Origin of the sequence: Bacillus cereus group sp. MG16, from assembly GCF_040459875.1 — a bacterium.
Classification (GTDB): domain Bacteria; phylum Bacillota; class Bacilli; order Bacillales; family Bacillaceae_G; genus Bacillus_A; species Bacillus_A paranthracis.
Genome location: NZ_JARVHE010000001.1, coordinates 1,415,382 through 1,530,724 on the forward strand (window position 1 = coordinate 1,415,382; position 115,343 = coordinate 1,530,724).

Genomic DNA, 115,343 nt, shown 5'->3' on the forward strand with positions numbered 1-115,343 from the left:
AAGATAACTGAATTTTGTCAGATATTTTTCATGTTGTCAATTACTTTTTGAAAAAATTTAGTTTATCGATTCGATTAATGGCTTCTCGTAATCTATCTTCTGTATGCAAGAGACCAACGCGGACGTACCCTTCACCATGCTCACCAAATCCAACACCAGGAGCAACTGCGACATGTGCTTTTTCTAGCAAAATATTAGAAAATTGCTCAGAAGTATATCCTTTTGGAACAGGAAGCCATGCAAAAAATGATCCGGTTGGAATGTCTACATTCCAACCAATTGAGTGACAAGCTGAAATAAGAGCGTTTCTTCGAGATTCATAACTATTTACAAGGTCTATTACGCAAGACTGCGAACGTAATAGTGCTTCGCGGGCAGCATCTTGAACTGCACCAAAAATACTAACATACATATGATCTTGTAATAAGTTAATGGTTTCAATAACACTTTCATTCCCTACTGCAAAAGCGATACGCCACCCAGCCATATTGAAAGTTTTCGATAGAGTATAAATTTCAATTCCTGTATCTTTAGCACCGTCTGCTTGTAAGAAACTAACTGGCTTTTGACCATCGAACCCTATAGCACCATAGGCAAAATCATGAACAACTAATATATTATGTTTATTAGCAAATTGAATCGTTTCATCAAAAAAATCTTTTGATGCAGTAGCACCTGTAGGGTTATTTGGGTAGTTTAAAAACATTAATTTTGCACGCTCGGCAATAGAGTCATCAATTTTTGTATAATCTGGTAAAAACTTATTTTCTGCAATAAGCGGCATTGTTTCAAATTGTGCTTTCGCTAAAGCAACTCCTGATAAATAATCTGGATAGCCTGGATCGGGAACGAGAATTGTATCACCAGGGTTTGTAAAGCAAACTGGTAATTCTACTAATCCAGCCTTTCCACCAAACAATATAGCAACTTCAGTTTTCGGATTTACTACTACATCATATTCACGTTGATAGAATGTTGCCACGGCTTCTTTTAAGCTTTCATGTCCGCGAAATGGCGGATATTTATGATGAATGGTCTTTTCTGCAGCATCTTGCAAAGCTTTTACGATATGCTGCGGTGTTGGTTGATCTGGATTACCTTGACCTAGATTAATAACATCGTGACCAGCTGCTACAACTTTGTTAACTTTTGCAACAAGTGAAGCGAAAAATTGTGTTGGCAATGATGTTACTATCTCAGAAGGTTGAAATGATTTCATACTTTCCACCTCTTTTGAAAGTTGTTACAATTCTAGTGACAAATGATATAATCTTTCCAGTATTTTGTAAAGAAAAAAATAAGAATGGGGCTGAAAAAATGAAAGTCGCATGTATTCAAATGGATATTGTCTTTGGAGATGTAGAAAAAAATATTGAGAATGCTAAAAATAAAATAAGTGAAGCGATGAAAGAAAGACCAGATGTTATTGTTTTACCAGAACTATGGACCACAGGATATGATTTAACGAGACTCTCTGAAATTGCAGATAAGGATGGATTAGAAACGAAAGAAAAGCTGAAAGAATGGTCGAAACAATATGCTGTACATATTGTTGGTGGTTCTATAGCGAAGCAAACAGAGCAAGGTGTTACAAATACAATGTATGTTGTAACAAATAGAGGAGAACTAGTCAATGAATATAGTAAAGTGCATTTATTTCAGCTTATGGATGAACATAAATATTTAATCGCTGGAAATCGTACTGGTGAATTTAAGTTGGATGATGTAGAATGTGCTGGAACAATTTGCTATGATATTCGTTTTCCGGAGTGGATGCGCGTTCATACTGCTAAGGGTGCAAAAGTTTTATTTGTTGTAGCTGAATGGCCATTAGTTCGTTTAGCACATTGGCGTTTGCTATTACAAGCAAGAGCAGTTGAAAACCAGTGTTATGTTGTAGCATGTAATAGGGCAGGGAAGGATCCAAATAATGAGTTTGCTGGCCATTCTTTAATTGTCGATCCTTGGGGTGAAGTTGTTGTAGAAGCGAATGAAGAAGAATCAATTCTATTTGGAGAGCTTACATTCGAGAAAATTAAAGAAGTACGCAAAGGAATTCCAGTTTTTGCAGATCGACGTCCAGAATTATACAAATAAAATGTTGACAAGTGATTTTTATTCTTGGTATAGTCTTCAACATAAAGTTAAAAATTCTAAAAAATTATACAACTCTTATCAAGAGCAGGTGGAGGGATTTGGCCCGATGAAGCCCAGCAACCGACCGTAATACCATTGTGAAATGGGGCGTTTATGACGCCAAAAGGCACGGTGCTAATTCCAGCAGAAAGTAAAACTTTCTGGCAGATAAGAGGGGAGAAGATAAACTTCAAACCTCTTTCTTAGTGGAAAGAGGTTTTTCTGTGTTAGAAAAACCTCTGAATTAAAAAAAGGGGGAGAAGACGATGGGATATTATTCATTAACAGAAGTAACCGCTGTACAATATGCGAAAGAACATGGCTATTTTGAAAAGAAAGCAAATGTAGTTTGTCATGAAATTGGAGATGGAAATTTAAATTACGTGTTCAAATTAGATGATGGAGAGAAGTCTATTATAATAAAACAAGCACTACCATATGCGAAAGTAGTTGGTGAGAGCTGGCCGTTGTCTATAAAAAGAGCGACGATTGAAAGTAAGGCGCTGCAAATTTTTGCAAAGTATGTGCCGGAATATGTGCCGGTAGTGTATAGTCATGATGAAGAATTAGCGGTAACAATCATAGAAGACTTATCAAAATTAACTATTACAAGAAAAGGATTAATAGATGGAGAAGAGTATCCACTTCTATCCCAGCATATCGGTCGTTTTCTAGCGAATGTTTTATTTTATACTTCAGATTTTGGTTTACAGTCAGAAGAGAAAAGGGTACTAGAAGGTACATTTGTAAATCCAGACCTTTGCAAAATTACAGAAGATTTAGTGTTTACAGATCCGTTTGGGCATTACGATACGAATGATTATGAGTCGGAGTTACAATTGGCTGTAGATGAACTATGGAGTGATAAAACTTTAAAACTAAAAGTAGCGCAATATAAATATAAATTTTTAACGAGAAAAGAGGCACTCATTCATGGAGATTTACATACTGGAAGTATTTTTTCATCACCTTCTGAAACGAAAGTGATTGACCCAGAATTTGCAACGTACGGTCCATTTGGATTTGACATCGGGCAATTTATTGCAAATCTATTATTAAATGCTCTATCTAGAGAGGAAGAACAGAGAAGTGTGCTATTTTTCCATATTGAGAAAACATGGAGCTATTTCGTAGACACTTTTACGAAGTTATGGATTGGAGAAGGTGTAGAAGCATATACGAAAGAGAAACAATGGTTGCCGATTATTTTGCAAAATATTTTTACGGATGTGGTCGGATTTGCTGGATGTGAGCTTATCCGAAGAACAATTGGCTTAGCACATGTAGCTGATTTAGATGAAATAGCAAATAAAGAAAAGAGAATTCAAGCCAAGAAACAAGCTTTATCCTTAGGTAAAGAACTAATAAAATATGAATCTAAAAACGCTGATATTCAACTGTTCCGAACATTATTTCAACAGACAGTTTCTGGAGGGGTAAAAGCATGAGTACAGTTGTTACGATTCCGAGGTCTGTCAGTTGGAAAGGTGATGCCATTGCAGTATTAAATCAAACAAAGTTGCCGCATAGCACAGAATATAAAACATTAACGACGATTGAAGAGGTATGGAAAAGTATTGTCATGCTAGAAGTAAGAGGAGCACCTGCAATTGGAATTGTAGCTGCATTTGGATTGGCGCTTGCATCAAAAAAATATACTACTTTACATATTGAAGAATTTCAAAAGAAGTTTAATAGAGATTGTAATTATTTAGGGACGTCACGCCCGACAGCAGTCAATTTATTTTGGGCAATCGATCGTATGAGAGAATCTATTCAAGAAATTACTACAATAAAAGAAGCGCAAAAAATATTAGAAGAAGAAGCGCTTCGTATTCAGCAGGAAGATGAAGCGGTATGCCGGAGTATTGGAGAACATGCATTAACATGCTTTAAAGACGGTGATAACATTTTAACAATTTGTAACGCTGGCAGTATTGCAACTGCTAGATATGGTACTGCATTAGCACCGTTTTATATTGGGAAAGAAAAAGGTGTACATTTACATGCATATGCATGTGAAACGAGACCGGTTTTACAAGGCGGTCGCTTAACGACCTGGGAATTAAAACAGGCAGGTATTGATGTAACACTTATTACAGATAATACGGCAGCTCATGCTATTCAAACGAAAGAAATCAACGCAATTATTGTAGGAGCGGACCGAATTGTCGCAAATGGGGATACAGCAAATAAAATCGGAACGATGAATTTAGCTATATTAGCAAAGTATTTCGATATCCCGTTCTACGTTGCAGCTCCACTATCTACATTTGATATTACGAAACAAACAGGTGCAGAAATTGTTATTGAAGAAAGAGATGAAACAGAAGTTACGAAAATTTTTGGGAAACAGGTGGCACCAGTTGGAACTACTGTTTATAATCCTGCATTTGATGTAACACCGAATGAATTAATTACAGGTATTATTACTGAGCAAGGTATTATACGTGGAGATTATAAGCGAGAAATTGCATCATTGTTTGAAAAAACAAGCTAATACATAATAGCTTGTTTTTCTATGCCTAAATGTGTTCTTTTCTCTTATTTATATAATGAAAGGAGGAGAAAAAGATGGAAGAGTGGATCAAGATGATAGGTAATGTAGGGTTTCCAATTGTTGTAACATTATATTTACTCCACCGTATTGAAAGTAAATTAGATGGGGTAATTGTTGCAATAGAGAAGTTGCCACGGCAATTACTACAGTATGATGATCCTCGCAATAAAAAATAAAGTTTGCTCTTCGTGAGCAAACTTTATTTTTTATTGAGCGGTATAACCACCATCGATAACGACAGCTTGTCCAGTTATACCTTTCGCTTTTTCGCTCGCTAAAAACATCGCATAATCAGCAATCTCTTGTACTTGTAATAAGCGTTTTTGTGGGACAAGTGGATAAATGACATCCTCTAAAACATTTTCAAGTGGTACATTTCGTGTAGTGGCCAAGTCTTGTAGTTGATTACGTACGAGAGGGGTATCGACATAACCAGGACAAAGTGCATTAACAGTAATTCCGTGAGTAGCCCCTTCTAAAGCGGCAACTTTTGTTAATCCAATTACGCCATGTTTTGCGCTATTATAAGCAGCTTTTCCAGCGAATCCAACGAGGCCATTAATGGAAGCTACATTAATAATTCGGCCATATTTTTGCTTTTTCATAATGGGAAAGGCATGCTTAATGGCGATAAAAGGAGCGATTTGCATAATTTTAATTAGTAGCTCGAATTTTTCGGTTGGAAAATCTTCAATTGGTGAAACGTGTTGCATGCCTGCGTTATTAATTAATATGTCTAATGAACCGAAATGATTAACAGTTTGGGAAATGGATGCTTCTATTTCTTCTTCGGATGTAACATCACATTTTAAGCCGATAGCTTGAAAGCCCTCTTTTTGTAGTTGTTCAGCAGCTTCTTTTGCACGTTCTTCAAGACGATCGGTAATAACAACTTTTGCACCTTCTTTTGCAAAAGCGTTTCCCATTTCATATCCAATACCACTTGCAGCACCTGTTAAAAAAACAACTCGATTTGTAACCATGATGAAAAACATCCCTTCGTAATAAAGTTCTCATGTTGCTCTATTTAGAGAGTGGATAAGAAAAATCCTGCAAAGATTTGGAAAAATATTGTTAGCTATCTTGTTTTGCAAAATAGTCTCTGCTATACTATTTTGTAAAGTAAGATACTTACGCTTATCTATCTTGTAAAACAAGATAGTGGGAGGATTTGAATTATGTCGACAAGTCAAATGCTGAAAGGGATTTTAGAAGGATGCTTACTTGCTATTATTTCTGAAGGTGAAATATACGGTTATGAAATGAGTGAGAAGCTAGCAAAGTATGGCTTTACAATGGCGAGTGAAGGAAGTATTTATCCGTTATTAATACGAATGCAAAAGGAAGGATTCATAACAAGTGTAATGAAAGAATCCCCAACTGGTCCAAAACGGAAGTATTATACGTTAACAGAAAATGGCGAAGATGCACTGGATGAATTTATGGATCGCTGGGAAGCGATGCAAAGTAGTGTGGAACGTCTACTTGAAGGGAAGGGGAGAAGAAAATAATGCTATCAAATGAAGCGCGAAAATTTTTATTAGATATGAGATTGTTTTTGACTGCAAAGAGTGTGAAAGAAAGCGATATTGAAAGCTTTATCGAAGACGCAGAACTTCATTTAATAGAAGGTGAGAGTGATGGGAAAAGTGTAGAAGAAATTTTCGGAAGCTCACCGAAAGAATATGCAAATGAACTTGTAAAAGTGATGGAAAGGGATAGACAGGAAACGTGGAAGCAAATTGGTTTTACAGTAATGAATATCGTATCGTTTTGGATTATGGCTTCTATCCTAATAGTGAATAACGGATTATTACAGATGTCACTTATTCAGTGCGTTGGATATAGTTTGTCATTGATTTTAGTTGTGATAGGTCCTAATTTTCTACTTCGCAAAATGACTTTCGTAACAAGTTTTACAAAAACATGGTTTGCTATGTGGTCGTTAGTCATAATCGCACCAATGTTTCTAATAGGGGCTGTAACGATATTAGATGTGATTTATCCTACAAAAATGTTTATATTCACCCAAATGCAAAGTTATATATTAGCTGGTAGTATTTTCATCATTACAGTAGCAATAAATATATATTTTAATGGATGGTTTAAAAACTTATATTTAATTATTCCACTTTCGATTATGTTACTGTTTAAAACATTTACATCAGAAGACCTTGTTCCAATGTTATTTCAAATTATATGTTTATACGGAAGTTTGTTTATTTTAATTTTTGTTGAAATTATGATGAAGACGAATAGAAGAGAAGCGATTAAATAAGGGAGGGATTATCATGCAGATTTCTAAAGAAGGAGAAAAGTTTTTAATTGATACGAAAGTGTATTTAATAACAAAAGGAATGAAAGAAGAAGATGTGGATGCCTTTTTAGAAGATGCAGAGCTTCATTTAATTGAAGGTGAGAAAGAGGGAAAGACGGTAAGTGATATATTTGGTGATTCACCAAAAGAGTATGCGGAAGAATTAGCTAAAGAGATGGAGAAGGATAAAGGCGGGAGTATAAAGAGTATTTTAGGAATGATAATTGGTATTGGCGGGTATTGGTTACTTACAAATATTTTATTTGGAAATCCGAATCAACAATTTACGTTAACAAATGTACAGTTAATTGGTTATCCTATCGTTTTAATTATTACGATTATTGGAACGATTGTTGCGTTTAGAATGTCTTCTTTTAAAAGTAAATTAGTAGAGTTTGGAATTATTTATGTAATAGTGATGATACCTATTTTATTATTAGTGTTATTAATGTTTATGAATAAATGGTATGGGACGCCAATTTTACAATTGTCGACAATGCAGACATATATATTAGCAGTAACTATATTTTTATTACTTCTTATTGGTGAAGTATATGTTCTTGGTTGGATGGGTGTTGCGGTACTTATTGTTCCTCTTGCGATTATGTTCTTATTTAAAGACTTAGAAGAAAGAAATGTATTTTGGGGAATTGCAAAGATCTTACTTATGTATGGAAGTATATATGGATTAATGAGATGGTCTTTAAAAATTGAAGAGAGAAAAAGTGTAAATTAGTTGAATTCTAATTTTTATTAAGAGGAGAACTAATATGCAAAGTATATTTTAAGGTATATTGTCTATTTTATTTTTAGGTTTAGCGATTTTCAGGTTATGTTTTGTTCTTCGGTTTAATAGGTAAAGGGCTGCTCTGGATATGCAAAAAATTATTTCCAAAGAAATATTATATAGAGATTTTTAGAGTAATTGTATTTATGTTTAGTTGTATATTTGCATCCGTTGCAGCCGAAATTTGGTTTATTGATTGGAATCTATTGTTTTAAACAGTAACAAAATCGTTACTGTTTTTTTCTTTGCAATAAAGAGCTTTGTAAAGAGAGAGCTTTTTGTTCGTTCGTTAATAGAGACTGAATATGGACATTTTCAGGGCGAGGGACGATCGGATACATAAGATTTGTTGGAGAAGGATGGTGCTCCGAGCCAGTTGGGGAATGAGGATCTGCGTGAGTAAGTTTTCCGTGAACACGTCTTGTAAATAAAATATGACCAATTTCATGAGCGAGCGTATATATATTTTTCATAGGAGCAGCCGAGTTTGTTAAAACGATATACCCTGTAAGTTGCTGTTGTTTTGCTAAAGAGTAGGCACAGGCAATTACTGCTGTTTCTTTGAAATAATCACTGCCAATATAACAAATGTAAAGGTCGCATTCAGGAGCTTCATTTACACAAGTTTGAAAAAAGGATGCTAATTTTTCCTGACTTTGAATAGAATCTTTATAACTAATTTCACGGTCTGAAAAGCGGAAGAGTTCATTTAAAACAATTACTTCTTGAATTTGAAATGTAATCGGGTGCCAAATTGACTCTGCAACTGCTAAATCCTTTGCAATACGGTCATCAGAAATATCGGCGCCTGGAGTAATGCAAATACATATATTGACGTATGGATCCATAAGGAACACCTCAACTGAAAAAATTCTTCCTATAATATATGTTGGGAAAAGATCCTATGTATGGATAAACGCCTTGTTTATTACAAGTCGAAAAAATTTCATAGTTCTATAACATGGTTTGGCTGTCTTTTTGATATAGTAAAGGAAAGGGGGAGAATATATGTATACATTAAAAATCGTTTCAGACAGAGAAGCACTGTATCAATTTGCAAGTTATGTAAGAGTTGTACAAGGGGTGGAAGATGTATATGTAGAGGTGGGAGAACCTTTATATGAACATCCTTTAATGAAATTTTATGTACATATTAAGCTTGAGGAAACATATGAGCAACATAAAGCGTTACAAGAAATAGCAAGATTAGTAGAATTAGGGCGTTTTACATATGTCCATTATCGTAATGATGAAATAGAAGAAGCTTTTGAAGCTGTAAAATATGAAAGTTTTAAGAAATAAAGGTGAAAAAAGGGAGCGAAAGCTTCCTTTTTTTCTTTAAAATTACATCAACAAAAGGAGAAAAATTTTGTTATGATAAGGGAGGGTGAGGAAAGGAGAGTTTACATATTGGGGTATATTGAAGAGTTACGCAAAGTCGTTGGTACAAGACCGCTTATTCTAGTAGGATCAGCAATTATTATCTTAAATGATAATCAAGAAGTATTGCTTCAATATCGTTCAGATACATATGATTGGGGTGTTCCTGGTGGAGCGATGGAGCTAGGAGAAACGACAGAAGAAACTGCTCGTAGAGAACTATTTGAAGAGACGGGACTAAATGCGAAAATTATGCAATTTATCGGGGTTCTTTCAGGAAAAGAAGTGTACTTCCAATATCCAAATGGAGATGAAATTTTTAATGTCATTCATCTGTATCAGGGACATCATGTGAGCGGGGAATTAAGGCTTGACCATGAAGGATTACAGCTTCAATATTTTCCTGTAGATAAGTTACCGAATTTGAATAAAACAACAGAGAAAATTTTACAAAAATTTCTATACGCATTAACAGAATAGAGGGTTAATTCCTTCTATTTTTATTATATTAAATATTTTGATTTTTTAGTATGTTTATAGTATGATAGGTGTAGACATACATCTTATGGAATTTCACCTAAAAACTGACTAGGGTACATAAGAGAGGGGCAAGTGCAAAATGCATAATGTTGTTATTACAGCTGCAGTTCGTTCGCCAATTGGAACTTTTGGGGGAGCGCTAAAAAATGTAACGCCAGTAGAATTAGCTGTTCCTGTACTTCAGGAAGCTGTAAAACGAGGCGGGGTAGAACCACACGAAGTTGATGAAGTGATTTTAGGTCATTGTATTCAAAGAACTGATGAAGCAAATACGGCGAGAACGGCTGCATTAGCGGCAGGGTTTCCTGACACAGTTACAGGTTATACAATCCAACGCCAATGTTCTTCAGGTATGCAAGCAATTATGTCAGCTGCAATGCAAATTCAATTAGGTGTAAGTGAAGTTGTCGTTGCAGGTGGAGTAGAAGCAATGAGTTCAAGCCCTTATGCATTAAAACAACATCGCTGGGGACAACGCCTACAACACGGAGAAATTCGTGATACGGTGTGGGAAGTATTAGAAGATCCAATTCATCATATTATGATGGGGGAAACAGCGGAAAATTTAGTTGAACAATATGAAATTACAAGAGAGGAACAAGATGAAGTTGCGCTTCGCAGTCATACATTGGCATTGAAGGCAATCGAGTCTGGATATTTTGACGATCAAATTGTTCCTATTACAATAAAAGAACGTAGAAAAGAAGTAGTATTTTCGAAGGATGAACATCCACGTGCTGACATTACAGCAGAAAAATTAGCAGGATTAAAACCAGCTTTCCGTAAAGGCGGATCTGTAACGGCAGGGAATGCATCTGGTCTGAATGACGGAAGCGCGGTTCTAGTATTAATGAGCGAAGAAAAAGCGAAAGAAAAAGGCTTACAACCGTTAGCTAGAATTGTTGGATATTCAGTAGCTGGAGTAGATCCAAAAATTATGGGGATTGGACCAGCACCAGCAATTCGTAAAGGATTAGAAAAAGTAGATTGGTCATTAGAAGATGCAGATTTACTGGAAATTAATGAAGCTTTCGCTGCGCAATACTTAGCTGTAGAGAAAGAACTAGGTTTAGATCGTGAAAAAGTGAATGTAAACGGTAGTGGTGTAGGACTTGGACATCCAATCGGTTGTACAGGAGCTCGTATTACTGTAAGTTTAATTCATGAATTGAAGAGACGCGGGTTAGAAAAAGGAATTGCCTCTCTATGCGTCGGCGGCGGTATTGGGGTAGCATTATTTATAGAAGCACTATAAAAAGAAGCAGCAATCGCTGCTTCTTTTTATTAAGAATCAAATAAATGATGAAATAATCGATCACGATTTTCAAAGAAAAGTTTCGTCGTTTGGTAATGCTCGGTGTCTTCTAAGGCGGACTCGTGAATCCCTTCTTGTGTTAAAGAGTATATGGTGGATTCAGGATAAGCCATTAAAATTGGAGAATGCGTCGCAATAACAAATTGTGAACCTTGTTCCGCTAGTTCGTGCATTCGAATAAGCATGGAAAGTTGCCTCATTGGTGATAGAGCAGCCTCAGGCTCATCTAAAATATATAAACCTTGTCCTGAAAAACGATTCATAAATAAGGAGAAGAATGACTCACCGTGTGATTGGGAGTGTAGTGAAGTACCACCATATGAGTCAATAATTGGATTTCCACGTGCTTCTGAATCGGCATCCATTTCATCAATATAAGAAGCAACGTTATAAAATGATTCGGCACGAAGAAAGAAACCGTCATTTGGTGTATTGAAACTTTTGGAAATTCGAAGGTATTCATGTAAAGATGAATGGGAATCGTTTGTACTAAAACGGAAGTTTTTCGTTCCACCTTCTGCATTAAATCCTAAAGCAATTGCAATCGCTTCGAGTAATGTTGACTTCCCCGTTCCATTTTCTCCAATAATGAATGTTACATTTGGATGGAAAGCTAGTGATTGTAATGTTCGAATAGCGGGTAAACAGTAAGGGTATGCGGAGAAACTAGGGATATTTTCTTTTTTTAATGTGACATTTTGTAAAAAGGGTACGTCAATCAATATAGAAACCTCAATTCATAACGGATTTTGATTCTAAAAAAGCAGCAAATACAAGGGTAAGACAACTTGCAAATAGTATTGTATATTGAAGTGCGCCAAAGCCAAGACCTTCCCAGCCGAAAGTCATTCTCTTCCATATGAAAATAAAAAGAATGCTTATAAAACCAACGAGAGCAGGTATATATTTTATAATTTTGTAGTGATTCCATAGATAGAAGCCAATGTATGTACTTAAAAACAAGGTAAACAGAACAAGAAAAAAGACAAGTGTTAATGACACGTGAACTCCCTCCTTATTTTCTGAATATTCATGTGGATTATATCATTTAAACTATCATATTCCAATGTGAAAATAAATATTGCATGGAGATTATTCATGTCGTTATGATAGTATGTAATCTATTGTAATTCTGAAAAGGAGCTAAAACATGCCGTTTACATTTGCACATCCAGCAGCAGTTCTTCCTTTTGCAAAAAAGTATTCTCAACATATTTCAGTAACGGCTCTTATATTAGGTAGTATGGCGCCTGACTTTGAATATTTCCTACACTTTAGACCGTATGGTGTAATTGGGCATACGTGGCTTGGATTCTTATATTTTAATTTACCACTCGTATTTTTATTAGCATACATATATCATTACATTTTAAAAAAGCCGTTTATAACACATTTACCTAAACCATTTGCTGGCTACTATACATATGCAGTAGATGAGAGGTGGGGGCTTTACACAAGGAAAGATTTCTTTGTATTTTGTTATTCAGCATTATTCGGTATGTTAACGCATGTTGTTTGGGATGCATTCACTCATAAGACAGGCTATTTTGTTATGAAAATACCATTATTGCAAAGAGAATGGTACGGTATCTCTGTTTATAAATATATGCAACATGGAAGTACATGTATTGGTTTTCTGTTATTAGTATACGTTTTATGGAAGTGTAGAAATGAAATGGGTAAAGACCTTATTTTAGCTTCGGAAAAAATAAAATATTGGATTTCGATAATTGTTGTAGCAGCTATTATATTTATCGTGCACGCGTTCGTAGATCCCTATTTTCATATTTTCCAAATAGGGGGTATAATAGTATCTGGACTGACAAGTTCGTTTTGTGGACTTCTTATTGTTTCTATAGTTTACAAAGCAAGGGACTAATTTTATATTCATGAATGATAGTGTTAGGAGAAATTAAATGATGAAAGCATGGAAAAGTATTTTTATTTTATGTAGTTTTCTTCTTATGTTAAGTGGTTGCTTCCATCAAGAAGAAAAGAAAGTTGAACCGAAGAAGAAAGAATCTATTCCTGAAACAAAAGAATATGGTGGGCGTGAGCTGAAAAAAGTAGGACAAAAAGTGAAAGAAACTGGATGGGGTACTTTTAAGTTAGAGCAGATTCATTCAGTAAATCAAACATTTGAAGTAGCACCAATGAAAATTCACGTACAAGATGTGAAAGTAATCTCTTTATCACAGATGAGTAAAGATGCAAAAAATACATTAAAAGTATATACGGCATTAACTCCTGAAGAAGTAAAGCGTAGATTAGGAGATAAAGTCAGTCAAGAAGATGCGGAGTTATATGCATCGCTAAGTGGTACAGAGATTAGTGATACGATTCGTTACGTTGAAATTACATATAAGGTGGAAAATAGCGGGAATAAAAATATACAATTTTTCTCTATGAATGATGTTGCGATTAATGATAAACAACATTTTAAAGTAGCAACGCAAAACTTTTTATATGATGAAGATACGCTCGTTGGTACAAAAAATGTATCAAGGGAAGACTATAAGCCTGGTGAAACAAGAGATGGTATTATCGGCCTAATACTTGATGATGGAAAAGAAAAGGTAAAGGATATTAAATTTACAACAGATAATGTAATCGCAGCAAATACAGAAACGCAAGATGTTGTAAAAGAGCCACAAACTTTTAACATCTCACTTTCTGAGTAAGTTGTTTTTAAATATATGCAAGAAAAAACAGTCAGCGCTCAAACTATTATGCTGACTGTTTTTTCTGTTCTTCTATGTATGAATCTACACTTTGAAAAGGTACCTTAATTTTAAACGCATCTTTTTGTTCATGAAATTGTTTTTCATTATAGGGGCCAAAACGTTTATTATGCTTTACGTCAATAATCCAATAATGCTCGCTTTTTTTATTTGCAATTGCTGCGTCAGGATTATTAGGATCTGACTTTTCCTCAGTTTGTTTTGCAATAATGTATTTATCATCCCAGGCTATGTCTGTAATTTTTGCAGGAATGTATTGTGTGGCATATACAGCATCTTGCGTGGGGAAAAGTTCAAATGCATTTCCAGAAGTACGTATGAGTTCGTATTCATCGTTAATCGTATATGTTATATGATTTGTATTTCCAGCACAACCGGCTAATAGGAATGCGACGAATAGGATTATCCATTTTTTCAATATGGGAACCTCCTTTACAATGCTGTTGTAACACATTGTACAAGAAAAGTAAGAGAAACGCTAGTTTACAATGTTTTTTAGAAGTGGTACGATGAGACGGGTAAAGAAGGATATGAAGGAGTCGACATAAAAATGAAGTTAAAGATGCATCGTCCAGCGCTTGTAATGAACCGCATAGGTGCTTCCCTAATTGACATGTTTTTAATCTCGGTTATGTATGGTGCAGTAGTAGCTGTTATGACTGGAAATTATAGTGCTATTTTTAATCGCTTTAATATTAGTTTTGGCGATTATAGATATGATCTTGCAGTAGTTTTTATATTAATGGCGATATATTTTATTTTGCTACCCTTTATTTGGAACGGTGTAACACTTGGTAAAAAGGTAACGAGAATAAAATTAATTTCATTGAAGAGTGAAAAGTTAACATTACAAACATTAACGATTCGATTTTTTGTATTGTTATTACCGAACATATTACTGCTTGGAATTCCGATATTATGTAACGTATATATGATGTTATTCCGCAAAGATAATTGTGGTTTTCAGGATTTAATTACAAAAACGAAAGTGATAAGTCTTGTATAACAAAAAGAGACCTTTTTATATAAAAAGGTCTCTTTTTGTTATACAAATATATTTTAATGGATATATAATAGGGAAAAAGTTAATCTATATCATTTTTGAATTTAATAGATTGAAAATTAAGAAAATGTTATAATGATTAAAATAATATGTTTATATAATAAGGGGGAAATTGAAATGACTGGAGGTAGCGTAATCTTTTGGGGGATTTTAATTTTCATCGGTTTAGTTTTCGATCAGCGTAATAGTAAGAAAAAAGAAGGAGTAAAAAAGTAACCGCTTACAAATAAATAAGCAACTTTTCTTGCTTGCAGACTAATCTCATAAAGGAGTATACTGAATGACGGTAAGACTTATAGAAGGGGTAATGAAAATGAAGCTTGCAGGAAAAGTTGCTATCGTAACTGGCGGTGGCATCGGTATTGGACGTAATACAGCTCTTTTGTTGGCTAAACAAGGCGCAAAAGTAATTGTGACGGACATTGATCAAGAAAGTGGACAAGCAACAGTGGAGGAAATTACGAATCTAGGCGGAGAAGCACTTTTTGTATCCTATAATATGGAAAAACAAGGAGATTGGCAACGCGTAATCAGCATTACTTTGAATGCATTCAGTCGCATTGATATGCTTTTTCAAAATGCTGGTTTATATAAAATAGATTCTATATTTTCACGCCAACAAGAGAACGATTCCAATGTACTTTGTATTAATGACGTATGGATAGAGATAAAACAATTAACGTCATCTTTTATGAAACAGCAAGAAGAAGTGGTGCTAAGTGACTTACCGATTTTCGGTATTATTAGCACGAAAGGACAATCATTTCATACAGTAGAAGCCCTCGTATAATAGTGAAAACCGCCCTCAATATATGTGGACGGTTTTTTTGTATGAAAATTATTTTTTAACGAATGCGTTGTTCGTTTTGACTATCAAAGAAATGCGCTTTATTCATATCAAATGCTAGTTTAATTTGGTCACCAGGTGAAAATGTATGTCTTGCATCAACACGTGCTGCAAAATCTTGATTTCCAAGTTTCATATATAAAATAGATTCAGCACCTAATAACTCAGCAACTTCAATTTTTGTTGTGAAGGCAGTAGATTGTGAAGCTTCTAAAAATAATAGTTCATCATGAATGTCCTCAGGACGAATACCTAAAACAATGTCTTTATTTACATAGCCTTGTTCACGTAATATCTTCATTTTTCCTTCAGTTACTTTAATTTTTGCAGCATTGTCTATAACGAAATCGGTTTCAGTTAATTTACCACGGAAGAAATTCATCGCTGGAGAGCCGATAAATCCACCAACAAAAATGTTTTCAGGTGTTTCATATACTTCTTTTGGAGTACCGATTTGTTGAATTTTTCCGTCTTTCATAACAACAAGACGAGAAGCCATTGTCATCGCTTCAGTTTGATCATGCGTTACATAAATTGTTGTCGTACCAAGGCGGTGGTGTAACTTAGAAATTTCTGAGCGCATTGCAACACGTAATTTAGCGTCTAAGTTAGATAATGGCTCATCCATTAAGAACACTTTCGCGTCTCGAACGATTGCTCTCCCTAACGCAACACGTTGACGTTGTCCACCAGATAATGCTTTCGGTTTTCTATCTAAATATTGTTCCAGTCCTAAAATTTTTGCTGCATCTTTTACACGACGATCAATTTCATCTTTTGGTATTTTTCTAAGTTTTAATCCAAATGCCATATTATCATACACACTCATATGTGGATATAGGGCATAGTTTTGGAAGACCATTGCGATATCGCGGTCTTTTGGAGGGACATCATTCATTAGCTTACCATCAATTGAAAACTCTCCTTTTGAAATATCTTCAAGTCCAGCCACCATTCGTAATGTTGTAGATTTTCCGCATCCAGAAGGACCGACAAATACGATAAATTCTTTATCTTGAATGTGTAAATTGAAGTCTGTTACAGCTGTTACGTTATTATCATATATTTTATAAATGTTTTCTAATTTCAGTTCTGCCATGGTATTTCCCCCTAGAAATAATTATGCAAACGTTTTCTTTGAGTTCATTATAAACGAATAGATTCAAAAAATAAACAAAAAAATAAAACGTTTTCATGAATTGGAAGAATATTAGTAAATTTCGTATGTTTTCTTAGAAAAATAAAAATAAAAGTTGTAAGCGCTATTTTAAATTAAGATGGAATCTGTTATCATTCATTAATGAAAACGTTTGCGCCTTGGGAAAAGAGAAAATCGAATTATGAATGAAATGGGGTAGCATAATGGAAAAACAGTGGTGGAAAGAAAGTGTAGTATATCAAATTTATCCTCGTAGCTTTATGGATAGCAACGGTGATGGCATCGGGGATCTTCGCGGTATTATTTCAAAGTTAGATTACTTAAAAGAATTAGGGATTGATGTAATTTGGTTATCACCAGTCTATGAATCTCCAAATGATGATAATGGTTATGATATAAGTGATTATTGTAAAATTATGAATGAGTTCGGAACAATGGAAGATTGGGATGAGCTATTACATGAAATGCATGAACGTAATATGAAACTTATGATGGACTTAGTTGTTAATCATACTTCTGATGAACATAATTGGTTTATTGAATCACGTAAATCAAAAGATAATAAATATAGAGATTACTATATATGGCGCCCTGGAAAAGAAGGAAAAGAGCCGAATAACTGGGGAGCAGCGTTTAGCGGATCTGCATGGCAGTATGATGAAATGACAGATGAATATTATTTACATCTGTTTTCTAAAAAACAGCCAGATTTAAATTGGGATAATGAAAAGGTAAGACAAGATGTTTATGAAATGATGAAGTTTTGGTTAGAAAAAGGAATTGATGGCTTCCGTATGGATGTTATTAATTTTATTTCTAAAGAAGAGGGATTACCAGCTGTTGAAACAGAAGAAGAGGGGTATGTTTCAGGTCATAAGTATTTTATGAACGGTCCAAACATTCATAAATATTTACATGAAATGAATGAAGAAGTATTGTCTCATTATGATATTATGACGGTTGGTGAAATGCCTGGTGTAACGACAGAAGAAGCGAAATTGTATACCGGGGAAGAACGAAAAGAACTGCAGATGGTATTCCAATTTGAACATATGGATTTAGACTCAGGAGAAGGCGGAAAATGGGATGTAAAACCATGTTCACTTCTTACTTTAAAAGAGAATTTAACGAAGTGGCAAAAAGCATTAGAACATACAGGCTGGAATAGTCTGTATTGGAATAACCATGATCAGCCTCGTGTTGTATCTCGTTTTGGTAATGATGGAATGTATCGCATTGAATCTGCGAAAATGTTAGCGACGGTGCTTCATATGATGAAAGGAACACCTTATATTTATCAAGGCGAAGAAATCGGAATGACAAATGTTCGATTTGAATCGATTGATGAATATCGAGATATTGAAACATTAAATATGTATAAGGAAAAAGTGATAGAGCGCGGTGAAAATATAGATAAAGTGATGCAGTCTATTTATATAAAAAGCAGAGATAATGCTAGAACACCGATGCAGTGGGATGATAAAGATCATGCTGGATTCACAACAGGTGAGCCCTGGATTACGGTAAACCCTAACTATAAAGAAATCAATGTGAAACAAGCGATCCAAAATAAAGATTCAATTTTTTATTATTATAAAAAATTAATTGAGTTACGCAAAAATAACGAAATAGTTGTGTATGGATCATATGATTTAATATTGGAGAATAATCCATCTATTTTTGCATACGTAAGAACGTATGGAGAAGAAAAACTTCTTGTTATTGCAAACTTTACTGCGGAAGAATGTGTATTTGAATTGCCTGAGGACATTAGTTATAGTGAAGCAGAGTTATTTATACACAATTACGACGTAGAGAATGGACCGATAGATAACATGACATTACGTCCGTATGAAGCAATCGTGTTCAAATTGAAATAAGAAAAATCCTTATACCACTTTGGTATAAGGATTTTTTTGGGTTACCATTTTAATATGGAGAATCCATATGGAGGAAGTGTAACTTGTAATACACTTGCTTCCGCTGAAAATTCTTCGTTTGTATAAATATTAATGATTTTCTTTCCAGTAACATGGAGAGGCAGTGAAGCTGTAATATCACTATTAGTCGGATTTAAAACGAAAAAGATAGTTTCATCTTCATATGTTTTTGTATAAGAAATATAATTATGTTCATCATTTGCTTCAATGAATTGGAAAGTACCATGTCCTCCAAATGCTTTATATTGCTTTCGTAACGAAATTAATGTTTGTACATGTGTAAATAATAGATGATCTTGTTCTTTCGTATCCCAAACCATACATTTGCGGCAATCAGGGTCCATGCCGCCATCCATACCAATTTCGTCTCCATAATAAATACAAGGAGAGCCGATGAAAGAAAGGTGGAATACATAAAGTAACTTTAACTTATTTTTATCTCCGTTACATGTTGTCAATATTCTTGGTGTATCATGGCTGTCTAATAAATGAAATGCTGCTTCATTTACATTCATAGAGTAGGAATGTAGAGATTCTATAATTTGTTTCATAAATTCATTTGCCTTAATGGAATTGTTAGCAAAGTAAGACAGTAGAGCGTTTGTAACAGGGTAGCTCATTACAGCATCAAATTGATCTCCTTGTAGCCAAGGAAGTGCATCGTGCCAAATTTCTCCTAAAATATATACTTCAGAATTTAATGCTTTTATCTCACTTCGGAACTCTCTCCAAAATTTATGGTCGACTTCATTTGCTACATCAAGGCGCCAACCGTCTATATTGAATTCTTTTACCCAATAACGCCCTACTTCAAGTAAGTATTCTTTTACATCCGGGTGTGCAGTGTTTAATTTCGGCATATACGGTGTAAACGCGAAAGTATCATAATTCGGGAGTGGCTCAGTTCTAATTGGGAACTCATGAATATGGAACCAATCTTTATATGCTGACTGTTCACCATTTTCTAGTACGTCTTGAAATTTATCGAAAAAGTATCCGCTGTGATTGAATACGGCATCGAGCATTACTTTTATACCGTGTGTATGACATGCCTCAACAAGTTCTTTGAATGTTTCTTTTGTGCCAAATTGAGGATCGATTTCCATGTAGTCAATTGTGTCATATTTATGGTTTGAATGTGCTTTGAAAATAGGTGTGAAATATATTCCCGAAATTCCAAGCTTAACAAGGTAATCGAGGTTTTGAATAATACCAGCAAAATCTCCGCCGAAAAAATTAGTTGGAGTTGGTTCAGCGCTTCCCCAAGGAAGGGTGTTTTCTGGATTCAACGTATGATCTCCATTAGCGAACCGTTCTGGGAAAATTTGATACCAAACAGTATCTTTAATCCAGGAAGGTGCTTTGAATACATCATTTGCATGAATAAATGGAAAACAGAAAAAGTTACCAACGTCATCATTTGGAATGCTAGAAAAAAATCCACGTTCGGTATAAATAAGCGTTTCTGTCTCTGCTTTTAATTCAAATCCATAACGTAAGCGCTTAAATTTTGGCTCGATGGAAATGGACCAATAATCAAATAATGCAGTAGAACCAGTTTTTTTCATCGGTGCACTTGAAGAAATCCACTTCCCGTCTGTCCATTCATAAGGATCACCATAAATAAGATTGGTGCTTTGAACATCGTCTCTTTTCGTACGTATTCGGATATGAATCGTTTTTTCATCGTAAGCGTATGCGTAATTATCTTTTGGCCTATGATAGATGGCGTCTTTAAGCATATAAAAAATCCCCCTTTACTATCTCTATGCATATTGTTCCCCTAAGTATAATAATAAAGCATATGTTGCAAACGATTGCTTTTTGCATAGCTTTAATATTGCTTATAAGAGTAGTATTCATTTCGTATAAAGTCAATCTATAAAGAGTGTAGTAATAATATTTTAAAAATTAATATTTGCAAAATGAATAAAAGAATGTATAATGATAGACAAATAGCGCAAACGTTTTCATAGATTGAGATATCGTTTGCGCTTCTATTAAACTATTCAATGCAAACGTTTTCAATTAGTAAGGTACATATACAATTCAGGGAGGTTTTTGGGATGAAGAAAGCATTATCATTATTAACGGTTTCAGCATTATCAATTGGTATGTTATCTGCATGTGGACCGAAAGATTCAGGGAAAAAAGAAGAAAGTAAAGCAAAGAAAGATTACGATCTACTCGTTTGGGAAGATGATAAAAAAGGTGTTGGTTTAGAACCAGCAGTGAAAAGCTTTGAGGAAAAATATAAAGTAAAAGTAAAAGTTGTTGAAATGCAAATGACAGATCAAGTGAAGAAGTTACGCCTTGATGGACCAGCGGGGACGGGACCAGATGTTGTAACATTGCCACATGATCAAATCGGAAATGCAGTAACAGAAGGTTTACTTTCTGAAGTGAAAGCTGATGATGCTGTAAAGAGTAAATTTACTGATTCATCAATAGAAGCACAGACATATAACGGAAAATTATATGGTTTACCAAAAGCAATTGAGACACCAGTCTTTATTTACAATAAAAAACTAATGCCAAAAGCGCCAGAAACGATGGACGAGCTGTTTAACTTCTCAAAAGAATTTACGAAAGATGGCAAGTACGGATTTTTAGCATTAGGAGATAACTTCTACTTTGCTAATGCATTCATGGCAGGTATGGGTGGTTATGTGTTTGGTGAAAAAGATGGAAAGCCAAATGCAAGTGATGTTGGATTAAATAATAGCGGAGCAGTACAAGGTGCTGAGTATCTTCAAAAATGGTACAAAGAAAAGTTATTCCCGAAAGGTATTATCGGTGAATCTGGTGGACCTGCTGCTGATGGGCTATTTAATGAAGGAAAAGCAGCATCTATCATGAACGGCCCTTGGGCGTTCCAAGCAATGGAAAAGAACGGAATTGATTATGGCGTTGCTCCAATGCCGAAATTACCAAATGGTCAACCAATGAAAACGTTTGTTGGGGTTAAAGGATGGCATGTAACAAGTTTCTCTAAACAAAATGATTTAGCTACAAAGTTCACTGAATGGGTAACGAATGAAGAAAACGCAAAAATTCGATTTGAGAAGACGAAAGAAATTCCTCCAGTAAAAGCAGTAATGGAAGATCCAATTATTAAAGATAACGAAGCTGCAAAAGCAGTTGCAACACAATCTGAAAATGGAATTCCAATGCCAAACATTCCAGAAATGCAAGAAGTATGGAAACCAGCTGGAGATGCGCTTCAATTAGTTGTTACGGATAAAGAGGCACCAAAAGCAGCACTTGATAATGCAGTGAAGCAAATTAAAGGTAATATTGAGGCAAATCATAGTAAGAAAAAATAAGGTGAAATTCGTGCCTCTAATATGAGGGGCACGAATTCTCTCCCAAAAAAAAGGGGGAAGGAACATGCAAACATCTATGGAACCAGCAAACGGCTTAAACGGTTCAAAACATAGGAAAATGGCAACCATGTTATCAATCATTCCAGGCGTGGGCCAAATGTATAATAAACAATTTGTAAAAGGTCTTATTTTTCTAGTATTAACAGGTTCATTTATTGTAGCCTTTGCTGATTTATTAAATATGGGATTATGGGGAATTGTAACGCTTGGTACAGAAGTTCCACGTGATCATTCTGTCTTTCTATTAGTAGAAGGAATCTTGGCACTCATTGTCATCGTGTTTGGACTCGGAATATATGCATTTAATTTATATGATGCATACCAAAACGGAAAGAAACGGGATATAGGAACACCGTTAAACTCTGTAAAAGAGCAATACCGTAATTTACTAGACCAAGGTTTTCCGTATTTAATGGTTTCACCAGGGTTTTTATTACTTATCTTTGTCGTTGTATTTCCAATCATTTTCGTAATTTTAATTGGATTTACGAACTATGATTTATATCATTCTCCTCCAGCTAAATTAGTAGATTGGGTAGGGTTTAAAAACTTTATTGATATCTTTACATTACCGATGTGGAGAGAAACGTTTTTAAGTGTATTTTCTTGGACTGTCATCTGGACATTCGTTGCAACGACATTACAAGTTGCGCTTGGTATTTTCTTAGCGATTATCGTAAATCAGCCTGGTATTAAAGGGAAGGCGATTATTCGAACAATCTTCATTTTACCGTGGGCGGTCCCAGCATTCGTATCTATTCTTGTTTTCTCTGGTATGTTTAATGAAACATTTGGAGCGATTAACAATCAAGTATTAGCTTTATTCGGAATTGAAAAGATTGCTTGGATGACAGATCCATTTTGGGCGAAGATTGCTTTAATTATGATTCAAACGTGGCTTGGATTCCCGTTCGTCTTTGCAATGACAACAGGTATACTGCAATCGATTCCAGGAGAATTATACGAAGCGGCTACAGTAGATGGAGCTACAGCTTGGCAACAGTTTCGTAAAATTACATTGCCACTTGTTCTATATGCAACAGCACCAATATTAATTACGCAATATACGTTTAACTTTAATAACTTTAGTATCATCTATCTATTTAACGGCGGAGGTCCTGCTGTAGCTGGACAAGACGCAGGTGGAACAGATATTTTAATTTCATGGATTTATAAGTTAACGATGACTTCCGCGCAGTACGGAAAAGCAGCAGCTCTTACAATGATCTTATCGTTAATCGTTATTACAGTTGCGTTATGGCAATTTAAGAGAACAAAATCATTCCAAGAAGAGGATATGATGTAAATGAATATTAAAAGACAAAAGATGTTACGTCTCTCATTAAGTTATCTCGTTATTTTCGTAATGTGTGCCATCATTTTCTATCCATTATTATGGATTATTGGCTCATCGTTTAATCCGGGTGATAGTTTATCTGGATCAAGTATTATTCCGCAAAATGCAACACTAGATCATTATCGTAAGTTATTAGATTTAGAGAATAGTAATTATTTACTATGGTATAAAAACACATTAAAAGTAAGTGTTTTAACGATGATTTTTTCAGTGTTAGCAATTAGTTTTACTGCTTATGCATTTTCGAGATACCGTTTTGTTGGAAGAAAAAATGGTTTATTAACATTTTTAATTTTGCAAATGATTCCAAACTTTGCAGCGTTAATCGCTTTATACGTATTAGCACAGTTAACAGGATTAATTGATACGCACCTTGCATTAATTTTAATTTATGTAGGCGGGGCAATTCCAATGAATACATGGCTTATGAAAGGGTATTTTGATACGATCCCGAAAGAATTGGATGAGTCAGCTCGTATGGATGGAGCAGGACATTTTCGTATTTTTTGGCAAATCATTATGCCACTTGCAAAGCCAATCGTAGCGGTTGTAGCGTTATTTACTTTCATCGGCCCATTTACAGATTTTATTTTAGCGAGTATTATTTTGCGCACACCAGAAAATTATACGTTAGCAGTTGGATTATATGAAATGGTGGCGAAGAAATTTGGGAATGAATTTACAACGTTCGCAGCGGGTTCCGTATTGATTGCAATCCCAATTTCAATTTTATTCCTATCACTACAAAAATACTTTATCTCTGGTTTAACTGCTGGAGGTACGAAAGGATGAAAAATGGGACATTATGTCCCATTTTTCTTTTCATCTTCCTATAAAACATTTTATAGGGAGATGAAAAGAGATTTGACATCCCATATGAAAAGAAGTGAAATAAATAGTATATTATAGTATAGGAAAAAAGAGCTCTATCCCTTACAATACATGGAGAGGGAGAATATGATAGGTTTTACAAGATAGAATCAATGAAAGTTTATGACTTCCCCTATTACTTGCAACGGGTGCAAGATGAAAATATATAAAATGGCAGAGAAGTGAAAGGAGGGGGATTTTTATGACAGTTACAATTAAAGATGTGGCGAAGAAGGCGAATGTAGCACCATCTACCGTTTCTCGTGTAATTGCTGATAATCCAAGTATAAGTGAAAAAACAAAGCGTCGTGTTCGGAAAGTAATGAGTGAACTAGGGTATCATCCTAATTTAAACGCAAGAAACCTAGCTAACCAAACAACAAAAACACTTGGCCTTGTTATGCCAAGTTCTGCAAGTAAAGCTTTTCAAAATCCGTTTTTCCCAGAAGTTATAAGAGGGATTAGTTCATTTGCACATGTGGAAGGGTATGCGCTTTATATGTCGACAGGTGAAACGGAAGATGAAATTTTTAATGGTGTTGTAAAGATGGTGCAAGGGCGCCAAATTGGTGGCATTATTCTTTTATATTCAAGAGAGAATGATCGGATTATTCAATATTTACATAAACAAAATTTCCCGTTCGTATTAATCGGGAAACCATATGATCGTAAAGAAGAAATTACATATGTAGATAATGACAATTATACAGCTGCAAGAGAAGTAGCAGAATATTTGATTTCATTAGGTCATAAACAAATCGCGTTCATCGGCGGTGGATCAGATTTACTTGTGACGAGAGATCGTTTGGCTGGTATGAGTGATGCTTTAAAATTAGCAGACATTGTATTGCCGAAAGAGTATATTTTACATTTTGATTTTTCAAGAGAAAGTGGTCAACAAGCCGTGGAGGAATTAATGGGGCTAAAGCAACCACCGACAGCAATTATGGCAACGGATGACTTGATTGGACTTGGTGTGCTAAGTGCACTTTCTAAAAAAGGATTCGTTGTACCGAAGGATGTTTCAATTGTAAGCTTTAATAATGCTTTATTATCAGAAATTGCGAGTCCTCCGCTTTCAACAGTTGACGTGAATATATATCAGCTAGGATATGAGGCAGCAAAAGCTTTAGTTGATAAAGTAGAGAATGCGGAGTCTACTGCAAAGTGTATCATTATTCCGCATAAATTACTGAAGCGTCAAACTTGCGATCATTATGCATAAAAAAAGCTAAGAGTTTAACTCTTAGCTTTTTTGTTGTAGAAAGGCTTCTAAACGGTCACAGCCTTCTTTTAAAGTTTCAATACTATATGCATAGGATAAGCGAAGGTAGCCTTCACCATATTCAGAGAATGCTGTTCCAGGAACGACGGCAAGTCCAGCTTCTTTGACAAGATCAAGTGCAAAATCAAATGATGAAGATGTTAAATGGCCAACATATGGGAATAAGTAAAATGCACCTGTTGGCTTTTCAACTGTTAAGCCCATTTGAATGAGTCTATTATATACGTAATCACGTCGTTTTTTGTATTGATGACGCATCATTTTTGGTGCATCTTTAGCAGCTGTTAAAGCTTCAATTGCAGCATATTGAGCGATTGAAGTAGCGCACGTTACGTTGTATTGATGAACTTTTAATATATGCCCAGCTAAATAGTTTGGTGCGAATAATAGACCGATACGCCAGCCGGTCATAGAATGTGATTTTGATAAACCGTTAATGACGATAGTCTTTTCACGCATTTCCGGGAAATGAGCGATCGATGTATGTGTCTGTTCATATACAAGTTCGCTATAAATTTCATCAGAAAGAACGAAAATATTTTTATCTTTTAAAACATCTACAATATCCTGTAGTTCTTCTTTTGATAAAGTTACACCAGTTGGATTAGAAGGATACGGCAGTACGACGCATCTTGTTTTTTCTGTAATGGCCTTTTCCAGTGCTTCGGCTGTTAAACGGAAGCCAGTTTCACGAACATCGGTAAAAATAGGTGTTGCGCCGCATAATCGAATAATCGGTTCGTACCCTGGATAAATAGGGGCAGGTAAAATGACTTCTGTTCCTGGCTCTAAAATCGTTCGAAATGCAACATCAATTGCTTCACTAGCACCGATTGTAACGATGGTTTCGTTTTCAGGTGAATAATGTAAATCGTAGTTATCTTTTACAAAGTTACAAGCTGCCTTGCGTAATTCTAGTAAACCAGCGTTATGTGTATAGCTTGTATAATTTTCTGTAATAGCCCGTTTTGCCGCTTCTTTTACGAGAGAAGGTGTAGGAAAATCAGGTTGTCCAATTGTTAAAGAGATAAGATTATCATAGTTTTGAATCATGTTAGAGAATTGACGGATTCCAGAAATTTGGATGTCCTTCACTCTAGGGTTAATGAATTGTTCCATTGTATCTCCCTTTCTTCCGTTTGAAAATTAAGTTCATTTTAACATATTTTCTATCATTTCGCTTGCGTATATGGTATGTAGAAAGAGAGGGAGAATAGAAAAAAAGCCGCCGTAAGCGACTTTTTAATATCCGTACTCCCAATCTATTTCATCTTCATTCCAAAGTACAGAGGATACTTTGCCAAGGTGAACAACTGATTCATTCACAGCGCATGTGCAATTTTCTTCTCCTGTTTTATGCTGTAACTCTTCATACACTGATTTTTCAACGTTTTCTAGAACGACCAAATTTTCTTCTTTTAAAACAAGCGTAGTACCCGCCATATTTATCTTCCTCCTACTAAAATAATGATCACTTATTTGTAAACATAGATAGTATGGATTATATGCTGTATTTTGCTATAGTTGTCCGTCTTATGAAGTATTTTTTATTTTCTTTGTAATCCGTATTCATTGTATACTGTCGGGCAGAAATTTGGTACAGGGTTTACATTCATTTCGAAAATCTGTAACAATTATTATGTGTTGTTAACAAAGAATTAACAAATATGTTAAGAAAAATCAAAATTTTAAAACAAACAAACCTGTAAAATGATATAATCATATCAAAATACATATAGGGGATGAGAGGCTATGGAGCTTATCCGTGATTTAATGATCCAAATTGCCATCATTATTTTGCCACTATTTTTATACGAAGCGATTCGTTTAAATCGTTATCAAGAAATGCCTCCGAAGCCGAACCGCTACTTTATTATGTTTTTATCTAGCATTACACTCGTTCTCTCTATGACATATTCTATTTGTTTTGGGGACGTTTGCGGGTATAACTTTCACCCAATCCCAATTGTTAGTGGTTTTTTATATGGTGGGATTGTTGGTTTAATCCCGGCCGTTATTTTTGTTGTCTATGAATGGGCGCTAAAGGGCATAAACCTTCTTCCAGTCATAGAAGTAATATTTCTATTGATAGTTCCATTATTTTTATCAAAGAAATGGTCTCTATTTTCAAGGGATAAGAAGCTAATTTTAGCATTTATGATTTCATCATTGTACGTACTTGTTTCTTTAGTGATTGGTATGATTAACGTTCTGTTAGAAACGGGGTTTACACCATATGTTTCGCACTTATATAGCGGATATATATTTGCTTCGCTTATTATGGTTATGACAATGGTATTTCAGGTGTACTTAACAGAATATTTAAATGAAAATGCAATACTACGTACAGAGATGCAAAAGTCAGAGAAACTTAATATTGTAAGTGAGTTAGCAGCAAGTGTTGCACATGAGGTTCGAAATCCGCTCACTGTTGTTCGTGGTTTTATTCAATTGCTAGAAAGTACGGAAGATGTGAAGAACAAGGATTATATGCGTCTCGTATTAGCTGAATTGGACCGGGCAGAACAAATTATTTCAGATTATTTAAATTTAGCAAGACCACAAATTGAGAAAAAAGAACATATTTGCTTATCCGCTCAATTAATAGAAATGACAACTCTTATGTCATCATTTGCAGCGATGCAAGGTGTATATTTGCAAGTTGAGATTTCTGAAAGTCTTTATACGATCGGTGATAAAACGAAATTGAAACAAGCGATTATGAATGTTGTTAAAAATGGTATTGAAGCAATTCAAGGAAATAAAGGATATTTAAAAGTAACGGCTATGCAAAAAGATGAAACGATTGTAATAAGAGTTAAAGATAGTGGTGTTGGGATGACGAAAGAACAATTAGCAAGGCTCGGACAACCGTATTATTCTTTAAAAGAAAAAGGGACAGGATTAGGACTAATGGTAACATTTAGTATTTTACAAGCGCATAATGGTACGCTGGAATATAAAAGCGAAAGTGGGAAAGGAACTGAAGCAATTATTATATTGCCAGCTGTAAGAAATAAGGAATAAAAGTTACCGATAGAAGGTAACTTTTTATTTTATATTAGAAAAAATATATTATGCTATTCAGTTGTTTTTTCTTGTTTTGTTCGGCTAAATAAACTTCTAAATGATTGGAAAAAGCTTTGTTCTTTTGAGGCGGCGATTAATCTTTTTGTTTCTTGAATTTCGCGAATTACTTGCATAAGTTGTGCATCACGGTTGCTATCTTTATTATAAATTTGATTTACGAGTTTATTCATTTTTTCTTCTTGTTTAGATTCTCGTTTATACATATGATTCATTAATAAGTCCATCTTTTCTTTTTGCAGAGCATCTGTTTGAGCGGCATGATCCACTAACTCTTGTAGCATTTTTTCCTGAGATCCTTCTTTTACATAAACTTGTTGCATCAACTCATCTAGTTTTTCATCTTTTAAACGATTTTGGGTAATAAGGGTAGAATTTTGATGAATAATGGCTTCATTTAGTTGAGCGAGCATTTCAAGTTTTAACATGAACTCCTCGAAGTTACGCCCATCTTCTTTTTCTTTCGGTTGTATTTCTTGCGTATTTTGTATAACTGGTACAGGTGGGGCCTCTTTTTCTTTTAAAATAATAGGTATCGTTTCTGAAATATCTTCCTGCAATGTAGCAGCTCTTTCATGTATAGATTTCAATAGTTTTAAATCATCAAGTTTATAAATACGAGCATCAGCTGTTTTGGAAATTATATAACCATGTTCCTCTAACAGTTGACTATATTTGCGGACTATATGTTTTGGGATGCCTGTTTTATTCGTCACATCTTTCGTTTTATAGGTAGCTTCCATAATATTTCCTCCCCAAAAAGTATCGTATATATCATTTCAATCTTTTATGAGGACTTCCTTTGAAAAAGAATGTCGGAAGGTTATTAGTTTTCTACAGCATTAGTGAAAAGATGAAGAAAAATGAGAGTTTTTGGCGGAATGGCGAAGAAGAGCTGAAATAATGTCTGAAAACATAGACAGGAGAAGTTTGTTATAATAACTGAGGAAAAGAAACTGGTAGAATCATGGAGGTATACATGAAGCAATTAAAGGGTATTATCATTTCAATTATTGCAATTCTTTCTATTGTAGTAGCGGTGTATGAAGTGCTTGTTCCAGAGGAAACAAGTATTAAAAAAACAAATGCGTATGATCAAGTTCTAGAATTTCCGAAAGATCGATATCCAGAGACAGGGAAACATATTACAGATGCTATAAAAGAAGGACATTCAGAAGTGTGTACAATCGACCGTGGTGGCGCTGCGGATAGAAGAAAATTATCGTTAGCTCCATACCCATCAAAAAAAGGGTATGATCGTGATGAATGGCCAATGGCGATGTGTAAAGAAGGAGGAAAAGGAGCACATATTGAATATATAAGTCCAGCCGATAACCGCGGAGCAGGCTCTTGGGTAGGAAATAAGTTAGATAAATACCCAGATGGTACGCGTGTGAAATTTGACGTAAAGTAGTAGTTGCATATTTCATAATGAAGGAGAAGGGAACGATGGAGTTAACAATTTCGTATTCGCAATTAATGTTGATGAACTATGACGGTGATCAGCCTTACGTTGACTGGACGGATGAAGATTTTGAAAGAGGTTACGCGAAGGCGGATGGAACTGTTATTTTTGAAGCACTTTCTGATTATACTTGTGAAGTAAAAGTGACCCTAGGGAAACATATTGAGAAAGAAGAAGTAATTAGAACGGTTACAGTTCCTTTTACAGTTGAAAATGAATGTATCGTTGTAACAAGTATTCTTTCAAATAAATTTCAAATTCCTATTCCAAATGGTGAATATACGGTTGTATTACAAGCAACACCTCTTGAAGAACCAACGGATGATGAATTATATAAAATACAATATGAATTCTTTTTTGAAAGTAAAGAATAAAAAATGGAGTATCCTCAAAAAGGATACCCCATTTTTATTATGCGTTTGTTTTTAGCAAGGAACGAGCGTCTTTTGCCGCTTGCACCATGTGCTCTAAAGCTGGAATAACTTCTTCTGTTCTTCTCGTTTTTAAACCACAATCAGGATTAATCCAGAAATATTTAGGATCGCATACTTTTAAAGATTGTTCTACGATTTTATACATTTCATCTTTACTTGGTACACGTGGGCTATGAATATCATATACGCCTAGACCGATGCCTTTTTCATATGTTGTATGTTTTAATGTATCAATAAATTCACCGTGACTTCTTGATGTTTCGATAGAAATCACATCTGCATCTAATGCGCGAATCGCATCAACGATATCTTCGAAGTTACTGTAACACATATGAGTATGAATTTGTGTTTCATTTGCTACAGATGAAGTGGCTAAAAGGAAGGATTGTACTGCCCATGTAATATAAGCGTCCCAATCTTTTTCTTTTAGTGGCATTCCTTCACGAAGTGCTGGCTCATCGACTTGAATTACTCGAATTCCGGAAGATTCAAGTAGTTCAATTTCATGACGAAGAGCTAATGCAATTTGATATGAAACTTCTTTTCTTGGAATGTCATTTCGAACGAAGGACCAATTTAAAATCGTAACAGGTCCAGTTAACATTCCTTTTACAACTTTCTCTGTTAAGCTTTGTGCATAAACAGTTTCCTTAATAGTCATTCCGTTAATAAAGGCTACATCACCATAAATAACAGGTGGTTTTACGCAGCGGGAACCGTATGATTGTACCCAACCGTTTTTAGTGAATGAGAAACCAGCAAGGCGCTCACCAAAATATTCAACCATGTCAGTTCTTTCAAATTCACCATGCACAAGAACATCAAGACCGATTTCTTCTTGGTAACGAATCCATTTTTCTGTCTCTTTTTCAATAAATTGTTCATATTGTTCATTTGAAATAACACCGTTACGCCATTCTTTTCGCGTTTGGCGAACTTCAGTTGTTTGCGGGAAGCTACCGATAGTTGTTGTTGGTAACAACGGTAACTTCAGAGCAACTTGTTGCAATTCATATCGTTTTTCAAATGGAAGAGGACGTGAAAAATCTTCTTCTTTTAGTGCTGTTCGTGCTGCTTTGACATCTTCTCGGTTACGTGCAGCAGATGAACGAATTGTATGATGTACGTTTCGATATGTTTCCAGCTCATTACGAATACTTTCTGTACCTTGAGTTAGAGCGGAATGAATAAGAACTAACTCTTCTAATTTTTGATTTGCAAATGCCAACGCATCAAATAGCTCAGTCGATAAGTGAGTTTCTTCTGTTTTATCGATTGGCGTATGCAATAAGCTACAAGAAGGCTGAACGATGAAATCTTTCGTTTGGACTTGTTTTTGTAACGTTGTAAATAACGTAAGAACTTCATCAAGATCGGCTCTCCAAATGTTACGGCCATCTATACAACCAACAGCTAAAGTTTTATCAGCTGGGAATCCATATTTTGAAATAGCATGTAGATTACCTTCTTTACCATGAATGAAATCTAATCCAATACTTGATACTGGGAATGTAATGATTTCTTCATAGTTTTCTTCTACACTATCAAAATATGTTTGTAAAAGAAGATTCGCATTTGGAACTTCTTTACGAATAGCTTCATAAATTTCTTTTGCTTGTTGAACTTCTTCTTTCGTTAAAGAAGCGAAAATCGGTTCATCAACTTGAATGATTTGTGCACCAGCTGCATGTAGTTCTGAAAGCAGTTGTACGTAAGGTGCAACTAACTGTTTTAAAATAGTAGCAAATTGCTCTTGTGTATAGCCTTTAGCTAATTTCAAGAAAGTATATGGTCCTAAAATAACAGGTTTTCCATCTACTCCTAATTCTTGTTTTGCCTCTTCGTATAAGTGAAGTGGACGATTATCTTTTAAAGAGATTTGTAATCCCTCTTCATATTCAGGAACGATATAATGATAGTTTGTGTTAAACCATTTTGTCATTTCGGAAGCTACGTGATCTTTAGAGCCACGCGCCATTGCGAAATATACATCAAGGTAAGATGTAAACTCAGAAAAACGTGATGGGATAAATCCTAGCATATAAGCAGTATCCAAAACGTGATCGTAATATGTAAAGTCGCCAATTGGAATAAGTTCAATCCCTTTTTCTTGCTGTGCTTTAACGTGTTGAAGACGAATTTCTTTCATTGTTGTTAAAAATTGTTCTTCATCGATTTTATTGGACCAAAAAGCTTCCAATGTTTTTTTCCACTCTCGTTGTAGTCCGATACGTGGATAACCTAAGTTACTTGTTTGAATTGCCATTTCAAATTCCTCCCCAATTGAAAGTAAGCATTTCCGTTTACTAGGAAATACCTATAACAAAAAGCATAAAGGCATAGAAAATAAGCCTTCCTTTTTGTTTTAACACCTCATCATCATCCGTGAATCTATCAGTGTTGTTAAAACAGGCAGGTCTCCTGACTTATGCTTCATATGATTTCTTTCACCTTCCCGTTTTCACAGTGGCATTAAAAAGAAATCTCAGCATTTACAGTGGCGGGACCGTGTTGGAGTTTCACCAAGCTTCCCTTTTAAACACGAAACAAACTGTTCGTGTACCCATTTTCCTTTTGAAAGGAATTTAACAAGCGATATGATATTGAAACAAATTCTAACACAATTTTTGGAATTTTGTCTACTGTTTTGAAATAAGAAAATTCTAAAGTTTTTTATTTTAATTATTTGTATTTTTCTGATTTTTTAGAGTGAAGAAACATGAGGAGAATTGAAATAAAGTGCGATTAAATTTATAAAGAAATGGGTACCTATACATACATAAGATGCCAGTTATGTTATTAAATAATTGGTTTATCTTATATAGAAAATTAAACAAGCATAACCCCAACCTAAATTAGAATGGGGTTATACTTGTTTTAGACTTTGAAATAAAATAACTATATTGTCATTTTACAGTTTCTATTTTAAAAGTTTAATCCGTATCTATATCAATTTCTGAAAGTCGCCCTTCAACTGCATCTGTAAGGAGGGTGTTTAACCATTGCAATTCAACTGTAATATGTTCAATAACGCTTTGCAAAATATATAGTTGTGCACGTGGAATTTTTCCTTTGCTACAATCATAAATAGTTTGCATATTATGTAAATATTGAATGGTGTCATTTTTCTTCTTTTCTAAAATAGGAACTAACTCTTGATCATTACCAAAATGAGCGAAAGAGAGTGCCGAATAAATTGGTTTATATATTTGGTTTTTTGCCTCGAATTGTTTTAATAGTAACGTGTGAAATAATCGTTTACCTTCTTCTGTTATATGAAAGATTGTTTTATCTGGTCTATTTGTATCTCGAACAATAGTTGTAACACGAATTGCCCCTTGTTTTTCTAATTGCTCGAAGGCATAGTAAAGTGATCCTTTTGCATATTTAATATAACAGTCCATTTGTCGTTCTTTCATGATGTGTTGCACTTCATATGGATGTTTATCTCCTTCGAGTAGCAAGCCGAGAATGACTAATTTCATACTCATGCTGTTTCAACTCCTATATATAAAAACTTTATACATATTATAAACGGCATATCCGTTTTCATAAAGGGATATGCCGTTTCTTTTCTATATATTAACTTACCTTCTTCTGTTTTTGTTTCGTTTTTGGACCTGTAAAAAGGCGCTCATTTCCCATAAGTAAAATGCAAATAATACTTAGTACAGCCGGGATCAGTGCCCAGAAGAATGTACTGGCAATAGATGTAGCAAGAGCTTCTTTAATACCAGTTAATATTTCAGCAGGTATTTTATCGGGAGCACCTGGTGATAATAAGAAACTTGTGTCTCCACCCTTTGGAGCTAATTTTGCTAGTTCAGGTGGGAAGAGAGTGTTTAGTTTATCTGTAAAAATATGATTTTGAATTGTACCGAAAATTGTTACACCAAGAGTCATACCGAGTGAACGGAAAAATGAGTTTGTTGATGTAGCAGAACCACGGTCTCTCATTTCTAATTTGTGAATCGAAGACATACTTAAAACTGAGAATGAGAAACCAACACCAAGTCCAGCGAGAACCATAAATAGTGTTACGAGTAGGCGAGGTGTGTCCATTGTTAAAGTGCTTAGTAAATAAATGCCAAGAACGAAGAAAACTCCAGATGCCATCATAATGTTACGATAACTTGTTCGAGAAGCTAACTGTCCACCCGTTTGACTTCCAATTACAGAGCCAATCATCATAGGTGTTAAAATTAATCCAGCATTTGAGGCTGAACCACCGAGAACACCTTGAACGAAGATTGGGATATAAACTGTACAGATGATAAAAGCGGCACCATAGAAAAAGGCAACACCTTGGCTAGCTGCGAATAAAGGTTTTTTAAATAGATGGAAAGAAATGATAGGCTCGGTTGCTTTTCGTTCTACGAAGAAGAAAATAATAAGCATAATAACAACTGTTGTAAATAAGCCGATAATCACAGTGGAATTCCATGCGTATTCTTTACCACCAAGTTCTAATGCGAACATTAAGCAAACGATACTAATAACAAGTGTAATAGCGCCAGCCCAATCGATTTTTTGTTTTCTAAATTCTAGAGATTCACTATAATATTTCGTAATGAAGAAGAAGGAGATAAGTCCTAATGGAATATTAATATAGAAGACCCAGTGCCAACTTATATAGTCTGTAATATAAGCACCTAATAAAGGGCCGAATACACTAGATGTTCCGAAAACAGCACCGAATAGCCCTGTCATTTTTCCGCGCTTTTCTGGTGGGAATATGTCGTACATAATAGTGAAGGCGATAGGCATAAGAGCTCCGCCACCAATTCCTTGAATTGCTCTATAAATACTTAATTGCTCAATACTAGATGCTGTTCCACAAAGTGCAGAACCGAACAAGAAAAGAATAAGGCCACCAATATAAAAGCGTTTCCGTCCGTACATATCAGAAAGTTTTCCGAAGATAGGCATTCCTGCCATCGTTGCTACCATATATGCAGACGTGACCCAAACGAACTTGTCAAATCCTCCTAGGTCTCCAACGATTGTTGCCATTGCTGTTGCAACGATTGTATTATCCATTGCCGCCATTAAAATACCAAGTAGTAAACCCGCAACAACAAATTTTGTCTTGCTGGAGTCTTTTTTTGATAATTGAGATTCCAAAGATAACCCTCCTTTAATAATAAGTAAACTATATTAAGTTTTGAGTGCAGCGCATAAAAATTATAAATATATTTTTAAAAATCAATTTACACAAGTGCACTGACAAAGCCATAAAGAATATTATAGTCAAATTTGACTAAAAGGCAAACCTTTTCTTCCGTCAAAATATTCTGTTGTATGGACAGCGAAAGAGTGAGTAATACTTAGTATTGGTAAAAAGTCAATGAAGGAAATTGTAAAAAAATATTTCAGTAAGAATACCTGCTGTTAACAGATGAAAAATGGTTTTTTCTTTACTTTGTCGAATAGGATAAAAGGAGGAGTAATAACTATATATCGTTTGTAACGAGCTTTATTAATATTGTGTAGAGAGGCAGAATAAGGTCGTATGGATATGATGCATCTGAAATGGGGTGAATATTATTATGAAAATATGGAAACGAATTCCGGATCAAGGAAGGCGTTCAATACCGCTACAACCGGTATTATGGATTGATGGCTCAAAAAAGGAAAACGAATGTCCTAACGTAGCAGTTACATTACAAATCCGTAGTATGTATAAAGAAAAATTTTCATATGAACTGACCTATGATGTAAACGACATACTTATTATTCGAATTGAAGTTGAAAATAAAGGAATGGAAATGATTTCACGAGTTGTAGTAAGCCATATGATTCGAGATTATTTTGCCTATATTCCAAATTCATTAAAGGTTGATAAGGGGATGAGCGAGTTTCTGTTCCAGCTTGTAAGGTGGAGAATTGATAATTTATTACCAAATGAGAAGGTAGAATTAATTTGTAAAATAAAAGCAAATAAAGATAAAGAACTCAAAAACACACTATTTCAGGCTACATATACATTTCAATATAACGGAGTATCATATGGTCCGTTGCAAACAAATGAAGTTGTTGTACGGCAATGATAAAAAGGAACCTTACTTTGTAAAATTAAAGATAAGTGAATGCATGATTTTATTATGATAATAATAACTTGTCTTTAATGTCACACATAATATTAAATTCAAGTACATCATTCAGATAGTGGTGTACTTTTTTGATTATTAGACCTCTTAAATGATCTCATTTACTACTACAACATGATGTGAAAGATGATGCAACTACAACAACATTTTGTGGTGAAATCATACAAGAACATACATTCTTAGAACGAATGTTTTTTATGAAGGTGGTGTACGTGTTGAAAGAATACACTGTCAAAGAGGTAGCTAACCTCATAGGTAAACATGAAGAAACAATTAAGCGTTGGATTCGAGCGGGGAAATTACCTAACTCATATAGAAATAGCGACAAAGAGGGGTGGAGAATACTTGAATCTGATTTATTAAAGCTAAACAATGTTATGTCGACCAACAAAATAACACCACAGAAAGATGAAATAAATTCGAGATATGATGAAACGGAGTTAGTAAAATTAGCATATGAGGCTGTTACTCTTATTTCTCCTACTGAAGAAACTTTATCTATTTTATCTGTCGTAGGAATTAAAAGAACTTTAGAGATACTCTTAATCATGCAACAATCAGCAACAAAGGTGAAGAATCCTGATGGATTCATTCGTAAGGCAATTCGTGAGCACTGGAGTCCGATTTCTACTCCTATAAAGTTGCCAAGAAAGCAAAGTAAAAGGGTTTATGAGTTATCACAACATGAATATGAAGAACAATTTAACAAAGTAGAAAAACAACAATCAAAAGTCCCTTTCTATAATTGGCTTGAAGATTAACTTAGTAAAAGTAGGTGTTATTCTTATGTCTAAATATTGGTATGATTATTGTCCTGATGGTGTGGAAAGTCGGTTTGAATTGTTAGTCTTTAATTGTAAAAATCAACCTTTTCTTCCGTTAACGGAGCATTATCATGATTGTATTGGGCGAATCAGTAAAAGTTCGGCTCTTTCGTACATGCAATGCCTTCTTCCATTTTTCACATGGTTAGAACAATTTAGCAACTTTCAAGGAAAACGAGTTAAATGGGATGATTCTCCCGACATCATACGAATAGCCATTGAAGATTACCTTATGAATGAAATGGCTTGTAAAGTAAGAGAAAAGGATACTTTTCGATTTGTTAATCGAACAAGTAAAAGTCCTAATACAGTTAATCGTTTCCTTTCGGCATTAAAGTCATTCTATAAATCTCTAATTCATTTAAAGCAATATAAGTATTTAAATCCCCTAATAGATTCATATAACATATTAAACGACTATAAAAGTAATATCGAAGGTGTAAGAAAGGACAAACCTCGTATGCCATCAGAAGCAGGAACAGAAGATGCTACATCACATAGAAGATTAACCGATTCTTATTTCAAACTAATCAATGAAGAATGGCAACCTAAAATCATTGGTGATATTCACCTTCCCTATCATGTTTATCAAGCGGGGAAAAAAGTCAATTGGTCATTAAGAGAAGTTGTGATTGCTCGTATGCTTTTTGAAACAGGGGCAAGAGCATCTGAAGTGATTGAATTAACGATTGGAGATTATCGTTCTCGTAAATCATTTCAAGAAGCAAGTACATTCAACAAAGGGAGTCATGGAAAAAGGGTGAAGTTCCTTCGGTTTAGCAAAGATACGGTCAAGTTGCTCATGAGATATATTAATACAGAACGAAAGCAATATGACGAGTTACAACGTAACTTTGATATCTTGCCAGATGAAGTACCAATATTCCTTACGGAACTTGGCTCTCCTTTAACTTATGAATCATGGTATTACCATTGGGATAAGGCAATGAAAGAATGTGAAATTAGGCTAAATCCACATAAAACAAGACATTGGTTTGTAACGTCAAGATTACAAGAAATCTATAATACTTCTAATACAGAAGCAGACATTAAACAAAAGAAGAATGAACTCATTAAATATATCAAGTGGAAAGATGAAGAAACTATTAAGGTTTACGAGCATTACTTTGATGAAGAAAATCACCGCAAAGCACATGATGAAATGTTGGAAAGTATGGTACAACAAGAGCAAGAATACCTGAAACAAAAGAAAAACAAATCTAAGAAGAACCCCAACTTAACAGTCATAGAAAATGACTTGGATGGTATTGAGATAGATGATGCAATTTGAGAATTATTAGATGGATTGGAGTAGTTGCAATGACCGTACTAATAGATAAGCCACAATCAATATTTTATAAGCAATTATTGGGCAACGTAGATGAACAACTTCTTCATTTACAAGATTTAAGAGGGGAGTTTTTGTTAGATAAAGTACACGAAAACAATATAAAATATTATGTTCGTAACGTAATAAATAAGCCTTGGAATAATCATTTTTTACTCATAATATTTTGTTACGTTAATAAAAATGCAGATGTATTAACGATAAGAAATAGAATTATGTCACTAAATGCAAGATTTAATACCCTGTTTAAGATATATCGATTAAGTTTAATAAACGAATTTAACATTGAAACTCATGGCTACAAATACCTCAAAGGGAAAGTTCAGCAGAAAGATTCTGATTATTTACGTTCTGAATTTCTAACATATTATAGAGAAATCTCTTATTCGACAAAAAAATGGATTTCATCAAATCTGAGCAATGAGCAACAATCGTATTTTGAACAATACTTATTCACTATGCCATCTTACGATTCAAAAAATTTCTCTTTTACTAAATCAGCTAAAGAACAGGCACAAAACACTCGGAAGAATGAAACAGATGTTATTGTGCCACTACTACCTCAAATTCGAACAGAAGGGCATTTCCGTTGGAACCAATTAAATCGACTATTACAATCGTTTTTAAAGGCGTGTGAACAGGCTAAAACAACAAATTGTGAACTCCCCTTAGAGTTTCACTATGATGAACCTGAACGTATCGGAGAACGCTTTTATTTTCGTCTGTGGGACAAGCCGTCATTTATTTTAAATCATCAAGAACATTTCTCTACATCATTGTTAAAATCAGCATATAAACGTACAGGGGCATATTCAGAGAAAAACAACGATTACTTCGTAGAGTTTATGAAAGCGGAACGCTTAAATGAGGATGAAGAAGCCGAAGGCCTTTGGTTTATGGAACTATTTAAAAAAGGTGTTATAGGGCAATGGAATAAAAATGCAAACGATGACGAAATCATACAAAAACGAGAGTTGTTATATTCATGGGGGTATGGTGAGGAAAATTCTATTAAAAATTCTGTTCCCTTTTTTTTCAATGCATAAAGGAATAATTACATCAAGTATCTTTGTTTCTCGTAATAAAGATATAGCAGAGGGGATTTTATTTGATGTAGAACCTTTATATGCAGGAGTAACCTTCGGTTTATTAGCATTAGATATTTTTACAACAACAGGTGCAAGATTAAATGAGTTACTGCAATTAAATAACACAAAGGAATGTATTCGAACAGTAAAAGTCGAGAGCAAATTACGATTTTCCTTCTACGCTATACCAAAAGGTAGAGATGAAGTTGAATCATTTTATATTGGCAACCAAACAATGAAGCTAATTGCTAAGGTCATTAAATTGCTTAAAGATCATTATGGTACAGAAAAGGTACCAAGTGTTAAATATCGCTATTCTCGGAAGCATCTATTTCCTAAACCAAAACCTTACCTCTTTCAATACAACAACAAGGCATTTAACGATAATACAATTCATTCATGCCTTCGCTTTTTACTTCATGGATTGCATTTTGAAACACAAGAAGGTAAAGCTGTTACAATAAAAACACACTTATTACGTCATGCTTTTGCCACTGAAGCTGTTCAACGGCAAAAACTACCGATTGATATTGTAGCAAAAATCTTACACCAACGAGATGTAGGAGTAACTGGATATTATTCAGAGCCTACCCCAAGTCAAGTAGCTCAATCTATTAGTGATTTACATGATGTTATTTCCGATTATGTTGACTTAGATGGAGCTGTATTACGTAGTCCCGAAGAACTTGAAAAAGAGATTGAAGAATACAAAGAAAAAGTTGGAGTTTTTAATAATGTTGTCGGTGGAACATGTGTCACAGACCATCTTTGTCCCATAAAAATGCAGTGTTTAGGTTGCCCAGCCAAAATTCCACAACCCGAAAAAAAACATGAGTTATTAGAGGTTATTGAGTTATCTAAAGATATGGAGAAACGATATAATTCATTAGGTTTAACCGTAGATGTAAAGAAAGCAAGGGTGATGCGTAAACACGCTCGAAACGAGTTGAAAGAAATTGAAATCATTGAAAAATATAGGGAGGAACAAAAATATGAGCCACCTATTCAATTCGACAAATAATAGACCGTGGCTAAAAGATAGTCATCAAAAACGTAGCAACCGTTCGGTTGAGATTGGAAAAAAAGCAATTGATTTATTAATTAAACAAGGTAAATCTATAACATATACAAATGTAGCTGATGTATCAAAAAAGGTCGACCCTGAAGGTAAAGGCATACATCCGAATACCATACGGACAAACGAGCAGTTGTATAAGTGTTACAAAGAACATAGCCTAACCTATAAGCAAAAAGCGAATAGTAAAAGTGTCAAATCCACCTTCAATGCTGAAATAATTGATATGGATTTTCGTAGAATAAAGCTAAACCGAAATGAAGAAAATACAAAAAGAAAATATATGAAGTTATCCAAAAAGGAACTTGTCCATCGTCTATTTTTAGCAGAACAACATATTGCAGAAAATAACTCAAAATGGGTTGCTAAACATTTTGAAAATTTCAAGTAAATGTTGTTGTGGTAAATGAGGTCATTTGTTGTACAAAAAGGAGAGATAAATATAGGCATTTTAGGCTTATTCATCTATCCTTTCTTTTTTGTATAAAATGTGTGACATTATATTCAGTTATTTAATTCAATACACTTTTAAATGTTTTCTTGACTTTTAATAAAAGTATGAAAGGTTCCTTTTTGATTCCCTTTTTTGTTCGATCCATATTTACAATAGTGTCGATGTAATTTTAGCGACAACAGAAACCCCGATAGTAAACGTATAATAATATCTGACAGATTTTTCTTTTGTAGCATGTAGGTCACCATATTTCTAAAATGATGCATGGCATATATATGAAATAGAATAGAAATGGTAGACAAGCTTAAGCGGAAATGTACACTCAATATGTACATTTTTTATTTTGTAGAAAAACATAATTGTTATAGAAACATATATTGGTATAGAAGGGAGGTGAAGTATGAAACATAAAGGGAAAATTAGTGGATTATTACTTGGGAATACAGTGGCAGTTACAGAATGGATTGCGCTTCAGGATGTAATTACAAAACTGGATTCGCGATCATTTTATACCGTCTTTATTATTTATATATTGCAAATGATACTCAGCTATTATTTTGGACATTGGTATGATAAAAGAGCGAGTGGGCGTATGGATACGGAAGTAGGAGGAATGGCAAGTAATGATTTTGTAGTTGATTTTTTTGAGAAAGTAGCTGCTTTATCAGAACGAGATTCTCATAATATTACAGTGTACATTCTTTCTGTGAAAGAATGGAAAGGACTAAAAGAAACAGTGCAAGAAAAAAAATTGGAGGTGTTAGTACAAAAATTGGAGAGCACGATTGTAAAGACAATTCGTAAAGGCGATGTCGTTACGAAGTGGGATGAAAATAAGTATGTGATTGTGGCGATTGATAACGGACATGAAAAATCGACAATAACAAACCGATTAATGAAAAATATTGAAAGTGAAATAGAAAATGGTTTGTTAAGTATGACTCTATTATTTGGGGCTGCTAGTTATCCAATAGAAGGAAAAACGTTTGAAGAATTGTTAAGAAAGGCACAAAATCAATTGTACCAGCATAGAAATTTGTAAAAAAATAAGTGAAATTTTGATTTGAAGAAATATGATATGAAGAAGTTTTGATTGTAACATTTTTTTGACTTTTATTACAAAAAGAACTTTTTTTGTAATAAAAGTCTTTAAAAATATATGAAATAGGCATATAATTATGATGGATGTGTCAATGCATTTTGCACAATGTGTTTCATTTTAAAAGTGTAGAGGAAAGCATACTCTACACTTTTCCTTTTTAGGGAATGGCAAGAATAATTGTAAGTTGTTGCAAGATAGCATTTATACTGTGTAAAATGAACGAAGAGATTATTTGATAGAAAGCGGGAAAGGGAATGATAGAATGATAGACGTGTGAGAACAACGAACATCTTTTATCAGGTGAATAATTACTGTTGTTCTTCAAATTATTATGGTTGTGATGAATTCCGTTGTACTTTTATGTAATACATAGTATGAATAGGTTTTAAAAAGTTCCAAGTAAAAGATGGATATGAAACTGCTATTTAGTTCAAAAACGGAAAATGTAATTTTAAGTAATACAATTTGTACAAGCATTATAAACAATATGAATGATTTTCGTAAAAAAGGTGCGAGTGTGGAGTTTAGTTTATAGAAGGATATATAATTTCATAACTTTTTACACGATGATCGTATATAAGTAGGAGGAAAAAGATGTTGAAATATAGTAAATTAGCAATTGTAACTGCATTATCAATGACTTTACTAGCGGGTTGTTTCGGGCCGAAACCAGAAGAGGAATTATATGTTGCATTTGAAAATGCTGCAAAGCAAGAAAAAACAATGTTTGAAGATGCAAAAAAACTTGAAACTTTAGAGAAAGAGGGACAAGAATTATATAACCAGATTGTTCAAGAAGGAAAAGATAATAATCAAACTGTTAAGGAAAAACTAAACCAAGCAGTGAAAAATACAGATGAACGAGAAAAAGTGCTTAAAAAAGAAAAAGAATCTTTAAATAAGGCACAAGAAGAAGTGAAATCGGCAGATAAATATGTGAAGAAAATTGAAGATAAGAAATTGAAAGATCAAGCGGATAAAGTGAAAAGCACATATGAGAAACGACATGATTCATTTAACAAAATGTATGATAGCTATAATAAATCGTTAAAACAAGAAAAAGAATTATATACAATGTTACAAGATAAAGGTACGAAATTAAAAGATATTAGTGAAAAAGTAAAAGTAGTAAATCAGTCTTATAAAGATATTGAATCAGAAAAAGACAAGTTTAATGAATTTACGAAGTCTTATAATACAGAAAAAATTGCTTTTTATAAACAAGCAAATATTAAAATTAAAGAAGAGAAAAAATAAAACAGTTTGGCCTACAATTGGCCAAACTGTTTTATTTTTTTGTATAGGTACGACTATACCATGGGACAGGTTCACTTAATTTTTTTTCTTGTTTTAGCGCTTCAGGACCAATATAATCTTGAAGTGTTTTTTTTGCTACTGTTAAAGATAAGGTTGTTTTCGGATTTCGATAGGAGGATTCAAGATGACCGAGATGTGGTAGGATTCGAAAATCTTCTTTTGTAGGAGGAATATGGAAAAAGTAATCACCTAAACGTATAAGAACATCAGATTGTTGTTGGCTAAAACGTGGATTTCTAGAGAAATGTAATCCTTCTTTAATAGCTTTTTTTTCAGTAATTAAGCGTTCTAAAGCTGTCTTTTTTAACCAGTATAAATACTTCGGATTAGTTGCAGCTTTAGCATGACGATTCACAACGAAAATAGATTGAGCTAGTCGATTAATAGAATGTTGGTTTTGTAATTGAGATTGTGGTTGTGAAGGTTTCATATTAAATCTCCTTTCAATTTTTCATTATTATACCATAAGTAAAAGCGATTTTTATTATATGCAAAAAGTGATTGTATATATTTTCAATATTAAAGCAATATTGTTACAAAAAACAACTATTTTGTATAATAGTAATAGAGTGTGTTTTAGAAATTTGATAATGAAAGAGTGAGAAGTTTGAAAGAAATATTAAAACAGCAATATGCCATTATAGATATTGGATCTAATACAATGCGTTTAGTTATTTATGAAAAGCAAAACGGAGGTTTTTATAAAGAGATTGAAAATACGAAAGTGGTTGCAAGGTTAAGGAATTACTTAGTCGATGGTGTGTTGATTGAAGAAGGAATAGAGGTATTGTTACAAACATTATTTCAATTTCAAGAAAGTACACGATTCCATCAGTTGCGCCATGTACTTTGTGTTGCAACAGCAACAATTAGGCAGGCTGAGAATCAAGAGGAAATTAAAAAACTTGTTGAAGGACAAACAGACTTTACTCTTAGAGTATTATCAGAATATGAAGAAGCGCGTTACGGCTATTTAGCGGTTATGAATTCAACTTCGTTCTCGGAAGGGATTACAGTAGATATTGGTGGAGGAAGTACGGAAGTTACATACTTTCGAAATAGAGAGATTTTAGAGTATCATAGCTTTCCTTTTGGGGCACTTTCTTTAAAGCAACAATTTATTAAAGGGGACATACCTACTGAAGAAGAGTTGGAAAAGCTTCAAACGTACTTAGAATATCAATTTCGAACATTACCATGGTTAATTGATAAGAAATTACCCCTTATTGCAATTGGTGGTAGTGCGAGGAACTTAGTGAAAATTCATCAAAATTTAATTTGTTATCCTATAGCAGGAGTACATTTATACAAGATGAAAGAAGAAGATATTAAAAATGTGAAAGAAGAATTGGAAGGCTTGTCGTTCATAGAACTTCAAAAATTGGAAGGATTGGCAAAAGATCGAGCGGATACAATTGTTCCCGCAGTCGAAGTATTTCATACGCTTGTTAATGTTATAGAGGCACCAGCATTTGTATTAAGTAGAAAAGGATTAAGAGAAGGTGTTTTCTATGAAGAGTTGACAAAAGATTTGGGAATTTCATATTATCCGAACGTGGTCGAAGAAAGTTTGTATTTATTATCACATGAATATGAAATGGACATGGAATTTGTAATACAGCTTATTAAACATGGAAGATTAATTTGTCAACAGCTTGAAGAAACAGGGCTGATTTCTATGTCAGTAAAAGACTGGGAAGTGTTCCATCAAGCAGCGAAAGTATTTAATATAGGCAAATATATAGACGAAGAAGCGAGCCGTTTGCATACGTTTTATTTATTAGCAAATAAAACAATTGATGGTATGATGCATAAAGAGCGAGTTAGATTAGCGCTTATTGCGTCTTATAAATCAAAAATGTTATTCAAACAACATCTGTCTCCGTTTGAAGGATGGTTTGATAAAAACGAACAAAAAAAAATTCGCCTATTAGGGGCTGTTTTACAATTTTCAGCAGCTCTAAATATAAGACAAAGATCGCTTGTTGAATCAATATCTATAACAGAAAGTAAAGAAGGATTAACATTTGAAATTGTATGTGAACAATCGGCGTTAGCGGAAAAAGTGCAAGCTGAAAAGCAGAAGAAACAGCTAGAAAGAGTATTGAAAACAAATATTACCTTATTATTTAAATTAAAGCATTGAGTTGTACGGATGTCTTTACAAAAAATTTACACTTTATAATATTGTAATTTGCTAAAATGAAAGTAACTAAATTATAGTAAAAAAGTTTCAAGGGGAAGTGTGAAGAGAATGGAATTATCGAAGGGGAATATAGTAAATTTAAATGATACAGCTTATTACAACAATCGAGAGTTAAGTTGGTTAGCATTTAATGAACGTGTACTACAAGAAGCACAAGATGAAACGAATCCACTCTTAGAAAGATTAAAGTTTATTAGCATTTTTAGCTCAAATTTAGATGAATTCTTTATGGTACGCGTGGCAGGATTGAAGGATCAAGTGAGTGCTGGTTTTAACCAACCAGAAAATAAGGCCGGCTTAACACCAAAAAAGCAACTAAATAAAATTGCGATAAAAGCACATGAATTAATGACCGTACAGTATGGTACGTTTAAAAATTATGTGTTGCCAGCGCTGGAGTTAGAGGGGATTGAGCGTTTAACATTCCATGATTTGACGAAAGAACAGAGAGAATTTATAGAAGAGTATTTTGATGAACAAATTTTCCCAGTCTTAACACCTGTGGCTATCGATGCGTATCGTCCATTTCCGATGTTATTAAATAAAAGTTTAAATTTAGCTACTCTTTTATATGATGAGAAACAAGTGGAAGAAGAAAACCGCACGAAGTTAGGAATTGTACAAGTTCCTTCACTACTGGAACGTTTCATATTTTTACCGAGTGAAGGACAAAAGCATAAATTTATTTTATTAGAAGACGTAATTAGTAGTTTTACTCATAAATTATTTACAGGATATAAAGTATCATCTGTTACTCGTTTCCGTATTACACGCAATGCGGATTTAACAATTCACGAAGAAGGTGCGAGAGATTTATTAAAGGTAATTGAAAAAGAATTAAAAAAGCGTAAGTGGGGAGCTGCTGTACGTTTAGAAGTTGGCAAAGAACACATTGATGAAAGAGTATTAGCATTATTATATGAGGTGTTGGAAGTAAAGGATGAAGATGTGTATATAATGGATGGACCGTTAGATTTAACATGTCTATTTTCTTTATATAAAAAACTAGCGCCTTTATATGAACATTTAGTATATCCGGCTCTTATTCCGCAACGGCCTCAAGACTTAGGGGATGCAGAAGATGTATTTGAAAAAGCGATTGAGCATGATATTTTATTACATCATCCCTTTGAATCGTTTCAGCCAGTAGTTGATTTTGTTCGTGATGCGGCAGACGATCCGAATGTACTTGCAATTAAACAAACATTATATCGAGTAAGTGGGGATTCGCCGATTATTCAGGCGCTAAAGGTAGCGGCTGAAAAAGGGAAGCAAGTGACAGTATTAGTTGAATTAAAGGCAAGATTTGATGAAGAAAATAATGTGCATTGGGCTAAAGAATTAGAACAGGCGGGATGTCATGTTATTTACGGTGTAAGTCATTTGAAAACACATAGTAAAATTACACTAGTTGTAAGAAGAAAAAACGGAAAAATCGAAAGGTTCGTACATCTTGGGACCGGAAATTATAATGATGCAACCGCAAAGCTATATACCGATTTTGGCTATATTACATCGCGAAAAGACTTTGGGGTCGATGCAACAAATTTCTTTAATTATTTGAGTGGTTATACAACAAAACCGCATTTTCATCATTTATCGGTTGCGCCATTTGATATAAGAGAGCAATTTATCGATTTAATAGATGAAGAAATTCGTTATCATAGGCAATATGGAAATGGATATATCATTGCTAAAATGAATTCATTAACTGATAAACCACTCATTAAAAAAATGTATGAAGCATCACAAGCTGGAGTAAAGGTAGAACTCATCGTTCGAGGAACATGTTGCCTACGACCTGGTATTCCAAATGTAAGTGAAAATATTCGGGTAGTTAGTGTTGTTGGGAGATATTTAGAACATAGTCGAATTTATTATTTCCATCATAATGGGGAAGAGAAAATATATTTATCTTCAGCTGACTGGATGACAAGAAATATGGAGAAACGTGTAGAAATATCTTTCCCGATATTAGATATTGAAATGAAGGCACGAATTAAGGCGATTTTACAGCTTACTTTAGCTGATAATGTGAAAACACGTGAACAAAATAAAGACGGTGACTATTATTATGTTATTAATAATGGGGCAGAAGAGATTGATAGCCAAGTGAAGTTATTTAAGATGGCGTATCAAAACACAGATGCTGAATAATGAGAACAAAGTAAAAACCTCTTTTTAAAAGGAGGTTTTTACTTTGTTCTCTACTTATTGTATGTTCTCAAAATAGAAGCATGCGTAGAGAGAATAGTTTTTATTGTAAGCATGTTAATGGATTATGAATCGGTTAAGAGAGGGAATAACATTGGTAGAATTGTTGCGGTACATTAATAATAGTATGGCTGTTGACAAGGTCCACCATAACAAGGGTAAGGTGCTGGCGGTGGAAAAGGTGGTGGATATGGTGGGTAATATGGTCTAGGACCGAAAGCTAATGCCCCGCCAAGCAGTCCACCAGCAATGCCAGCTAGAAATGGAACTCCAAAAAATGGAAAGAAGCGTGAGTCGCCTACTGGACCAATAGGTGCTGAACGGACTGGGATTGGTTGATAATATGGATACATGAACAAACCTCCTTTATTGGACTCACTTTTATCATATGGTAAATGAAACGTGGATGAGCGCGTACAAGAAAGGATATGTAAGAAAATAGGCGAATGATTACGAATGTTGGAGTGTTAAAATTGTTATCTCAGGTTTTGCCATAAATCGGAATGGGACACGTGTTCTGCCAAGGCCGCGATTGACATAGAGAGCTAAATCTTGGATCGTATAGAAACCTTCTACATAGTTTTTAGCAAGTGTTGGGGTAATAATAGCGCCTAAAAAAGGGATTTGTACTTGTCCGCCATGACTATGACCAGAAAGCTGTAAGTTAACTGGATAGTTAGCGATTTGCGGTGCAATATCTGGTTCGTGAACAAGAACAATGTTATAAATGTTTTTCCGAGCGCGCTGTAGTGTCTCCTTTATTTTGGGTTTGCCTAATAGTATATCATCAAGACCGAAAATTGAAATTTCACTATTATCCAGTAGACGGATTCTCTTTTCACTGTTTAGTAACAGTTCAAATCCAGATTCACGCATGATGTGTTCGTAGTATTCCGTTCCATATCCGCCGTGATCATGGTTACCATAAATAGAAAATTTACCGAAGGGTGCTTGTATATTTTTTAAAATAGATGCAACGAAAGGAGTGTCAGTATACGTTTGATAATTATCAATGAGATCACCAGTAAAAAGAACAATGTCGGGTTTTACAGCATTAATTTTAGAGACGACTTGAGATAAATGTTGGAGAGAGAAATAGTATCCGAGATGTAAATCGCTAAATTGAAGAATCTTCATACCGTGAAAGCTTTTTGGGATGAGTTGTGATTTCAGTGTATGTTCTGTAAAAGAGAGCAGATGAGGCTCAATATATTTAGCATAATAGTATCCGATACTAGTCGTTATAAATGAATATAGGCAAGTACGCATTCCAGTTTTTAAAAAATCTCTTCTTGTAATTTTCTTCATAAAAATATGAGTATACCTATTTGGCTTATATTACATGTGTTCGTTACATTTACAGGTTACTCAAATCTCCTTTCGTTTTTTTAAAATATATTTTAAATCATGTAAAAGTAGTATAGATAACGAAAAAGTGAATAAAAAGAAATCTCTTTACGTTAAAATATCAGAAAAGTTTAAAAATATAAAGATTTCTATTAAATAAAATGATAAAATGAATATGTATTCATTTTTGGAGGGGATATAATATGAAAGAAAAAGTAGTTATTGTAACAGGTGGATCGAGCGGAATGGGAAAAGGAATGGCGACTCGTTTTGCAAAAGAAGGGGCACGAGTTGTTATTACAGGACGTACAAAGGAAAAACTAGAGGAAACAAAATTGGAAATTGAACAATTTCCAGGACAAATATTACCGGTACAAATGGATGTAAGAAATACGGATGATATTCAGAAAATGATTGAACAGATTGATGAGAAGTTTGGACGAATTGATATTTTAATAAATAATGCAGCTGGAAACTTTATTTGTCCAGCGGAAGATTTATCCGTGAACGGTTGGAATTCGGTTATTAATATTGTGTTAAACGGTACATTTTACTGTAGCCAGGCTGTCGGAAAATATTGGATTGAAAAAGGTATAAAAGGAAATATCATTAACATGGTAGCAACATATGCGTGGGATGCAGGTCCGGGAGTGATTCATTCGGCTGCAGCGAAGGCTGGAGTATTAGCAATGACGAAGACACTCGCTGTTGAGTGGGGACGTAAATATGGAATCCGAGTTAACGCTATTGCGCCAGGACCAATTGAACGTACGGGCGGTGCTGATAAATTATGGATTTCAGAAGAAATGGCTAAGCGCACGATACAAAGTGTTCCGCTTGGAAGACTGGGTACGCCAGAAGAAATTGCAGGTCTAGCTTATTATTTATGTTCAGATGAAGCTGCGTACATAAATGGAACTTGTATGACAATGGATGGAGGACAACATTTACATCAATATCCATTTTAAAAGGGATAAGAAAAATGTGACGGAATTGTGACATATGAAAGAAAAGTGTTTACAAGAGGTCATATATACGTTATATTTAAGACCTCTTTTTTCTTCATAGTAGAATTGCTAATTCCCCTTAGCATTTTACCCCTCTAATCCCTTCAGGAAAACTGAAGGGATTTTTTATTATTTTTCCGTAAATATCATGTTATAATTTTTGAAAAGTAAAGGGAGGGAAGCACGTTGATAGATGCATTAGATGTAATGAGTAACTTGGATAAAGTCCTTCCTTATTATCAAGCAATTTTTAGTGCTGATGAACATACTGTAATTGGATATGAAGTAGTAGGGCGTATTCAAACAGAAGAGGGCATACAAAGTTTAGCTTCTTTCTTTCATGATGACTCTATTCCAAGTGAGTTTCAACTAGAAGCGGATAACATTATAGTAGAAAAGGCTTTAAATCGTTATTTAGAAAGTGATCAAAAACTATTATTATTTATACATCGGAATGCTAACGTATTAATGAACGATGATGATGAAAGTTTGCTTCAACTTTTATTGATGTATGAAAAACAAGGTTTAAATTTGAAAAACATTGTTTTAGAGATTACAGAACATGAATGTAAAGAAGATATAGAGCAATTTAATCATTTGCTTATGTATTATCGTACATATGGTATTCAAATTTCGATTAATAAAGTCGGAACAGGTACAAGTAATTTAGAACGTATTAGCGTGTTAGCACCTGATATTTTAAAAGTAGATTTAACAAATTTAAGGCAAACTGCACTTTTACAATCTTATCAAGATATTTTATATTCTTTATCATTACTTGCTAGAAGAATTGGTGCGACATTGTTATATGAAGAAATAGATGCTTTTTATCAATTACAATATGCATGGAAAAACGGTGGTAGGTACTATCAAGGGAATTATTTGAAAGAATGCTTACCTGATTTTATTGAAACGAACGTTTTGAAAGAACGACTTGGTAATGAGTGTCATCAATTTATTCAACATGAGAAGAAAAAACTACAAAAGATTTATAATTTAACAGAAATGTTACGTGATCGAATTGGCGATGTTTTAGCCAAACAGAAAAAGAATGAAGATATAAATGATTGGTTATTACAATTTAGCCAAAGTGTATCACAATGTAGTTTTCGTATATTTATTTGTAACGAAGATGGTTTCCAACAATCAGGAAACGTTATGAAAAAAGATGGGGAATGGATTGTGATGCCTGAGTATTATATGAAGAACTGGAGTTGGCGCCCGTATTTTCTAGAGAATATTATGAAAATGCGTTTTGAGAATAAGGCAAGACTTTCAGATTTATATGCTGATATTGAAACCGGTGAGATGGTACGAACATTTTCTTTTCCGATTGATGATGAGAACTTTTTATTTATAGATTTATCGTATGAATATTTATATGAAGAAGATGTTTTATTTTAATGCACGAAGAGATTCGTGCATTTTTTGTTTGTTTTTATCATAAATTGGTAATAGTGAAAATGGTGCCGAAAATGCTGTCTATCGTTGTAAAGATTTTACGAACGAAACCAGCCCTTTCTTTGCATAATCATTGTTACAATGAATACTACAAAGACAAGTTTTCTTAAAAGGAAGGTGAAAAAATGAGAAAATATGGAATATGGTTAGTTCTATTTGTATGCGTTGCCTTTCTAGTTGGTTATAGTGTTACAACTGTTTTAGGAAAAGAGGAAGTGAAAGTCGATCGGAAAGAAGTGTTTGTAACGATACAAAAAGGCTATGAAAGCCAATTTTCAATTCGTGGGAAGCGTTTGCCGATGAATAAGATGATAGAAACGTTATCACCATATTTTACAGAGAATTTCCTTCAAGTATTTACAGATGAAAATAGTAGAAGTGATAAACAAAGTGGTGAATATTTACTTCCAGCAAAAGAAGCACCATTTTCTTTTAATTCAGAAACGAAAATGTCATATGATGAAGAGCATAAAATTTTATATGTTTATGAGCGGGCGAAAAGTGGACAATATCAAATTATAACATTGCAAAGAGATCAAGGGAAATGGAAATTGGCTGGATATCATGAAAGTCAAGAACTTTTAACTGAAATAAAAAGGTTACAACAATTATAAAGTGAAACTTTAATCAGGGGCATATCCCGTTTAATATGAACTTGCCACAATCAGATGCATACTTCCAAAATATATCGGGATAAAAATAGGAATAGGTCTTTACCTATTCCTATTCTATATTAAGAAGTTGTTGTAATTTTTCAATTTGAAAACCAGCAACAACTTCTCCATCAATTACAACCGTCGGAGTTGAATAAGAATCATAGTCATATAAAAGACGATTGCGAGCAGCGGCGTCTTTTTTTACGTCAAACTCTTCGTATACAACGTTATTATGCTTTAAAAATTCTTTCACAATAACACATGGCGGACAATCAGGTTGTGTGTAAACCTCAATTTTTTTCATTGCAATTCCTCCTCGTATATTATATTTAAGCTGTTATTTCAGCTTTAAATTCCCTTAATAAGAGACCCGTAAATTAATACTTGGATGTCTCAAGATATTTCTAGATAATGATTGTAGGATCATTTGGGACAATTCTAATTTCTCCTGTGGATATACCACATAAAAAAGAGTGTTTCTCAGTGAACGTGCGGGACTCCCTACTCGCAGGCTGAGCAGCCTGACCCTCGAACCTAGATGTTAGTAGCTCTAGGGCGGCTTTCGATTCAGGACAAGCTCTCATACACGAGGTTGTTGGTCGGCGTACACACTAGAGATATCTCGAGGCGTCCAAGAAATGATTCTAAATCGAAAGGAGGTCTCTTACGTGAGATTATTTGTTGGTCTAGATGTAAGTTCGTTTGATATAAAAGCTTGTATTCTAAATGGTGAAGGAGAAAAGCTAGACTCCTTTTCAGTCAATAATGATTTACCAGGTGCCACAGCGCTTAAAGAGCGATTATTACAACGTATAGCCACTCAAGAGGTTGAAACCTTTAAAATCGGCTTAGAATCCACATCTGTTTATAGTTTTCATCCATCTATGTTTCTTCACTATGATGAAGACTTACAAAGCTTTGGAGCAAAAGTCTTTCTAATGAATCCAAAACAAATTGCAAACTTCAAGAAAAGCTATTCTGACATGGATAAAACAGACGAGATTGATGCCTTCGTCATCGCTGACTATTTACGGTTCGGAAGAAATCAAATGTCTATCGTAAAAGAAAGCCAGTATGTGGCACTACAGCAATTGACAAGATCTCGTTATCAGCTCGTTAGAATGTTGACAAAGGAAAAACAACATTTTTTACAACACCTAAGTTATAAATGTAATACGTTCTCACAAGAGGTGGACTCTTCTATATTTGGCAACGCCATGATGGAATTGTTCCTTGAAAAATTCAGTCTAGAAGAGCTAGCCAACATGCCTTTAGAGGAACTCGCTGAGTTCCTACAAGTGAAAGGAAAAAACCGATTTGGTGACCCAAAATGTGTGGCATCAACCATTCAAAAGGCTGTTCGCTCTTCCTATCGTTTGGATAAGGTTGTGGAAGACTCCATCGATGTCCTTCTCGGAACATCTATTGCGGTCATTCGTACCTATCAACAACAAATCAAAGAACTAGAAAAATCCATTAAGCGAATCATGGCTGGATTGCCTCAAACACTTGAATCCATTCCTGGAGTCGGACCTGTGTTCGCCGCCGGTATTCTCGCTGAAATTGGTCAAATCGAAAGATTTGATGATGAAACCAAGGTAGCAAAATATGCCGGATTATATTGGCGTACGCACCAGTCTGGTCGATTCACCGCAGAAAACACTTCATTATCTCGTAATGGAAATCATTACTTGCGGTATTACTTAGTTGAAGCCGCCAACTCTGTAAGAAGGCATGTATCTGATTACCAAGAATATTACGTGAAAAAATATAATGAAGTACCAAAACATCAACACAAACGTGCACTCGTTCTAACCGCAAGAAAACTTGTGCGATTGGTGGATGCGCTACTACGTAGTCACCAACTCTTTACGCCAGAAAGGTGCGTGAAAGTGTGACATAAAACTTGTCATCGCTACCTTTCAATTAATTTCCAGTAAATTACATGTATTACTGGTCTAGTTTCGTGATGTCTTTTTTAAATAAATAGTACTTTGATAACTAAAAATTCTGTTGTTTTTCAGTTGACATACTACCGCAGGTCTTTTTACTGTTTTTTATTATATTCTTCCAGTATAAAAATCGCAATAAAGAAGGGAAAAGATGTTCTTTCTGTTTTTTCCTTCGTATTTCGACAAATTTTTAGTTGAGTTTCTGGCCAATAACCTTTATCCTAGAGTGTGGAACATTTTTTCTGTTATGACGGATAGAATGAGTATAGCTGTAAAACCTATTGGTAGGAAGATCAGAGAAAGGAGAGATTTCATGTCTCTACTCCAAGGAATTTTAACTCGACTTGTTAGTCTACAAGAACAAGCTGAAAGCGGTGAAGTAGCACAACGCTATTTTGAAGTGAACGGTGAGCGCAAATGTAGCGTGAAATTTTTCGATAAAAGTGAAATGTATGAGTTAGAAGTGTATCAACAAGGTGAAAAACCTCAAGTGTATCAATTCGATAATATCGACATGGTTGCAATTGAGATTTACGATATCATTTCTTGATACATATAAAAAAGGTGTTGCCATAGGGCAACACCTTTTTTAGTTCTATTACTTTTAGTATATATGTATAAGGATTTTTCATTTTTCCTACAATGGTAATAAAGTGAAAGTGTAATTACTAGGGTTTCTTCGTCCTATTATACAGCTTATTATCCATCACCAATTGAGGACGGATAGTAAATAGCGGGATGAAAATAGTGAGGAGGTGTGTTATATGGAACGTTTACCAGTTGTGATTTGTCCTAATTGTCACAATTCTGCTGAGATTATTCATGTACTAACGGCTCAATCGAATCAAAACGTAATTTATACGTGCCAAGTTTGCCATTATGTAATTCGGAATATTGAAACGAATAAAGGGTAGGGAGTTATAATTTTTGTTTTTGTCCCATACAATGAGAATACGAAAAGTCTGTCTAATTGAAAGGACGTGACTATGTGGCCGGTGAACATAAATTTTATAATGTTTCAGAGAGACATTTAAATTTTGATATGGTCTTTACCCGTATTTGTAATTTCATTGAAAAGGATCCGCGAAATTTATATCGTTTATCCATTGGGACAGACTCACAAGCACATCAAAAGGATACGAGGTTTATTACGGCAATTCATATTCATCGCGTTGGAAAAGGAGCCTGGGGGTGTTTACACCATCAATCAGTAAAAGATAAGCCAGAAACTTTACGTGAGAAAATATATTTAGAGACGCAGTTTAGTCAAGAAATTGCATGTCTATTTACTCCAAATCATATACAAACAATATGGGATTTATTGCATCCATATGCTCAAGATGGGGCTGGTTTTATAATGGAGATTCACTTAGATATCGGAAATGATGGTTTAACAAAAGAATTTATTCTAGATATGACAGCGAAAATTCAAGCGATGGGATTAACTGCAAAAATTAAGCCAGATGCTTATGCGGCGTTTAGTTATGCAAATCGATATACGAAATAAAAACAATTTATATATTTCTTTCACTAAAAACTGAATATTACATCTATTAAATAGGCTGAAAATTTTATATAATAATGGTAACGATGCGAGTATAAGGAGAGGGGTATATGAAAAGGGAATTTGTTTTAACAGAAGAAGAGGAAAGTTTGTTACTAGATATTTTATTTCAGCAAAATTATGCGAGTGAAATTTTAGCTGTGGAACTTACAGATATCGAGAATGGTTTAAAAAAGACAGACGTGATGCAATATAAAAAAATCACAAGGTTATTTTACAGATTAAAAAATAAAGGGTATTAAGCGCTACCGGAATGGTAGTCTTTTTTTTGTGTTATATGCTAAAATAGCTGTGTAATTTTGTTTTTTACTGAAAGAATGTAAGGACAAAATAATAATGTGAAAACGCTGTTATAAAATGTGAATAGAGCCGGTAATTATAAGCAGGAAAAAGGGAAAATGGGGGATGTAATATGATTAGTATTCCAAAAGACGAGTTTCAACAAATTTTTGTAAAAGATTTAATGATTTCATCAGAAAAAGTAGCACACGTCCAAATAGGGAATGGTTTAGAGCATGCTTTACTCGTACTTGTGAAATCTGGATATTCGGCGATACCTGTTTTGGACCCGATGTACAAATTGCATGGGTTAATTAGTACTGCTATGATTTTAGACGGTATGTTAGGGCTAGAACGCATTGAGTTTGAAAGACTTGACGAAATGAAAGTAGAGCAAGTAATGAAGAAAGATATCCCGGTTCTTAAGTTAGAAGATTCGTTTGCAAAAGCATTAGAAATGACTATTGATCATCCATTTATTTGCGCTGTCAATGAAGATGGGTATTTTGAGGGGATTTTAACACGTCGAGCGATTTTAAAATTGTTGAATAAAAAAGTAAGGCAACATAATCGATAATGTGAGAAAAGTGACTTCATAGAACCGAAGAAGTCACTTTTTTTTCGTGCATATCAGTTGTGTATGTATTATATTTAAAAAGATAAAAAATATAAGCGTATGTAGTTAAATTACGGATGAAAAGCTTATTGAGATAAGGTGTATGGAAGCTAAGGAAAGAGGGAGAAAGTTGCAAATTGATGATTTTCAAATGATGGTTGTGTTAGCACAGGAATCAAATATGAGAAAAGCGGCGGAACGTTTATTTGTTTCACAACCTGCGCTTAGTCAACGATTACAATCTATGGAGAAACAATGGGGAATGAAGTTTTTTATTCGCTCGCAAAAAGGATTGACAATTACACCTGAAGGGGAAAAAGTTGCAAATTACGCAAAAGAAATGCTACAAAGGGAAGAGGATATTAAAAGTGAACTAGCTGTTTTTAGAACAGAAACTCATGGGACGTTAAAAATAGCTGTCGCATCAGTTATTGGTCAATATTGGCTTCCTCCTGTTTTGAAGAAGTTTGTACATAAATATCCTTCTGTAAAAATATCGCTGTTTACTGGCTGGAGTAGTGAGGTGCAAAAGCAATTTTATGAAGGAGACGTGCATGTTGCTATATTGAGAGGAACACAAGAATATAAAGGCCAGAAGCAACAATTATTTGAAGATGAACTTTATTTAGTGGATAAAGAAATAAAAGATATTTCGATGTTAAAAGAAACAAATAGACCATTTATTCAATTTAAAAGTGATTCGACTTATTATGGACAGATACAAAATTGGTGGTATGGTTTATTTTCTAATCCACCTAAGAGAACAATTGTCGTTGATCAAATTGAGACTTGCAAACAACTCGTTTTAAATGGTATAGGTTATGCTCTTTTACCTTCTACTGTTTTAAAAGAAGTACAGGAAAATATGTATAAAACACCTGTCCAATTAACGAGAGAAACATGGTTATTGACGAGTGAATCAGCTAGACAATTGAAGCAAGTACAAGCATTTTTAGAAATTATAGAAGAAATTCAAATGGAAAAATAGGATTATTATCTTGCTACTCGCCCTATCGTTTGGTAGAGTAACATTATAAATGGATTTAGGAGGCAACAAGAATGAAAATGATGGACGCTAACGAAATTATTTCGTTTATTCAAAAAAGTGAAAAGAAAACTCCTGTAAAGGTATACATAAAAGGGGATTTAAAAGAAGTAACATTCCCTGAAACGGTACAAGCATTTGTAAATAAAAAGTCTGGTGTATTATTTGGAGAATGGTCTGAAATTAAGACAATTCTAGATGAAAATAGCAAGTACATTGTTGATTACGTTGTTGAAAATGACCGTCGTAATTCTGCAATTCCAATGCTTGATTTAAAAGGTATTAAAGCTCGTATTGAGCCAGGTGCGATTATTCGTGACCACGTTGAAATCGGCGACAACGCTGTTATTATGATGAATGCAACAATTAATATCGGTGCTGTAATTGGTGAAGGGTCTATGATCGACATGAACGCGGTACTTGGTGGACGTGCAACTGTTGGTAAGAACTGTCACGTAGGTGCAGGCGCAGTACTTGCAGGTGTTATTGAGCCACCTTCAGCAAAACCAGTTATCGTTGAAGACGATGTTGTTATTGGTGCTAACGTAGTTGTGTTAGAGGGAGTTACAGTAGGTAAAGGTGCAGTTGTAGCAGCAGGAGCTGTTGTAACAGAAGATGTACCTCCATATACAGTTGTAGCAGGTACTCCAGCACGTGTAATTAAAGAGATTGATGAGAAGACAAAAGCAAAAACTGAAATTAAACAAGAGCTTCGTCAATTAAACCCAGAGAAATAAAAACAAAAAAGCGTAAGAGCATAAACAGGCTCTTACGCTTTTTATAGATAGAGGTGCAAAAATGGTAGTAAGCAAATTCGTTCAAATTCGTAGAGACTTACATAAAATACCGGAAATTGGATTTAAAGAGTGGAAAACACAGCAGTATATTTTAGATTACATAGGAACGCTTTCGAATGAACATGTGGAAGTGAAAGTGTGGAGAACAGGTGTTATTGTTAAAGTAAAGGGAAGGAATCCAGAAAAAGTTATAGGTTATCGCGCAGATATAGACGGTTTACCAATTACAGAGGAAACTGGATATGAGTTCGCTTCTGTTCATGAAGGAATGATGCATGCATGTGGACATGACTTACATACGACAATCGGTTTAGGCCTCCTAACAGCAGCTGTAACAGAAAGAATAGATGATGACCTTGTATTTCTATTCCAACCAGCTGAAGAAGGGCCTGGAGGGGCCCTTCCTATGTTAGAGAGTGAAGAGTTAAAAGAATGGAAGCCGAATATTATTCTCGGCCTTCATATTGCACCTGAATACCCTGTAGGGACAATTGCTACAAAAGAGGGGCTATTATTTGCAAATACATCAGAGTTATATGTTGATTTAAAGGGGAAAGGTGGACATGCAGCTTATCCTCATACTGCAAATGATATGATTGTCGCAGCTAGTCACCTTGTTACACAGCTTCAGTCTGTTATTAGTCGTAATGTAAACCCACTTGATAGTGCAGTAATTACAATCGGAAAAATAACAGGCGGTACAGTTCAAAATATCATAGCAGAAAAGTCTCGGTTAGAAGGAACGATTCGAACGTTATCAGTGGAATCAATGAGTCGTGTGAAAAGTAGGATTGAGGCAATTGTTGCAGGTATAGAAGCTTCCTTCCAATGTGAAGCGGTTATTGACTACGGAGCGATGTATCACCAAGTATACAACCATGAAGCATTAACGAGAGAGTTTATGCAATTTGTAAGTGAACAAACTGATATGAAAGTAATTACATGTACTGAGGCAATGACAGGTGAAGATTTTGGTTATATGCTTCAAGAGATTCCTGGATTTATGTTTTGGCTTGGGGTAAATTCAGAATATGGTTTACATCATGCAAAATTAAAGCCAGATGAAGAGGCTATTGAGAAAGCTATCGTATTTTTAGATCAATATGTAAAGTGGAAGGGAACTAGAAAGTAATTTTGCTCGCCAACTTGGTGGGTATTTGTTAGTTCCAAGGTGAAAACATCTTTTATATTTGTTTTGAATACACATCGGCATACAAATGGATAAAATAATGAGCAGTGGTTTTGAGCCGCTGCTCATTATTCATTATCGCTTATTGAGAAGATGATTAGTTAACTAGCTTATATATGTTTACAATTCGTATGGAAAGTGTGTAAAATCAAGGTGAAACGTAGAAAAAAGGGTGGGGAATTACGTGCAGATTAGCAGTGCGATTTTATGTTTTGTTTTATATACATATGTTATTATTGCGGCGGTTTATTTTGGAATAAGTTTTTATGCCTACCGTTTAGCGAATAATAATGAATATGAAGAGACATACAACTGGGTGAAAAGGTATTTATCACCTGTACTAGAAATTATGAATGGGTTTGTTCTTTTTTTATTTATTGGATTAATTGCTTTTTCAACGAGCTTAGTAGGAAATAAGACTACATTATTTGTACTAGGTATCATTATTTTTATGCTATTAGGAATTCGTATTGGTAATACGGTATTTTGGAATGAGAGAAAAGTAGATGGTTGGACGGGAATGCTAATACCGTGTATGCTAGCTGCTATCGTGACGAATATAGAACATGAATATTATCAGTTGCATTTTTGGCTCGTAATTGTTTTAACAATTCTCTCTGTGTTGTATATAAGTACTGTCGTGCTAACATACATTGCAAATGAAAAGGGGGATGTAAAAGGTACGCATTTCTTTAGAGGGCGTGCATTGTTATGGAGTGTGCCAACGATGGCGGTTATAGCAATTATTGCGATATTAGTAAATGGGTATCAATTTACGAATTGGCAACTGTTTTTAGAAAATTGGTGGATTTTCATTCTTTCGTTTATCGCTTTTTTAGGTGCAACGCATTATTTATTCCATCAACACCATTATATATTGGCATTGCTATTCGCATTTACACAACTATTATTTGCTTTCTTCGGACAAGAAACGTTATTATTCGTTTTTGAAACGTTTAGTTCATTTGGAAACATATTTGTATTTGGTATGTTAATTTTCAGTATCGCATTTTATTTACAACAGTATTTTTATATGCAAAAACAAAAATAAGAATGATATACAGGTTTTTGTAGCAAATCTAAAGTATGTTACAATAAAAATACATAGTATTCGATGTTATTGGAGGAATTCCTGTGGGTGAAAAAGAGAAAGAATTTGCTGTCATTGGGCTTGGGCGTTTTGGTGGAAGTATTTGTCGAGAACTTGCTCAATTAGGTATGGAAGTAATGGCAATTGACTCAGATGAGGATAAAATTAATGAGTTTGCAAATATAGCTTCACATGCTGTAATTGCAGATTCAACAGATGAGATGGTATTAAAAAGTCTTGGTATTCGTAATTTTGATCATGTAGTCGTTGCGATTGGGGACAATTTAAATTCAAGTATTTTAACAACGTTAATTCTGAAAGAGTTAGGTGTAAAAAATATTACTGTAAAAGCTCAAAATGATTACCATGAAAAAGTATTAAGTAAAATAGGAGCAGATCACATTGTGCACCCAGAGCGTGATATGGGAAAAAGGATTGCAAATAATATTGCATCAAGTAATGTGTTAGACTATCTTGAGCTTTCAGATGAGCATAGCATTGTAGAGATTATTGCAAATAAAAAAATTGATGGTCATTCTTTAATCGAATTAGATATTCGTGCGAAGTTTGGATTGAATATTGTAGCGATTAAACGTGGTAAAGAAGTTATTGTATCCCCTCGAGCTACGGAAAACATTCAAGCGGGAGATATATTAATTGTAATTGGTCATGACGATGAAGTAGATCGTTTCAAGCACTTTTTAAGATAAGAAAAAGGACAATACCATAAAGGTATTGTCCTTTTTCTTATATCTCCATAATGATTGGTAAAATCATTGGGCGACGTTTCGTTTTCTCATATAGGAATGGTGCTAATGTATCTGTAATTTCATTTTTAATTTCAGACCATTGCGTTGTTTTACGTTCCATTACTTTTTCTAAATGAGTTGTAATTAATGTTTGAGCATCATTAATTAAATCACTACTTTCGCGCATATAAACGAAACCACGTGAGATAATATCAGGCCCTGCTGCAACTTTAAATTCTTTCATATCAATGCTTACAACGACAATAACAAGTCCTTCTTCAGAAAGGATACGACGATCGCGTAATACGATATTACCGATATCTCCAATACCATTTCCGTCAATATAAACAGATCCAGATGGTATTTTACCAGCTACACTTGCTTCATCTGAACGTAAGGCAAGAACATCACCATTATCCATAATGAAACAGTTTTCTTCTGGAATACCACAATCATTTGCTAATTTCATATGCATACGTTGCATACGATATTCACCATGAATTGGCATGAAATACTTCGGTTTAATTAGACGAAGCATTAGTTTTTGTTCTTCTTGTCCACCGTGTCCACTCGTATGAATGTTTGACAGTTTTCCGTGGATTACATCAGCACCAGCACGGTACAACATATTAATTGTACGGCTTACACTAATTGTATTACCAGGGATTGGTGAAGAAGAGAACACAACTGTGTCGCCAGGAATAATTTGAATTTGACGATGGGTACCATTAGCAATACGTGAAAGTGCTGCCATTGGCTCCCCTTGACTACCTGTACATAAAATAACAACTTTATTAGCCGGTAGACGATTTAATTGAGATGCATCTATGAATGTATCTTTCGGACAGCGAATATAACCGAGGTTTTGTCCGATTTCAATCGCTGCCTCCATACTTCGGCCAAATACAGCCACTTTACGATTGTTTTCAACAGCCGCTTCAACGACTTGTTGCAAGCGATGGATATTTGATGCAAAGGTTGCGAAGATAATACGACCTTCTACTTTGCGGAAAATATCTTGAATACTATCACCAACACGGCGCTCAGACATTGTAAAGTTTGGAACTTCACTGTTTGTACTATCAGATAAGAGACAAAGTACACCGTCTTTTCCGATTTCAGCCATTTTTGTTAAGTCCGCTGGTTCACCAACCGGTGTGAAGTCAAATTTGAAATCTCCAGTATGAACCACTTGTCCTTGAGGTGTTTTCACAACAACTCCGTATGAATCTGGGATACTGTGAGTTGTACGGAAGAAGGAAACAGATGTCTTTTTAAATTTAATAACATCATCTTCTTGAATTTCATAAAGCTTTGCTTTACGAAGTAATCCGTGCTCTTCTAATTTGTTTTTGATTAGTGCAATTGCTAATTTTCCGCCATAAATCGGAATGTTCACTTGACGTAATAAGTAAGGAATTCCACCGATATGATCTTCGTGACCATGTGTAATGAATAGCCCTTTAATTTTATCTTCGTTTCGCACAAAATAAGTGTAATCTGGTATTACATAATCGATTCCGAGGAGTTCGTCTTCTGGAAACTTAATTCCAGCGTCAATTATAATAATTTCATCTTGAAATTGAACAGCATATGTATTTTTACCGATTTCACCAAGACCACCTAAAGCAAAAACGGCTGCTTGATCATTCTTTAGAAATTTCATATGACTATACGATTTCCGCTAATGTTAAATCAGCGTTTTCTTTTTCATATTCAAGATGATTGCCAGTCACAGACTGAACGAATTCGATATTATATGCGAACTTATTTAATTTTGTACGAACATCCTTTTCAGACGTAGCCTCTAAATATAAAACTTTTGTATTTTCACGTACTGGAACCTCAGTCATTTTTTCTTGATAAAATACTTTAAAAATCATTTGGAAAACCTCTCCTTGTCTATGTTTTGCATTATCTGTTACTTATTATAAAGCAAACAGTCACGATTTTCATGTTTTTTCGAATGAGAATGAAGAAAAAGCCCGAAATGGGCACAATTTAAGCGATCGTCTTTTTACGGACTAGATCTTTTAAATAACGCTTCAGCTTTTTCTTCAGCTTCTTCAGCATGATTACTCCTTCCTTTCCTTATTTTAAACATGCATATTACTAGTGAAAACGCCGTCTCTGATATAAGAAAGAGGACAAAAGTGAATGTTGAATCTTGTCTTTTCTCATACAGAGAAAGTTATTCTATAGTAACGATTAGTAGCCGTTAGTTATAGCTATAGTATGAGAAAGAATAGAAAAGAAAATTCATACGAACAAGTATCCACATTTTTTACTAATATATATATGCAGGTTTCATAAATAAGGTCAGAAAGTGAACGCTTTCTTCACAGATGTTTAATATGTTATACTTTTTTTTAGCATTTGAAAAGCGATAATCAAAATAGGAATATAGAGTAACAGAAAGGATTTTGACAAATGAATGATAAAATTGTCTTTTTTGATATTGATGGAACATTATTAGATCATGATAAGAAGATTCCGCAATCTACGCGAGACGCAGTAAGGCAGTTACAAGAAAAAGGCGTGCATGTAGCAATTGCGACAGGACGTGCGCCATTTATGTTCGAAGATATTCGTAAGGAACTTAATATCCACAATTATGTTAGCTTTAATGGGCAGTACGTTGTATTTGAAGATGAGGTAGTATTTAATAACCCATTACATCCAGCTGCTCTACATAAGTTTACTCAGTTTGCAAAACAAGAAGGATATCCACTTGTATATCTTGATCATCAAGAAATGAGAGCATCAGTGGAATATCATGATTATGTGAAAGAAGGTTTTGGAAGTTTACATTTTGAGCATCCGGCATATGAACCTGATTTTTATGAGAAGCGTAATATTTATCAAACACTTCTTTTCTGTGAAATAAATGAAGAAGAAAAGTTTATAAATCAGTACCCAGACTTTCATTTTATTCGCTGGCATGCGTATTCAATGGATATTATTCCAAATGGTGGTTCTAAGGCAAAAGGGATTGAGAAATTCATTGAAAAGCTAGGATTTAACCGTGAACAAGTGTATGCATTTGGGGATGGCTTAAATGATTTAGAAATGATTGAAGCAGTTGGGACAGGTATTGTGATGGGGAATGGGCATGAAGACTTGAAAAAACTTGCAAATCATGTGACAAAGGATGTTAGTGAAGACGGTATATATCACGGTTTAAAATGGGCTGGATTGCTATAAGTGAATATGGAATCTATTTCATATAGTAAAAAGGCGGAAGAGTATATTCCGCCTTTTTTACTATCGCTCCAGAGGTTTTGAATCGTCAGGAGCGGCAAATGGATTTTCTTTATTAATATGGTCATAGAACATAACACCATTTAAATGGTCAATTTCATGTTGAAATACAATTGCTGGTAACCCTTTTAAACGTAATTTTACTTCTTCGCCGTTAATAGAAGTTGCTTTCACTGTAATTCTTGTATAACGAGGGACATAACCAGGTACTTCACGGTCTACTGATAGACAGCCTTCACCACTTTGTAAATATGTACGTTCAACAGAATGGCTAATGATTTTTGGATTGAATAATGCATGACTATATAACGTACCGTCCGTATCTGTTACATGAACCGCAATCATTCTTTTTGAAATACCGATTTGCGGAGCCGCTAATCCGATTCCAGGGCGTAAACTATATTTTTCAGCCATTTCAGGATCTTGGCTATTTATTACAAATTCAATCATTTCTTTAAGAGTATTTGTATCTTCTTCGCTCGCTGGTAGTACTACCTCTTCTGCAACGTTTCGCAAAATAGGATCTCCTTCGCGAATTACATCTTTCATTGTAAGCATATGTAATCTCTCCTTTCCCTTTTAGTCTACCAAAGGAGATGGAAAAAGTCATCGGCAAGTAAGGGGAAGATAGATCGGTTATGTAGGAATAAAAAGAAAGAGACGGCAGAGCCGTCTCTTTCTTTCCATAGTTGTTTCATTTTACATTAGCGAATGCAAGCAGCACCAACGATAATTAAAAGAATAAACAACACAACGATTAAGGCGAAGCCGCGTCCAGACCCACCACAAGAACCGCCATAACCGTAGGAAGGATATGAACAAGTTGGATAGCAATATGAATATCCGTACATGAGATGACCTCCTTTATCATTTCCCGCTAATACTGCGGTTACTATAATGTATGGAGGGAAGAGTAGAAATGTATGGGTAATTACCTATAAAAGGAAGAAGAGTTTGTATATTTTTGCTAAGAAGAGAGAAAAACTAAAGGGAATTAAATCGTTTACATATTATTCTAAGAGAAAAAACAAGTTAAAAAGGGAATAATATAACAGTAGGTTAATGCTTACTAATACAGATGTGAAAAATAAAAACACGTTTGTGTAGGAGAAACCTGCAGATTATTTATAAAAAAACGTATTCAAAGTAATTGACATCGTAATTAGAATAGTTGTAAACTAAAAAACGTGATCAAGATTGTATTAATATGTTTCTGAAAAAACATTAGTACAGATTGTTAGGTACACAAAATTATTCTCAACCGACAAATAAATTTGTTGGTTTACATTGTTGCGGTTTCCATCTAGCTAATAGATAGTGAAAGCGTTTCAGAATATGGTTCAAGAGAGGAAGAGGTGAACGGAATGGGTACTAAAACAAAAAAGACCCTATTTAATGTTGATGAGCAAATGAAAGCTATCGCAGCTCAATTTGAAACATTACAAATTTTAAATGAAAAAGGCGAAGTTGTGAATGAAGCAGCTATGCCTGAATTATCTGATGATCAATTAAAAGAATTAATGCGCCGTATGGTGTATACTCGCGTACTAGATCAACGTTCTATTTCTTTAAACCGTCAAGGACGTTTAGGTTTCTACGCACCAACAGCTGGACAAGAGGCTTCTCAATTAGCAAGTCATTTCGCACTTGAAGCAGAAGATTTCATCTTACCAGGATATCGTGATGTGCCACAATTAGTATGGCACGGTTTACCATTATACCAAGCATTCTTATTCTCTCGTGGACATTTCATGGGTAACCAAATGCCTGAGAACGTAAATGCACTTGCTCCACAAATCATCATCGGTGCGCAAATCATCCAAACTGCTGGTGTTGCGTTAGGTATGAAATTACGTGGTAAAAAATCTGTTGCAATTACTTACACTGGTGACGGTGGTGCTTCACAAGGTGACTTCTACGAAGGTATGAACTTTGCGGGCGCATTCAAAGCTCCAGCAATCTTCGTTGTACAAAACAACCGTTATGCAATCTCTACTCCAGTAGAAAAGCAATCTGCAGCTAAAACTGTAGCACAAAAAGCAGTAGCAGCAGGTATTTACGGAATTCAAGTAGACGGTATGGATCCATTAGCTGTATACGCAGCAACTGCTTTCGCTCGTGAGCGTGCAGTAAATGGCGAAGGTCCTACTTTAATCGAGACTTTAACATTCCGTTACGGTCCACATACAATGGCTGGTGATGATCCAACTCGTTACCGTACAAAAGATATCGAGAACGAATGGGAACAAAAAGATCCAATCGTACGCTTCCGTGCATTCTTAGAAAACAAAGGCCTATGGTCTCAAGAAGTTGAAGAGAAAGTAATCGAAGAAGCAAAAGAAGATATCAAACAAGCAATTGCTAAGGCTGACCAAGCTCCAAAACAAAAAGTTACTGATTTAATGGAAATCATGTACGAAAAAATGCCTTACAACTTAGCTGAACAATATGAAATTTACAAAGAAAAGGAGTCGAAGTAAGCCATGGCTCAAATGACAATGATTCAAGCAATCACTGATGCTTTACGCGTTGAAATGAAAAATGACCCTAACGTACTTGTGTTTGGTGAAGACGTTGGTGTAAACGGCGGTGTATTCCGTGCTACTGAAGGTTTACAAGCTGAATTTGGTGAAGACCGTGTAATGGATACTCCACTTGCAGAGTCTGGTATTGGTGGACTTGCAGTTGGACTTGCACTTGAAGGATTCCGTCCAGTTCCAGAAATCCAATTCTTCGGTTTCGTTTATGAAGTAATGGATTCAATTTCTGGTCAATTAGCTCGTATGCGTTACCGTTCTGGTGGACGTTGGACTGCTCCAGTAACAGTTCGTTCTCCATTCGGTGGTGGTGTTCATACTCCTGAACTACATGCTGATAGCTTAGAAGGTTTAGTGGCTCAACAACCTGGTCTAAAAGTTGTTATTCCATCTACTCCATACGATGCAAAAGGTCTTTTAATCTCTGCGATTCGTGACAACGATCCAGTTATCTACTTAGAGCATATGAAATTGTACCGTTCATTCCGTCAAGATGTACCAGAAGGCGAATACACAATTGATTTAGGCAAAGCTGACATCAAACGTGAAGGTACAGATGTATCTGTTATCGCTTACGGTGCTATGGTTCACGCTGCATTAAAAGCTGCTGAAGAACTTGAAAAAGAAGGTATCTCTTTAGAAGTTGTTGACTTACGTACAGTTCAACCATTAGATATCGAAACAATCATCGCTTCTGTTGAAAAAACAGGCCGCGTAGTTGTAGTTCAAGAAGCTCAAAAACAAGCTGGTATTGCAGCTAACGTTGTAGCGGAAATTAACGACCGTGCAATTTTAAACTTAGAAGCTCCAGTTGTACGTGTTGCAGCTGCTGATACAGTATTCCCATTCTCTCAAGCTGAGAGCGTATGGTTACCAAACCACAAAGATATTGTTGAAGCTGTTAACAAAGTAATGAACTTCTAATTTTTACTTATTCATGTGCAAAAGAAATCAGCACATGCTGATTTCTTTTGCCATATTCCATAATAAAGAAATGAATCAGGGGGCTGAATTCCGTGGCATTTGAATTTAAACTACCAGATATCGGTGAAGGTATCCACGAAGGTGAAATCGTAAAATGGTTTATTAAACCAGGCGACGAAGTAAACGAAGACGACGTACTTCTTGAAGTACAAAATGATAAAGCAGTAGTAGAAATTCCTTCTCCTGTTAAAGGTAAAGTACTTGAAGTGCTTGTAGAAGAAGGTACGGTTGCAGTAGTTGGAGATACATTAATTAAATTTGATGCTCCTGGATACGAAAACCTTAAATTTAAAGGCGACGATCATGACGAAGCTCCTAAAGCTGAAGAAGCAAAAGAAGAAGCTCCTAAAGCTGAAGCTACTCCAGCAGCAACTGCAGAAGTAGTAAATGAGCGCGTAATCGCTATGCCATCTGTTCGTAAATATGCTCGTGAAAACGGCGTAGACATTCATAAAGTAGCTGGTTCTGGTAAGAACGGTCGTATCGTAAAAGCTGACATCGATGCATTTGCAAATGGTGGACAAGCGGTAGCAGCAACTGAGGCTCCAGCAGCAGTAGAAGCTACTCCAGCAGCAGCGAAAGAAGAAGCACCAAAAGCACAACCAATCCCAGCTGGTGAATATCCAGAAACTCGTGAGAAAATGAGTGGTATCCGTAAAGCAATTGCGAAAGCAATGGTTAACTCTAAACATACAGCTCCTCACGTAACATTAATGGATGAAGTAGATGTAACTGAACTTGTTGCTCACCGTAAGAAGTTCAAAGCTGTTGCAGCTGACAAAGGTATTAAATTAACTTACCTTCCATACGTTGTTAAAGCTTTAACATCTGCATTACGTGAATATCCAATGTTAAACACTTCTTTAGATGATGCTTCTCAAGAAGTAGTTCATAAACATTACTTCAACATCGGTATCGCAGCTGATACAGACAAAGGTCTATTAGTACCAGTTGTTAAAGATACAGATCGCAAGTCTATCTTCACAATTTCTAACGAGATCAATGATCTTGCTGGTAAAGCACGTGAAGGTCGTTTAGCTCCTGCTGAAATGAAAGGCGCTTCTTGCACAATTACAAACATTGGTTCTGCAGGTGGACAATGGTTCACTCCAGTTATCAACCACCCAGAAGTAGCAATCCTTGGTATCGGCCGTATCGCTGAGAAACCAGTTGTGAAAAACGGTGAGATCGTTGCAGCTCCAGTATTAGCATTATCTCTAAGCTTTGACCATCGTTTAATTGACGGCGCAACTGCTCAAAAAGCATTAAACCAAATTAAACGTCTATTGAATGACCCACAATTATTAGTAATGGAGGCGTAATAACAATGGTAGTAGGAGATTTCCCAATTGAATTAGATACAGTCGTTGTTGGTGCAGGTCCTGGTGGATACGTTGCGGCAATTCGTGCAGCACAATTAGGTCAAAAGGTAGCGATCATTGAAAAAGCTAACCTTGGTGGCGTATGCTTAAACGTTGGATGTATTCCTTCAAAAGCGTTAATCAATGCAGGTCATCGTTATGAGAATGCAATGCATTCTGATGACATGGGTATCACTGCAGAGAACGTAAAAGTTGACTTTACAAAAGTTCAAGAATGGAAAAACGGCGTAGTTAAGAAATTAACTGGCGGTGTTGAAGGCCTTCTTAAAGGTAACAAAGTTGAAATCATTCGCGGTGAAGCTTACTTCGTAGATGCTAACACATTACGCGTAATGACTGAAGATGCAGCTCAAACTTATACGTTTAAAAATGCTGTTCTTGCAACTGGTTCTACACCAATCGAAATTCCAGGATTCAAATACTCTAAACGTGTTATCAACTCTACAGGTGCTTTAAGCTTACCTGAAATTCCTAAAAAACTTGTTGTAATCGGCGGCGGTTACATCGGTATGGAATTAGGTACTGCATATGCTAACTTCGGTACAGAAGTTACTGTAGTAGAAGCTGGCGACGAAATCTTAGCTGGTTTCGAAAAAGCTATGAGCTCTGTTGTTAAACGTGCTCTACAGAAAAAAGGTAACGTAACAATCCATACAAAAGCTATGGCTAAAGGCGTTGAAGAAACAGAAACTGGCGTAAAAGTTAGCTTCGAAGTTAAAGGTGAAATCCAAACTGTAGAAGCAGATTACGTATTAGTAACTGTAGGTCGTCGTCCAAACACTCAAGAAATCGGTCTTGAGCAAGTTGGAGTTAAAATGACTGACCGCGGCATCATCGAAATCGATGAGCAATGTCGTACAAATGTACCAAACATCTATGCAATCGGTGATATCGTTCCTGGACCACCATTAGCTCACAAAGCTTCTTACGAAGGTAAAGTAGCTGTAGAAGCAATTAGTGGCCATGCGTCAGCTATCGATTACATCGGAATTCCTGCAGTATGCTTCACTGATCCAGAATTAGCATCTGTTGGTTACACTAAGAAACAAGCTGAAGAAGCTGGAATGACTGTAACTGTATCTAAGTTCCCATTCGCTGCTAACGGTCGTGCATTATCATTAAACAGCACTGACGGTTTCTTACAACTTGTAACACGTAAAGAAGATGGTCTTCTTGTAGGTGCTCAAGTTGCAGGTGCAGGCGCTTCTGATATTATTTCTGAGATTGGTTTAGCTATCGAAGCTGGAATGACAGCAGAAGATATCGCTCAAACAATCCACGCTCACCCAACATTAGGTGAAATCACAATGGAAGCAGCTGAAGTTGCTCTTGGAATGCCAATTCACATTGTAAAATAATTTAAGTAATGAAAATAGCCCATCTCTTATTTAAAGAGATGGGCTATTTTTTATTTTATAATAAAAGTGGCTTGCAAGGTCTTTATACGTACTTGTCGAATGAATATATAATAATTTAATTTAATTGTTAAAACATATATAAATCCAAAAGCCATATATATGCTTTCGTGTAATATGTAATTGATTCAAACTTAATACCATATATTAATAAAATAGAGCATGTCAAAGGAGAAGGTTCCATGAGAATATTACATGTTATATTTTATCATTTTTTATTATGGAGTGGTTTTTCCGTTGTATTATCATTGTCAAATGGTGATAAGTTGCATTATAAAGTTATTCTATTTTTTGTATTTCTTTATTTAGCATATGTGATCGCATATTTTGTATTGCAAATTAGAAAGCAGGCATTATTCCTTACGTGTTCAAATTGCATACTTTTCTTAATTATATTTTCTATTTTTTAAATTAACGTTTATAGAAATACATTGTTCTTCCATTAAATAATTTTAACTCTCCTTCTAATTTCTTCGCTAGAAAACGGCAAAATTCATTTGCTTTTCCTTTATCACCAAATGTTGCATTAGGTGGTAAAGAAACTTGAATATAAGTTTGTTCCTTTTCTATACCGACACCAACATAAATGGAGTCATATCGATCGTGAGTAGATTGTAGTTTGAATGTTGTTGCTGATGTATCTAAAATTTCATACGGAAAAGCGGTATTTGTATAAGCGTAATTAATTTGAACACCAGTTTTGGAAGTAACTGTTTTATAATAATGAAAAAGTTGTTTTATATCATCTATTGAAACAGATTGTTGGTTGGATTTAGGTACAAGTGTAATAAAGGCATGTTGCATATAAGTTCCCCCTAACTTAGTAGAATACTCTCATTCTACATCCTACTGAATTTTTTGACAATTAAAAGGAGTATTCCTTTTTTTGTTTAATATACTAATGAAAGGTGATGTAGAAAGGTGGAAACCGATGTTTGAAAAATTGTATGATGAGCATGAAAGTGTGAAGGTACGATTTTTGGGGTTTATGACACATGATACTCGTTATGATTTTGGTGTTATTTATACAAATATGTTTTTTGGAAAGCCACTTATTGTTTGCATGCAAACAGGAAGGTCTACTTTACTTGGACGAGATGATGTAGAGAATGTTCAACATTTGCAGGAAGTGTTCAAATTAGGTTCAGAAGAGGAAGCAGCTGAGTTAGCTCAGTTCTTCTCATTTCTAGTTCCATCTACATCTTTGCATGCGGAATACGAAGAATAAATAATGTAAAACAGTCGTACGTATAAATATGGCTGTTTTTTTGTTTGAATATCGCATACTAATTTAAAATTAAAATATTTAATGTGTTATACTAAAAACCTATTGACGTAAAAAAGTATAACATATTAAAATAAAGACAGAAAGTTAAGCGGTTACAAAAAAGTTTTTGGGATTATAAACTTAGGGGGAAATGAAAAATGGGAACAATCGTATGTCAAGATTGTGAAGGTACAATTGCACACTTCGAGGATGAGAAAGTAACGGTACTTTACGGGAAATGTGGATCTTGCGGATGTGATCACATAGAGCATACAAAAGCCCAATAATTGATAGGAAATGGACAGCTGAAAGTTTTTAGGACCATAAACTTAGGGGGAAATGAAAAATGGGAACAATCGTATGCCAAGTATGTGAAGGAACAATCGGACATTTTGAAGATGAAAAAACGACAGTGCTTTACGGAAAATGCGGAACAAATTGTGACTGTGCTAGTAGAGATAATGCGAAAGCTTAATGATAAATAAATAGATTACTATTAAAACTCAGGGGGAAATGAAAAATGGGAACAATCGTATGCCAAGTATGTGAAGGAACAATCGGACATTTTGAAGATGAAAAATCAACAGTACTATACGGGAAATGTGGATCTCATTGCGACTGTGACCATAAAGAACATACAAAAGCTTAAATAAAAAAAGCGCCTACATATGTAGGTGCTTTTTTTAATAAACTGTAGTTGTGTTGCCAACTGTTGCAACAATTGCATCATCTCTAATCGGAATAAATCCTATGGATGTCTGTGGTGTGCTAGGAGAAGCGTGATAGCTCATAAGACGGCTATCGATACGGGTAATAGTATCGGTTAAGAAAGCGGAAATAAAAGCGTAAGGGACTCGTCGCTCATTTAACGCGTATATAATTTCTTCTTTTGTTTTTACACCTACGCCATGCCCATAAAAAAAGAAATTTCCTAGATAGATTGTATTTTCTCCTTGCCACTCGATTGTAGCTGGGTTCACTTGTGGATTTTTAAAGTAAACGAGATCACCTGGGACAAGATCGCCACCCGTCTTTGTTATGAGCTTTAAATCTTGATCGTAGTCCCACGTATAAAGTAAAAGGTTTGCAAAGAGACGGTTGAAGGTTTCTTCCTCATATAATGCTAGTAAAGCTTTGTAAAAAATAATGATCATAGCGGTGGCACATTCAGTTCCATATAGTTTTCCGTTTTTGAAAATATCTTGTATGGCAATGGAAGGGGGTATGTTTGGAAGGAGCTCGAATCCTCCAAGAGATGTTCTTTTCCAATACTGAGGGTTACAAAAAGATTGTTGAAATGTGCGAAACTGAAAACCACTTTGAAAAAGTTCTAATGCAGAGGTAATAATATTAACACGCAAATTTAGATCAAAGCTGAGTTCACCAGATGTTCGGAAGGAATAGATTTCTTGATTTCCTGCCATTATAGATAAAATTTGTTGTTTCTCATTTGCAAATGGCTCATATTCATTTGTGATATAAGGATGTACAATAGAACGGCCTATTACAATCATAATAGTATCCCCACCTATACGTTACATTACATAATATCGTATGATAAAAGGCCAAAAGGGTGAAAGAAAAGCCTATCAACTGATAGGCTTGTACTCTTTAATCACGCGTAATGTTTGTAATGTCATATCTTCAGGACCTTGTACAGGTAAACCTGCTTCTAAGTTTTTACGAATATACTCTAAGTTATCTTGTGTAATAATTTCCCCCGGAGTAAAGATTGGAATCCCTGGCGGATAAACCATAACGAAATCAGCTATAATACGACCTGCTGCATTTTCAAATGGGATGACTTCTGTTTCCGAATAAAAAGCATCTCGAGGAGAAAGTGCTAAAACAGGTATTTCTGGAATTTCTACTTGCACTTGAACACCTTTATCAGCTTTATTTTTAAATGTTGCTGATAAATCTTGTAATGCTGCAATAAGTGTATTTGTCTCACTTTCTGTATCTCCAAAAGTGACAAGACATAGTATGTTGTATAAATCTGAGAGCTCTACTTCAATGTTATATTGCTCTCTAAGCCATACTTCAGCCTGATGGCCTGTAATACCTAAATCTTTTACAGATACAATTATCTTTGTAGGATCATAGTTAAAAGTAGCATCCGTACCTAGCATTTCTTTCCCTGGACAGTAAAGATGTTCGATATCATTTATAGCATCACGAACTTGTTCCGCTAATTGTATTGTTTGTTCTATGAGTACCGTTCCTTCTGTAGCAAGACGTTTTCTAGCAACATCTAGGGAGGCTAACAAGATGTAAGACGTTGATGTAGTCGTAAGCATGCTAATAATAGATTGAACATGTTTTACGTTCACAAGGCCTTCTTTTACATTAAGAATAGAACTTTGCGTTAAAGACCCACCTAATTTGTGAACACTTGTTGCGGCCATATCTGCACCGGCTTGCATCGCTGACATCGGCAGTTCATCGTGAAAATGAATATGAACACCATGAGCCTCATCAACGAGTACAGGGATATCGTAAGAATGTGCTAATTGTACAATCTGTTCTAAGTCCGCAGCAAAGCCAAAGTATGTTGGGTTAATAACAAGTAGGCCTTTCGCATCTGAGTGCTCTTCAAGTGCCTTTTTGACAGATTGAATTGTGATTCCATGTGAAATACCAAGTTTTGGATCAATTTCAGGATGCATGAAAATAGGTTTTGCACCTGAGAAAATAATAGCTGACATTACTGATTTATGCACGTTTCGTGGTACTAGTATTTTGTCACCAGGACCGCAAACGCTCATCACCATTGTCATAATTGCGCCACTTGTACCTTGAATAGAAAAGAAAGTATGATCCGCACCAAATGCAGCGGCTGCTAAATCCTGTGCTTCTTTAATCATACCTTTTGGATGATGTAAATCATCGAGCGGCGCAATATTAATTAAATCAATTGCTAATGCATTATGCCCAATAAATTCGCGAAATTCAGGATCCATGCCCTGTCCTTTTTTATGCCCTGGAATATGGAATTGAATTGGATTTCGCTTACTGTGCTCAACTAAAGCGGTAAACAATGGTGTTTCGTATTGGGACAATCTATACACCCCTTCTTTTTTTAATATTTATTAGAGTTTGTTTTATATAATCTTGTTCTAAAAAAGTTACGTTCTTTTTTAGAATGAGACTTGTTTTTCTGCCATTCACAAAAGCTTTTTTGAGATGGGAGCTTCACTTTATTTTCTATAAAACAAAAGCATTATATCACCAATAATTATAGATGTATAGCAAAAAATATTTTTACGGTGAATATGTTAAATAGTAGCTGCCTACTAACTTCTAGTGGAAGGCAATTCCATTAAAATGAATAAATAGTGTATAATGCAAAGTGGCTATAATGAAGTAGAAAAAAATCACTTTAAGATAGCGTATTGAAATAAGAAGAAAAGATAAATGAGGTGCGAAATGGAATATCAATATCCGTTAGATTATGATTGGTCAAATGAGGAAATGGTTACAATTGTGAAGTTTTATGAAGCGATTGAGAAAGCATATGAAAAAGGAATTATAAGAGAAGAATTAATGGGGTTATATCGTCGTTTTAAAGAGATTGTTCCATCGAAAGCAGAAGAAAAGAAAATTGATAAAGAGTTTCAAGAAGTAAGTGGATATTCTATATACCGTGCGATTCAGAAGGCTAAAGAAATTGAAGAAGAAAAGCTTGTGAAAATGTAAAAAATATTTTGAAAAATAAAAACTGAAGTGATATAATGTGATAACAACTAAAAACGGACAATATAAATTGTCCGTTTTCTACTATCGATTACAAAGTGCATATAAAGGAAGGAGTGATTGCATCGTAGATTCAATCTTAGCAAGGAATTGTTCGTTAGTCATTGCTGAAAACTCCTCTGGTGATATATGAATACCAACTAATAATTCTGCTTTTTTTACAGTAGCTAGACGTTCAATCATCTTTTGTAAATCATTTGTTTCAAGTGTTTTATGTAATTTTACACTTGGTTTAGTATGGTCAATGGACCAAACGAAGTCATTTGGAATATTTGTTTTTAAATCATTTATATGTTCTAAGAAGGCGTGAGCCGTCTCCACTTTTTGTGGACACTCATAGATTAAACCAAAGTATATGAAGGCATGAGTACCCCATAATCCAATTTGGAAATGTGGTAGCATTTTATATCCGCGTTTATTTGTTGAAAAAGCAACCCAAGTATCGTTTGGTGGATTGACTTTGCGACGTGCGTGTTTTGCTACATGATAAAAAAAGTTCTCATCAGTTTGTTTGGATAAATACGCTGCAAACTGTTCCCCTAAAGCTTCTAGCTTAGGATGAATGTTCGTTTTAATTGCACTCATTCGTTCTTCGAGACCATCAACTGTAAAGACCTCAAAATCAGTTGATTTGAATGTTTGTAGTGTCATGATTGTTCCTCCAACTCCTATTTTGCTTTTATTTTAGCATAGCTTGTACTATTCATAAAAAAAACAGCACAAAAAAAATTAAATAAAAAAATATAATTTTGTTGCATAGATGATTTATCCAACATAGTATAGTATAAAACAAAAAATCAGAAAATTAAATCAATTCTAGTCCGAGGGCAGACGAATATTGGGAGGAGGCAAATAATATGAGACAGGTGATTAATGCGTTAAAGAGAACAGATGCTGAAAAGAGAATACCGGTGCTACGTTTGGAGCTAGATTATGAATTAGCAACTTTATATGATGCGATGATGGAAGATGATAAACAGAAAAAAGAAGAGTGTGTACAAAAGTTAGAAGTGTTAAGACTTGAAATGATTCGTTTAGAAGCGTAATAATAGTATATGTATAAAAAATTAGTTGGTGCGAACCTTATAAAGGGTTCGTTTTTTCTGTGAACAGTATAGATCGGAGTGTTTAAACATGCAAGAAGTATGGAAAGACATCGATGCACACGCCAAACAGTGGATTCGGGATGCGGGAGAGCATTTAATGGCATCAATGAAAAAAGCACTTATTATAGAAACAAAATCAAATGCAGCTGATTTAGTAACAAATATGGACCGAGAAATAGAACAGTTTTTAATTGGGAAAATTAAAGAAACATTCCCACATCATCATATTTTAGGTGAAGAGGGCTATGGAGACGAGGTAACTTCTTCTGACGGGGTTGTTTGGTTAATTGATCCAATTGACGGCACGATGAACTTTGTTCACCAAAAAAGAAATTTTGCAATTTCAATTGGAATTTATGAGAACGGTATCGGAAAGATTGGACTTATTTATGATCCAGTTCATGATGAATTATATCATGCGTTAAAAGGGGCTGGAGCATTTTGTAATGAAGTACCGATACCTTTATTAGAAAAAGGTACTGTAGAGCAAGGTATTGTAGCTTTAAATGCGATATGGCTTACCGACAATCCATTGCTTAATATGGAAAGTATGATGGCACTTGTTAAGAAAGCAAGAGGCACGAGATCATATGGCTGTGCAGCATTAGAGATGGTATACGTTGCAACTGGAAGAATCGATGCATATGTAACGCCTAGATTATCACCATGGGACTTTGGTGGGGGACAGATAATTGTAGAGGAAGTTGGAGGCAAGGTAACAACATTCTCCGGAGTGCCACTTTCTATCGTAGAGAAGAGTAGCGTATTAGTTGCGAAGCCAGGGGTGTATGAAGAAGTGTTATCGTTTATCCCGATTGGTGAGGGCTGATAATCAGTGGGGATGAAGAAAAACCCCACTGATTAAAGTTTCACTTTATATCCAAGTAACAAAAAAAGTAAGAGGCTGTATACAGGCTTCTTACTTTTTGACGTTATTGCGATTTACGCATTTTTCTTTTTGTTACAAAACCGTATCCAACTGTAACAAATGTGCCGATAATGCAAATAATAATACCGATTGGACTATTTTCAGCAATCATAATGCCGATACCAATTAAGAAAATAACACCGATAATTGCAGTTAATAAAAAGCGATATTGAATGTGTTCCATTTCTTCACCCTCCAATCTCATTTTACTTTCACAAAAGTAAGAATACAACTATATTTTCATTCTTGATTTTATTTTAATTGCTATTGTATCCCCTTCGCTCTTATAATAGAGAAGGATTAAAAAGACATTAGGAGTTGGACATGTTGAAAAAACGACAAGATTTACGTAATATAGCAATTATTGCCCACGTTGACCATGGTAAAACAACACTTGTTGACCAGTTATTACGTCAAGCGGGGACTTTCCGTGCGAACGAACACGTTGAAGAGCGCGCAATGGATTCAAATGATCTAGAAAGAGAGCGCGGTATTACAATTTTAGCGAAAAATACTGCGATTCACTATGAAGATAAAAGAATTAACATTTTAGATACACCAGGTCACGCTGACTTCGGTGGAGAAGTAGAACGTATTATGAAAATGGTTGATGGTGTTTTACTTGTTGTTGATGCATATGAAGGTTGTATGCCACAAACACGATTTGTTTTAAAGAAAGCTCTTGAGCAAAACTTAACTCCAATCGTAGTAGTAAATAAAATTGACCGTGACTTCGCTCGCCCTGATGAAGTAGTTGATGAAGTAATCGACTTATTCATCGAACTTGGTGCAAACGAAGATCAATTAGAGTTCCCAGTTGTATTTGCATCAGCAATGAACGGAACAGCAAGCTTAGATTCAAACCCAGCAAATCAAGAAGAGAATATGAAATCATTATTTGATACAATTATTGAACATATTCCTGCACCAATTGATAACAGCGAAGAGCCACTTCAATTCCAAGTAGCACTTCTTGATTACAACGACTATGTTGGACGTATTGGAGTTGGACGCGTATTCCGCGGTACAATGAAGGTTGGACAACAAGTTGCTTTAATGAAAGTAGACGGAAGCGTAAAACAATTCCGCGTAACAAAATTATTTGGTTACATGGGATTAAAACGTCAAGAAATTGAAGAAGCAAAAGCTGGAGACTTAGTAGCTGTTTCTGGTATGGAAGACATTAACGTTGGTGAAACAGTATGTCCAGTTGAACATCAAGATGCGTTACCATTATTGCGTATTGATGAGCCAACACTACAAATGACGTTCCTTGTAAATAATAGTCCATTTGCAGGTCGTGAAGGTAAATACATTACATCTCGTAAAATTGAAGAGCGTCTTCGTTCACAATTAGAAACAGATGTAAGTTTACGTGTAGATAATACAGAGTCTCCTGATGCATGGATCGTATCTGGACGTGGGGAACTACATTTATCTATCTTAATTGAAAACATGCGTCGTGAAGGTTATGAACTACAAGTATCTAAGCCAGAAGTAATTATTAAAGAAGTTGATGGCGTAAGATGTGAGCCTGTAGAGCGTGTACAAATCGATGTACCTGAAGAATACACTGGTTCTATTATGGAATCTATGGGTGCACGTAAAGGTGAAATGTTAGATATGGTGAATAACGGAAACGGTCAAGTTCGCCTTACTTTCATGGTTCCAGCACGTGGTTTAATTGGTTACACAACAGAATTCTTAACATTAACTCGTGGTTACGGTATTTTAAACCATACATTCGATTGCTACCAACCAGTACACGCTGGACAAGTTGGTGGACGTCGTCAAGGTGTTCTAGTTTCACTTGAAACAGGAAAAGCATCACAATACGGTATTATGCAAGTTGAAGATCGTGGTGTAATCTTCGTTGAACCAGGTACAGAAGTATATGCTGGTATGATTGTCGGAGAACACACTCGTGAGAATGACTTAACAGTTAACGTTGTGAAAATGAAACAACAAACTAACATTCGTTCTGCGACGAAAGATCAAACTTCAACAATGAAAAAACCACGCTTAATGACTTTAGAAGAATCATTAGAGTACTTAAACGATGACGAGTTCTGTGAAGTAACTCCAGAATCAATTCGTTTACGTAAAAAGATTCTTGATAAGAGCGAACGTGAAAGAGCTGCTAAGAAAAAGAAATCTGTAGAAGCGTAAAATAGTAAAACAGCTACCTTTAATTAAGGTAGCTGTTTTTTTATGTTTATTTTTTAGAATATTTACTCTTTTTGTGGACAGTATTTTTTTCACAGGTTACTCTTGTATTAAGTACATAAAGAAAAATGGTTTGATTTATGAGGAAGGGGGATAAATGGTGTTAGAAAGAATGTCTTTTTTTGCGAAGTTATGTAAAGTTGATGAAAATCCAGAGCTAGGGATGTGGTTACTGTATGGCGTCATTATTATATTAAGTGCACTTGTGTATAATTTAGGTTTTGCAAGAAAACTATCTATAATAAAAAATATAGTGATATATATATCGTTAGCGATTGGGTGTACAGTGTTAACTTTCTTTGCAGTTTTCTTACCTGTTGGAGAGGGGCTTGTTGTAGCAGCAATTGTACTTGGGATTTATAGGTTGCGATTACGTCAAGCAAGACAACAAAAAGCAGGATGAGGGGGGAGTTTTATGCGTTCCGTACAAGATGCGTTATATAATTGGTTAACAATTAAAACAGTTGCCGAAGCACGTCCGGATGATAGTGCTGCAAAAGAAACGTATTTGTTATTTCAAAATATGATATATGAAGAACATAAATTGAGAAATGTGGAAGTTAAGAAGAACGAGGAAATGTATTTAGTTACATATGAAATAAATGGAGAAAGAAAATCTGCAAGGTTTCCATTAGAAGCTATTGATTGTTTTTTGGATCAAATGAATCGCGAACCTGAAAAATATAAATAAGTCCTTTATCATATTGATAAAGGACTTATTTATATTTTACCAATCGTCTTCGACTTTTTTATCACGATATAATCGGAAATTACCACTTGCATGACGTTCCATCGTACGTTCAGCAATTCGTTCCGAACATTCCATGCACATATATGTATGAATAGGGCGATTACGCAGTTTTTTTGCCATAGGATTTTCATCATCTAACATATCTTTTTTATCACAAATCATACATTTGACTCTCATTTCGTCACCTCAATACGAATTCTATCAGTATAAGTATATCATGGAAGTGTAATATTTTTGAATAATAGTGGGAAAAAATAATATTTTCGCAATTCAAAAAATAGGTTATGATAAGGATATATGAAGTATATTTGGAGGTGGAAATATGGCGAATGTAGTAGAGCCCACATTAACAGATGATTTAGTACAAACGTTACGTAAAGAGTGTATTGTTATGGTAGCAACAACAGATTTTGAAAAACAAGTTCCTAACGTAAGTGCTATTTCTTGGGTGTATGCAGTGAGTAAAACTAGTATTCGATTTGCAGTAGATCAACGTTCACGTATTGTGGAAAATATAAGACATAGTACTGGAGTGGTATTGACTATAATGGCGAATGAATCCGTATTTTCCATAAGTGGTGCAGGTGAAATTTTGACTGATAGAATGGAAGACATTCCTCTAAAATTAACTGTAATAGAAGTAAATGTGCAAGAAGTACGTGATGTTATGTTTTATGGTGCAAAACTTGCAATTGAGCCAACATATGAAAAAACGTATGATCTTCGTGCAGCTAAAAAGCTCGATAACCAAGTGTTAGCAGGAATGAAAGAATTATAAATGTGATAAATAAGAAAGTCAGTTATTAACTTTTGTAATTACTTATTGTGATTTTATGTTAATAATTATAATTAAAAGTAATATATTGAATAGAAATGAATAAAAAATAAATAAAAGGTTTAATGGCTATAAATTTCGATTCTACCTCGTTTATACGGTACATATAATTATAACAATGGTTCGTCCATATTTTATGGATGAAACCCTTGTTCTACAAATTTAAAAGTGGAGTCAGGGGGTAACAGGTTGGATAAAATTTATGTGTTAGATACGAATGTACTTTTGCAGGATCCTTTATCTATTTTTTCATTTGAAACCAATGAAGTAGTGATTCCAGCAGTTGTATTAGAAGAGGTTGATTCGAAAAAACGTTATATGGATGAAGTAGGACGAAACGCTCGTTATGTATCTAAGTTAATAGACAAATTTCGTGAAATAGGAAAACTGCATGAAAGTATTCCGCTAGAAAACGGCGGTACATTTCGTATTGAATTAAATCATCGTTCGTTTGTCCAACTACAAGATATTTTTGTAGAAAAAACAAATGATAATCGAATTTTAGTTGTAGCAAAAAATCTATCTTTAGAAGAACAAGAAAAAGAGGACGGGAAGTCTGTTATTTTAGTAAGTAAAGACGTGCTCGTAAGGGTAAAAGCAGATGCAATAGGTTTAAAGGCGGAAGATTATTTAAGTGATCGGGTTATTGAAGTGGAAAATATATATTCAGGATTTTTAGAAGGATATATATCAAAAGAACAATTGGATTATTTTTATGAAAAAGGCGAATTGCCTTTATCCGAAATTGCAAATCATCCTTTTTATCCAAATCAGTTTGTAGTAATGAAAGATGCGTTAGGTGGATCTAGTTCAGCACTAGGTATTGTGGATCATTTAGGTAAGAAGGTAAAGAAACTTATTTTTCCCAATGAACAAGTATGGGGAATACGACCACGAAATGTGCAGCAAATTATGGGATTAGAATTGTTGCTTCGTGAAGATATTCCACTAGTTACGCTAACAGGGAAAGCTGGTACAGGAAAGACATTACTAGCTTTAGCTTCGGGGCTCATGCAAACGGAAGATTTAGGGTTATATAAAAAACTACTCGTTGCACGGCCAATTGTTCCAGTTGGGAAAGATATCGGTTATTTACCGGGAGAAAAAGAAGAAAAGTTAAGACCGTGGATGCAACCGATTTTTGATAATCTAGAGTATTTATTTAATACGAAAAAACCAGGAGAGTTAGATGCTATTTTAGCTGGAATGGGTTCGATAGAAGTAGAAGCTCTTACGTATATACGCGGGAGAAGTATTCCAGATCAATTCATTATAATTGACGAAGCACAAAATTTAACGAAGCATGAAGTGAAAACGATACTAACGAGGGTAGGAGAAAAAAGTAAAATCGTATTAATGGGAGATCCTCAGCAAATTGATCATCCGTATTTGGATGAATATAATAACGGTTTAACATACGTTGTAGAGAAGTTTAAAGAGCAACGTATTAGTGGTCATGTAAAGTTTGTTAAAGGGGAGCGATCTAATTTAGCTCAACTAGCCGCAGATTTACTATAAAAAGGAGTGAGCAAAAGCTCACTCCTTTTCTTTAAATAATTGTAAATTTGCGGATGTTACGGATTGGATTTTGTCTATTAGATCCATCATTGTAATATAAATGAACAGGTCCATCTTCTTTTAATGGTTTTCCTTCTTTTGAAAAACCAAGAATAGCATGTTTGACAGTTTCTAATGGAAGCGTTATTGTATCATCTACTGTTTCGATCTCGACTTGCGTAGCGTCATCTGAAATTTCGGCATTAGCAAGAAAAGGTTGAAATGGTATACCGAACGTTCCAGTAATTAGCTGTTCTTTTTTAAATTTCTTTACACTTTGTTGTATCGGCGGGAAAGCAGCTCCATCACGGATTTCGCGATCCCAATGTTCCGAAGTGTTTTTTAAATAAGCTTCTAGTTCTGAAGTGTTTTCTCTCGTTTCATCAAAGTAAGTTGTCAAATCTACTTTTCGATCATCAAAGATCCAAACGGTTGGATCGATAGTGATTGGAAAACGAACTTTTCCATTAATAAATAAAATTTCGCTCATTGTTGTTCCCCCATTTGTGTTATACTCCCACTTTTCAGTATAATAGTATTAGACACTATTGTCACAAAAAATGTTTCTATTGCAATTTATTAAAACTATCGCTAATATTAATAGATAGGAGAGAGTAGGACGGAAACGGAGGGAATCAATTTGGCGTCTGAGACAGTATCAAATCATCAGGAAAAGGCACTAGCCCTTCTACAAGCGGATGCGGAGAAGATTTTAAGACTTATTAAGGTGCAAATGGACCATCTTACAATGCCGCAATGTCCATTATATGAAGAAGTGTTAGACACACAAATGTTTGGACTATCCCGCGAAGTCGATTTTGCAGTTCGCCTTGGTCTTATTGCAGAAGAACAAGGGAAAGCAATGTTAGGAGAGCTTGAACGTGAGTTATCTGCACTTCATGAAGCATTTACAAACAAACAACAATAACGGGTTCAAATAAGGGGGCTCAAACTGAAAAAGTTTGAGCTTTTTATTTGTATAATAAAGCAGGAAGAATCAATGTACATATGGAATACAACAATAATTAAATTGAAACAGAGAGAGGAAATGAAATGAAAAGAGTATGGAAATCAATGGATTATTCATTATTACTTCCTCTTGTTATCTTATGTGTGCTGGGAGTTATAATGGTATATAGTTCTAGTTCCATTGTTGCGATTTCATCGAAATATAACTGGCCGGCAGATCACTTTTTTAAAAAACAATTAGTTTCTCTTGCTATTGGAACGGTAATGCTAGTGATTGTCGCTGTAGTACCTTACAAATTTTGGAGGAAGAAAATAGTTCTTGCAGCTATGGGGTTAGGGGGGATTGGCTTACTAACAGCAGCCTTCCTTTTCGGTAAGGTAATCAATGGTGCAAAAGGATGGATACTAGGTATACAACCAGCTGAGTTTGTAAAAATAGCAGTAATTATTACGTTAGCAAGTTTTTTTGCTAAGAAACAAGAGAGGCAAACCCCTTTTTTACAAGGGATAATCCCCCCCTTATTTGTGGTGGGTGGATCGATGGTATTAATTTTATTACAAAATGACTTAGGGACTGACATATTAATAGGTGGAACAGTGTTAATTATGTTCTTCTGTTCAGGAGTTAATGTTAACCTGTGGATAAAAAGGTTTATATTAACATCTATCGTATGGGTTCCTGCATTGTATTTTATTGGGAATTATAAATTGAATAATTACCAAAAAGCCCGATTTTCAGTTTTTCTTGACCCGTTTAACGATCCTCAAAATGATGGATTCCAATTAGTTAATTCATTTATTGGAATTGCCTCAGGTGGGTTAAATGGTAGAGGATTAGGGAATAGTATACAAAAGTATGGCTACTTACCAGAGCCGCAAACAGATTTTATTATGGCAATTATATCTGAAGAACTAGGTTTTATAGGGGTAGCTATTATTTTAATCTGTTTATTACTTATTATTATTCGTTCGTTTAGAGTAGCACAAAAATGTAAAGATCCATTTGGAAGTTTAATTGCAATCGGAATTGCAAGTTTAATTGGAATACAAACTTTTGTTAATGTCGGTGGTATGTCTGGATTAATACCGCTTACAGGGGTACCTTTACCGTTTATTAGTTATGGTGGTAGTTCTTTATTGGCTAATTTAATTGCGATGGGTATATTGTTAAATGTAGCCAGCAATGTAAAACGACAAGAGAAAGAGCAAAATACGATAATGAAAGAAAGAGAACAAGATGGACCACGTCTTGTAGTTGTAAAATAAAAACACATTGTGCTTTAGAGCGCGATGTGTTTTTTGTTTTTTAATAGGATATACCATTTTGTTTTTTTAACGAAAAAATATATCACATTTAAATTAATGTGATATACAATTAGGTTGTTACATAAGGAAGAGGTATGCTATACTATTTTTGTGAGACAAATTGCTCAGAAAACTTATCATTTGTTAAAAAATAAGGTATGATGGATAAAAATAAAGTGAAGCTTTCTAAGTATAATATAATGTGGAAAGTGAAGAACTTCACGCTCTTTATGGTGTGTATATATTTTATCTCTAGAGTGGTAGGAAAGTAGAGGGGGAAAATCATGACAAAGCTGCAACGTATTCAAAAAGTATTGGTAGCTAACCGTGGAGAGATTGCAATTCGTGTGTTTCGAGCTTGTTCGGAACTGGGATTAAAAACAGTTGCAATCTATTCTAAAGAGGATAGTGGTTCTTATCATCGTTATAAAGCCGATGAATCCTATTTAGTTGGGGAAGGAAAAAAGCCAATTGATGCTTATCTAGATATTGAGGGCATTATTGAGATTGCGAAAAGTAATCATGTAGATGCAATCCACCCTGGATATGGTTTCTTGTCAGAAAATATTCAATTCGCAAAACGTTGTGAAGAAGAAGGAATTATCTTTATCGGTCCAAAAAGTAAGCATTTAGATATGTTTGGAGATAAAGTAAAAGCAAGAACACAAGCGCAGCTAGCACAAATTCCAGTTATTCCTGGTAGTGATGGACCAGTAGATTCATTAGAAGAAGTCGAAAAATTTGCTGAAAAGTATGATTACCCGATTATTATTAAAGCTTCCCTTGGCGGGGGCGGTCGTGGTATGCGTATTGTACGTACTAGTGAAGAATTAAGAGAATCGTATAATCGAGCGAAGTCAGAAGCAAAAGCAGCCTTTGGTAATGATGAAGTATACGTAGAAAAATTCGTTGAAAAACCTAAACATATAGAAGTTCAAATTTTAGCAGATGAAGAGGGCAATGTTGTTCATTTATACGAGCGAGACTGTTCTGTACAACGTCGTCATCAAAAAGTAGTAGAAATTGCACCTAGTGTGTCGCTTTCAGATGATTTGCGTCAGCGTATTTGTGATGCTGCTGTAAAGTTAACGAAAAATGTAAATTATTTAAACGCAGGAACAGTTGAATTTCTTGTAAAAGATGATAATTTCTATTTCATTGAAGTGAATCCGCGTGTTCAAGTAGAACATACAATTACAGAAATGATTACAGGAGTCGATATCGTTCAATCACAAATTTTAATAGCTGATGGACATGCATTACATAGTAAAATGGTAGGTGTTCCAAAGCAAGAGGAAGTTGTTGTACATGGATTTGCAATACAATCTCGTGTAACGACTGAGGATCCACTAAATAATTTCATGCCGGATACAGGAAAAATTATGGCATATCGATCAGGTGGTGGGTTTGGGGTTCGTCTTGATACAGGTAATAGTTTCCAAGGTGCTGTTATTACACCGTACTATGATTCTTTACTCGTAAAAGTTACAACATGGGCGCTTACTTTTGAACAAGCTGCTGCAAAAATGGAACGTAACTTAAAAGAATTCCGTATCCGTGGTATTAAAACGAATATTCCATTCCTAGAGAATGTAGTAAAACACAAAAACTTCTTATCAGGGGAATATGACACTTCATTTATTGATGCGTCACCTGAACTATTCTTGTTCCCGAAACGTAAAGACCGCGGAACGAAAATGTTAAATTACATTGGGACAGTAACAGTAAATGGCTTCCCAGGGGTAGGGAAAAAAGAGAAACCAATTTTCCCAGATGCTCGTATACCGAATGTATTACACTCAGAGCCAATCCAAAATGGAACGAAACAAATTTTGGATGAGCGTGGAGCAGACGGATTAGTAAAATGGGTACAAGATCAAAAACGTGTACTTTTAACGGATACAACATTCCGTGATGCGCATCAGTCATTACTTGCAACGCGTATTCGCACAAAAGATTTACACCAAATTGCAGAGCCGACAGCGAGAATGTTACCGAACTTATTCTCAGCAGAAATGTGGGGCGGTGCAACGTTTGATGTTGCATATCGTTTCTTAAAAGAAGATCCGTGGGAACGATTACTAGATCTTCGTGAAAAAATGCCAAATGTTTTATTCCAAATGTTACTTCGTTCTTCAAACGCGGTTGGTTACAAAAACTATCCGGATAATTTAATTCAAAAGTTTGTGGAGTGTTCTGCCCAAGCTGGAATTGATGTGTTCCGTATTTTTGATAGCTTAAACTGGGTAGAAGGTATGAGAGTTGCGATTGATGCTGTACGAGATACTGGTAAAATTGCAGAAGCAACGATGTGTTACACAGGGGATATTCATGATCCACTGCGTAGTAAATATGATTTAAATTACTATAAAAATTTAGCAAAAGAATTAGAAGCATCAGGAGCTCACATTTTAGGTATTAAAGATATGGCGGGCTTACTAAAACCAAATGCAGCATATGATTTAGTTTCAGCATTAAAAGAGACGGTATCGATTCCGATTCACCTGCACACACACGATACGAGTGGAAATGGTATATTAACGTATACGAAGGCAATTGAAGCAGGTGTTGACATTGTCGATGTAGCAGTAAGTTCTATGGCTGGTCAAACGTCACAACCAAGTGCGAACACGCTATACTATGCGTTAGGTGGAAACGAAAGACAGCCAGATGTTAATATAGATTCATTAGAAAAATTATCTCATTACTGGGAAGATGTACGTAAATACTACGCACCGTTTGAAAGTGGTATGAATGCTCCTCATACAGAGGTATATATGCACGAAATGCCAGGCGGACAGTATAGTAATTTACAACAACAAGCGAAAGCGGTTGGCTTAGGCGATCGTTTCGATGAAGTGAAAGTAATGTACCGCCGTGTGAATGACATGTTTGGTGATATTGTTAAAGTAACACCATCATCTAAAGTTGTTGGTGACATGGCATTATTCATGGTTCAAAATCATTTAACAGAACAAGATGTTTTAGAGCGTGGACATTCTATGGACTTCCCAGGATCTGTTGTTGAAATGTTCTCTGGAGATTTAGGACAACCATATGGTGGTTTCCCGAAAAAGTTACAAGAAATTATTTTAAAAGGGAAAGAACCATTAACAGTAAGACCAGGTGAATTATTAGAACCAGTAGATTTCGACGCGTTAAAAGAAGAGCTATTCCATAAACTTGGACGCGAAGTGACGATGTTTGATGTAGTTGCATATGCATTATATCCAAAAGTATTTATGGATTACGAAAAAGTTGCTGAGATTTATGGAAATGTATCTGTGCTTGATACACCGACATTCTTCTATGGTATGAGACTTGGTGAAGAAATCGATGTGGAAATTGAACAAGGTAAAACATTGATGGTTAAACTAGTATCAATTGGAGAGCCTCAGCCGGATGGAAATCGTGTGCTTTACTTGGAGTTTAACGGTCAACCACGTGAGATTGTTGTGAAAGACGAAAGTGTGAAAGCGACAGTTGCACAACGTGTGAAAGGAAACCGTGAAAATCCAAACCACATTAGCGCAACAATGCCAGGAACGGTTATTAAAGTAGTTGTAAAAGAAGGCGATGAAGTGAAAAAAGGCGATTCTATGGCAATTACAGAAGCGATGAAAATGGAAACGACAGTTCAAGCGCCGTTTAATGGTAAAGTGAAAAAAGTATATGTTAACGATGGAGATGCAATTCAAACGGGTGACTTACTCATTGAATTAGATCACTAAAATAAAAAAGAGTTGTGGAAACACAGCTCTTTTTTATTACGAAAAAATACCTTGCCAATTCGGGCAAGGTATTTTCATTTATTTTGTTTGTTTAGAAATTGATGCAGCTTCTTTTGCATTCACTTTACTTCTTGTACCTAACATAACTAAATAGCATAGTACAGCAAACAAGCAAGAAATGAATAGGGAATGTAATAATGCCATTGATAAACTAGCATTTGTAAATACGACTAAAATTCCTACGATAGCTTGAAGTGTAACAAGGATAAATGAGATGATCCATCCCCAGTATACGACAGGCTGCTGTTTGTAATGGCGGATAGCGAGAATCATCGCGTATAGTATCCAAGCGAAAATTAACATCGCTGCAACTCTATGTCCCATTTGAACCCATTCATGTAATTGAGTTGGCATAGGTCTATTTTTGCTGCATAAAGGAAAGTCTGGACAGGCTAAGCTAGCTCGTTCGTGACGTACTAAAGCCCCTGTGTAGACGACAATATAACTGTAAATTGTTACACCATAAATATGAAATTTCATTTTTTTGTCCATAATAAGTGAACGTGCATCGAATTTTTGGTCAATTTCAAAGATAAGACACGTTAATAAAATGACAGAAGCAAATGAAATTAAGGAAATACCGAAATGGATAGCAAGTACAGCTGGCATTTGCCCCCAAACAACCGCTGCGGCTCCCATTAATGCTTGTGCAACTAAAAATACGAAGGATAAAATTGCTAACGTTTTTGTTTCGCGCACATGTTTATAATATTTCCAGGACAAAATACAAAGGAGAGTGACAAGAATTCCTGCTGATCCTGATGTAAGGCGATGACTTAGTTCAATAATAGTTTCCATTGATAAATTAGATGGAACAAATTCACCGTTACAAAGTGGCCATGATTTACCGCATCCTTGGCCAGAGCCTGTTTTTGTAACTAAGGCGCCTCCTAATAAAACTATTAATAAATCAAGACTCGTAATGACTGCTAACCATTTAATAAAGCGTTGCAATCTCTTTCACCATCTTTCTGCTATGAAGTTATTGCGAAATATTTTCATTCCATTATGTATAGAATAAAACGCGCTAGTTCCTATGATATATAAAAAATAATAAAATAGCAAAGAAATGGAGGGGGAAGACAGGGAAGAGAAAACGGGTGTGGAAATAAGGTTTATAAGGAAATTTTTAGGTGAAAAATAGGCTATTTTGAAAAGAAATGGGGAGAATACGTGTTAAATATGACAAAAAAGTTTATTATAGAAGGTAACATCATGTTATGATATGGATAAGTAACAATTAAGTTTTTTATGTTCGACACAAAAAGTTCATGTTTTCTTCACAAAATGTTCGGGAAATATGATTTAATATATTGGAGTATGGGCGTAGATTAGTAGTAGAATGGGTTAACAATGTTTCTACTGTAATAATATTGCTATATAGAAGCGAAATATTTCAATTTGAAATAGGCGCAAAAAGAAAGATGAAAGTTTTAAGAGGGGGTTAAAGTGATGAACCATGCAACAAGTGAGCTGCATGATGAGTCTGCTGTTACAAGCGTACCGGAAACAACTCGGTTACAAGATTTAAAAGCGCTCGTTAAAATGGGGATTGTAAACTCAAATACACTTACTGTATTTACAGGATTTTGGTTGGCATTACACTTTAATGGATTAAGTGTAATGGACAATCTGGATAAGTTATTCTTTACAATCGTTGGTTCTGGATTAGTTATGGCAGGGGTATGTTGTTTAAACAACTACATTGATCGAGACATCGATCCATTAATGGAAAGAACAAAGACCCGTCCAACGGTTACTGGAAAGTATAAACCAGGATTTGCACTTACATTTGGGCTAGTTATATTACTTCTTGGTTTTGTATTTTTATTATTAACAACACCAATGGCAGTCTTAATGGGATTTATTGGTGCTTTCACATATGTTGTTCTATATAGTTTATGGACAAAGAGAAAGTATACACTAAATACTGTTGTAGGTAGTATATCTGGTGCAGTTCCACCTTTAATTGGATGGGCAGCAATCGATCCATCTTTAGGCCATCCAATTGCTTGGATGTTATTTTTAATTATGTTTATTTGGCAAATCCCACATTTCCTTGCATTAGCAATGAAACGTGTTGATGAATATCGAAACGCAGGAATTCCAATGCTTCCTGTAGTTCATGGATTTGAAATTACGAAACGCCAAATTATGATTTGGACAGTATGTTTATTACCACTACCATTTTATATGAGTGGACTAGGGATAACATTTATGGTAATTGCAACACTGCTTAACATCGGATGGATCGTTTTAGGTTTTTATGGCTTCCGTAAGAAAGATGACATCAAATGGTCTGTGCAAATGTTTGTTTATTCCCTAAATTATTTAACAATCTTATTTGTATCAATGATTGTAGTTACATTCTTCTAAGACAACGACATAATTGGATTTCTTTACGTTGAGATTTACTTTACTTAACTATAAAGTACAATCTAATTCACAAGGAAAGTGGGGGTTGTTTGTATGAAGAAACAGTGGCGACTGCTTTCGTTCGTTTCACTGCTGGCTTTACTGTTAGGGGGATGCGGTAAAGCCTTTCAATCTACTTTAATTCCGCAAGGAGAAGTAGCAAAAATGCAATATGATCTGCTCTTACTAGCAAGTGCGATCATGGTAGGAGTAGTACTAGTAGTTACTATTATTTTCTTATATGTAATTGTGCGTTTCCGACAAAAGAAAGGTCAGGAAGATTATATTCCGGAGCAAGTTGAAGGGAATCACAAACTAGAAATTATATGGACAGTTATTCCGATTATTCTTTTGCTAATCTTAGCTGTTCCGACGGTTACATATACATTCAAACTTGCTGATGTAAGTGCGATGGAGAAAAAGAATATTGATAAAGATACTATCGTTGTTGATGTAACAGCGAATCTTTATTGGTGGGAATTTTCTTATAAATCAGAAAAGATAGTAACTTCTCAAGATTTAGTCATCCCCACAGGTAAGAAAGTGTATTTGAATTTGAAGGGTGCCGATATTAAACATTCGTTTTGGGTTCCATCTTTAGCTGGGAAAATGGATACAAACACAGATAATGTGAACAAAATGTGGTTAAAGGCAGATAAATCGGGCACTTATAATGGTTTTTGTACAGAATTTTGCGGCCCATCACATTCTTTAATGCAATTCAAAGTGAAAGCTTTAGATGAAAGCGAGTACAAAAAGTGGCTTGCTGATATGAAGAAAATTGATGGGAAGAAAGAAGTAGCTTCAACAAAGGCGCAAGAAGGCCAAGAAATATTTAATAAAAGCTGTATTGGTTGTCACGCAGTTGGATCTAATGATAGTAGACCACCTTCCGCTCGTATCGCACCAAACTTAGCAAACTTTGCGGATCGCGATACAGTTGCCGGCATTGCTGAAAACAATGAAGAAAACTTAAAAAAATGGCTGAAAGATCCTGAAAATATGAAACCAGGAAATAAAATGACTGGTAAATATGGCAACTTAACAGACGATCAAATTGATGCATTAAATGCATACTTACAAACGTTAAAAGTTGAAAAGTAAAGAGGGATTATTCGCGAAGGGGAGGTTGAAAACGTGAGTTCTGTAGCAAAAAAACAGGGGATGGGTGCTGTCATATGGGATTATTTAACGACAGTAGACCATAAAAAGATTGCCATTCTCTATTTAATTGCAGGTGGATTGTTTTTTATAATAGGCGGAATAGAAGCTCTATTTATTCGCCTTCAATTAGCGATTCCTAACAACGCTTTTCTTGTTGGGGATGCTTATAATCAAGTATTAACTATGCACGGTACAACAATGATTTTCCTCGCAGCTATGCCACTCGTGTTTGCATTTATGAACGCCGCTGTACCACTTCAAATTGGTGCACGTGATGTAGCGTTCCCGTTTTTAAATTCACTCGGATTTTGGTTATTTTTCTTTGGTGGAGTATTTTTAAATTTAAGTTGGTTTTTAGGTGGAGCGCCTGATGCAGGATGGACATCTTATGCATCTTTAGCTTTAGCCTCTAAAGGCCATGGTGTTGATTTTTATGTGCTTGGCTTGCAAATCTCCGGTATAGGTACATTAATTGGAGGTATTAATTTCCTTGTAACGATTATTAATATGCGTGCGCCAGGGATGACGTATATGCGTATGCCGATGTTTACGTGGACGACATTTGTAACATCTTCATTAATATTATTTGCTTTTCCGCCGTTAACTGTAGGATTAGGACTTTTAATGTTAGACCGCTTATTTGGAACAAGTTTCTTTAATCCAGCACTGGGCGGGAATACAATTATATGGGAGCACTTATTCTGGATTTTCGGTCATCCAGAAGTGTACATTCTTATACTCCCAGCTTTCGGAATATTCTCAGAAATCTTCGCGACGTTTTCGAAAAAACGATTATTTGGTTATTCGTCAATGGTGTTTGCGACAGTATTAATTGGATTTTTAGGGTTTATGGTATGGGCGCATCATATGTTTACTGTTGGGCTTGGTCCAGTTGCAAATGCTATTTTCTCAGTTGCAACAATGGCGATTGCGGTTCCGACCGGTATTAAAATATTCAACTGGCTCTTTACAATGTGGGGCGGAAGTATTCGTTTTACGACACCGATGATGTGGGCAGTAGCCTTCATTCCATCATTTGTAATGGGAGGAGTTACAGGTGTTATGCTAGCATCTGCACCAGCTGATTATCAATTTCATGATAACTATTTCGTAGTAGCTCACTTTCATTATGTAATTGTCGGTGGTGTTGTATTTGGTTTACTTGCAGGAGCCCATTATTATTGGCCGCTGATGTTTAATAAAGTATTGAATGAAACGTTAGGAAAGATAACATTTTGGTTATTCTTTATCGGTTTCCATTTAACGTTCTTCATTCAGCATTTCCTTGGCTTAATTGGTATGCCACGTCGTTACTACACATATCTTGAAGGTCAAGGGTTGGAAATGGGCAATATGATTAGTTCTATTGGAGCAGTATTTATGGCTCTTGGAACGATTGTTCTTCTATTCAATGTAATTAAAACAACAGTATCAAAAGAAAAGGCTGGTCGTGATCCGTGGGATGGACGTACATTAGAATGGACAATGCCAGCACCTACACCAGAATATAACTTTAAACAATTACCATTTGTTCGCGGGTTAGATCCGTTTTGGATTGAAAAACGTGAAGGGAATAAAGAGATGACAGCGGCGGAACCAGTGGGTGATATTCATATGCCAAATCCATCATTTTCACCATTTATCATTTCTTTAGGATTGTTTATAGCGGCATTCGGTGCAATGTATATGCAGGGTGGAAAAGATAAGTTTTGGTTATTAGTAGCAATTATCGGTTTAATTATTACGTTTGGTACAATGTTCCTACGTTCAGTAATTGATGATCATGGATATCATATTCATAAAGAAGATTTAGAAGATAAGGGGGGCAAGGCGTAATGCATGTAGATGAAAAATTAACGAATGAAACATTTCCAGCAGAGCCTGAAAAAGCAACCCTTGAGGGGAAAAATAAGTTTGTCGGTTTTTGGTTATTTCTTGGAGGCGAAACAGTATTGTTCGCTTCCTTATTTGGCACATATTTAGCGTTAAAGAATTCTACAAATGGCGGACCAACATCTCAAGAGATGTTCCAAATGCCACTCGTTTTCATTATGACGATGCTTTTATTAACGAGTAGCTTAACGAGCGTGTATGCGATGTATCATATGAAAAACTTTAATTTTAAGAAAATGCAACTTTGGCTACTAGTAACAGTGCTGCTAGGTTTAGGGTTTTTAGGATTTGAGATATATGAGTTTTATCATTATACGCATGAATTTAAGCATACTATGAGAAGTAGCGCATTTGGTTCCGCGTTTTATGCTCTTGTTGGTACACATGGACTCCACGTATTGTTTGGATTGTGTTGGATTTTAACATTAATCTTTAGGAATGCGAAGAGAGGTCTAAATTTATACAATGCACCGAAGTTTTATGTTGCATCGATTTATTGGCACTTTATTGACGTAGTTTGGGTGTTTATTTTCACTGTAGTATATTTAATGGGAATGGTGGGATAAACAATGGCGATAAAGCAAACGAATAATCCTAAAGTTGATCTTGTTTATCGGAAAAGAAAAAGTGCGGAGGAAATGAAGCATCAAGTTATTACATTTGCATTAATGATTTTTTTAACATTAGTTGCATTTGCAGCGGTAGCATATCCGAAAACTTTTAGTCCGACTTTTTCAGTACCATTTATTTTACTATTAGCGGTGGTACAAGTAATTTTTCAATTGTATTATTTTATGCATATGAGTCATAAAGGACATGAAGCGGCAAGTTTCTTTCTTTATTCTGGTCTGTTGATCGGATTAATTACAATTTTAGCTTTTATGACAATTGTGTGGATTTGAAAAGTGAAGAATAAGGGAGCTTGTGTTGACACAGCTCCCTCTTCATGTTATGTGAAAGGATAACCTTAAGAAGGTAGGTGTGAAAATGAGTAACTTGTGGATATTTGGTTTTCAAGCGCTATGGAGTCCAATCTTTTTATTATTTATGCTTTCGATCCTCATTGGATATTTTTTAATTATTGGGCCGTATAGAATGCGATTTGAACATGCGACAAAGGTAAGTAAGAAGCAAGTTTTTTATTTTACGACTGGAATTGTTCTTTTGTATTTTGTAAAGGGAGGGCCTATTGATTTAATTGGTCATATTATATTTAGTGCACATATGTTTGAAATGGCAGTTATGTATATTGCCGTTCCGCCTTTGTTGTTGCTTGGTATACCAGTTTGGTTATATCGTTATATTACTTCTTTTAAGTTCGTTCAAATTATATTAAAGATATTTGCTAAGCCACTTATTGCATTGTTTGTATTTAATGGCCTGTTTTCTTTTTATCATTTACCAGTTGTTTTTGATGCAGTAAAACAAAGTCAAATTGCTCATCCTATCTGTCTCGCTATATTGTTCTTTACGGCAATCATGATGTGGTGGCCGATGCTAAATCCATTACCAGAATATCAAACGTTAAGTGATATAAAGAAACTTGGTTATATGTTTGCTAACGGTATATTATTAACGCCAGCTTGCGCGTTAATTATTTTTGCAACGGCGCCGTTGTTTGCAACGTATACGGATCCGGCTGCTTGGATGAAGGCGATGGAACTATGTGTACCGGCGGGAACTTTATCTGATTTAAATATAACTGGACCAGAATTTTTACACTGGATGCCGATCGTACAAGACCAACAAACAGGCGGCATCATTATGAAAATTGTCCAGGAAATAGTGTACGGTACAATTATTGGTTATGTGTTCTTTCGATGGGCGCGTCGAGAGCGTGAAAAGGATAAAGAGCAGTTACAACAATTGCCGCCGTATTTACAAACGAAGTAAAAAAGTGTATGGGTTTCCATACACTTTTTTAGTTTTACTAAACTTCAATAGATTGAATTTTCTAATTATTTATGTTAAGTTAGTGTAGGCATGTACTAAAAGTGGATATAAGATTTACTACTAGCTTTAATGCATAATAATTCCATGTGTAGTACAAGTTTTTTAGAGAGTTACAAATTTATATTGTTATCTTTAATAAAACAAGGACTATTTTAAGGGGGAATTTAAATGGGTAGTAGTGGAAGTATGGTAAAGCCAATTAGTGGTTTTTTAGCAGCATTAATACAATATCCAGTACCGGTAGTAGAGTCACGTGCAGACATTGATAAACAAATTAAACAGATCATAAAAACAATTCATTCAACTAAAGCAGGGTATCCTGGATTGGAATTGATAGTATTTCCAGAATATAGTACGCAAGGGCTTAATACAAAAAAATGGACTACAGAAGAGTTTTTATGTACGGTCCCTGGGCCAGAAACAGACTTGTTTGCTGAGGCATGTAAAGAGTCTGAAGTATATGGTGTTTTTTCTATAATGGAAAGAAATCCTGATGGTGGAGAACCGTATAATACAGCAATAATTATTGATCCACAAGGTGAAATGATTTTGAAGTATCGTAAGCTAAATCCTTGGGTGCCAGTTGAACCTTGGAAGGCTGGAGATTTAGGTTTACCTGTTTGTGATGGACCAGGAGGAAGTAAATTAGCTGTTTGTATTTGTCATGATGGTATGTTTCCTGAAGTAGCTCGTGAAGCAGCTTATAAAGGTGCAAATGTCTTGATTCGTATTTCTGGATATAGCACACAAGTTAGTGAACAATGGATGTTAACTAATCGTTCGAATGCATGGCAAAATTTAATGTATACATTGTCGGTGAACTTAGCCGGTTATGATGGTGTATTTTATTATTTTGGTGAAGGACAAGTATGTAATTTTGATGGGACTACTTTAGTGCAGGGACACCGAAATCCTTGGGAGATTGTTACTGCTGAAGTATATCCAGAGCTAGCAGATCAAGCTAGATTAGGATGGGGTCTCGAAAATAATATATATAATTTAGGTTCAAGGGGATATGTAGCGACTCCTGGTGGGGTGAAAGAAAACCCATATACGTTTGTAAAAGATTTAGCTGAAGGTAAATATAAGGTTCCTTGGGAAGATGAGATTAAAGTAAAGGATGGAACTATTTATGGGTATCCAGTCAAAAAGACGATTCATTCTTAAGTAAGATAAATAGAACAAGCGCATCATATTGATGCGCTTGTTCTATTTACTCAATGATTTGGAATTCTTTTAACTCTTTTTCGATATTTTGTAGGAGTTGTTCGCTTTTTTGAATTACATTCGTTGGGAAATTTTCACCATCACCATATTCAACGCCGTGAGGATAATAATGTTTACCTAATAAGGGAGGGAGTAGCTTTATTTCAGCGTGTCTGCTGCCAATGTCACCTTCAACAGCTAAACCTTGTACACGTAAATAATAAACATCGTTTAATATTTCGAATTTATAATCGTATGTAACTCGTTCATAATCCCACTGTCCAGCAAGTACAAAATGGTTCTTTTCCATAATCTCTGTTAATAGTGTTAAATCAACGACTGCCCCATTAAATTTCGTATTTGTAAATTGCATAAAATACCTCCTTTTTTAATGTTACACCATTATTTTTATAATAGTATGAATAATAAGAAAGTGCAATTCATATTGAGAGAAAAGGGATAATCCAGACTTTTTTTGCGAAAATATGATATAGTGAAAAGAGTACGGTACACACAAAAAAAGGAAAGAAAAGGATTTGTGTATATCTCAATTTTATGTTTTTTGCAGGAGGTATATCGATTGAAGAAATTATTGCGTATCGTAATGATTACAATTTTAATTTTAGCTGTTGATTTATACGGGAAATTACTCGTTTCACAATATATATTAACCCCATCTCAATCAAAGCAAGAAAATAAAATTGTGAAAAAGAAAAAACAAGTAAATGAAGACTCTTCTGATACGGTTTTAAATATGATTGGTGGGGACTCTGAAAATTTATTAGCAAAATGGGGCGAACCTTCTCGAATAGAACCATCTGCTTACGGATATGAATGGTGGGTATACAATCAAGATTTAGCTCAGTATGTTCAATTTGGGGTTGCTGAACGTAAAATTGTAACGGCGTATGTCGCTGGTGAGCAAGTTAAGGTGCCACCTTATTATATAAATGAAAAGTATGAAGATGTGTATAAAAAGAATCCACTTTCTCATGAGATTTCGTTAAAAAGAGGAAAGAATAGTTATCAATTTGAGTTATCTGATACCGAAGTGATGGAACAACCATTAGTACCAGTAGAAGATGGTTGGGCACAATTATATTTTGATCATTTTACGCATGAGCTTGTCGGTGTTCGTTATATGGATGACGAAACGTTATTGCGTCAAAGACCGTATCAGCTCGTTTATTCGGGTGAATTATTAGCAGAACAACCATTAACTCCAGATAAAATGAAACAAATAGAGAATGGGAATATGCAACAAATTTTTGATTTAACAAATATTATTCGAAGCCGTCATAATTTACCGTTATTAGCGTGGGACCAACAAACGGCAGAGGTGGCAATCGGTCATAGTAAAGATATGAAGGATAATAATTACTTTTCACACGATTCACCTACATTAGGTACGTTAGGAGATCGTTTACAGCGCGGGAAAGTAGGATTTCAACTTGCCGGTGAGAACATAGCGGCGCAACATAGTGATGGGGTTGCGGCATTGCAAGGTTGGTTAAATAGTGAGGGACATCGAAAAAATTTATTGAATGAACAATTTACAGGATTAGGTGTTGGCGTATACGATAAGTTTTATACACAAAATTTTATTCGGAAATAAAATGAAACTGTAAATTGTGGATGGGAATCTTCCCCTATGCAAATAGTAGGATAAAAAGGTGCATGAATCGTCTAAAAATAGGCGAACCATGCGCCTTTTTTTTCTTATTATATAGTAGATATACATGAAGAGGTGAGGATTATGCCGACAACAAAAGGACCGTTACATCCATCGGTTCAACAGTTTAAAGAGTTTGTAAACCATCACCCTAAAATGGTTCATGAAGTTCGAAGTGGTCATAAAACTTGGCAACAGTTTTATGAGGAATGGTACTTACTTGGTGAAGAAGATCCAATATGGGCAACTTTTAGACCGGATGGAGCGCCTGCTTTTTCTTCGGTAAAAGAAAAGAAAAAAGAAAATGGAAAAGAAAAGGACACTCGAACTGAAGAGGAAAAAACTGCTGATGTGATGGGACAAATGCTTTCTTTCTTTAAAAAGTTAGACGTGGAACAAATGCAACATCATTTAGCCAATGTGACGAGTGCTATTGGGAGTGTGCAACAAGTTTTTCAACAATTTCAAGGAAAACGCACGCAGCAAGAAGAGAGTACTTCCGAAAATAATCCATTTTTCTTTCAGAAGGATTAGGAGGAAAGCGGATGAGAGCAGAAATTATGGAGTTTATAAAGGCTGATGAGGATTTATCTCGCTATATTAGGGAGCAACCTTACTGGTATAGAAAACTAACGCGAAACCCTGAAGAAAAAGAGGCATTTGAGTTAGCAGCTATGCAACATTTCAAAAAAACGATACCAGATAAAGTTGAGAAATTTCAAAATCAATTGGCAGTTGCTTCCATTATGATTGATATGTTTCAGTATATGAAGCAGCAAAATGCAACATAATTGGAAGGGAAAACTATGTCCGTCATGCAGAACTTTTGATACAATAGAAGCGGATTATTTAAAAAGGAGTTGCAGCATGAGCATGACGGAAATTTGTTTAGTACGACATGGACAAACTGATTGGAATTTTCAAGAGATTATTCAGGGACGTGAAGATATTCCGCTTAATGAAGTGGGGAAGAAGCAAGCGAGTCAAAGTGCAGCTGCTTTGCAAGCGGAGGCATGGGATATAATTATAAGTAGCCCATTAATTAGAGCGCAAGAAACAGCTAAGGAAATTGCAGAGGCAACTGGATTACAATCAATTTTATTAGATGAGCGATTTGTTGAACGTAATTTTGGTGAAGCTTCTGGGAAGCCAGTTGCGACTGTTAGGGAATTAATTGCAGAAGGTAAAGTAGAAGGTATGGAGCAAGATGAAGAAATTGTAGCTCGTTGTTTTGCTGCGGTAAAAGATGTTGCAGAAACTCATTCTGGCAAACGTATTATTATTGTAGCCCATTCTCATGCGATAAAAGCAATTTTACATGCAATTGCTCCGGAAGATATTTCATTTAAGACACCGTTAAAAAACGCATGTATTAGTTATGTGAATGAAAATAGTGGGAAGTGGGATGTTGTTAAATACAACATCGCGGAACATATTAATGTATAAATGTGTACTGAAATTATTAAAAAATAGTTAGAATGATATCTTTCTGTTTAGTGAGACACTTCAATTAGTAGTTCTATTCTAAATGTGTTATGATAAATACTCGGAGGTGTCTCTCATGATTGTAGCGACGCTAGAAAGCGTATTAATATTAGATAAGGCAGAGCAGCTTGCAAAAGCGATCATCTGTTCAGATATAGCAGAAGATTACCGTAAATGTTATAAAGACTTGCATGAAGATATGGAAGTTCAGACGTTAATTCAGCAATTTACAGCGATGAAAGAACGATATGAGGAAGTGCAACGTTTCGGTAAATATCATCCTGACTATACTTTCGTTTCGACGAAAATGAGGGAATTGAAGCGTTCTGTAGATTTACATGATAAGATTGCAGCTTTTAAGCGAGTAGAAACGGCTTTACAAAAGTTGTTAGATGAAGTTAGTGTAGCAATCGGTTCTGAGGTGTCCTCTTCCATCAAAGTTCCAACAGGAAATCCATTTTTTGATGCTGGTGGCTGTGGTGGCGGTTGTGGTACCGGCGGAGGTTGCGGTTGTAAAAAAACGGGGTAAATCACCCCGTTTTTTAGAAGATAGAAGAAAACGTATACAGAGTTTGTCCTGTAATGTCATAAATTTCTGATTGGTTTTCATAAAATATAAAATATATGTTTTTAAAAGGAGAAGATGGAGAAGATTATGTTCGGGCAACGACAAAGTATGATTGTTTATTTACATTCATTGAAACATGCCAAGATTTTAAGAAAATATGGTAACATACATTACATATCAAAACGTTTAAAATATGCAGTAGTATATTGTGATATGGAACAAATTGAGCATATGATGCAAAAGTTGAACAAACTTCCTTTTGTGAAAAAGATAGAACAGTCGTACCGCCCGTATTTAAAAACGGAATTTGAAAATTCACGTCCTGATCGGGCAAAAGAATACGATTATAGCTAATAGAAAAAATCCCCTGCTAATTTTAACAGGGGATTTTTTATTTGAAATAACACATTATTTCATTGGAGGAATAAAATTATTCATTCGTAAAATACCAATTAAATGATTGAAAAACAGTTCTTTTTCTGGGAAAGTTGTGGATGGTTTTACCGTAAAGGTAGTCACTTTTTTTCCAAGTTGTTCTGCCGTTTCTTCAAATAAAATGACGCGTTTACTTTTTTTATTTTCAAGTACAGGAATGCCTTCACGACATATGTATAATGGTTGGAAATCACCAGTAGTAGTTGGTTTTAATATTACAACAAGTGAGCACACTTTTTTTTCATTTTTAATTGTTTCAAATTGTAACATATGTGTTATACGTTCTTGATTTGCTTTGGCAATTTCAAGTAATTCATATAAATCAGAGTAGCCCTCTCCGAGTTCTATAAAGCGTTGAATCATATCTTTTCCTCCTCTTTCTTTTACTGTACCATCTCACTTTTTAAATGAAAAGTAGACAAAGAAAAAAAACCCTGCAAAGCAGGGCCCTTCTTATACTAGCATGTACTAGTAAGAAGGCAAAGGGAGAGGAGAAACCGGAGGAAGAACTTATGGGGAAACGTAAGTCTTCTCCGCGGTTGGCAACAACATCAAAGGTGATGTTGTTATAGTTATTTATGTCCAATCTAAATGAAGATATACATGATGAAATTAAATTTTATGTTGGGCTTTTTATTTTTCTTTTTTTTATTTTATGATAGGATAAAAAAGATAAAGTGAAACGAATAGTTCGTGTTAGCGAATGGTGAGATGAATACATAAAAATGCAGAGCGGTTATTTTAAGCTAAGTTCTTCTAGTCTTCGTTGGAAGATGAATGGAATCGTAAAGTTTGGTAGCGGTTACCGAATGGAGAAAGGCTTTCTATAATTGCTCGATAGATTGAAATAAAGGTAGTGACAACAGATGAGAGTAGTTTCAGGAAAATGTAAAGGACACCCACTTAAAGCGGTGCCAGGTAATACAACACGTCCAACGACTGATAAAGTAAAAGAATCCATTTTTAATATGATAGGCCCTTATTTTGATGGGGGTGTCGCTCTTGATTTATTTGGTGGTAGCGGTGGTCTTGGAATCGAAGCTATAAGTAGAGGGATTGATAAAGCGATTTTTGTTGATCGAGACAATAAAGCGATAAAGGTAATCCATCAAAATTTAGAAAGTTGTAGAATACAGGAACAAGCTGAAGTATATCGGAATGATGCAGAACGTGCGATAAAAGCACTTATAAAACGTGAAATATCATTTGATCTTATATTAATTGATCCTCCATATAAAGATCAAAAAATTGTATCTTTAATTAGTGTAATGGATCAACATGGATTACTACATAACGATGGTTTAATTATGGCGGAGCATGGTAATGATGTAGTTTTACCTGAGGCTATAGGAAGACTTGTAAAAGTGCGAGCTGAAAATTATGGCATTACAGCGATATCGATTTATAAGTATGAAGGTGAGGGGACGGAATGACAAGTATAGCTATTTCTTCGGGAAGTTTTGATCCAATTACCCTTGGGCATCTGGATATTATTAAAAGGGGAGCAAAAGTATTTGACGAGGTATACGTAGTAGTTTTAAACAACTCGTCAAAAAAACCGTTCTTTTCAGTGGAAGAGCGTTTAGATTTAATTCGAGAAGCAACAAAGGATATTCCTAATGTTAAAGTAGATTCACATAGTGGACTACTAGTTGAGTATGCAAAAATGCGTAATGCGAACGCGATTTTACGTGGATTACGAGCAGTTTCTGATTTTGAATATGAGATGCAAATTACTTCTATGAATCGAAAGTTAGATGAAAACATTGAAACCTTTTTTATTATGACAAACAATCAATACTCATTTTTAAGCTCGAGCATTGTGAAAGAAGTTGCGAGATATGGAGGAAGTGTAGTAGATCTTGTACCTCCTGTTGTAGAACGTGCTTTAAAAGAAAAGTTTCAAACCCCGTTAAAGTGAACGGGGTTTTTCTTTGTTGCTCCGAAAAAATAATAAGATGACATATATATATAAGCAAAATAATGTAAATATCGGTCCGTAGTGTATAAAAGATGTCCAAAATTCATGCAGAATAGAAGAATGATTCGATAAAAAGACAGGGATATCTTTTTGCATAGGTGAAAAAGAGCTTACTTTTTCATAAAATGGTTTCCAAAATATAAAAGTAAAAATAGGGGCAAGAATACTTTGGATAATTCGTGCGAAAAAATAGGGCTTAAATCTAATGTCTGTTTCAGCTAATATGCTAGCGACTTGTGCCTGAATAGAAAGGCCGCTAAATGCTAAAATAAAGCTTGTTACCATAGCTTGCTGCAGGAGGGGTGTTTCAGTTATTTGACTAATCATTTGGCTTCCAAGTGTCATTTCAAACATGCCAGATAATATTGGGATACTAAATTCAGTAGTTAGTTGGAAGAATGATAAAATATGTTGCATAATAAAAGAAAGGGCTGCTGTAATATGAAATACAGTAATCATTTTATTTAAAACAGAGAATAAAATAATAAATCCACCAATCATAAGTAGCGTTTGAATAGAAGAAACGATAGCGTCCCCAAGTAATTTTCCTATTGGTCTTTTTTCTTGCATACGTGTCTCGTGTAGAATTGAAAAAGGGTTTTGAAAAGGGTGTTTTTTAGTAACATGTTTATCATGCGTGGAACTGTTGTTATTGCCATAAAAACGCATCAGTAACCCGACAGCAAAATTACTTACATAATGTGCAGCAGCTAATACGATTCCTAATTTCGGATTATTGAAAAAACCGATAGAAACAGCGCCAAAAATAAAAAGTGGATTGGATGAGTTTGTAAAAGATACGAGGCGCTCTGCTTCAATTTGTGTTAGCTGATTGCTTTTGCGCAGTCTAGCGCTTAATTTGGCGCCAGCGGGAAAGCCTGAAGCCATTCCCATTGCCCAAACAAATCCGCCTATTCCTGGAACGCGGAAAAGTGGTCGCATAAGTGGTTCTAATATAACGCCTATAAATTTTACAACACCAATACTAATGAGAAGTTCGGCAATGATGAAAAACGGTAAAAGTGAAGGGAATACAACTTCCCACCATATATTTAACCCTCGAATGGAAGCTTGTAAAGCAGCTTGGGGGTGGAGTACAAGAGAAAAGGTTAAAAAAAGTGTTGATATGGTAAGGAAAGCCGTTTTCCATTTTTCATACATGTAAGTAAATCCCCCTTTGTCCCAAAAAACGTTCATTTCAGTATACGTGGATACGTAGTGAATTTAGACCATAAGTATGAAAAAGGAACGAAAAAAATTAAAGGGTGAGAAAAGTGAAAGAACCGAAAATTGGCTTAGCTCTTGGATCTGGGGGCGCAAAAGGTTTTGCTCATATTGGTGTGATAAAGGTTTTAAGGGAAAATGATATACCGATTCATATGATTGCAGGAAGTAGTATGGGGGCTTTGGTAGGTACATTTTATGCGGCTAGTTCAAACGTTGAAAGACTGTATAAACTGGCAAATGTTTTTAAGAGGAAATATTATTTAGATTTTACGGTTCCGAAAATGGGATTTATTTCTGGAAAACGTGTCAAAGATATGATTAAAATGTTTACATATAATAAAAATTTAGAAGAATTAGATATCCCGACGGCTGTTGTGGCTACTGATATCTTAAAGGGGGAAAAAGTAGTTTTTACAAGTGGTCCAGTTGCAGAGGCGGTGAGAGCAAGTATTTCTGTACCTGGAGTGTTTGTGCCAGAGAAAATAGATGGACGATTATTGGTAGATGGCGGAGTAATTGATCGCATCCCAGTATCGGTTGTGAAAGAGTTAGGTGCCGATATTGTCATTGCTGTTGATGTATCCCCGATTAAAGTAAATGGAGAGGTTACGTCTATTTATGATGTAATTATGCAGAGTATTGAAATTATGCAACATGAGCTTGTGATAAATCGGCAAATTGCATCTGATTTAATGATGCGACCAGCTGTAGAACAATTTAGTTCCCGGGCTTTTACAAACATTGAAGACATTATTCGAGTTGGAGAGGTAGAAGCGGAAAAGCATGTTGCAAATATTCATTTATTAATTGAGCAGTGGAAGGAGAAACATAATGTTTAAGCGTTTTCGGTTTATATATGCAATTTTAATAGGGGTTATATTGGCAATGTTACTTGTTTATGTACGTCTGCCGTATTATGTAACGAAACCAGGAATGGCTGCCAAATTAGAGCCTTACGTTCAAGTTGAAGGGGGAACAAAAGAATCAGGTGATTTTATGCTTGTTACGGTTTCAATGGGACCGGCAAATGTAGTGAATTTAATAGCGGCACAGTTTAATAAATATACACATATTTCAAAAGCGGAAGAAATATTACAAAAAGGTGAAAGTGATGAAGAATATCAATTTCGCCAAAATTATGCGATGAAAGATTCGCAAAATGCAGCGATTTATAATGCTTATAAACGTGCAAATCGTACTGTTTCTTTTGAAAATAAAGGTGTGTTGGTTGCTGGTGTAGCGAAAGGGATGCCTTCAGAAGGAAAGCTTAAACTTGGAGATGTTATCATTGCCGTCGACGGAAAAACATTTGAAAAGACAGAACAATTTATTGAATATATGACAGGGAAAAAAGAAGGAGATACAGTAAATATTGAGTACAAGAGGGATGGGAAACAGTTAAAAGAAAATTTAAATGTAAAGACTATTCCGAATGGAAATGGACGTGTTGGTATAGGTGTTTCTATCGTTACGGAAAGAGAATTAGTAGTAGATCCGAAAGTGAAAATTGACTCTCATGAAATAGGCGGACCATCGGCAGGCCTAATGTTTACATTAGAAATATATAATCAACTGGTGGAAGATGATTTAACAAGAGGGCATGAAATAGCTGGAACAGGGACGATCAATGAAAAGGGAGAAGTTGGCCCGATTGGTGGTATTCAGCAAAAAGTGGTTGCTGCAAGTGATGCTGGTGCTGAAGTGTTCTTTGCACCAAATGAAAAAGGTGCGGAGAAATCGAATTATAAAGATGCACTTGAGGCTGCGAAAGATATTAAAACGAAAATGAAAGTTGTGCCAGTTGATACGTTGGATGATGCATTAATGTATTTGGAAAAAATGGGCAAGAAATAAAAAAATCTCTCTGAAAAGAGAGATTTTTTTATAGGAATTTTGCAGTTGTTTCATCGTAACGAATTGGATGGTGTGTTGCATCTTGTTTTAGTAGTTGTGTTCGTAATGGTTCTTGTATGATGGAGAAATATACAGAATTGGCTTTTCGATCTATGTGTAAAGTAGGATGGTCAAATGTTTTTGTATGGGTAAGGATTGGAAGCTCTATTTTTTTCTTGTTTTTTGAAAGGTACGTTTGTCCTTTTTGTGACATGCCTAATAGACGAATGTATGGTGCATGTTGCTCTATATTTGCGCAATGTATTTCTTCTTTTGTTGTATTTGTTAAAATATGTGTACAAGCTCTTTGTAATCTAGTCCACGTATAACGTTTCGTTTTTAACGCTTCCATGAATGAATGGAAGGAGGAACTGGTTTGTATTTTTGATAAAATACGATGCTCTAAACCTTCCTCAATTTCATATATATGTCGTAAGTCTTCTGGAGACATTGTCATAAGTTTGTATTTAAAAAATGAAAAGTATTGTTCCCAATTATGTAATGTCCCGTAGTTTTGTTTATAACTTGCTAAAAGAGAAGCAGTCACTTTTGGGATGAAAGGCTCAATTTCTGTAAAGGAACTATTTTCACTAAAAAGTTGTTTGCGAATACTTGTTGCGCTTGCAATATGTTGGTCGTTAAATGTTTCATCATGATAATGAGATGCGAACCTTTTTATCGTTTGTGCTTGCATAGAACTATTTTGCATTAGAATTGCTTTTATGTATTGGAAGCCTAAAATGTTATTTGGTTGTGACATGTCTATATTTTTTTCAGAAGATAAAATGTGTAGGAAAGCTTCAGATGTAGCTTTTGCGTAACTATTACCTGCGTTCATAAGTTGCTTTACAAGACGATTAAAAGTCTCTTCTTCATTTTTCTGCACAGAGATGGTGTTATAAAAATTTTCGATTTGTCCATCTTCACTGCCGAAACAAATTTCAGAAACGTGTAGGGCGTTTAAAATAGAAATAGCGCCATTTGCAAAGGTTTCGGCCTTTTGCGTTGAAAAGGCATAAGGAAGCTCTACAACGAGGTCTACACCGCATGCTAAGGCCATTTTGGTACGATACCATTTGGATACGAGTGCTGGCTCACCACGTTGTAAAAAAGGGCCACTCATAACAGCGATTGTAATATCAGAGTGTGTTAACTTTTTTGTTTGTTGCACATGATAAGCATGACCGTTATGAAAAGGGTTATATTCAACAACAATACCACTGGCTTTTATGGTAATCTCTCCTTTCGATGTAGCATCTTTTTGAAAAACGTGATACTCTATATATTATTTACTATGATGACTTCATTATAGTGTAAAGAAAAAACATTGACAAATATAAAATGGCTAGCTATAATTTTGTTTGTTGCCTTGAGGTGATATGATATGAAATGGTCCATCCATCAATTGAATAAATTGAGAAATAAAGGATTGACATTGGATGAGATGGTAGATGTAAGTGAGCTAAAAGAGGTCGAGAAAGATATTCGTGAAATTAATCCTGTTCACGTAACAGGAAGAGTTGATTTTGGCTCCGGTAAGTTTACGTTCCATCTACATATAACTGGAAGCATGGTTTTACCATGTTCTCGCTCTTTAGTAGATGTGACATTACCATTTGACATTAAAACAACTGAGGTGTTCCAAACTTCACAAGAAGAATTTGAAACTGAAGCTGAAATTCATTGTTTAGAAGGAGAAGTACTTGACTTACTGCCCGTAATCAAGGAAAATATACTTTTGGAGATTCCAATGCAAATTTTCAGTGATGATGTTTCTGGTGGAGCACCGACGCAAGGTCAAGACTGGCAAGTGATTTCGGAAGAAGACAAAGAAAAGCCTGTTGATCCAAGATTGGCAGGACTTGCAAAGTTTTTTGACAAATAATCGGAAGACTGGTTCAGGCCTTCATATGAAAATAACTATTTCTTTTAAGGAGGTGGGAAGAATGGCTGTACCTTTTAGAAGAACTTCTAAAACAGTAAAAAGAAAGCGTCGTACGCATTTCAAATTATCAGTACCTGGTATGGTAGAGTGCCCAAGCTGTGGTGAAGCGAAATTAGCTCACCGTGTATGTAAAGCATGCGGTACTTACAAAGGTAAAGAAGTAATTAGCAAGTAATTGCGGGAAAATAAACGTAGAAGATATCTTCTACGTTTATTTTTTTGTCTTATTCTTCATTTGTTGTATTCTATCTTTTCTAGTAACTGCATATGTTTAATAAAAAATGCATAGGGAGGACTAGAGAGATGGCGACAACAAGACAAGATGCTTGGACTGATGATGAAGATTTGCTTCTGGCAGAAGTAGTACTCCGGCATATTCGAGAAGGTGGAACGCAATTATCTGCCTTTAAAGAAGTGGGAAGACATTTATCTCGTACACCAGCAGCATGTGGCTTTAGGTGGAATTCTTACGTTAGAAAGCAATACAAAGAACGTATTGAAGAAGCGAAGCAACTGCGTAAAGTGGAAAATTATGAAGTGAAAGAGACGAAGGTATTAGAACCTACGTCAATTACATTGAATGATGTTATTGATTTCTTGAAAAATTATAAAGATGAAAACTCTTTAGTGGTGTTGCAACAGCAAATTGAATCGTTACAAACAGAGAAAGAGAGCCTGTTGGAGCGATTATCAGTATATGAGGAAGAATATAGAACATTGCTTGATTATATCGATCAAAAAAGAAGTGTAATGGTAGCGGAAAGAAATAGCGCTCGTTCGAATGGGAAATTAGAGAAGTTAAAGAAATAAAAAAACAGCTGCTATGTAGCTGTTTTTTTATTTCTTATGCAGACTCTTCATTTGTAACCGCATTCAAATTTGTTTCTGGGTGCCAAACGTAAAAATCACCATCAGGTACTGAAACAGGTTGGAAATTTAATTTATCCCAAAAACCAGCTGAATGGATACGTGCAATCGTTTTGATTGGGAACTGCAGTCCCTTCGCATAATTTACAAGCATTTCTCCGAATCCTTGTTTTTGGAAAGTTGGTAATACTTCAAGTTTATAAAGTTCTAGGTAAGTACCTGTAATTTCGAATGGTTCCCCGCCGTTCCTTTTCATGTATAGACTCATACGTGCAATGAGTGATCCACCGTAATAAATACCGTAAAATGGAGATTCACTATTGTTTTCAATAATGTTTGCTTGTAATTCTTCTAACATGGATAGTTCTTGAGCTCCGCAGCCTTTAAATTTTTTAAACTCGTCTAATGTTTTATAATTGATGAGCAAGCGCTCAACTTTTGGGAATCCCATAACATCACATCCTTTTTGTCTCATTGAATGCAGAAAAGTGAAAATATTTATAATAATATTATAACTCATTTTTTTATTTTTATGAAGATGATAGTGTATTTCTTTTATTATTTTTTTGAGGATTTGCTAAACTAAGAGTAGAAGCATAGTAATAAGTAGTATATACATATTGAAAGAAGAGGTGGCATTTGATCATCTTTAGTTAATTATGATTCCGTATGAATCGGAGGTTCGCGGAATAAAAGAGGAGGGGAAAAAGGGACTTATGTATCGTGTTCAAATGAGTTCCTTGTGTGAAAATGAAAATTGGAGTTGTGGGACCGGGAGCTATTGGTCTATTGTATACATTTTATTTACAAAAAAGTAATCAAGATGTTACGTTGTTTACAAGGACAGCTAAGCAGGCTGACGAATTAAATATAACGGGTGTAACTTGTATTAGGGAGGGGAAACGTGAAACGGTATTCCCGCCAGTATTACCAATAGAAAGTATGCTAGACCAGCAGCTAGATTATATATTTATTGCTGTTAAGCAATATCATATAACTGACATACTACCTTTTGTGCGAGGGAAATCCTCAGTAGTCTTTTTGCAAAACGGAATGTCACACCTTCATGCTATGCAGAAAATAGAGAATGAAAATATTGCAGTTGGAATTGTAGAGCATGGTGCGAAAAAAGAAGAAAGACATATCGTTTATCATACAGGGATAGGTGTAACGAAGTTTGGAATCGTGCGCGGTCGGTCTATACATTTTGAAAAAATATTTAATTGCTTTCCTTTTCCGCATTTTCCAATTCGAATAGAAGATAATTGGAAGGATGTTATGCACAAAAAATTAGTAGTGAATGTATGTATCAATCCATTGACAGCATTATTACAGGTCAAGAACGGAGAATTGATCACGAACCCGTTTTTTTATCAGATGATGGAGCAAGTATTCCAGGAAGTCGTTTTTCTCGTTAAAGAAGAAAAAGAAATGGTATGGGAAATGGTACGTCATGTATGTGAAAGAACATCTCATAATACATCATCTATGTTGGCAGATGTAAGGGCGAATAAACAAACAGAGATTGGTGCGATTGTTGGATATGTATTAGAAGAAGCTAAGAAACAGCAACGATCCGTTCCGACACTTCAATTTTTGTTCGATGCAATAAAAGGGTTAGAAGTAAAAGTATAAGTGTAATTCTTTGCTTTTACGTGAAACATTGACTACAATGTGGATTGGTGAGAGAACAGGATACGAAAGGAAGAATTATATGGAGATAAAAGAAATCTCTGTTCCGCAACAAGGTGTTGTAGCGGACTATATGAACGGTAAAAAAGAGATACAGTCGTGTTTTGATTATATGTTAACAGAAAATGCTTTTAAACAGCGTGTACAAGATTTGCGTGAGAGGGAGTTTTTCCGCCAAGATTTAGTAGCGCATTTATTAGAATATAATACAAAATTACAAGCGGGAGAAGCTACCATTCAAAATGTAAAAGCGCTTGAAGATGAAGATACATATGTTGTTATAGCTGGACAACAAGCTGGGTTATTAACTGGACCACTTTATACGATTCATAAAATTATTTCAGTTTTACAGCTTGCGAAGGAAAAGGAAGAAAGTTTAGGCGTTAAAGTTGTTCCTGTTTTCTGGATTGCTGGTGAAGACCATGATATGGATGAAATTAATCATACTTTTGTAACGAAGAATAAAAAAATAAAAAAGACCATTTTTCATGATCGTAATCCGAAAAAGGCGAGTGCTTCAGAGTCTGAGCTTTCTTTGGAAGACTGTAGAAAGTGGATTGAAGAAATTTTTAAAACATACCCTGAAACGAATTTTACAAAGGATGTACTACGATTTATTGATGATTCTTTAGGGAAATCGAATACGTATGTAGATTTCTTTGGTCACCTTATTATGAGAATGTTCATGAATTCTGGTTTAATTCTTGTCGATTCGCATCATCCTGAATTAAGAAAATTAGAAGTGCCGTTTTTTAAACAAATTGTAAGTAAGTATAAAGAAGTGCAAGAGGGGCTTCATAACCAACAGGAAGTAATTAAAGAATTAGGATATAAACCAATTATTGAAACAAAGTCTAATGCAGTACATATATTCATGGAAATTGATAATGAGCGAGTGTTGCTTGAAGACAATCAAGGGAAGTTTGTTGGGAAGGATGGGACGTATTCCTTTTCGTATGAGGAATTGATTGAAGAGATGGAAAGAAGCCCAGAGCGCTTTAGTAATAATGTTGTAACGCGCCCTCTTATGCAGGAGTATGTATTTCCTACGTTGGCGTTTATTGGAGGTCCAGGGGAATTAGCTTACTGGAGTGAATTACAACAAGTCTTCCATACTATCGGCTTCCGAATGCCGCCTGTCGTTCCTCGTATTACAATTACTTATATTGAGAGGGATATAGCGACAGATTTACACGATTTACAATTGCAAGAGAGTGACCCGTTTTTAAATAACGTAGATAAGTTGCGTGAAAACTGGCTATCTAATCAAATAGAGGAACCGATAGATGAACGATTTGAAGAGGCGAAAAAAGAAATAATTGATATTCATAAGTCATTACAACAGTTTGTGAAGAAAATAGATCCTGGATTAAGTTCGTTTGCAGGGAAAAACGAGTTCAAAATTAATGAACAAATTGAACTGTTGGAAAGAATGTTGAAAAGAAATGTTGAGAAAAAACATGAAGTGGAACTAAATAAATTCCGTCGTATACAATTTGCACTACGCCCATTGGGAGCGCCACAAGAGCGTGTGTGGAATGTATGTTACTATTTAAATCAGTTCGGTTTAGATTTCGTTGATCGTGTAATGGAAAAACCGTTCTCTTGGAATGGAAAACATCACGTTATAAAACTATAGAATCTTGCTCTTAGGAGCAGGATTTTATTTTTATTCCGTTGAATTTACTGTGAAGTGAAATTTTTCTGAATTATTAATTTTAAAAAAGCTAATATCGTAATTATGCAGGATACTTAAATATATGACAAAATAGCACAAAATGTAAACGTATTATTATCTTTTTCGACAGTTTTTTATTTAAATTCCCGCAAAAGATGATAAAATTTAGTATATAATAAAAGAAAATGGCGATTTGTATAGTATGCTGCCTTTGTAGGCAAGTTAAATGAGTCGTTCTTTCATAGTATTTCGTTCTCTAGTCGTGAAATATGCGTTTAGAGGAGGAGATACATTCAACATAATTAATTGGAAAAAGAGTAGGTGCAACAATGTTTAATCACGTAACAGTGCTTTTGAAGGAAACAGTAGATGGCTTAGATATAAAGCCAGGTGGTACATATGTAGATTGTACACTGGGGGGAGGAGGACATAGTTCTTATTTATTATCCCAATTAACTGAAGGCGGAAGATTAATCGCGTTTGATCAAGATGAGATAGCAATTCAAAATGCGAAAGAAAAATTCTCTTCATACGGTGAGCAGTTCATAACAGTAAAGAGTAATTTCCGTTACCTATCTGAAAAACTACAGGAATTAGGTATAACAGAAGTAGACGGTATTTTATTTGATTTAGGTGTTTCATCCCCGCAATTAGATACACCAGAGCGTGGCTTTAGTTACCATCATGATGCACCGTTAGATATGCGAATGGATCAAGATGCCCCATTAACAGCCTATGATGTTGTAAATAGTTGGTCATATGAACAACTTGTAAGAATTTTCTTCCAGTATGGCGAAGAGAAATTTTCAAAACAAATAGCAAGAAAAATTGAAGCGTATCGTGAGAATAAAGCTATTGAAACGACAGGGGAATTAGTAGAACTAATTAAAGAGGGTATTCCAGCTCCTGCTCGTAGAACTGGTGGACATCCTGCGAAGCGAGTGTTCCAAGCGATCCGTATTGCGGTAAATGATGAATTGAAAGTATTTGAAGAAGCGTTGGAATCTGCAATTGAGATGGTCAAGCCAGGCGGAAGAGTT

Annotated in this window: 124 protein-coding genes, 2 pseudogenes and 2 riboswitches (1 of these 128 only partly in view); of the genes and pseudogenes, 91 read left to right on the forward strand and 35 right to left on the reverse strand. The window is 35.0% G+C overall.

What is annotated here, in order from left to right; genetic code table 11:
* Positions 1 to 40 precede the first annotated feature (40 nt).
* Positions 41 to 1,219, reverse strand: coding sequence for a pyridoxal phosphate-dependent aminotransferase (locus tag QCI73_RS07475; RefSeq protein WP_327922555.1), 1,179 nt, complete (start codon positions 1,217 to 1,219; stop codon positions 41 to 43).
* Between the two features lie 14 nt (positions 1,220 to 1,233).
* Between QCI73_RS07475 and QCI73_RS07480 the strand changes: the two genes are divergently transcribed.
* The 4 genes from QCI73_RS07480 to QCI73_RS07495 all read left to right on the forward strand — a co-directional run bounded on the left by QCI73_RS07480 (position 1,234) and on the right by QCI73_RS07495 (position 4,872).
* The gene (locus QCI73_RS07480; protein ID WP_353824096.1) at positions 1,234 to 2,097 is read left to right on the forward strand and encodes a carbon-nitrogen family hydrolase; all 864 of its coding nucleotides are present in this window, start codon (positions 1,234 to 1,236) and stop codon (positions 2,095 to 2,097) included.
* A 72-nt stretch (positions 2,098 to 2,169) separates the two neighbouring features.
* A riboswitch (SAM riboswitch) is annotated at positions 2,170 to 2,311 on the forward strand.
* 91 nt (positions 2,312 to 2,402) lie between these two features.
* Complete coding sequence (gene mtnK, locus QCI73_RS07485) at positions 2,403 to 3,584, forward strand: S-methyl-5-thioribose kinase (protein WP_044790714.1); 1,182 nt, start codon at positions 2,403 to 2,405, stop codon at positions 3,582 to 3,584.
* On the forward strand, positions 3,581 to 4,636 hold the full coding sequence (gene mtnA / locus QCI73_RS07490; protein ID WP_327922556.1) for an S-methyl-5-thioribose-1-phosphate isomerase: 1,056 nt from the start codon (positions 3,581 to 3,583) through the stop codon (positions 4,634 to 4,636). Before mtnK ends, mtnA begins: the two co-directional genes overlap by 4 nt.
* Positions 4,637 to 4,710: 74 nt before the next feature.
* Positions 4,711 to 4,872 carry a YvrJ family protein gene (locus QCI73_RS07495; RefSeq protein ID WP_000393333.1) on the forward strand — a complete coding sequence of 54 codons (162 nt, stop codon included), beginning with the start codon at positions 4,711 to 4,713 and terminating at the stop codon, positions 4,870 to 4,872.
* A gap of 30 nt (positions 4,873 to 4,902) precedes the next feature.
* On the opposite strand, the gene QCI73_RS07500 is transcribed toward QCI73_RS07495, so the two are convergent.
* On the reverse strand, positions 4,903 to 5,679 hold the full coding sequence (locus tag QCI73_RS07500) for a 3-hydroxybutyrate dehydrogenase (protein ID WP_000258436.1): 777 nt from the start codon (positions 5,677 to 5,679) through the stop codon (positions 4,903 to 4,905).
* A gap of 195 nt (positions 5,680 to 5,874) precedes the next feature.
* Between QCI73_RS07500 and QCI73_RS07505 the strand changes: the two genes are divergently transcribed.
* The 4 genes and pseudogenes from QCI73_RS07505 to QCI73_RS07520 all read left to right on the forward strand — a co-directional run.
* Entirely contained in the window at positions 5,875 to 6,207 is a 333-nt protein-coding gene (locus QCI73_RS07505; protein ID WP_049112781.1) for a PadR family transcriptional regulator, read from the forward strand.
* The gene (locus tag QCI73_RS07510) at positions 6,207 to 6,974 is read left to right on the forward strand and encodes a DUF1129 domain-containing protein (RefSeq protein ID WP_327922557.1); all 768 of its coding nucleotides are present in this window, start codon (positions 6,207 to 6,209) and stop codon (positions 6,972 to 6,974) included. Before QCI73_RS07505 ends, QCI73_RS07510 begins: the two co-directional genes overlap by 1 nt.
* Positions 6,975 to 6,987: 13 nt before the next feature.
* A complete protein-coding gene (locus tag QCI73_RS07515; protein WP_327922558.1) occupies positions 6,988 to 7,749 on the forward strand; it encodes a DUF1129 domain-containing protein in 762 nt (253 codons plus the stop codon).
* An 89-nt stretch (positions 7,750 to 7,838) separates the two neighbouring features.
* Positions 7,839 to 8,015 (forward strand): annotated as a pseudogene (locus QCI73_RS07520) (DNA-binding protein); the annotation flags it as partial.
* Positions 8,016 to 8,030: 15 nt separating this feature from the next.
* Here the strand turns inward: QCI73_RS07520 and QCI73_RS07525 are convergent.
* Positions 8,031 to 8,648, reverse strand: a complete 618-nt coding sequence (locus QCI73_RS07525) for an ImmA/IrrE family metallo-endopeptidase (protein ID WP_000371612.1) — start codon at positions 8,646 to 8,648, stop codon at positions 8,031 to 8,033.
* 160 nt (positions 8,649 to 8,808) lie between these two features.
* On the opposite strand from QCI73_RS07525, the gene QCI73_RS07530 reads away from it, so the two are divergent.
* From QCI73_RS07530 to QCI73_RS07540, 3 genes are all read left to right on the forward strand, one after another.
* Positions 8,809 to 9,102: a DUF3928 family protein gene (locus QCI73_RS07530; RefSeq protein ID WP_000288327.1), complete on the forward strand. Its 294-nt coding sequence runs from the start codon at positions 8,809 to 8,811 to the stop codon at positions 9,100 to 9,102.
* 108 nt (positions 9,103 to 9,210) lie between these two features.
* Entirely contained in the window at positions 9,211 to 9,660 is a 450-nt protein-coding gene (locus QCI73_RS07535; protein ID WP_000540524.1) for an NUDIX hydrolase, read from the forward strand.
* A 139-nt stretch (positions 9,661 to 9,799) separates the two neighbouring features.
* Positions 9,800 to 10,975 (forward strand): acetyl-CoA C-acetyltransferase, encoded by a 1,176-nt coding sequence (locus QCI73_RS07540; RefSeq protein ID WP_000552088.1) that lies wholly within the window; start codon positions 9,800 to 9,802, stop codon positions 10,973 to 10,975.
* Between the two features lie 29 nt (positions 10,976 to 11,004).
* Here QCI73_RS07540 and QCI73_RS07545 read toward each other — a convergent pair whose 3' ends face one another.
* Both QCI73_RS07545 and QCI73_RS07550 read right to left on the reverse strand, forming a co-directional pair.
* Positions 11,005 to 11,757, reverse strand: coding sequence for an AAA family ATPase (locus QCI73_RS07545; RefSeq protein ID WP_327922559.1), 753 nt, complete (start codon positions 11,755 to 11,757; stop codon positions 11,005 to 11,007).
* A gap of 10 nt (positions 11,758 to 11,767) precedes the next feature.
* Entirely contained in the window at positions 11,768 to 12,037 is a 270-nt protein-coding gene (locus QCI73_RS07550) for a hypothetical protein (RefSeq protein ID WP_353822719.1), read from the reverse strand.
* 148 nt (positions 12,038 to 12,185) lie between these two features.
* On the opposite strand from QCI73_RS07550, the gene QCI73_RS07555 reads away from it, so the two are divergent.
* Complete coding sequence (locus QCI73_RS07555; RefSeq protein WP_001116879.1) at positions 12,186 to 12,914, forward strand: DUF4184 family protein; 729 nt, start codon at positions 12,186 to 12,188, stop codon at positions 12,912 to 12,914.
* Positions 12,915 to 12,951: 37 nt separating this feature from the next.
* Positions 12,952 to 13,716, forward strand: coding sequence for a hypothetical protein (locus QCI73_RS07560; RefSeq protein WP_000973883.1), 765 nt, complete (start codon positions 12,952 to 12,954; stop codon positions 13,714 to 13,716).
* Positions 13,717 to 13,762: 46 nt separating this feature from the next.
* Here QCI73_RS07560 and QCI73_RS07565 read toward each other — a convergent pair whose 3' ends face one another.
* On the reverse strand, positions 13,763 to 14,194 hold the full coding sequence (locus QCI73_RS07565; protein ID WP_000758783.1) for a DUF3997 domain-containing protein: 432 nt from the start codon (positions 14,192 to 14,194) through the stop codon (positions 13,763 to 13,765).
* 132 nt (positions 14,195 to 14,326) lie between these two features.
* Here QCI73_RS07565 and QCI73_RS07570 point away from each other — a divergent pair, with 132 nt between their 5' ends.
* The 3 genes from QCI73_RS07570 to QCI73_RS07580 all read left to right on the forward strand — a co-directional run bounded on the left by QCI73_RS07570 (position 14,327) and on the right by QCI73_RS07580 (position 15,629).
* Complete coding sequence (locus QCI73_RS07570) at positions 14,327 to 14,782, forward strand: RDD family protein (RefSeq protein WP_000769088.1); 456 nt, start codon at positions 14,327 to 14,329, stop codon at positions 14,780 to 14,782.
* Between the two features lie 174 nt (positions 14,783 to 14,956).
* Positions 14,957 to 15,055, forward strand: coding sequence for a hypothetical protein (locus QCI73_RS07575; protein ID WP_000145657.1), 99 nt, complete (start codon positions 14,957 to 14,959; stop codon positions 15,053 to 15,055).
* 64 nt (positions 15,056 to 15,119) lie between these two features.
* The gene (locus tag QCI73_RS07580; RefSeq protein ID WP_000218426.1) at positions 15,120 to 15,629 is read left to right on the forward strand and encodes an SDR family NAD(P)-dependent oxidoreductase; all 510 of its coding nucleotides are present in this window, start codon (positions 15,120 to 15,122) and stop codon (positions 15,627 to 15,629) included.
* A 55-nt stretch (positions 15,630 to 15,684) separates the two neighbouring features.
* On the opposite strand, the gene QCI73_RS07585 is transcribed toward QCI73_RS07580, so the two are convergent.
* Positions 15,685 to 16,785 carry an ABC transporter ATP-binding protein gene (locus QCI73_RS07585; protein WP_000818923.1) on the reverse strand — a complete coding sequence of 367 codons (1,101 nt, stop codon included), beginning with the start codon at positions 16,783 to 16,785 and terminating at the stop codon, positions 15,685 to 15,687.
* A gap of 263 nt (positions 16,786 to 17,048) precedes the next feature.
* Between QCI73_RS07585 and malL the strand changes: the two genes are divergently transcribed.
* Positions 17,049 to 18,725: an oligo-1,6-glucosidase gene (gene malL, locus QCI73_RS07590; RefSeq protein ID WP_353822720.1), complete on the forward strand. Its 1,677-nt coding sequence runs from the start codon at positions 17,049 to 17,051 to the stop codon at positions 18,723 to 18,725.
* Between the two features lie 41 nt (positions 18,726 to 18,766).
* Here the strand turns inward: malL and QCI73_RS07595 are convergent, their stop codons facing one another.
* Complete coding sequence (locus QCI73_RS07595; RefSeq protein ID WP_353822721.1) at positions 18,767 to 20,527, reverse strand: alpha-glycosidase; 1,761 nt, start codon at positions 20,525 to 20,527, stop codon at positions 18,767 to 18,769.
* Between the two features lie 324 nt (positions 20,528 to 20,851).
* Between QCI73_RS07595 and QCI73_RS07600 the strand changes: the two genes are divergently transcribed.
* From QCI73_RS07600 to malR, 4 genes are all read left to right on the forward strand, one after another.
* Complete coding sequence (locus tag QCI73_RS07600) at positions 20,852 to 22,111, forward strand: extracellular solute-binding protein (RefSeq protein ID WP_000709918.1); 1,260 nt, start codon at positions 20,852 to 20,854, stop codon at positions 22,109 to 22,111.
* A 64-nt stretch (positions 22,112 to 22,175) separates the two neighbouring features.
* Positions 22,176 to 23,477, forward strand: a complete 1,302-nt coding sequence (gene malC, locus QCI73_RS07605) for a maltosaccharide ABC transporter permease MalC (protein ID WP_001194989.1) — start codon at positions 22,176 to 22,178, stop codon at positions 23,475 to 23,477.
* A complete protein-coding gene (gene malD / locus QCI73_RS07610) occupies positions 23,478 to 24,320 on the forward strand; it encodes a maltosaccharide ABC transporter permease MalD (RefSeq protein WP_001022608.1) in 843 nt (280 codons plus the stop codon).
* A gap of 280 nt (positions 24,321 to 24,600) precedes the next feature.
* Positions 24,601 to 25,623, forward strand: a complete 1,023-nt coding sequence (malR, locus tag QCI73_RS07615; protein WP_000219043.1) for a maltose operon transcriptional repressor MalR — start codon at positions 24,601 to 24,603, stop codon at positions 25,621 to 25,623.
* Positions 25,624 to 25,644: 21 nt separating this feature from the next.
* On the opposite strand, the gene QCI73_RS07620 is transcribed toward malR, so the two are convergent.
* Both QCI73_RS07620 and QCI73_RS07625 read right to left on the reverse strand, forming a co-directional pair.
* Entirely contained in the window at positions 25,645 to 26,802 is a 1,158-nt protein-coding gene (locus QCI73_RS07620) for an aminotransferase A (RefSeq protein ID WP_353822722.1), read from the reverse strand.
* A gap of 123 nt (positions 26,803 to 26,925) precedes the next feature.
* On the reverse strand, positions 26,926 to 27,126 hold the full coding sequence (locus tag QCI73_RS07625; protein ID WP_000929285.1) for a hypothetical protein: 201 nt from the start codon (positions 27,124 to 27,126) through the stop codon (positions 26,926 to 26,928).
* Positions 27,127 to 27,435: 309 nt separating this feature from the next.
* Here QCI73_RS07625 and kinB point away from each other — a divergent pair, with 309 nt between their 5' ends.
* Positions 27,436 to 28,710, forward strand: coding sequence for a sporulation sensor histidine kinase KinB (gene kinB / locus QCI73_RS07630; RefSeq protein WP_000420387.1), 1,275 nt, complete (start codon positions 27,436 to 27,438; stop codon positions 28,708 to 28,710).
* Between the two features lie 53 nt (positions 28,711 to 28,763).
* On the opposite strand, the gene QCI73_RS07635 is transcribed toward kinB, so the two are convergent.
* Complete coding sequence (locus tag QCI73_RS07635; RefSeq protein ID WP_353822723.1) at positions 28,764 to 29,513, reverse strand: DUF3967 domain-containing protein; 750 nt, start codon at positions 29,511 to 29,513, stop codon at positions 28,764 to 28,766.
* Between the two features lie 236 nt (positions 29,514 to 29,749).
* Between QCI73_RS07635 and nucA the strand changes: the two genes are divergently transcribed.
* Together nucA and comJ are read left to right on the forward strand one after the other, a co-directional pair.
* Positions 29,750 to 30,184, forward strand: coding sequence for a DNA-entry nuclease (gene nucA, locus QCI73_RS07640; protein WP_000811499.1), 435 nt, complete (start codon positions 29,750 to 29,752; stop codon positions 30,182 to 30,184).
* Between the two features lie 35 nt (positions 30,185 to 30,219).
* On the forward strand, positions 30,220 to 30,609 hold the full coding sequence (comJ, locus tag QCI73_RS07645; protein ID WP_353822724.1) for a competence protein ComJ: 390 nt from the start codon (positions 30,220 to 30,222) through the stop codon (positions 30,607 to 30,609).
* 37 nt (positions 30,610 to 30,646) lie between these two features.
* On the opposite strand, the gene metE is transcribed toward comJ, so the two are convergent.
* The 3 genes from metE to QCI73_RS07660 form a co-directional block, all read right to left on the reverse strand.
* Complete coding sequence (gene metE, locus QCI73_RS07650; RefSeq protein WP_353822725.1) at positions 30,647 to 32,935, reverse strand: 5-methyltetrahydropteroyltriglutamate--homocysteine S-methyltransferase; 2,289 nt, start codon at positions 32,933 to 32,935, stop codon at positions 30,647 to 30,649.
* Between the two features lie 128 nt (positions 32,936 to 33,063).
* Positions 33,064 to 33,251, reverse strand: a riboswitch (cobalamin riboswitch).
* Between the two features lie 351 nt (positions 33,252 to 33,602).
* On the reverse strand, positions 33,603 to 34,160 hold the full coding sequence (locus tag QCI73_RS07655) for a PadR family transcriptional regulator (protein WP_327922566.1): 558 nt from the start codon (positions 34,158 to 34,160) through the stop codon (positions 33,603 to 33,605).
* 91 nt (positions 34,161 to 34,251) lie between these two features.
* Positions 34,252 to 35,793, reverse strand: coding sequence for an MDR family MFS transporter (locus QCI73_RS07660; RefSeq protein WP_353822726.1), 1,542 nt, complete (start codon positions 35,791 to 35,793; stop codon positions 34,252 to 34,254).
* A gap of 425 nt (positions 35,794 to 36,218) precedes the next feature.
* Here QCI73_RS07660 and QCI73_RS07665 point away from each other — a divergent pair, with 425 nt between their 5' ends.
* The 7 genes and pseudogenes from QCI73_RS07665 to QCI73_RS07700 all read left to right on the forward strand — a co-directional run bounded on the left by QCI73_RS07665 (position 36,219) and on the right by QCI73_RS07700 (position 43,927).
* Complete coding sequence (locus QCI73_RS07665; RefSeq protein WP_000708168.1) at positions 36,219 to 36,719, forward strand: hypothetical protein; 501 nt, start codon at positions 36,219 to 36,221, stop codon at positions 36,717 to 36,719.
* Between the two features lie 275 nt (positions 36,720 to 36,994).
* Positions 36,995 to 37,540 carry a helix-turn-helix domain-containing protein gene (locus QCI73_RS07670; RefSeq protein WP_483299573.1) on the forward strand — a complete coding sequence of 182 codons (546 nt, stop codon included), beginning with the start codon at positions 36,995 to 36,997 and terminating at the stop codon, positions 37,538 to 37,540.
* 25 nt (positions 37,541 to 37,565) lie between these two features.
* Positions 37,566 to 38,894 carry a tyrosine-type recombinase/integrase gene (locus tag QCI73_RS07675; RefSeq protein WP_353822728.1) on the forward strand — a complete coding sequence of 443 codons (1,329 nt, stop codon included), beginning with the start codon at positions 37,566 to 37,568 and terminating at the stop codon, positions 38,892 to 38,894.
* Between the two features lie 29 nt (positions 38,895 to 38,923).
* A pseudogene (locus QCI73_RS30840) lies at positions 38,924 to 41,060 on the forward strand (site-specific integrase).
* Entirely contained in the window at positions 41,032 to 41,505 is a 474-nt protein-coding gene (locus QCI73_RS07690) for a hypothetical protein (protein ID WP_353822731.1), read from the forward strand. Before QCI73_RS30840 ends, QCI73_RS07690 begins: the two are co-directional and overlap by 29 nt.
* Positions 41,506 to 41,968: 463 nt before the next feature.
* A complete protein-coding gene (locus tag QCI73_RS07695; RefSeq protein WP_074606322.1) occupies positions 41,969 to 42,610 on the forward strand; it encodes a diguanylate cyclase domain-containing protein in 642 nt (213 codons plus the stop codon).
* A 654-nt stretch (positions 42,611 to 43,264) separates the two neighbouring features.
* Positions 43,265 to 43,927, forward strand: coding sequence for a YkyA family protein (locus QCI73_RS07700; protein WP_000922491.1), 663 nt, complete (start codon positions 43,265 to 43,267; stop codon positions 43,925 to 43,927).
* Between the two features lie 31 nt (positions 43,928 to 43,958).
* Here the strand turns inward: QCI73_RS07700 and QCI73_RS07705 are convergent, their stop codons facing one another.
* Positions 43,959 to 44,417, reverse strand: a complete 459-nt coding sequence (locus QCI73_RS07705) for a YkyB family protein (RefSeq protein WP_000804868.1) — start codon at positions 44,415 to 44,417, stop codon at positions 43,959 to 43,961.
* Between the two features lie 177 nt (positions 44,418 to 44,594).
* On the opposite strand from QCI73_RS07705, the gene ppx reads away from it, so the two are divergent.
* Entirely contained in the window at positions 44,595 to 46,133 is a 1,539-nt protein-coding gene (ppx, locus tag QCI73_RS07710; RefSeq protein ID WP_070806768.1) for an exopolyphosphatase, read from the forward strand.
* A 108-nt stretch (positions 46,134 to 46,241) separates the two neighbouring features.
* A complete protein-coding gene (locus QCI73_RS07715; RefSeq protein WP_000423563.1) occupies positions 46,242 to 48,350 on the forward strand; it encodes a polyphosphate kinase in 2,109 nt (702 codons plus the stop codon).
* A gap of 173 nt (positions 48,351 to 48,523) precedes the next feature.
* On the opposite strand, the gene QCI73_RS07720 is transcribed toward QCI73_RS07715, so the two are convergent.
* Together QCI73_RS07720 and QCI73_RS07725 are read right to left on the reverse strand one after the other, a co-directional pair.
* Positions 48,524 to 48,760, reverse strand: a complete 237-nt coding sequence (locus QCI73_RS07720) for a hypothetical protein (RefSeq protein WP_000283743.1) — start codon at positions 48,758 to 48,760, stop codon at positions 48,524 to 48,526.
* 97 nt (positions 48,761 to 48,857) lie between these two features.
* Positions 48,858 to 49,715 (reverse strand): metallophosphoesterase, encoded by an 858-nt coding sequence (locus QCI73_RS07725; RefSeq protein ID WP_353822732.1) that lies wholly within the window; start codon positions 49,713 to 49,715, stop codon positions 48,858 to 48,860.
* A gap of 242 nt (positions 49,716 to 49,957) precedes the next feature.
* Between QCI73_RS07725 and fadH the strand changes: the two genes are divergently transcribed.
* The 3 genes from fadH (at position 49,958) to QCI73_RS07740 (ending at position 52,836) form a co-directional block, all read left to right on the forward strand.
* The gene (fadH, locus tag QCI73_RS07730; protein WP_000660918.1) at positions 49,958 to 50,722 is read left to right on the forward strand and encodes a 2,4-dienoyl-CoA reductase; all 765 of its coding nucleotides are present in this window, start codon (positions 49,958 to 49,960) and stop codon (positions 50,720 to 50,722) included.
* Positions 50,723 to 50,947: 225 nt separating this feature from the next.
* Positions 50,948 to 52,165, forward strand: a complete 1,218-nt coding sequence (locus QCI73_RS07735; protein ID WP_000564304.1) for an EAL domain-containing protein — start codon at positions 50,948 to 50,950, stop codon at positions 52,163 to 52,165.
* Between the two features lie 182 nt (positions 52,166 to 52,347).
* Entirely contained in the window at positions 52,348 to 52,836 is a 489-nt protein-coding gene (locus QCI73_RS07740) for a DUF3993 domain-containing protein (RefSeq protein ID WP_001233819.1), read from the forward strand.
* Positions 52,837 to 52,945: 109 nt separating this feature from the next.
* Here the strand turns inward: QCI73_RS07740 and QCI73_RS07745 are convergent, their stop codons facing one another.
* Positions 52,946 to 53,182, reverse strand: coding sequence for a glutaredoxin family protein (locus QCI73_RS07745; RefSeq protein ID WP_000717880.1), 237 nt, complete (start codon positions 53,180 to 53,182; stop codon positions 52,946 to 52,948).
* A gap of 364 nt (positions 53,183 to 53,546) precedes the next feature.
* Here QCI73_RS07745 and QCI73_RS07750 point away from each other — a divergent pair, with 364 nt between their 5' ends.
* From QCI73_RS07750 to QCI73_RS07800, 11 genes are all read left to right on the forward strand, one after another.
* The gene (locus tag QCI73_RS07750; RefSeq protein WP_127063753.1) at positions 53,547 to 54,776 is read left to right on the forward strand and encodes an IS110 family RNA-guided transposase; all 1,230 of its coding nucleotides are present in this window, start codon (positions 53,547 to 53,549) and stop codon (positions 54,774 to 54,776) included.
* A 367-nt stretch (positions 54,777 to 55,143) separates the two neighbouring features.
* Complete coding sequence (locus QCI73_RS07755; RefSeq protein WP_000055151.1) at positions 55,144 to 55,380, forward strand: YkuJ family protein; 237 nt, start codon at positions 55,144 to 55,146, stop codon at positions 55,378 to 55,380.
* Between the two features lie 214 nt (positions 55,381 to 55,594).
* Positions 55,595 to 55,744 (forward strand): hypothetical protein, encoded by a 150-nt coding sequence (locus tag QCI73_RS07760; protein WP_000440537.1) that lies wholly within the window; start codon positions 55,595 to 55,597, stop codon positions 55,742 to 55,744.
* Positions 55,745 to 55,818: 74 nt separating this feature from the next.
* Complete coding sequence (locus QCI73_RS07765) at positions 55,819 to 56,337, forward strand: ribonuclease H-like YkuK family protein (protein WP_000896651.1); 519 nt, start codon at positions 55,819 to 55,821, stop codon at positions 56,335 to 56,337.
* Between the two features lie 107 nt (positions 56,338 to 56,444).
* On the forward strand, positions 56,445 to 56,636 hold the full coding sequence (gene abbA, locus QCI73_RS07770; RefSeq protein ID WP_000817794.1) for an antirepressor AbbA: 192 nt from the start codon (positions 56,445 to 56,447) through the stop codon (positions 56,634 to 56,636).
* A 170-nt stretch (positions 56,637 to 56,806) separates the two neighbouring features.
* On the forward strand, positions 56,807 to 57,250 hold the full coding sequence (cbpB, locus tag QCI73_RS07775) for a cyclic-di-AMP-binding protein CbpB (protein ID WP_000623566.1): 444 nt from the start codon (positions 56,807 to 56,809) through the stop codon (positions 57,248 to 57,250).
* Positions 57,251 to 57,392: 142 nt separating this feature from the next.
* On the forward strand, positions 57,393 to 58,277 hold the full coding sequence (locus tag QCI73_RS07780; RefSeq protein WP_001984809.1) for a transcriptional regulator CcpC: 885 nt from the start codon (positions 57,393 to 57,395) through the stop codon (positions 58,275 to 58,277).
* A gap of 71 nt (positions 58,278 to 58,348) precedes the next feature.
* Positions 58,349 to 59,071, forward strand: coding sequence for a 2,3,4,5-tetrahydropyridine-2,6-dicarboxylate N-acetyltransferase (dapD, locus tag QCI73_RS07785; RefSeq protein WP_000783248.1), 723 nt, complete (start codon positions 58,349 to 58,351; stop codon positions 59,069 to 59,071).
* Between the two features lie 61 nt (positions 59,072 to 59,132).
* Positions 59,133 to 60,263 (forward strand): N-acetyldiaminopimelate deacetylase, encoded by a 1,131-nt coding sequence (locus QCI73_RS07790; RefSeq protein ID WP_000261645.1) that lies wholly within the window; start codon positions 59,133 to 59,135, stop codon positions 60,261 to 60,263.
* 241 nt (positions 60,264 to 60,504) lie between these two features.
* Positions 60,505 to 61,371 carry a cytochrome C oxidase assembly protein gene (locus tag QCI73_RS07795; RefSeq protein ID WP_353822733.1) on the forward strand — a complete coding sequence of 289 codons (867 nt, stop codon included), beginning with the start codon at positions 60,505 to 60,507 and terminating at the stop codon, positions 61,369 to 61,371.
* A gap of 83 nt (positions 61,372 to 61,454) precedes the next feature.
* Positions 61,455 to 62,120: a potassium channel family protein gene (locus QCI73_RS07800; RefSeq protein ID WP_000504032.1), complete on the forward strand. Its 666-nt coding sequence runs from the start codon at positions 61,455 to 61,457 to the stop codon at positions 62,118 to 62,120.
* Between the two features lie 37 nt (positions 62,121 to 62,157).
* Here the strand turns inward: QCI73_RS07800 and rnjA are convergent, their stop codons facing one another.
* Positions 62,158 to 63,825, reverse strand: coding sequence for a ribonuclease J1 (gene rnjA, locus QCI73_RS07805; protein ID WP_000670368.1), 1,668 nt, complete (start codon positions 63,823 to 63,825; stop codon positions 62,158 to 62,160).
* Positions 63,826 to 63,829: 4 nt separating this feature from the next.
* On the reverse strand, positions 63,830 to 64,042 hold the full coding sequence (locus tag QCI73_RS07810) for a DNA-dependent RNA polymerase subunit epsilon (RefSeq protein WP_000576444.1): 213 nt from the start codon (positions 64,040 to 64,042) through the stop codon (positions 63,830 to 63,832).
* Between the two features lie 547 nt (positions 64,043 to 64,589).
* On the opposite strand from QCI73_RS07810, the gene QCI73_RS07815 reads away from it, so the two are divergent.
* Positions 64,590 to 65,363, forward strand: a complete 774-nt coding sequence (locus QCI73_RS07815; protein WP_353822734.1) for a Cof-type HAD-IIB family hydrolase — start codon at positions 64,590 to 64,592, stop codon at positions 65,361 to 65,363.
* A gap of 60 nt (positions 65,364 to 65,423) precedes the next feature.
* Here the strand turns inward: QCI73_RS07815 and def are convergent, their stop codons facing one another.
* Both def and QCI73_RS07825 read right to left on the reverse strand, forming a co-directional pair.
* On the reverse strand, positions 65,424 to 65,978 hold the full coding sequence (gene def / locus QCI73_RS07820; protein ID WP_000957059.1) for a peptide deformylase: 555 nt from the start codon (positions 65,976 to 65,978) through the stop codon (positions 65,424 to 65,426).
* A 146-nt stretch (positions 65,979 to 66,124) separates the two neighbouring features.
* Positions 66,125 to 66,271: a YjcZ family sporulation protein gene (locus QCI73_RS07825; RefSeq protein ID WP_000274562.1), complete on the reverse strand. Its 147-nt coding sequence runs from the start codon at positions 66,269 to 66,271 to the stop codon at positions 66,125 to 66,127.
* Between the two features lie 513 nt (positions 66,272 to 66,784).
* On the opposite strand from QCI73_RS07825, the gene pdhA reads away from it, so the two are divergent.
* The 5 genes from pdhA (at position 66,785) to QCI73_RS07850 (ending at position 72,148) form a co-directional block, all read left to right on the forward strand.
* Complete coding sequence (gene pdhA / locus QCI73_RS07830; RefSeq protein ID WP_000536893.1) at positions 66,785 to 67,900, forward strand: pyruvate dehydrogenase E1 component subunit alpha; 1,116 nt, start codon at positions 66,785 to 66,787, stop codon at positions 67,898 to 67,900.
* Between the two features lie 3 nt (positions 67,901 to 67,903).
* Positions 67,904 to 68,881, forward strand: coding sequence for a pyruvate dehydrogenase complex E1 component subunit beta (gene pdhB / locus QCI73_RS07835; protein ID WP_000068166.1), 978 nt, complete (start codon positions 67,904 to 67,906; stop codon positions 68,879 to 68,881).
* 92 nt (positions 68,882 to 68,973) lie between these two features.
* Complete coding sequence (gene pdhC / locus QCI73_RS07840) at positions 68,974 to 70,263, forward strand: pyruvate dehydrogenase complex dihydrolipoyllysine-residue acetyltransferase (RefSeq protein ID WP_000863427.1); 1,290 nt, start codon at positions 68,974 to 68,976, stop codon at positions 70,261 to 70,263.
* 5 nt (positions 70,264 to 70,268) lie between these two features.
* Positions 70,269 to 71,681: a dihydrolipoyl dehydrogenase gene (lpdA, locus tag QCI73_RS07845; RefSeq protein WP_000260111.1), complete on the forward strand. Its 1,413-nt coding sequence runs from the start codon at positions 70,269 to 70,271 to the stop codon at positions 71,679 to 71,681.
* A 239-nt stretch (positions 71,682 to 71,920) separates the two neighbouring features.
* Positions 71,921 to 72,148: a hypothetical protein gene (locus tag QCI73_RS07850; RefSeq protein WP_001221351.1), complete on the forward strand. Its 228-nt coding sequence runs from the start codon at positions 71,921 to 71,923 to the stop codon at positions 72,146 to 72,148.
* Position 72,149: 1 nt separating this feature from the next.
* Here QCI73_RS07850 and QCI73_RS07855 read toward each other — a convergent pair whose 3' ends face one another.
* Complete coding sequence (locus QCI73_RS07855; protein ID WP_001163309.1) at positions 72,150 to 72,542, reverse strand: DUF1885 family protein; 393 nt, start codon at positions 72,540 to 72,542, stop codon at positions 72,150 to 72,152.
* A gap of 127 nt (positions 72,543 to 72,669) precedes the next feature.
* Between QCI73_RS07855 and QCI73_RS07860 the strand changes: the two genes are divergently transcribed.
* The 4 genes from QCI73_RS07860 (at position 72,670) to QCI73_RS07875 (ending at position 73,654) form a co-directional block, all read left to right on the forward strand.
* Positions 72,670 to 72,966, forward strand: a complete 297-nt coding sequence (locus QCI73_RS07860) for a DUF3055 domain-containing protein (protein WP_011040622.1) — start codon at positions 72,670 to 72,672, stop codon at positions 72,964 to 72,966.
* A gap of 197 nt (positions 72,967 to 73,163) precedes the next feature.
* Entirely contained in the window at positions 73,164 to 73,292 is a 129-nt protein-coding gene (locus QCI73_RS07865; protein ID WP_044790724.1) for a GapA-binding peptide SR1P, read from the forward strand.
* A 59-nt stretch (positions 73,293 to 73,351) separates the two neighbouring features.
* On the forward strand, positions 73,352 to 73,480 hold the full coding sequence (locus tag QCI73_RS07870; RefSeq protein WP_000536805.1) for a GapA-binding peptide SR1P: 129 nt from the start codon (positions 73,352 to 73,354) through the stop codon (positions 73,478 to 73,480).
* Between the two features lie 45 nt (positions 73,481 to 73,525).
* Entirely contained in the window at positions 73,526 to 73,654 is a 129-nt protein-coding gene (locus QCI73_RS07875) for a GapA-binding peptide SR1P (RefSeq protein WP_048546130.1), read from the forward strand.
* 34 nt (positions 73,655 to 73,688) lie between these two features.
* On the opposite strand, the gene QCI73_RS07880 is transcribed toward QCI73_RS07875, so the two are convergent.
* Entirely contained in the window at positions 73,689 to 74,519 is an 831-nt protein-coding gene (locus QCI73_RS07880) for a protein-glutamine gamma-glutamyltransferase (RefSeq protein ID WP_000635351.1), read from the reverse strand.
* 75 nt (positions 74,520 to 74,594) lie between these two features.
* Entirely contained in the window at positions 74,595 to 76,067 is a 1,473-nt protein-coding gene (speA, locus tag QCI73_RS07885) for an arginine decarboxylase (protein ID WP_000084888.1), read from the reverse strand.
* A gap of 367 nt (positions 76,068 to 76,434) precedes the next feature.
* On the opposite strand from speA, the gene QCI73_RS07890 reads away from it, so the two are divergent.
* On the forward strand, positions 76,435 to 76,704 hold the full coding sequence (locus QCI73_RS07890) for a UPF0223 family protein (protein ID WP_000456550.1): 270 nt from the start codon (positions 76,435 to 76,437) through the stop codon (positions 76,702 to 76,704).
* An 81-nt stretch (positions 76,705 to 76,785) separates the two neighbouring features.
* Here QCI73_RS07890 and QCI73_RS07895 read toward each other — a convergent pair whose 3' ends face one another.
* Complete coding sequence (locus QCI73_RS07895) at positions 76,786 to 77,412, reverse strand: YktB family protein (protein ID WP_000175082.1); 627 nt, start codon at positions 77,410 to 77,412, stop codon at positions 76,786 to 76,788.
* A 206-nt stretch (positions 77,413 to 77,618) separates the two neighbouring features.
* On the opposite strand from QCI73_RS07895, the gene QCI73_RS07900 reads away from it, so the two are divergent.
* Positions 77,619 to 77,807 carry a hypothetical protein gene (locus QCI73_RS07900; protein WP_001250164.1) on the forward strand — a complete coding sequence of 63 codons (189 nt, stop codon included), beginning with the start codon at positions 77,619 to 77,621 and terminating at the stop codon, positions 77,805 to 77,807.
* A gap of 88 nt (positions 77,808 to 77,895) precedes the next feature.
* Complete coding sequence (locus tag QCI73_RS07905; protein WP_001158694.1) at positions 77,896 to 78,696, forward strand: inositol monophosphatase family protein; 801 nt, start codon at positions 77,896 to 77,898, stop codon at positions 78,694 to 78,696.
* A gap of 103 nt (positions 78,697 to 78,799) precedes the next feature.
* Here QCI73_RS07905 and QCI73_RS07910 read toward each other — a convergent pair whose 3' ends face one another.
* Complete coding sequence (locus tag QCI73_RS07910) at positions 78,800 to 78,979, reverse strand: DUF5325 family protein (RefSeq protein WP_000400127.1); 180 nt, start codon at positions 78,977 to 78,979, stop codon at positions 78,800 to 78,802.
* A gap of 140 nt (positions 78,980 to 79,119) precedes the next feature.
* Here QCI73_RS07910 and typA point away from each other — a divergent pair, with 140 nt between their 5' ends.
* The 3 genes from typA to QCI73_RS07925 all read left to right on the forward strand — a co-directional run bounded on the left by typA (position 79,120) and on the right by QCI73_RS07925 (position 81,712).
* Positions 79,120 to 80,964 (forward strand): translational GTPase TypA, encoded by a 1,845-nt coding sequence (gene typA, locus QCI73_RS07915; protein ID WP_000914763.1) that lies wholly within the window; start codon positions 79,120 to 79,122, stop codon positions 80,962 to 80,964.
* A gap of 157 nt (positions 80,965 to 81,121) precedes the next feature.
* On the forward strand, positions 81,122 to 81,424 hold the full coding sequence (locus QCI73_RS07920) for a YlaH-like family protein (RefSeq protein WP_000893666.1): 303 nt from the start codon (positions 81,122 to 81,124) through the stop codon (positions 81,422 to 81,424).
* 12 nt (positions 81,425 to 81,436) lie between these two features.
* Entirely contained in the window at positions 81,437 to 81,712 is a 276-nt protein-coding gene (locus QCI73_RS07925) for a hypothetical protein (RefSeq protein WP_001258148.1), read from the forward strand.
* 36 nt (positions 81,713 to 81,748) lie between these two features.
* Here the strand turns inward: QCI73_RS07925 and QCI73_RS07930 are convergent, their stop codons facing one another.
* Positions 81,749 to 81,949 carry a YlaI family protein gene (locus QCI73_RS07930; protein WP_001995040.1) on the reverse strand — a complete coding sequence of 67 codons (201 nt, stop codon included), beginning with the start codon at positions 81,947 to 81,949 and terminating at the stop codon, positions 81,749 to 81,751.
* A 145-nt stretch (positions 81,950 to 82,094) separates the two neighbouring features.
* Between QCI73_RS07930 and QCI73_RS07935 the strand changes: the two genes are divergently transcribed.
* The gene (locus QCI73_RS07935; protein ID WP_044790726.1) at positions 82,095 to 82,550 is read left to right on the forward strand and encodes a pyridoxamine 5'-phosphate oxidase family protein; all 456 of its coding nucleotides are present in this window, start codon (positions 82,095 to 82,097) and stop codon (positions 82,548 to 82,550) included.
* A 246-nt stretch (positions 82,551 to 82,796) separates the two neighbouring features.
* Complete coding sequence (locus tag QCI73_RS07940) at positions 82,797 to 84,125, forward strand: PhoH family protein (protein ID WP_353822735.1); 1,329 nt, start codon at positions 82,797 to 82,799, stop codon at positions 84,123 to 84,125.
* Positions 84,126 to 84,156: 31 nt separating this feature from the next.
* Here the strand turns inward: QCI73_RS07940 and QCI73_RS07945 are convergent, their stop codons facing one another.
* On the reverse strand, positions 84,157 to 84,654 hold the full coding sequence (locus tag QCI73_RS07945; protein WP_001289788.1) for a molybdopterin-binding protein: 498 nt from the start codon (positions 84,652 to 84,654) through the stop codon (positions 84,157 to 84,159).
* A gap of 150 nt (positions 84,655 to 84,804) precedes the next feature.
* Here QCI73_RS07945 and QCI73_RS07950 point away from each other — a divergent pair, with 150 nt between their 5' ends.
* From QCI73_RS07950 to pyc, 3 genes are all read left to right on the forward strand, one after another.
* A complete protein-coding gene (locus QCI73_RS07950) occupies positions 84,805 to 85,092 on the forward strand; it encodes an Fpa/YlaN family protein (protein ID WP_000135695.1) in 288 nt (95 codons plus the stop codon).
* A gap of 125 nt (positions 85,093 to 85,217) precedes the next feature.
* Positions 85,218 to 86,399 carry a putative lipid II flippase FtsW gene (ftsW, locus tag QCI73_RS07955; protein WP_000832781.1) on the forward strand — a complete coding sequence of 394 codons (1,182 nt, stop codon included), beginning with the start codon at positions 85,218 to 85,220 and terminating at the stop codon, positions 86,397 to 86,399.
* A gap of 323 nt (positions 86,400 to 86,722) precedes the next feature.
* Positions 86,723 to 90,169 carry a pyruvate carboxylase gene (pyc, locus tag QCI73_RS07960; protein WP_000164061.1) on the forward strand — a complete coding sequence of 1,149 codons (3,447 nt, stop codon included), beginning with the start codon at positions 86,723 to 86,725 and terminating at the stop codon, positions 90,167 to 90,169.
* A gap of 78 nt (positions 90,170 to 90,247) precedes the next feature.
* On the opposite strand, the gene ctaA is transcribed toward pyc, so the two are convergent.
* The gene (gene ctaA / locus QCI73_RS07965) at positions 90,248 to 91,183 is read right to left on the reverse strand and encodes a heme A synthase (protein ID WP_001188736.1); all 936 of its coding nucleotides are present in this window, start codon (positions 91,181 to 91,183) and stop codon (positions 90,248 to 90,250) included.
* A gap of 498 nt (positions 91,184 to 91,681) precedes the next feature.
* Between ctaA and ctaB the strand changes: the two genes are divergently transcribed.
* From ctaB to QCI73_RS08000, 7 genes are all read left to right on the forward strand, one after another.
* Positions 91,682 to 92,605, forward strand: a complete 924-nt coding sequence (ctaB, locus tag QCI73_RS07970) for a protoheme IX farnesyltransferase (protein WP_001015058.1) — start codon at positions 91,682 to 91,684, stop codon at positions 92,603 to 92,605.
* Positions 92,606 to 92,698: 93 nt separating this feature from the next.
* Positions 92,699 to 93,748 carry a cytochrome c oxidase subunit II gene (coxB, locus tag QCI73_RS07975; protein ID WP_000745271.1) on the forward strand — a complete coding sequence of 350 codons (1,050 nt, stop codon included), beginning with the start codon at positions 92,699 to 92,701 and terminating at the stop codon, positions 93,746 to 93,748.
* A gap of 60 nt (positions 93,749 to 93,808) precedes the next feature.
* Positions 93,809 to 95,644 carry a cytochrome c oxidase subunit I gene (ctaD, locus tag QCI73_RS07980; protein WP_011040617.1) on the forward strand — a complete coding sequence of 612 codons (1,836 nt, stop codon included), beginning with the start codon at positions 93,809 to 93,811 and terminating at the stop codon, positions 95,642 to 95,644.
* A complete protein-coding gene (gene ctaE / locus QCI73_RS07985; protein WP_000557861.1) occupies positions 95,644 to 96,267 on the forward strand; it encodes a cytochrome c oxidase subunit III in 624 nt (207 codons plus the stop codon). The genes ctaD and ctaE overlap by 1 nt, the downstream gene beginning before the upstream one ends.
* 3 nt (positions 96,268 to 96,270) lie before the next feature.
* The gene (gene ctaF, locus QCI73_RS07990; protein WP_000985699.1) at positions 96,271 to 96,603 is read left to right on the forward strand and encodes a cytochrome c oxidase subunit IVB; all 333 of its coding nucleotides are present in this window, start codon (positions 96,271 to 96,273) and stop codon (positions 96,601 to 96,603) included.
* Positions 96,604 to 96,688: 85 nt separating this feature from the next.
* Complete coding sequence (gene ctaG, locus QCI73_RS07995) at positions 96,689 to 97,594, forward strand: cytochrome c oxidase assembly factor CtaG (protein ID WP_000069012.1); 906 nt, start codon at positions 96,689 to 96,691, stop codon at positions 97,592 to 97,594.
* 228 nt (positions 97,595 to 97,822) lie between these two features.
* Entirely contained in the window at positions 97,823 to 98,821 is a 999-nt protein-coding gene (locus tag QCI73_RS08000; RefSeq protein WP_000535781.1) for a formamidase, read from the forward strand.
* Positions 98,822 to 98,867: 46 nt separating this feature from the next.
* Here QCI73_RS08000 and QCI73_RS08005 read toward each other — a convergent pair whose 3' ends face one another.
* Positions 98,868 to 99,233 carry a YugN family protein gene (locus QCI73_RS08005; protein WP_353822736.1) on the reverse strand — a complete coding sequence of 122 codons (366 nt, stop codon included), beginning with the start codon at positions 99,231 to 99,233 and terminating at the stop codon, positions 98,868 to 98,870.
* Between the two features lie 207 nt (positions 99,234 to 99,440).
* Between QCI73_RS08005 and QCI73_RS08010 the strand changes: the two genes are divergently transcribed.
* From QCI73_RS08010 to QCI73_RS08035, 6 genes are all read left to right on the forward strand, one after another.
* Positions 99,441 to 100,475, forward strand: a complete 1,035-nt coding sequence (locus tag QCI73_RS08010) for a CAP domain-containing protein (RefSeq protein WP_000735391.1) — start codon at positions 99,441 to 99,443, stop codon at positions 100,473 to 100,475.
* A 141-nt stretch (positions 100,476 to 100,616) separates the two neighbouring features.
* Positions 100,617 to 101,066 carry a YlbD family protein gene (gene ylbD / locus QCI73_RS08015; protein WP_001143335.1) on the forward strand — a complete coding sequence of 150 codons (450 nt, stop codon included), beginning with the start codon at positions 100,617 to 100,619 and terminating at the stop codon, positions 101,064 to 101,066.
* 11 nt (positions 101,067 to 101,077) lie between these two features.
* Positions 101,078 to 101,323 carry a YlbE-like family protein gene (locus QCI73_RS08020; RefSeq protein ID WP_001200990.1) on the forward strand — a complete coding sequence of 82 codons (246 nt, stop codon included), beginning with the start codon at positions 101,078 to 101,080 and terminating at the stop codon, positions 101,321 to 101,323.
* 82 nt (positions 101,324 to 101,405) lie between these two features.
* Entirely contained in the window at positions 101,406 to 101,978 is a 573-nt protein-coding gene (locus QCI73_RS08025) for a histidine phosphatase family protein (RefSeq protein ID WP_001998138.1), read from the forward strand.
* A gap of 115 nt (positions 101,979 to 102,093) precedes the next feature.
* Positions 102,094 to 102,546 carry a YlbF/YmcA family competence regulator gene (locus QCI73_RS08030; protein WP_000634351.1) on the forward strand — a complete coding sequence of 151 codons (453 nt, stop codon included), beginning with the start codon at positions 102,094 to 102,096 and terminating at the stop codon, positions 102,544 to 102,546.
* A gap of 126 nt (positions 102,547 to 102,672) precedes the next feature.
* Positions 102,673 to 102,939, forward strand: coding sequence for a YlbG family protein (locus QCI73_RS08035; RefSeq protein ID WP_002080814.1), 267 nt, complete (start codon positions 102,673 to 102,675; stop codon positions 102,937 to 102,939).
* A gap of 54 nt (positions 102,940 to 102,993) precedes the next feature.
* Here QCI73_RS08035 and QCI73_RS08040 read toward each other — a convergent pair whose 3' ends face one another.
* Positions 102,994 to 103,383: a DUF7147 family protein gene (locus QCI73_RS08040; RefSeq protein WP_000616011.1), complete on the reverse strand. Its 390-nt coding sequence runs from the start codon at positions 103,381 to 103,383 to the stop codon at positions 102,994 to 102,996.
* A 503-nt stretch (positions 103,384 to 103,886) separates the two neighbouring features.
* Here QCI73_RS08040 and rsmD point away from each other — a divergent pair.
* Both rsmD and coaD read left to right on the forward strand, forming a co-directional pair.
* A complete protein-coding gene (rsmD, locus tag QCI73_RS08045) occupies positions 103,887 to 104,453 on the forward strand; it encodes a 16S rRNA (guanine(966)-N(2))-methyltransferase RsmD (protein WP_001266987.1) in 567 nt (188 codons plus the stop codon).
* Positions 104,450 to 104,941 (forward strand): pantetheine-phosphate adenylyltransferase, encoded by a 492-nt coding sequence (coaD, locus tag QCI73_RS08050; protein WP_000200598.1) that lies wholly within the window; start codon positions 104,450 to 104,452, stop codon positions 104,939 to 104,941. Before rsmD ends, coaD begins: the two co-directional genes overlap by 4 nt.
* Here the strand turns inward: coaD and ylbJ are convergent.
* Positions 104,933 to 106,162 (reverse strand): sporulation integral membrane protein YlbJ, encoded by a 1,230-nt coding sequence (ylbJ, locus tag QCI73_RS08055; RefSeq protein WP_327922578.1) that lies wholly within the window; start codon positions 106,160 to 106,162, stop codon positions 104,933 to 104,935. The genes coaD and ylbJ overlap by 9 nt on opposite strands.
* Before the next feature lie 113 nt (positions 106,163 to 106,275).
* On the opposite strand from ylbJ, the gene QCI73_RS08060 reads away from it, so the two are divergent.
* Positions 106,276 to 107,067 (forward strand): patatin-like phospholipase family protein, encoded by a 792-nt coding sequence (locus tag QCI73_RS08060; RefSeq protein ID WP_000662598.1) that lies wholly within the window; start codon positions 106,276 to 106,278, stop codon positions 107,065 to 107,067.
* A complete protein-coding gene (locus QCI73_RS08065) occupies positions 107,060 to 108,082 on the forward strand; it encodes a SepM family pheromone-processing serine protease (RefSeq protein ID WP_000476306.1) in 1,023 nt (340 codons plus the stop codon). The genes QCI73_RS08060 and QCI73_RS08065 overlap by 8 nt, the downstream gene beginning before the upstream one ends.
* A 28-nt stretch (positions 108,083 to 108,110) precedes the next feature.
* Here the strand turns inward: QCI73_RS08065 and QCI73_RS08070 are convergent, their stop codons facing one another.
* Positions 108,111 to 109,352: a nucleotidyltransferase gene (locus QCI73_RS08070; protein WP_353824097.1), complete on the reverse strand. Its 1,242-nt coding sequence runs from the start codon at positions 109,350 to 109,352 to the stop codon at positions 108,111 to 108,113.
* A gap of 153 nt (positions 109,353 to 109,505) precedes the next feature.
* Between QCI73_RS08070 and QCI73_RS08075 the strand changes: the two genes are divergently transcribed.
* The 3 genes from QCI73_RS08075 (at position 109,506) to QCI73_RS08085 (ending at position 110,876) form a co-directional block, all read left to right on the forward strand.
* Positions 109,506 to 110,006, forward strand: a complete 501-nt coding sequence (locus tag QCI73_RS08075; protein ID WP_000872145.1) for a YceD family protein — start codon at positions 109,506 to 109,508, stop codon at positions 110,004 to 110,006.
* A 61-nt stretch (positions 110,007 to 110,067) separates the two neighbouring features.
* Positions 110,068 to 110,241: a 50S ribosomal protein L32 gene (gene rpmF / locus QCI73_RS08080; RefSeq protein ID WP_001984764.1), complete on the forward strand. Its 174-nt coding sequence runs from the start codon at positions 110,068 to 110,070 to the stop codon at positions 110,239 to 110,241.
* 128 nt (positions 110,242 to 110,369) lie between these two features.
* Positions 110,370 to 110,876 carry an RsfA family transcriptional regulator gene (locus QCI73_RS08085; RefSeq protein WP_327922579.1) on the forward strand — a complete coding sequence of 169 codons (507 nt, stop codon included), beginning with the start codon at positions 110,370 to 110,372 and terminating at the stop codon, positions 110,874 to 110,876.
* Positions 110,877 to 110,910: 34 nt separating this feature from the next.
* Here the strand turns inward: QCI73_RS08085 and QCI73_RS08090 are convergent, their stop codons facing one another.
* On the reverse strand, positions 110,911 to 111,384 hold the full coding sequence (locus QCI73_RS08090) for an N-acetyltransferase (RefSeq protein WP_000506707.1): 474 nt from the start codon (positions 111,382 to 111,384) through the stop codon (positions 110,911 to 110,913).
* Between the two features lie 293 nt (positions 111,385 to 111,677).
* Between QCI73_RS08090 and panE the strand changes: the two genes are divergently transcribed.
* From panE to rsmH, 3 genes are all read left to right on the forward strand, one after another.
* On the forward strand, positions 111,678 to 112,568 hold the full coding sequence (panE, locus tag QCI73_RS08095; RefSeq protein WP_353822737.1) for a 2-dehydropantoate 2-reductase: 891 nt from the start codon (positions 111,678 to 111,680) through the stop codon (positions 112,566 to 112,568).
* A gap of 79 nt (positions 112,569 to 112,647) precedes the next feature.
* Positions 112,648 to 114,264 carry a bacillithiol biosynthesis cysteine-adding enzyme BshC gene (gene bshC / locus QCI73_RS08100; protein ID WP_353822738.1) on the forward strand — a complete coding sequence of 539 codons (1,617 nt, stop codon included), beginning with the start codon at positions 112,648 to 112,650 and terminating at the stop codon, positions 114,262 to 114,264.
* Between the two features lie 368 nt (positions 114,265 to 114,632).
* On the forward strand, positions 114,633 to 115,343 hold the 5' portion of the coding sequence (gene rsmH, locus QCI73_RS08105) for a 16S rRNA (cytosine(1402)-N(4))-methyltransferase RsmH (RefSeq protein WP_000481789.1). Its footprint extends 222 nt past the window's final position; the window shows 711 of its 933 coding nt (coding positions 1-711); its start codon is at positions 114,633 to 114,635; its stop codon lies off the right edge, out of view.

Bases quoted from the DNA above. Each gene is read 5' to 3' on its own strand.
- QCI73_RS07475 (WP_327922555.1), bottom strand. From the start codon at position 1,219: ATGAAATCATTTCAACCTTCTGAGATAGTAACATCATTGCCAACACAA.
- mtnK (WP_044790714.1), top strand. From the start codon at position 2,403: ATGGGATATTATTCATTAACAGAAGTAACCGCTGTACAATATGCGAAA.
- mtnA (WP_327922556.1), top strand. From the start codon at position 3,581: ATGAGTACAGTTGTTACGATTCCGAGGTCTGTCAGTTGGAAAGGTGAT.
- QCI73_RS07495 (WP_000393333.1), top strand. From the start codon at position 4,711: ATGGAAGAGTGGATCAAGATGATAGGTAATGTAGGGTTTCCAATTGTT.
- QCI73_RS07500 (WP_000258436.1), bottom strand. From the start codon at position 5,679: ATGGTTACAAATCGAGTTGTTTTTTTAACAGGTGCTGCAAGTGGTATT.
- QCI73_RS07505 (WP_049112781.1), top strand. From the start codon at position 5,875: ATGTCGACAAGTCAAATGCTGAAAGGGATTTTAGAAGGATGCTTACTT.
- QCI73_RS07510 (WP_327922557.1), top strand. From the start codon at position 6,207: ATGCTATCAAATGAAGCGCGAAAATTTTTATTAGATATGAGATTGTTT.
- QCI73_RS07515 (WP_327922558.1), top strand. From the start codon at position 6,988: ATGCAGATTTCTAAAGAAGGAGAAAAGTTTTTAATTGATACGAAAGTG.
- QCI73_RS07525 (WP_000371612.1), bottom strand. From the start codon at position 8,648: ATGGATCCATACGTCAATATATGTATTTGCATTACTCCAGGCGCCGAT.
- QCI73_RS07530 (WP_000288327.1), top strand. From the start codon at position 8,809: ATGTATACATTAAAAATCGTTTCAGACAGAGAAGCACTGTATCAATTT.
- QCI73_RS07540 (WP_000552088.1), top strand. From the start codon at position 9,800: ATGCATAATGTTGTTATTACAGCTGCAGTTCGTTCGCCAATTGGAACT.
- QCI73_RS07555 (WP_001116879.1), top strand. From the start codon at position 12,186: ATGCCGTTTACATTTGCACATCCAGCAGCAGTTCTTCCTTTTGCAAAA.
- QCI73_RS07560 (WP_000973883.1), top strand. From the start codon at position 12,952: ATGATGAAAGCATGGAAAAGTATTTTTATTTTATGTAGTTTTCTTCTT.
- QCI73_RS07570 (WP_000769088.1), top strand. From the start codon at position 14,327: ATGAAGTTAAAGATGCATCGTCCAGCGCTTGTAATGAACCGCATAGGT.
- QCI73_RS07575 (WP_000145657.1), top strand. From the start codon at position 14,957: ATGACTGGAGGTAGCGTAATCTTTTGGGGGATTTTAATTTTCATCGGT.
- QCI73_RS07580 (WP_000218426.1), top strand. From the start codon at position 15,120: ATGACGGTAAGACTTATAGAAGGGGTAATGAAAATGAAGCTTGCAGGA.
- QCI73_RS07585 (WP_000818923.1), bottom strand. From the start codon at position 16,785: ATGGCAGAACTGAAATTAGAAAACATTTATAAAATATATGATAATAAC.
- malL (WP_353822720.1), top strand. From the start codon at position 17,049: ATGGAAAAACAGTGGTGGAAAGAAAGTGTAGTATATCAAATTTATCCT.
- QCI73_RS07595 (WP_353822721.1), bottom strand. From the start codon at position 20,527: ATGCTTAAAGACGCCATCTATCATAGGCCAAAAGATAATTACGCATAC.
- QCI73_RS07600 (WP_000709918.1), top strand. From the start codon at position 20,852: ATGAAGAAAGCATTATCATTATTAACGGTTTCAGCATTATCAATTGGT.
- malC (WP_001194989.1), top strand. From the start codon at position 22,176: ATGCAAACATCTATGGAACCAGCAAACGGCTTAAACGGTTCAAAACAT.
- malD (WP_001022608.1), top strand. From the start codon at position 23,478: ATGAATATTAAAAGACAAAAGATGTTACGTCTCTCATTAAGTTATCTC.
- malR (WP_000219043.1), top strand. From the start codon at position 24,601: ATGACAGTTACAATTAAAGATGTGGCGAAGAAGGCGAATGTAGCACCA.
- QCI73_RS07620 (WP_353822722.1), bottom strand. From the start codon at position 26,802: ATGGAACAATTCATTAACCCTAGAGTGAAGGACATCCAAATTTCTGGA.
- QCI73_RS07625 (WP_000929285.1), bottom strand. From the start codon at position 27,126: ATGGCGGGTACTACGCTTGTTTTAAAAGAAGAAAATTTGGTCGTTCTA.
- kinB (WP_000420387.1), top strand. From the start codon at position 27,436: ATGGAGCTTATCCGTGATTTAATGATCCAAATTGCCATCATTATTTTG.
- QCI73_RS07635 (WP_353822723.1), bottom strand. From the start codon at position 29,513: ATGGAAGCTACCTATAAAACGAAAGATGTGACGAATAAAACAGGCATC.
- nucA (WP_000811499.1), top strand. From the start codon at position 29,750: ATGAAGCAATTAAAGGGTATTATCATTTCAATTATTGCAATTCTTTCT.
- comJ (WP_353822724.1), top strand. From the start codon at position 30,220: ATGGAGTTAACAATTTCGTATTCGCAATTAATGTTGATGAACTATGAC.
- metE (WP_353822725.1), bottom strand. From the start codon at position 32,935: ATGGCAATTCAAACAAGTAACTTAGGTTATCCACGTATCGGACTACAA.
- QCI73_RS07655 (WP_327922566.1), bottom strand. From the start codon at position 34,160: ATGAGTATGAAATTAGTCATTCTCGGCTTGCTACTCGAAGGAGATAAA.
- QCI73_RS07665 (WP_000708168.1), top strand. From the start codon at position 36,219: ATGAAAATATGGAAACGAATTCCGGATCAAGGAAGGCGTTCAATACCG.
- QCI73_RS07675 (WP_353822728.1), top strand. From the start codon at position 37,566: ATGTCTAAATATTGGTATGATTATTGTCCTGATGGTGTGGAAAGTCGG.
- QCI73_RS07690 (WP_353822731.1), top strand. From the start codon at position 41,032: ATGAGCCACCTATTCAATTCGACAAATAATAGACCGTGGCTAAAAGAT.
- QCI73_RS07695 (WP_074606322.1), top strand. From the start codon at position 41,969: ATGAAACATAAAGGGAAAATTAGTGGATTATTACTTGGGAATACAGTG.
- QCI73_RS07700 (WP_000922491.1), top strand. From the start codon at position 43,265: ATGTTGAAATATAGTAAATTAGCAATTGTAACTGCATTATCAATGACT.
- QCI73_RS07705 (WP_000804868.1), bottom strand. From the start codon at position 44,417: ATGAAACCTTCACAACCACAATCTCAATTACAAAACCAACATTCTATT.
- QCI73_RS07715 (WP_000423563.1), top strand. From the start codon at position 46,242: ATGGAATTATCGAAGGGGAATATAGTAAATTTAAATGATACAGCTTAT.
- QCI73_RS07720 (WP_000283743.1), bottom strand. From the start codon at position 48,760: ATGTATCCATATTATCAACCAATCCCAGTCCGTTCAGCACCTATTGGT.
- QCI73_RS07725 (WP_353822732.1), bottom strand. From the start codon at position 49,715: ATGAAGAAAATTACAAGAAGAGATTTTTTAAAAACTGGAATGCGTACT.
- fadH (WP_000660918.1), top strand. From the start codon at position 49,958: ATGAAAGAAAAAGTAGTTATTGTAACAGGTGGATCGAGCGGAATGGGA.
- QCI73_RS07740 (WP_001233819.1), top strand. From the start codon at position 52,348: ATGAGAAAATATGGAATATGGTTAGTTCTATTTGTATGCGTTGCCTTT.
- QCI73_RS07745 (WP_000717880.1), bottom strand. From the start codon at position 53,182: ATGAAAAAAATTGAGGTTTACACACAACCTGATTGTCCGCCATGTGTT.
- QCI73_RS07755 (WP_000055151.1), top strand. From the start codon at position 55,144: ATGTCTCTACTCCAAGGAATTTTAACTCGACTTGTTAGTCTACAAGAA.
- QCI73_RS07760 (WP_000440537.1), top strand. From the start codon at position 55,595: ATGGAACGTTTACCAGTTGTGATTTGTCCTAATTGTCACAATTCTGCT.
- abbA (WP_000817794.1), top strand. From the start codon at position 56,445: ATGAAAAGGGAATTTGTTTTAACAGAAGAAGAGGAAAGTTTGTTACTA.
- cbpB (WP_000623566.1), top strand. From the start codon at position 56,807: ATGATTAGTATTCCAAAAGACGAGTTTCAACAAATTTTTGTAAAAGAT.
- QCI73_RS07780 (WP_001984809.1), top strand. From the start codon at position 57,393: ATGGAAGCTAAGGAAAGAGGGAGAAAGTTGCAAATTGATGATTTTCAA.
- dapD (WP_000783248.1), top strand. From the start codon at position 58,349: ATGAAAATGATGGACGCTAACGAAATTATTTCGTTTATTCAAAAAAGT.
- QCI73_RS07790 (WP_000261645.1), top strand. From the start codon at position 59,133: ATGGTAGTAAGCAAATTCGTTCAAATTCGTAGAGACTTACATAAAATA.
- rnjA (WP_000670368.1), bottom strand. From the start codon at position 63,825: ATGAAATTTCTAAAGAATGATCAAGCAGCCGTTTTTGCTTTAGGTGGT.
- QCI73_RS07810 (WP_000576444.1), bottom strand. From the start codon at position 64,042: ATGATTTTTAAAGTATTTTATCAAGAAAAAATGACTGAGGTTCCAGTA.
- QCI73_RS07815 (WP_353822734.1), top strand. From the start codon at position 64,590: ATGAATGATAAAATTGTCTTTTTTGATATTGATGGAACATTATTAGAT.
- def (WP_000957059.1), bottom strand. From the start codon at position 65,978: ATGCTTACAATGAAAGATGTAATTCGCGAAGGAGATCCTATTTTGCGA.
- QCI73_RS07825 (WP_000274562.1), bottom strand. From the start codon at position 66,271: ATGTACGGATATTCATATTGCTATCCAACTTGTTCATATCCTTCCTAC.
- pdhA (WP_000536893.1), top strand. From the start codon at position 66,785: ATGGGTACTAAAACAAAAAAGACCCTATTTAATGTTGATGAGCAAATG.
- pdhB (WP_000068166.1), top strand. From the start codon at position 67,904: ATGGCTCAAATGACAATGATTCAAGCAATCACTGATGCTTTACGCGTT.
- lpdA (WP_000260111.1), top strand. From the start codon at position 70,269: ATGGTAGTAGGAGATTTCCCAATTGAATTAGATACAGTCGTTGTTGGT.
- QCI73_RS07850 (WP_001221351.1), top strand. From the start codon at position 71,921: ATGAGAATATTACATGTTATATTTTATCATTTTTTATTATGGAGTGGT.
- QCI73_RS07855 (WP_001163309.1), bottom strand. From the start codon at position 72,542: ATGCAACATGCCTTTATTACACTTGTACCTAAATCCAACCAACAATCT.
- QCI73_RS07860 (WP_011040622.1), top strand. From the start codon at position 72,670: ATGTTTGAAAAATTGTATGATGAGCATGAAAGTGTGAAGGTACGATTT.
- QCI73_RS07865 (WP_044790724.1), top strand. From the start codon at position 73,164: ATGGGAACAATCGTATGTCAAGATTGTGAAGGTACAATTGCACACTTC.
- QCI73_RS07870 (WP_000536805.1), top strand. From the start codon at position 73,352: ATGGGAACAATCGTATGCCAAGTATGTGAAGGAACAATCGGACATTTT.
- QCI73_RS07875 (WP_048546130.1), top strand. From the start codon at position 73,526: ATGGGAACAATCGTATGCCAAGTATGTGAAGGAACAATCGGACATTTT.
- QCI73_RS07880 (WP_000635351.1), bottom strand. From the start codon at position 74,519: ATGATTGTAATAGGCCGTTCTATTGTACATCCTTATATCACAAATGAA.
- QCI73_RS07890 (WP_000456550.1), top strand. From the start codon at position 76,435: ATGGAATATCAATATCCGTTAGATTATGATTGGTCAAATGAGGAAATG.
- QCI73_RS07895 (WP_000175082.1), bottom strand. From the start codon at position 77,412: ATGACACTACAAACATTCAAATCAACTGATTTTGAGGTCTTTACAGTT.
- QCI73_RS07900 (WP_001250164.1), top strand. From the start codon at position 77,619: ATGAGACAGGTGATTAATGCGTTAAAGAGAACAGATGCTGAAAAGAGA.
- QCI73_RS07905 (WP_001158694.1), top strand. From the start codon at position 77,896: ATGCAAGAAGTATGGAAAGACATCGATGCACACGCCAAACAGTGGATT.
- QCI73_RS07910 (WP_000400127.1), bottom strand. From the start codon at position 78,979: ATGGAACACATTCAATATCGCTTTTTATTAACTGCAATTATCGGTGTT.
- typA (WP_000914763.1), top strand. From the start codon at position 79,120: ATGTTGAAAAAACGACAAGATTTACGTAATATAGCAATTATTGCCCAC.
- QCI73_RS07925 (WP_001258148.1), top strand. From the start codon at position 81,437: ATGCGTTCCGTACAAGATGCGTTATATAATTGGTTAACAATTAAAACA.
- QCI73_RS07930 (WP_001995040.1), bottom strand. From the start codon at position 81,949: ATGAGAGTCAAATGTATGATTTGTGATAAAAAAGATATGTTAGATGAT.
- QCI73_RS07935 (WP_044790726.1), top strand. From the start codon at position 82,095: ATGGCGAATGTAGTAGAGCCCACATTAACAGATGATTTAGTACAAACG.
- QCI73_RS07945 (WP_001289788.1), bottom strand. From the start codon at position 84,654: ATGAGCGAAATTTTATTTATTAATGGAAAAGTTCGTTTTCCAATCACT.
- ftsW (WP_000832781.1), top strand. From the start codon at position 85,218: ATGAAAAGAGTATGGAAATCAATGGATTATTCATTATTACTTCCTCTT.
- pyc (WP_000164061.1), top strand. From the start codon at position 86,723: ATGACAAAGCTGCAACGTATTCAAAAAGTATTGGTAGCTAACCGTGGA.
- ctaB (WP_001015058.1), top strand. From the start codon at position 91,682: ATGAACCATGCAACAAGTGAGCTGCATGATGAGTCTGCTGTTACAAGC.
- coxB (WP_000745271.1), top strand. From the start codon at position 92,699: ATGAAGAAACAGTGGCGACTGCTTTCGTTCGTTTCACTGCTGGCTTTA.
- ctaD (WP_011040617.1), top strand. From the start codon at position 93,809: ATGGGTGCTGTCATATGGGATTATTTAACGACAGTAGACCATAAAAAG.
- ctaE (WP_000557861.1), top strand. From the start codon at position 95,644: ATGCATGTAGATGAAAAATTAACGAATGAAACATTTCCAGCAGAGCCT.
- ctaF (WP_000985699.1), top strand. From the start codon at position 96,271: ATGGCGATAAAGCAAACGAATAATCCTAAAGTTGATCTTGTTTATCGG.
- ctaG (WP_000069012.1), top strand. From the start codon at position 96,689: ATGAGTAACTTGTGGATATTTGGTTTTCAAGCGCTATGGAGTCCAATC.
- QCI73_RS08000 (WP_000535781.1), top strand. From the start codon at position 97,823: ATGGGTAGTAGTGGAAGTATGGTAAAGCCAATTAGTGGTTTTTTAGCA.
- QCI73_RS08005 (WP_353822736.1), bottom strand. From the start codon at position 99,233: ATGCAATTTACAAATACGAAATTTAATGGGGCAGTCGTTGATTTAACA.
- ylbD (WP_001143335.1), top strand. From the start codon at position 100,617: ATGCCGACAACAAAAGGACCGTTACATCCATCGGTTCAACAGTTTAAA.
- QCI73_RS08020 (WP_001200990.1), top strand. From the start codon at position 101,078: ATGAGAGCAGAAATTATGGAGTTTATAAAGGCTGATGAGGATTTATCT.
- QCI73_RS08025 (WP_001998138.1), top strand. From the start codon at position 101,406: ATGACGGAAATTTGTTTAGTACGACATGGACAAACTGATTGGAATTTT.
- QCI73_RS08030 (WP_000634351.1), top strand. From the start codon at position 102,094: ATGATTGTAGCGACGCTAGAAAGCGTATTAATATTAGATAAGGCAGAG.
- QCI73_RS08035 (WP_002080814.1), top strand. From the start codon at position 102,673: ATGTTCGGGCAACGACAAAGTATGATTGTTTATTTACATTCATTGAAA.
- QCI73_RS08040 (WP_000616011.1), bottom strand. From the start codon at position 103,383: ATGATTCAACGCTTTATAGAACTCGGAGAGGGCTACTCTGATTTATAT.
- rsmD (WP_001266987.1), top strand. From the start codon at position 103,887: ATGAGAGTAGTTTCAGGAAAATGTAAAGGACACCCACTTAAAGCGGTG.
- coaD (WP_000200598.1), top strand. From the start codon at position 104,450: ATGACAAGTATAGCTATTTCTTCGGGAAGTTTTGATCCAATTACCCTT.
- ylbJ (WP_327922578.1), bottom strand. From the start codon at position 106,162: ATGTATGAAAAATGGAAAACGGCTTTCCTTACCATATCAACACTTTTT.
- QCI73_RS08065 (WP_000476306.1), top strand. From the start codon at position 107,060: ATGTTTAAGCGTTTTCGGTTTATATATGCAATTTTAATAGGGGTTATA.
- QCI73_RS08075 (WP_000872145.1), top strand. From the start codon at position 109,506: ATGAAATGGTCCATCCATCAATTGAATAAATTGAGAAATAAAGGATTG.
- rpmF (WP_001984764.1), top strand. From the start codon at position 110,068: ATGGCTGTACCTTTTAGAAGAACTTCTAAAACAGTAAAAAGAAAGCGT.
- QCI73_RS08085 (WP_327922579.1), top strand. From the start codon at position 110,370: ATGGCGACAACAAGACAAGATGCTTGGACTGATGATGAAGATTTGCTT.
- QCI73_RS08090 (WP_000506707.1), bottom strand. From the start codon at position 111,384: ATGGGATTCCCAAAAGTTGAGCGCTTGCTCATCAATTATAAAACATTA.
- bshC (WP_353822738.1), top strand. From the start codon at position 112,648: ATGGAGATAAAAGAAATCTCTGTTCCGCAACAAGGTGTTGTAGCGGAC.